At 74.5% G+C, this 110,326-nt stretch carries 117 protein-coding genes, 1 tRNA gene and 2 pseudogenes (2 of these 120 running past the window's edge); 54 read left to right on the top strand and 66 right to left on the bottom strand.

Annotated features, from left to right (window positions below; translation table 11 throughout):
* Together ATL51_RS20060 and ATL51_RS20055 are read right to left on the bottom strand one after the other, a co-directional pair.
* A protein-coding gene (locus ATL51_RS20060; protein ID WP_100879568.1) for a glycosyltransferase family 4 protein crosses the window boundary here: on the bottom strand, window positions 1-15 show its beginning. It extends 1,050 nt beyond the left edge of the window; only the first 15 of its 1,065 coding nucleotides appear in the window; it begins with the start codon at window positions 13-15; its stop codon lies beyond the left edge, outside the window.
* The gene (locus ATL51_RS20055) at window positions 12-410 is read right to left on the bottom strand and encodes a 6-pyruvoyl trahydropterin synthase family protein (protein WP_073577581.1); all 399 of its coding nucleotides are present in this window, start codon (window positions 408-410) and stop codon (window positions 12-14) included. Before ATL51_RS20055 ends, ATL51_RS20060 begins: the two co-directional genes overlap by 4 nt.
* A 287-nt stretch (window positions 411-697) precedes the next feature.
* Between ATL51_RS20055 and ATL51_RS28380 the strand changes: the two genes are divergently transcribed.
* Entirely contained in the window at window positions 698-844 is a 147-nt protein-coding gene (locus ATL51_RS28380; RefSeq protein ID WP_157818460.1) for a hypothetical protein, read from the top strand.
* On the opposite strand, the gene ATL51_RS20050 is transcribed toward ATL51_RS28380, so the two are convergent.
* The gene (locus tag ATL51_RS20050) at window positions 813-2,060 is read right to left on the bottom strand and encodes a YbfB/YjiJ family MFS transporter (protein WP_100879567.1); all 1,248 of its coding nucleotides are present in this window, start codon (window positions 2,058-2,060) and stop codon (window positions 813-815) included. The two genes, ATL51_RS28380 and ATL51_RS20050, sit on opposite strands and share 32 nt — an antisense overlap.
* 115 nt (window positions 2,061-2,175) lie before the next feature.
* On the opposite strand from ATL51_RS20050, the gene ATL51_RS20045 reads away from it, so the two are divergent.
* Window positions 2,176-2,745, top strand: coding sequence for a TetR/AcrR family transcriptional regulator (locus tag ATL51_RS20045; protein WP_100879566.1), 570 nt, complete (start codon window positions 2,176-2,178; stop codon window positions 2,743-2,745).
* Between the two features lie 4 nt (window positions 2,746-2,749).
* Here ATL51_RS20045 and ATL51_RS20040 read toward each other — a convergent pair whose 3' ends face one another.
* Entirely contained in the window at window positions 2,750-4,078 is a 1,329-nt protein-coding gene (locus ATL51_RS20040) for an MFS transporter (RefSeq protein WP_100879565.1), read from the bottom strand.
* Between the two features lie 340 nt (window positions 4,079-4,418).
* Between ATL51_RS20040 and ATL51_RS20035 the strand changes: the two genes are divergently transcribed.
* Window positions 4,419-4,491 (top strand) — tRNA-Arg (locus tag ATL51_RS20035).
* 595 nt (window positions 4,492-5,086) lie between these two features.
* On the opposite strand, the gene ATL51_RS20030 is transcribed toward ATL51_RS20035, so the two are convergent.
* The 4 genes from ATL51_RS20030 to ATL51_RS28700 form a co-directional block, all read right to left on the bottom strand.
* On the bottom strand, window positions 5,087-5,557 hold the full coding sequence (locus ATL51_RS20030; RefSeq protein ID WP_100879564.1) for a hypothetical protein: 471 nt from the start codon (window positions 5,555-5,557) through the stop codon (window positions 5,087-5,089).
* Between the two features lie 182 nt (window positions 5,558-5,739).
* Window positions 5,740-6,357, bottom strand: a complete 618-nt coding sequence (locus ATL51_RS20025) for a response regulator transcription factor (RefSeq protein WP_100879563.1) — start codon at window positions 6,355-6,357, stop codon at window positions 5,740-5,742.
* Window positions 6,344-7,576, bottom strand: coding sequence for a sensor histidine kinase (locus ATL51_RS20020; RefSeq protein WP_167410026.1), 1,233 nt, complete (start codon window positions 7,574-7,576; stop codon window positions 6,344-6,346). Before ATL51_RS20020 ends, ATL51_RS20025 begins: the two co-directional genes overlap by 14 nt.
* 23 nt (window positions 7,577-7,599) lie before the next feature.
* The gene (locus ATL51_RS28700) at window positions 7,600-7,845 is read right to left on the bottom strand and encodes a hypothetical protein (RefSeq protein WP_073577552.1); all 246 of its coding nucleotides are present in this window, start codon (window positions 7,843-7,845) and stop codon (window positions 7,600-7,602) included.
* 136 nt (window positions 7,846-7,981) lie between these two features.
* Between ATL51_RS28700 and ATL51_RS20015 the strand changes: the two genes are divergently transcribed.
* Together ATL51_RS20015 and ATL51_RS20010 are read left to right on the top strand one after the other, a co-directional pair.
* Window positions 7,982-9,544: an alpha/beta hydrolase gene (locus tag ATL51_RS20015; RefSeq protein ID WP_100879561.1), complete on the top strand. Its 1,563-nt coding sequence runs from the start codon at window positions 7,982-7,984 to the stop codon at window positions 9,542-9,544.
* A gap of 140 nt (window positions 9,545-9,684) precedes the next feature.
* On the top strand, window positions 9,685-10,296 hold the full coding sequence (locus ATL51_RS20010) for a stage II sporulation protein M (protein WP_157818459.1): 612 nt from the start codon (window positions 9,685-9,687) through the stop codon (window positions 10,294-10,296).
* Window positions 10,297-10,353: 57 nt separating this feature from the next.
* Here the strand turns inward: ATL51_RS20010 and ATL51_RS20005 are convergent, their stop codons facing one another.
* Window positions 10,354-10,722, bottom strand: a complete 369-nt coding sequence (locus ATL51_RS20005) for an STAS domain-containing protein (protein ID WP_100879559.1) — start codon at window positions 10,720-10,722, stop codon at window positions 10,354-10,356.
* 193 nt (window positions 10,723-10,915) lie between these two features.
* On the opposite strand from ATL51_RS20005, the gene ATL51_RS20000 reads away from it, so the two are divergent.
* Both ATL51_RS20000 and ATL51_RS19995 read left to right on the top strand, forming a co-directional pair.
* Window positions 10,916-11,626, top strand: a complete 711-nt coding sequence (locus tag ATL51_RS20000; protein ID WP_157818458.1) for an MEDS domain-containing protein — start codon at window positions 10,916-10,918, stop codon at window positions 11,624-11,626.
* Window positions 11,592-12,005, top strand: coding sequence for a hypothetical protein (locus ATL51_RS19995; protein WP_100879557.1), 414 nt, complete (start codon window positions 11,592-11,594; stop codon window positions 12,003-12,005). Before ATL51_RS20000 ends, ATL51_RS19995 begins: the two co-directional genes overlap by 35 nt.
* Before the next feature lie 52 nt (window positions 12,006-12,057).
* Here ATL51_RS19995 and ATL51_RS19990 read toward each other — a convergent pair whose 3' ends face one another.
* From ATL51_RS19990 to ATL51_RS19935, 12 genes are all read right to left on the bottom strand, one after another.
* Window positions 12,058-12,510 (bottom strand): DUF1931 family protein, encoded by a 453-nt coding sequence (locus ATL51_RS19990; protein WP_100879556.1) that lies wholly within the window; start codon window positions 12,508-12,510, stop codon window positions 12,058-12,060.
* A 14-nt stretch (window positions 12,511-12,524) separates the two neighbouring features.
* Window positions 12,525-14,231, bottom strand: a complete 1,707-nt coding sequence (locus tag ATL51_RS19985; RefSeq protein WP_100879555.1) for an FAD-dependent oxidoreductase — start codon at window positions 14,229-14,231, stop codon at window positions 12,525-12,527.
* The gene (locus tag ATL51_RS19980; protein ID WP_100879554.1) at window positions 14,228-14,500 is read right to left on the bottom strand and encodes a UBP-type zinc finger domain-containing protein; all 273 of its coding nucleotides are present in this window, start codon (window positions 14,498-14,500) and stop codon (window positions 14,228-14,230) included. The genes ATL51_RS19985 and ATL51_RS19980 overlap by 4 nt, the downstream gene beginning before the upstream one ends.
* The gene (locus tag ATL51_RS19975) at window positions 14,497-14,910 is read right to left on the bottom strand and encodes a hypothetical protein (RefSeq protein WP_100879553.1); all 414 of its coding nucleotides are present in this window, start codon (window positions 14,908-14,910) and stop codon (window positions 14,497-14,499) included. The genes ATL51_RS19980 and ATL51_RS19975 overlap by 4 nt, the downstream gene beginning before the upstream one ends.
* Entirely contained in the window at window positions 14,907-15,413 is a 507-nt protein-coding gene (trxA, locus tag ATL51_RS19970) for a thioredoxin (protein ID WP_100879552.1), read from the bottom strand. The genes ATL51_RS19975 and trxA overlap by 4 nt, the downstream gene beginning before the upstream one ends.
* Entirely contained in the window at window positions 15,410-18,040 is a 2,631-nt protein-coding gene (gene clpB / locus ATL51_RS19965) for an ATP-dependent chaperone ClpB (RefSeq protein WP_100879551.1), read from the bottom strand. The genes trxA and clpB overlap by 4 nt, the downstream gene beginning before the upstream one ends.
* Window positions 18,040-18,366, bottom strand: a complete 327-nt coding sequence (locus ATL51_RS19960) for a chaperone modulator CbpM (RefSeq protein ID WP_253066888.1) — start codon at window positions 18,364-18,366, stop codon at window positions 18,040-18,042. The genes clpB and ATL51_RS19960 overlap by 1 nt, the downstream gene beginning before the upstream one ends.
* Window positions 18,363-19,364, bottom strand: coding sequence for a DnaJ C-terminal domain-containing protein (locus tag ATL51_RS19955; protein WP_100879550.1), 1,002 nt, complete (start codon window positions 19,362-19,364; stop codon window positions 18,363-18,365). Before ATL51_RS19955 ends, ATL51_RS19960 begins: the two co-directional genes overlap by 4 nt.
* Before the next feature lie 2 nt (window positions 19,365-19,366).
* Window positions 19,367-19,879 (bottom strand): nucleotide exchange factor GrpE, encoded by a 513-nt coding sequence (locus ATL51_RS19950; protein ID WP_208623038.1) that lies wholly within the window; start codon window positions 19,877-19,879, stop codon window positions 19,367-19,369.
* Window positions 19,880-19,926: 47 nt separating this feature from the next.
* On the bottom strand, window positions 19,927-21,810 hold the full coding sequence (gene dnaK, locus ATL51_RS19945; RefSeq protein WP_100879548.1) for a molecular chaperone DnaK: 1,884 nt from the start codon (window positions 21,808-21,810) through the stop codon (window positions 19,927-19,929).
* A 3-nt stretch (window positions 21,811-21,813) separates the two neighbouring features.
* On the bottom strand, window positions 21,814-22,332 hold the full coding sequence (locus ATL51_RS19940; RefSeq protein ID WP_218899273.1) for a general stress protein: 519 nt from the start codon (window positions 22,330-22,332) through the stop codon (window positions 21,814-21,816).
* Window positions 22,333-22,402: 70 nt separating this feature from the next.
* Window positions 22,403-22,804 (bottom strand): Hsp20/alpha crystallin family protein, encoded by a 402-nt coding sequence (locus ATL51_RS19935; protein WP_100879547.1) that lies wholly within the window; start codon window positions 22,802-22,804, stop codon window positions 22,403-22,405.
* A 471-nt stretch (window positions 22,805-23,275) separates the two neighbouring features.
* On the opposite strand from ATL51_RS19935, the gene ATL51_RS19930 reads away from it, so the two are divergent.
* Window positions 23,276-25,012, top strand: a complete 1,737-nt coding sequence (locus ATL51_RS19930; RefSeq protein WP_100879546.1) for a PucR family transcriptional regulator — start codon at window positions 23,276-23,278, stop codon at window positions 25,010-25,012.
* 35 nt (window positions 25,013-25,047) lie between these two features.
* Here the strand turns inward: ATL51_RS19930 and ATL51_RS19925 are convergent, their stop codons facing one another.
* Window positions 25,048-25,350 carry a putative quinol monooxygenase gene (locus ATL51_RS19925; protein WP_073577549.1) on the bottom strand — a complete coding sequence of 101 codons (303 nt, stop codon included), beginning with the start codon at window positions 25,348-25,350 and terminating at the stop codon, window positions 25,048-25,050.
* Window positions 25,351-25,911: 561 nt separating this feature from the next.
* Here ATL51_RS19925 and ATL51_RS19920 point away from each other — a divergent pair.
* From ATL51_RS19920 to ATL51_RS19910, 3 genes are all read left to right on the top strand, one after another.
* The gene (locus tag ATL51_RS19920) at window positions 25,912-26,304 is read left to right on the top strand and encodes an ANTAR domain-containing protein (RefSeq protein WP_100879545.1); all 393 of its coding nucleotides are present in this window, start codon (window positions 25,912-25,914) and stop codon (window positions 26,302-26,304) included.
* Window positions 26,301-26,861 carry a type 1 glutamine amidotransferase domain-containing protein gene (locus ATL51_RS19915; RefSeq protein ID WP_100879544.1) on the top strand — a complete coding sequence of 187 codons (561 nt, stop codon included), beginning with the start codon at window positions 26,301-26,303 and terminating at the stop codon, window positions 26,859-26,861. The genes ATL51_RS19920 and ATL51_RS19915 overlap by 4 nt, the downstream gene beginning before the upstream one ends.
* Before the next feature lie 193 nt (window positions 26,862-27,054).
* Entirely contained in the window at window positions 27,055-27,489 is a 435-nt protein-coding gene (locus ATL51_RS19910) for a GlcG/HbpS family heme-binding protein (RefSeq protein ID WP_073577545.1), read from the top strand.
* 79 nt (window positions 27,490-27,568) lie between these two features.
* On the opposite strand, the gene ATL51_RS19905 is transcribed toward ATL51_RS19910, so the two are convergent.
* Both ATL51_RS19905 and ATL51_RS19900 read right to left on the bottom strand, forming a co-directional pair.
* Window positions 27,569-28,150, bottom strand: coding sequence for a TetR/AcrR family transcriptional regulator (locus tag ATL51_RS19905; RefSeq protein WP_100879543.1), 582 nt, complete (start codon window positions 28,148-28,150; stop codon window positions 27,569-27,571).
* 292 nt (window positions 28,151-28,442) lie between these two features.
* A complete protein-coding gene (locus tag ATL51_RS19900) occupies window positions 28,443-29,228 on the bottom strand; it encodes an IclR family transcriptional regulator (protein WP_253066884.1) in 786 nt (261 codons plus the stop codon).
* Between the two features lie 117 nt (window positions 29,229-29,345).
* Here ATL51_RS19900 and ATL51_RS19895 point away from each other — a divergent pair, with 117 nt between their 5' ends.
* Window positions 29,346-30,131 (top strand): maleate cis-trans isomerase family protein, encoded by a 786-nt coding sequence (locus ATL51_RS19895; RefSeq protein WP_100879542.1) that lies wholly within the window; start codon window positions 29,346-29,348, stop codon window positions 30,129-30,131.
* 7 nt (window positions 30,132-30,138) lie between these two features.
* Window positions 30,139-31,479 carry an SLC13 family permease gene (locus ATL51_RS19890; RefSeq protein WP_100879541.1) on the top strand — a complete coding sequence of 447 codons (1,341 nt, stop codon included), beginning with the start codon at window positions 30,139-30,141 and terminating at the stop codon, window positions 31,477-31,479.
* A 79-nt stretch (window positions 31,480-31,558) separates the two neighbouring features.
* On the opposite strand, the gene ATL51_RS19885 is transcribed toward ATL51_RS19890, so the two are convergent.
* The 3 genes from ATL51_RS19885 to ATL51_RS19875 are packed head-to-tail and all read right to left on the bottom strand — an operon-like array spanning window position 31,559 to window position 34,638.
* Complete coding sequence (locus tag ATL51_RS19885) at window positions 31,559-32,905, bottom strand: RraA family protein (protein ID WP_100879540.1); 1,347 nt, start codon at window positions 32,903-32,905, stop codon at window positions 31,559-31,561.
* Between the two features lie 54 nt (window positions 32,906-32,959).
* Window positions 32,960-33,247 carry a hypothetical protein gene (locus ATL51_RS19880; RefSeq protein WP_073577539.1) on the bottom strand — a complete coding sequence of 96 codons (288 nt, stop codon included), beginning with the start codon at window positions 33,245-33,247 and terminating at the stop codon, window positions 32,960-32,962.
* Between the two features lie 47 nt (window positions 33,248-33,294).
* Window positions 33,295-34,638, bottom strand: a complete 1,344-nt coding sequence (locus ATL51_RS19875; protein ID WP_073577538.1) for a TRAP transporter large permease subunit — start codon at window positions 34,636-34,638, stop codon at window positions 33,295-33,297.
* Window positions 34,639-34,828: 190 nt separating this feature from the next.
* Between ATL51_RS19875 and ATL51_RS19870 the strand changes: the two genes are divergently transcribed.
* Complete coding sequence (locus tag ATL51_RS19870) at window positions 34,829-35,575, top strand: IclR family transcriptional regulator (protein WP_167410025.1); 747 nt, start codon at window positions 34,829-34,831, stop codon at window positions 35,573-35,575.
* A 28-nt stretch (window positions 35,576-35,603) separates the two neighbouring features.
* Here the strand turns inward: ATL51_RS19870 and ATL51_RS19865 are convergent, their stop codons facing one another.
* The 3 genes from ATL51_RS19865 to ATL51_RS19855 form a co-directional block, all read right to left on the bottom strand.
* Window positions 35,604-36,713, bottom strand: a complete 1,110-nt coding sequence (locus tag ATL51_RS19865; protein ID WP_073577773.1) for an Ldh family oxidoreductase — start codon at window positions 36,711-36,713, stop codon at window positions 35,604-35,606.
* 197 nt (window positions 36,714-36,910) lie between these two features.
* Window positions 36,911-38,605, bottom strand: coding sequence for an AMP-binding protein (locus ATL51_RS19860; RefSeq protein WP_100879538.1), 1,695 nt, complete (start codon window positions 38,603-38,605; stop codon window positions 36,911-36,913).
* A 32-nt stretch (window positions 38,606-38,637) separates the two neighbouring features.
* Complete coding sequence (locus ATL51_RS19855) at window positions 38,638-39,987, bottom strand: MFS transporter (protein WP_100880822.1); 1,350 nt, start codon at window positions 39,985-39,987, stop codon at window positions 38,638-38,640.
* Between the two features lie 325 nt (window positions 39,988-40,312).
* Here ATL51_RS19855 and ATL51_RS19850 point away from each other — a divergent pair, with 325 nt between their 5' ends.
* The 6 genes and pseudogenes from ATL51_RS19850 to ATL51_RS29725 all read left to right on the top strand — a co-directional run.
* Complete coding sequence (locus ATL51_RS19850; RefSeq protein WP_083658980.1) at window positions 40,313-41,161, top strand: helix-turn-helix transcriptional regulator; 849 nt, start codon at window positions 40,313-40,315, stop codon at window positions 41,159-41,161.
* 231 nt (window positions 41,162-41,392) lie between these two features.
* Window positions 41,393-41,638, top strand: coding sequence for a hypothetical protein (locus ATL51_RS19845; RefSeq protein ID WP_073577534.1), 246 nt, complete (start codon window positions 41,393-41,395; stop codon window positions 41,636-41,638).
* A 176-nt stretch (window positions 41,639-41,814) separates the two neighbouring features.
* Entirely contained in the window at window positions 41,815-42,615 is an 801-nt protein-coding gene (locus tag ATL51_RS19840) for a hypothetical protein (RefSeq protein ID WP_100879537.1), read from the top strand.
* A 105-nt stretch (window positions 42,616-42,720) separates the two neighbouring features.
* Window positions 42,721-43,395 carry a class F sortase gene (locus ATL51_RS19835; RefSeq protein ID WP_100879536.1) on the top strand — a complete coding sequence of 225 codons (675 nt, stop codon included), beginning with the start codon at window positions 42,721-42,723 and terminating at the stop codon, window positions 43,393-43,395.
* A gap of 84 nt (window positions 43,396-43,479) precedes the next feature.
* Window positions 43,480-43,683: pseudogene (locus ATL51_RS29535) on the top strand (2-oxoglutarate and iron-dependent oxygenase domain-containing protein); the annotation flags it as partial.
* Between the two features lie 265 nt (window positions 43,684-43,948).
* Window positions 43,949-44,119, top strand: a pseudogene (locus ATL51_RS29725) (isopenicillin N synthase family oxygenase); the annotation flags it as partial.
* Window positions 44,120-44,389: 270 nt separating this feature from the next.
* Here the strand turns inward: ATL51_RS29725 and ATL51_RS29530 are convergent.
* The gene (locus ATL51_RS29530; RefSeq protein ID WP_100880821.1) at window positions 44,390-44,755 is read right to left on the bottom strand and encodes a nucleoside triphosphate pyrophosphohydrolase family protein; all 366 of its coding nucleotides are present in this window, start codon (window positions 44,753-44,755) and stop codon (window positions 44,390-44,392) included.
* An 84-nt stretch (window positions 44,756-44,839) separates the two neighbouring features.
* Complete coding sequence (locus ATL51_RS19820; protein ID WP_208623037.1) at window positions 44,840-45,802, bottom strand: helix-turn-helix transcriptional regulator; 963 nt, start codon at window positions 45,800-45,802, stop codon at window positions 44,840-44,842.
* Window positions 45,803-45,893: 91 nt separating this feature from the next.
* Between ATL51_RS19820 and ATL51_RS19815 the strand changes: the two genes are divergently transcribed.
* On the top strand, window positions 45,894-46,475 hold the full coding sequence (locus ATL51_RS19815; protein WP_100879534.1) for a GyrI-like domain-containing protein: 582 nt from the start codon (window positions 45,894-45,896) through the stop codon (window positions 46,473-46,475).
* 302 nt (window positions 46,476-46,777) lie between these two features.
* On the top strand, window positions 46,778-47,056 hold the full coding sequence (locus ATL51_RS19810) for a sigma-70 family RNA polymerase sigma factor (protein ID WP_100879533.1): 279 nt from the start codon (window positions 46,778-46,780) through the stop codon (window positions 47,054-47,056).
* On the opposite strand, the gene ATL51_RS19805 is transcribed toward ATL51_RS19810, so the two are convergent.
* Both ATL51_RS19805 and ATL51_RS19800 read right to left on the bottom strand, forming a co-directional pair.
* A complete protein-coding gene (locus tag ATL51_RS19805) occupies window positions 46,998-47,570 on the bottom strand; it encodes an LLM class oxidoreductase (protein WP_157818457.1) in 573 nt (190 codons plus the stop codon). The genes ATL51_RS19810 and ATL51_RS19805 overlap by 59 nt on opposite strands.
* 124 nt (window positions 47,571-47,694) lie before the next feature.
* On the bottom strand, window positions 47,695-48,522 hold the full coding sequence (locus ATL51_RS19800; RefSeq protein WP_100879531.1) for a MerR family transcriptional regulator: 828 nt from the start codon (window positions 48,520-48,522) through the stop codon (window positions 47,695-47,697).
* 134 nt (window positions 48,523-48,656) lie between these two features.
* Between ATL51_RS19800 and ATL51_RS19795 the strand changes: the two genes are divergently transcribed.
* Window positions 48,657-48,998 carry a nuclear transport factor 2 family protein gene (locus ATL51_RS19795; protein ID WP_301549102.1) on the top strand — a complete coding sequence of 114 codons (342 nt, stop codon included), beginning with the start codon at window positions 48,657-48,659 and terminating at the stop codon, window positions 48,996-48,998.
* Complete coding sequence (locus ATL51_RS19790) at window positions 48,995-49,834, top strand: SDR family NAD(P)-dependent oxidoreductase (RefSeq protein ID WP_100879530.1); 840 nt, start codon at window positions 48,995-48,997, stop codon at window positions 49,832-49,834. Before ATL51_RS19795 ends, ATL51_RS19790 begins: the two co-directional genes overlap by 4 nt.
* Before the next feature lie 149 nt (window positions 49,835-49,983).
* On the opposite strand, the gene ATL51_RS19785 is transcribed toward ATL51_RS19790, so the two are convergent.
* Entirely contained in the window at window positions 49,984-50,445 is a 462-nt protein-coding gene (locus tag ATL51_RS19785; RefSeq protein ID WP_157818456.1) for a DUF5994 family protein, read from the bottom strand.
* Between the two features lie 331 nt (window positions 50,446-50,776).
* On the opposite strand from ATL51_RS19785, the gene ATL51_RS19780 reads away from it, so the two are divergent.
* Both ATL51_RS19780 and ATL51_RS19775 read left to right on the top strand, forming a co-directional pair.
* A complete protein-coding gene (locus ATL51_RS19780) occupies window positions 50,777-52,654 on the top strand; it encodes a helix-turn-helix domain-containing protein (protein WP_157818455.1) in 1,878 nt (625 codons plus the stop codon).
* Between the two features lie 149 nt (window positions 52,655-52,803).
* On the top strand, window positions 52,804-53,850 hold the full coding sequence (locus tag ATL51_RS19775) for an alcohol dehydrogenase catalytic domain-containing protein (RefSeq protein WP_100879527.1): 1,047 nt from the start codon (window positions 52,804-52,806) through the stop codon (window positions 53,848-53,850).
* A gap of 43 nt (window positions 53,851-53,893) precedes the next feature.
* Here the strand turns inward: ATL51_RS19775 and ATL51_RS19770 are convergent, their stop codons facing one another.
* Window positions 53,894-54,436 (bottom strand): CGNR zinc finger domain-containing protein, encoded by a 543-nt coding sequence (locus ATL51_RS19770; RefSeq protein WP_301549101.1) that lies wholly within the window; start codon window positions 54,434-54,436, stop codon window positions 53,894-53,896.
* Between the two features lie 93 nt (window positions 54,437-54,529).
* On the opposite strand from ATL51_RS19770, the gene ATL51_RS19765 reads away from it, so the two are divergent.
* The 5 genes from ATL51_RS19765 (at window position 54,530) to ATL51_RS19745 (ending at window position 59,116) form a co-directional block, all read left to right on the top strand.
* Window positions 54,530-55,225 carry a haloacid dehalogenase type II gene (locus tag ATL51_RS19765; protein ID WP_100879526.1) on the top strand — a complete coding sequence of 232 codons (696 nt, stop codon included), beginning with the start codon at window positions 54,530-54,532 and terminating at the stop codon, window positions 55,223-55,225.
* 140 nt (window positions 55,226-55,365) lie between these two features.
* Entirely contained in the window at window positions 55,366-56,025 is a 660-nt protein-coding gene (locus ATL51_RS19760) for a HEAT repeat domain-containing protein (RefSeq protein ID WP_100879525.1), read from the top strand.
* Entirely contained in the window at window positions 56,019-57,098 is a 1,080-nt protein-coding gene (locus ATL51_RS19755) for a MerR family transcriptional regulator (protein WP_100879524.1), read from the top strand. Before ATL51_RS19760 ends, ATL51_RS19755 begins: the two co-directional genes overlap by 7 nt.
* Window positions 57,099-57,107: 9 nt before the next feature.
* On the top strand, window positions 57,108-57,983 hold the full coding sequence (locus ATL51_RS19750) for a CHASE3 domain-containing protein (RefSeq protein WP_157818454.1): 876 nt from the start codon (window positions 57,108-57,110) through the stop codon (window positions 57,981-57,983).
* 44 nt (window positions 57,984-58,027) lie between these two features.
* Window positions 58,028-59,116 (top strand): alpha/beta hydrolase fold domain-containing protein, encoded by a 1,089-nt coding sequence (locus ATL51_RS19745; protein WP_100879522.1) that lies wholly within the window; start codon window positions 58,028-58,030, stop codon window positions 59,114-59,116.
* A 10-nt stretch (window positions 59,117-59,126) separates the two neighbouring features.
* Here the strand turns inward: ATL51_RS19745 and ATL51_RS19740 are convergent, their stop codons facing one another.
* From ATL51_RS19740 to ATL51_RS19730, 3 genes are all read right to left on the bottom strand, one after another.
* Window positions 59,127-59,408 (bottom strand): hypothetical protein, encoded by a 282-nt coding sequence (locus tag ATL51_RS19740; protein WP_157818453.1) that lies wholly within the window; start codon window positions 59,406-59,408, stop codon window positions 59,127-59,129.
* Between the two features lie 133 nt (window positions 59,409-59,541).
* A complete protein-coding gene (locus ATL51_RS19735) occupies window positions 59,542-60,792 on the bottom strand; it encodes a PQQ-dependent sugar dehydrogenase (protein ID WP_100879520.1) in 1,251 nt (416 codons plus the stop codon).
* A 57-nt stretch (window positions 60,793-60,849) separates the two neighbouring features.
* Window positions 60,850-62,049: a cytochrome P450 family protein gene (locus ATL51_RS19730; protein WP_100879519.1), complete on the bottom strand. Its 1,200-nt coding sequence runs from the start codon at window positions 62,047-62,049 to the stop codon at window positions 60,850-60,852.
* A gap of 139 nt (window positions 62,050-62,188) precedes the next feature.
* Here ATL51_RS19730 and ATL51_RS19725 point away from each other — a divergent pair, with 139 nt between their 5' ends.
* The 4 genes from ATL51_RS19725 to ATL51_RS19710 all read left to right on the top strand — a co-directional run bounded on the left by ATL51_RS19725 (window position 62,189) and on the right by ATL51_RS19710 (window position 65,440).
* Window positions 62,189-62,704 carry a hypothetical protein gene (locus ATL51_RS19725; RefSeq protein WP_100879518.1) on the top strand — a complete coding sequence of 172 codons (516 nt, stop codon included), beginning with the start codon at window positions 62,189-62,191 and terminating at the stop codon, window positions 62,702-62,704.
* A 67-nt stretch (window positions 62,705-62,771) separates the two neighbouring features.
* Window positions 62,772-63,617 (top strand): DUF4097 family beta strand repeat-containing protein, encoded by an 846-nt coding sequence (locus ATL51_RS19720; protein ID WP_157818452.1) that lies wholly within the window; start codon window positions 62,772-62,774, stop codon window positions 63,615-63,617.
* A 51-nt stretch (window positions 63,618-63,668) separates the two neighbouring features.
* Window positions 63,669-64,619, top strand: a complete 951-nt coding sequence (locus ATL51_RS19715; protein ID WP_100879516.1) for an ABC transporter ATP-binding protein — start codon at window positions 63,669-63,671, stop codon at window positions 64,617-64,619.
* Window positions 64,616-65,440, top strand: a complete 825-nt coding sequence (locus tag ATL51_RS19710) for an ABC transporter permease (RefSeq protein WP_301549100.1) — start codon at window positions 64,616-64,618, stop codon at window positions 65,438-65,440. Before ATL51_RS19715 ends, ATL51_RS19710 begins: the two co-directional genes overlap by 4 nt.
* Before the next feature lie 3 nt (window positions 65,441-65,443).
* Here the strand turns inward: ATL51_RS19710 and ATL51_RS19705 are convergent, their stop codons facing one another.
* Window positions 65,444-66,724 (bottom strand): cytochrome P450 family protein, encoded by a 1,281-nt coding sequence (locus ATL51_RS19705; protein ID WP_100879515.1) that lies wholly within the window; start codon window positions 66,722-66,724, stop codon window positions 65,444-65,446.
* A 133-nt stretch (window positions 66,725-66,857) separates the two neighbouring features.
* On the opposite strand from ATL51_RS19705, the gene ATL51_RS19700 reads away from it, so the two are divergent.
* From ATL51_RS19700 to ATL51_RS19690, 3 genes are read left to right on the top strand one after another with little or no spacing between them, the layout of a single operon-like run.
* Window positions 66,858-67,844 carry a DUF808 domain-containing protein gene (locus tag ATL51_RS19700; RefSeq protein WP_208623036.1) on the top strand — a complete coding sequence of 329 codons (987 nt, stop codon included), beginning with the start codon at window positions 66,858-66,860 and terminating at the stop codon, window positions 67,842-67,844.
* Window positions 67,845-67,858: 14 nt separating this feature from the next.
* Window positions 67,859-68,326 (top strand): cupin domain-containing protein, encoded by a 468-nt coding sequence (locus ATL51_RS19695; protein ID WP_100879513.1) that lies wholly within the window; start codon window positions 67,859-67,861, stop codon window positions 68,324-68,326.
* A 7-nt stretch (window positions 68,327-68,333) separates the two neighbouring features.
* Window positions 68,334-69,038: a YwaF family protein gene (locus tag ATL51_RS19690; protein ID WP_100879512.1), complete on the top strand. Its 705-nt coding sequence runs from the start codon at window positions 68,334-68,336 to the stop codon at window positions 69,036-69,038.
* On the opposite strand, the gene ATL51_RS19685 is transcribed toward ATL51_RS19690, so the two are convergent.
* Entirely contained in the window at window positions 68,995-69,933 is a 939-nt protein-coding gene (locus ATL51_RS19685) for a LysR family transcriptional regulator (RefSeq protein WP_100879511.1), read from the bottom strand. The genes ATL51_RS19690 and ATL51_RS19685 overlap by 44 nt on opposite strands.
* A gap of 104 nt (window positions 69,934-70,037) precedes the next feature.
* On the opposite strand from ATL51_RS19685, the gene ATL51_RS19680 reads away from it, so the two are divergent.
* Window positions 70,038-71,111 (top strand): tartrate dehydrogenase, encoded by a 1,074-nt coding sequence (locus tag ATL51_RS19680; protein WP_100879510.1) that lies wholly within the window; start codon window positions 70,038-70,040, stop codon window positions 71,109-71,111.
* Window positions 71,112-71,158: 47 nt separating this feature from the next.
* Here ATL51_RS19680 and ATL51_RS19675 read toward each other — a convergent pair whose 3' ends face one another.
* Entirely contained in the window at window positions 71,159-71,560 is a 402-nt protein-coding gene (locus tag ATL51_RS19675) for a hypothetical protein (protein WP_100879509.1), read from the bottom strand.
* A gap of 38 nt (window positions 71,561-71,598) precedes the next feature.
* Between ATL51_RS19675 and ATL51_RS19670 the strand changes: the two genes are divergently transcribed.
* Window positions 71,599-72,489 carry an alpha/beta fold hydrolase gene (locus tag ATL51_RS19670; RefSeq protein WP_100879508.1) on the top strand — a complete coding sequence of 297 codons (891 nt, stop codon included), beginning with the start codon at window positions 71,599-71,601 and terminating at the stop codon, window positions 72,487-72,489.
* Window positions 72,490-72,499: 10 nt separating this feature from the next.
* On the opposite strand, the gene ATL51_RS19665 is transcribed toward ATL51_RS19670, so the two are convergent.
* On the bottom strand, window positions 72,500-74,221 hold the full coding sequence (locus ATL51_RS19665; RefSeq protein ID WP_100879507.1) for a sigma-54-dependent Fis family transcriptional regulator: 1,722 nt from the start codon (window positions 74,219-74,221) through the stop codon (window positions 72,500-72,502).
* Between the two features lie 139 nt (window positions 74,222-74,360).
* Here ATL51_RS19665 and ATL51_RS19660 point away from each other — a divergent pair, with 139 nt between their 5' ends.
* Window positions 74,361-75,833 carry a flavin-containing monooxygenase gene (locus ATL51_RS19660; RefSeq protein WP_100879506.1) on the top strand — a complete coding sequence of 491 codons (1,473 nt, stop codon included), beginning with the start codon at window positions 74,361-74,363 and terminating at the stop codon, window positions 75,831-75,833.
* A 34-nt stretch (window positions 75,834-75,867) separates the two neighbouring features.
* Complete coding sequence (locus tag ATL51_RS19655) at window positions 75,868-76,677, top strand: alpha/beta fold hydrolase (protein ID WP_073577504.1); 810 nt, start codon at window positions 75,868-75,870, stop codon at window positions 76,675-76,677.
* A gap of 39 nt (window positions 76,678-76,716) precedes the next feature.
* Here ATL51_RS19655 and ATL51_RS19650 read toward each other — a convergent pair whose 3' ends face one another.
* The 8 genes from ATL51_RS19650 to ATL51_RS28375 form a co-directional block, all read right to left on the bottom strand.
* The gene (locus ATL51_RS19650; protein WP_100879505.1) at window positions 76,717-77,652 is read right to left on the bottom strand and encodes an AraC-like ligand-binding domain-containing protein; all 936 of its coding nucleotides are present in this window, start codon (window positions 77,650-77,652) and stop codon (window positions 76,717-76,719) included.
* 22 nt (window positions 77,653-77,674) lie between these two features.
* Complete coding sequence (locus tag ATL51_RS19645; RefSeq protein ID WP_100879504.1) at window positions 77,675-78,145, bottom strand: CBS domain-containing protein; 471 nt, start codon at window positions 78,143-78,145, stop codon at window positions 77,675-77,677.
* On the bottom strand, window positions 78,142-79,116 hold the full coding sequence (locus tag ATL51_RS19640; RefSeq protein ID WP_100879503.1) for an NAD(P)/FAD-dependent oxidoreductase: 975 nt from the start codon (window positions 79,114-79,116) through the stop codon (window positions 78,142-78,144). The genes ATL51_RS19645 and ATL51_RS19640 overlap by 4 nt, the downstream gene beginning before the upstream one ends.
* Window positions 79,113-79,427, bottom strand: coding sequence for a ferredoxin (fdxA, locus tag ATL51_RS19635; protein ID WP_100879502.1), 315 nt, complete (start codon window positions 79,425-79,427; stop codon window positions 79,113-79,115). The genes ATL51_RS19640 and fdxA overlap by 4 nt, the downstream gene beginning before the upstream one ends.
* Before the next feature lie 85 nt (window positions 79,428-79,512).
* On the bottom strand, window positions 79,513-81,672 hold the full coding sequence (locus tag ATL51_RS19630; RefSeq protein ID WP_100879501.1) for a molybdopterin-containing oxidoreductase family protein: 2,160 nt from the start codon (window positions 81,670-81,672) through the stop codon (window positions 79,513-79,515).
* Between the two features lie 127 nt (window positions 81,673-81,799).
* Window positions 81,800-82,645 carry a 3-hydroxybutyryl-CoA dehydrogenase gene (locus ATL51_RS19625; protein WP_100880817.1) on the bottom strand — a complete coding sequence of 282 codons (846 nt, stop codon included), beginning with the start codon at window positions 82,643-82,645 and terminating at the stop codon, window positions 81,800-81,802.
* Between the two features lie 198 nt (window positions 82,646-82,843).
* The gene (locus tag ATL51_RS19620; protein WP_157818451.1) at window positions 82,844-84,613 is read right to left on the bottom strand and encodes a lipopolysaccharide biosynthesis protein; all 1,770 of its coding nucleotides are present in this window, start codon (window positions 84,611-84,613) and stop codon (window positions 82,844-82,846) included.
* A 49-nt stretch (window positions 84,614-84,662) separates the two neighbouring features.
* Entirely contained in the window at window positions 84,663-85,856 is a 1,194-nt protein-coding gene (locus tag ATL51_RS28375) for a hypothetical protein (protein WP_157818450.1), read from the bottom strand.
* Window positions 85,857-86,034: 178 nt separating this feature from the next.
* Between ATL51_RS28375 and ATL51_RS19615 the strand changes: the two genes are divergently transcribed.
* Window positions 86,035-87,264, top strand: a complete 1,230-nt coding sequence (locus ATL51_RS19615; protein WP_100879499.1) for an amidohydrolase — start codon at window positions 86,035-86,037, stop codon at window positions 87,262-87,264.
* 6 nt (window positions 87,265-87,270) lie between these two features.
* On the opposite strand, the gene ATL51_RS19610 is transcribed toward ATL51_RS19615, so the two are convergent.
* Window positions 87,271-88,170 (bottom strand): serine hydrolase, encoded by a 900-nt coding sequence (locus ATL51_RS19610; protein WP_100879498.1) that lies wholly within the window; start codon window positions 88,168-88,170, stop codon window positions 87,271-87,273.
* The gene (locus ATL51_RS19605) at window positions 88,167-89,036 is read right to left on the bottom strand and encodes a LysR family transcriptional regulator (protein ID WP_100879497.1); all 870 of its coding nucleotides are present in this window, start codon (window positions 89,034-89,036) and stop codon (window positions 88,167-88,169) included. The genes ATL51_RS19610 and ATL51_RS19605 overlap by 4 nt, the downstream gene beginning before the upstream one ends.
* An 83-nt stretch (window positions 89,037-89,119) precedes the next feature.
* On the opposite strand from ATL51_RS19605, the gene bla reads away from it, so the two are divergent.
* Window positions 89,120-90,034: a class A beta-lactamase gene (bla, locus tag ATL51_RS19600; protein ID WP_100879496.1), complete on the top strand. Its 915-nt coding sequence runs from the start codon at window positions 89,120-89,122 to the stop codon at window positions 90,032-90,034.
* 10 nt (window positions 90,035-90,044) lie between these two features.
* Here bla and ATL51_RS19595 read toward each other — a convergent pair whose 3' ends face one another.
* Window positions 90,045-90,851, bottom strand: a complete 807-nt coding sequence (locus ATL51_RS19595) for an SGNH/GDSL hydrolase family protein (protein ID WP_157818449.1) — start codon at window positions 90,849-90,851, stop codon at window positions 90,045-90,047.
* Between the two features lie 342 nt (window positions 90,852-91,193).
* On the opposite strand from ATL51_RS19595, the gene ATL51_RS19590 reads away from it, so the two are divergent.
* Window positions 91,194-91,481 carry a DUF1540 domain-containing protein gene (locus tag ATL51_RS19590; protein ID WP_100879494.1) on the top strand — a complete coding sequence of 96 codons (288 nt, stop codon included), beginning with the start codon at window positions 91,194-91,196 and terminating at the stop codon, window positions 91,479-91,481.
* Here the strand turns inward: ATL51_RS19590 and ATL51_RS19585 are convergent.
* Both ATL51_RS19585 and ATL51_RS19580 read right to left on the bottom strand, forming a co-directional pair.
* Window positions 91,466-91,882, bottom strand: coding sequence for a hypothetical protein (locus tag ATL51_RS19585; RefSeq protein ID WP_100879493.1), 417 nt, complete (start codon window positions 91,880-91,882; stop codon window positions 91,466-91,468). The two genes, ATL51_RS19590 and ATL51_RS19585, sit on opposite strands and share 16 nt — an antisense overlap.
* A 49-nt stretch (window positions 91,883-91,931) precedes the next feature.
* Entirely contained in the window at window positions 91,932-93,470 is a 1,539-nt protein-coding gene (locus ATL51_RS19580; RefSeq protein ID WP_100879492.1) for a long-chain-fatty-acid--CoA ligase, read from the bottom strand.
* 59 nt (window positions 93,471-93,529) lie between these two features.
* On the opposite strand from ATL51_RS19580, the gene ATL51_RS19575 reads away from it, so the two are divergent.
* Window positions 93,530-94,255 carry a GntR family transcriptional regulator gene (locus tag ATL51_RS19575; RefSeq protein WP_167410024.1) on the top strand — a complete coding sequence of 242 codons (726 nt, stop codon included), beginning with the start codon at window positions 93,530-93,532 and terminating at the stop codon, window positions 94,253-94,255.
* Window positions 94,255-95,400 carry an acyl-CoA dehydrogenase family protein gene (locus ATL51_RS19570; protein ID WP_100879490.1) on the top strand — a complete coding sequence of 382 codons (1,146 nt, stop codon included), beginning with the start codon at window positions 94,255-94,257 and terminating at the stop codon, window positions 95,398-95,400. Before ATL51_RS19575 ends, ATL51_RS19570 begins: the two co-directional genes overlap by 1 nt.
* A 4-nt stretch (window positions 95,401-95,404) precedes the next feature.
* Here ATL51_RS19570 and ATL51_RS19565 read toward each other — a convergent pair whose 3' ends face one another.
* A complete protein-coding gene (locus ATL51_RS19565; RefSeq protein WP_100879489.1) occupies window positions 95,405-96,796 on the bottom strand; it encodes a glycosyltransferase family 2 protein in 1,392 nt (463 codons plus the stop codon).
* 206 nt (window positions 96,797-97,002) lie between these two features.
* Between ATL51_RS19565 and ATL51_RS19560 the strand changes: the two genes are divergently transcribed.
* Window positions 97,003-98,490 carry a SulP family inorganic anion transporter gene (locus ATL51_RS19560; RefSeq protein WP_253069197.1) on the top strand — a complete coding sequence of 496 codons (1,488 nt, stop codon included), beginning with the start codon at window positions 97,003-97,005 and terminating at the stop codon, window positions 98,488-98,490.
* Window positions 98,491-98,500: 10 nt separating this feature from the next.
* Here the strand turns inward: ATL51_RS19560 and ATL51_RS19555 are convergent, their stop codons facing one another.
* Window positions 98,501-98,878 (bottom strand): winged helix-turn-helix transcriptional regulator, encoded by a 378-nt coding sequence (locus ATL51_RS19555; protein ID WP_301549099.1) that lies wholly within the window; start codon window positions 98,876-98,878, stop codon window positions 98,501-98,503.
* Between the two features lie 95 nt (window positions 98,879-98,973).
* Here ATL51_RS19555 and ATL51_RS19550 point away from each other — a divergent pair, with 95 nt between their 5' ends.
* On the top strand, window positions 98,974-99,801 hold the full coding sequence (locus ATL51_RS19550; protein WP_100879487.1) for an NmrA family NAD(P)-binding protein: 828 nt from the start codon (window positions 98,974-98,976) through the stop codon (window positions 99,799-99,801).
* A gap of 74 nt (window positions 99,802-99,875) precedes the next feature.
* Window positions 99,876-100,232 carry a tetratricopeptide repeat protein gene (locus ATL51_RS19545; protein WP_237453800.1) on the top strand — a complete coding sequence of 119 codons (357 nt, stop codon included), beginning with the start codon at window positions 99,876-99,878 and terminating at the stop codon, window positions 100,230-100,232.
* On the opposite strand, the gene ATL51_RS19540 is transcribed toward ATL51_RS19545, so the two are convergent.
* The 4 genes from ATL51_RS19540 to ATL51_RS19530 form a co-directional block, all read right to left on the bottom strand.
* On the bottom strand, window positions 100,219-101,079 hold the full coding sequence (locus ATL51_RS19540; RefSeq protein WP_157818448.1) for an HTTM domain-containing protein: 861 nt from the start codon (window positions 101,077-101,079) through the stop codon (window positions 100,219-100,221). The genes ATL51_RS19545 and ATL51_RS19540 overlap by 14 nt on opposite strands.
* The gene (locus tag ATL51_RS28370; RefSeq protein ID WP_157818447.1) at window positions 101,073-101,402 is read right to left on the bottom strand and encodes a hypothetical protein; all 330 of its coding nucleotides are present in this window, start codon (window positions 101,400-101,402) and stop codon (window positions 101,073-101,075) included. Before ATL51_RS28370 ends, ATL51_RS19540 begins: the two co-directional genes overlap by 7 nt.
* Before the next feature lie 38 nt (window positions 101,403-101,440).
* Complete coding sequence (locus tag ATL51_RS19535; protein ID WP_157818446.1) at window positions 101,441-103,012, bottom strand: family 16 glycosylhydrolase; 1,572 nt, start codon at window positions 103,010-103,012, stop codon at window positions 101,441-101,443.
* Window positions 103,013-103,304: 292 nt separating this feature from the next.
* Window positions 103,305-104,546, bottom strand: coding sequence for an MFS transporter (locus ATL51_RS19530; RefSeq protein ID WP_322789687.1), 1,242 nt, complete (start codon window positions 104,544-104,546; stop codon window positions 103,305-103,307).
* A 114-nt stretch (window positions 104,547-104,660) separates the two neighbouring features.
* Between ATL51_RS19530 and ATL51_RS19525 the strand changes: the two genes are divergently transcribed.
* Window positions 104,661-105,860 (top strand): class I SAM-dependent methyltransferase, encoded by a 1,200-nt coding sequence (locus ATL51_RS19525; RefSeq protein ID WP_301549098.1) that lies wholly within the window; start codon window positions 104,661-104,663, stop codon window positions 105,858-105,860.
* Here ATL51_RS19525 and ATL51_RS19520 read toward each other — a convergent pair.
* Window positions 105,857-106,297, bottom strand: coding sequence for a VOC family protein (locus ATL51_RS19520; protein ID WP_100879484.1), 441 nt, complete (start codon window positions 106,295-106,297; stop codon window positions 105,857-105,859). The genes ATL51_RS19525 and ATL51_RS19520 overlap by 4 nt on opposite strands.
* 193 nt (window positions 106,298-106,490) lie before the next feature.
* Between ATL51_RS19520 and ATL51_RS19515 the strand changes: the two genes are divergently transcribed.
* Both ATL51_RS19515 and ATL51_RS19510 read left to right on the top strand, forming a co-directional pair.
* Window positions 106,491-107,504, top strand: a complete 1,014-nt coding sequence (locus tag ATL51_RS19515; protein ID WP_301549097.1) for an NAD(P)-dependent alcohol dehydrogenase — start codon at window positions 106,491-106,493, stop codon at window positions 107,502-107,504.
* Window positions 107,501-108,058 (top strand): nucleoside/nucleotide kinase family protein, encoded by a 558-nt coding sequence (locus ATL51_RS19510; protein ID WP_100879482.1) that lies wholly within the window; start codon window positions 107,501-107,503, stop codon window positions 108,056-108,058. The genes ATL51_RS19515 and ATL51_RS19510 overlap by 4 nt, the downstream gene beginning before the upstream one ends.
* 50 nt (window positions 108,059-108,108) lie before the next feature.
* Here the strand turns inward: ATL51_RS19510 and ATL51_RS19505 are convergent, their stop codons facing one another.
* Genes ATL51_RS19505 through ATL51_RS19495 form a run of 3 tightly spaced genes read right to left on the bottom strand, consistent with a single transcriptional unit; the run spans window position 108,109 to window position 110,110 of the window.
* Entirely contained in the window at window positions 108,109-108,852 is a 744-nt protein-coding gene (locus ATL51_RS19505; protein ID WP_100879481.1) for a hypothetical protein, read from the bottom strand.
* Window positions 108,849-109,754, bottom strand: coding sequence for an ABC transporter ATP-binding protein (locus tag ATL51_RS19500; RefSeq protein WP_100879480.1), 906 nt, complete (start codon window positions 109,752-109,754; stop codon window positions 108,849-108,851). Before ATL51_RS19500 ends, ATL51_RS19505 begins: the two co-directional genes overlap by 4 nt.
* On the bottom strand, window positions 109,751-110,110 hold the full coding sequence (locus ATL51_RS19495; RefSeq protein ID WP_062404114.1) for a GntR family transcriptional regulator: 360 nt from the start codon (window positions 110,108-110,110) through the stop codon (window positions 109,751-109,753). The genes ATL51_RS19500 and ATL51_RS19495 overlap by 4 nt, the downstream gene beginning before the upstream one ends.
* Window positions 110,111-110,232: 122 nt before the next feature.
* Here ATL51_RS19495 and ATL51_RS19490 point away from each other — a divergent pair, with 122 nt between their 5' ends.
* Window positions 110,233-110,326 carry the start of an ArsR/SmtB family transcription factor gene (locus tag ATL51_RS19490; RefSeq protein WP_100879479.1) on the top strand. Its footprint extends 233 nt past the window's final position, so 94 of the gene's 327 nt are visible here — the first part of the coding sequence; the start codon lies at window positions 110,233-110,235; its stop codon lies beyond the right edge, outside the window.

The following is a 110,326-nucleotide window of genomic DNA, read 5'->3' as shown; positions in this document are numbered from 1 at the left end:
TGCGGGAGCCGTCACAGGTCCCGCTCGTAGCTCGCCCACGCGACGTGCGACTCGTGCAGCGTCACCGTCACGCCGGTCAGCCCGCCGGCGTTGCCGCCGAGCTTTCCCGCGCCGATGCGGTCGGCGAGCCGGTCCGCGATCGCCCGGGCCAGGAACTCGGTGGTCGTGTTGACGCCCGCGAACTCGGGGTGGTCGTCGAGGTCGCGGTGGTTGAGGTCGGCGAGCGTCTCCGCGAGCTGCGCGGTGGCCAGCCCGATGTCGACGACGATCCCGTCCGGGTCCAGCTCAGGGCGCCGGAAGGTGGCGTCGACGAGGAAGGTCGCGCCGTGTCGCTGCTGCGCCGGTCCGAAGACCTCGCCGCGCAGGCTGTGCGCCACCATGACGTGGTCCCGGACGGTGATGCTGAACAATCGGTCCTCCTGCGTGCGGCGCCCCCTGAACCGGATGTCCAGATCAAAAGCGGGCAATGTTCATGAAACCACCGTGCGGGCGACGCGGCGACCGAGCCGCGTCACGGGGTGGCCCGCGCTGGTCACGCGCATGCGCCCGGCTGCTGCGACCTGTCATCGGTGCTGCCCGAGCGAATGAGGCGTGACACACGATGGTCACCCTTGAGGCAATCATGTCTCATTAGCTACTCTCGTGGCGCGATTCGGACACAGCAGCGTCCGCGTCGACCACTACGAGGAGGTAGCCGATGACCACCCACGAGACCCCGATGCCGTCCTGGTCCGAGACCCTGCGGGACGCCGGCCGACGCACCGGGAACGTGCTCCGCGCGATCTGGGTGGGCATCGACACCTGGAGCGCCGTCACGCACGGCCGCGCCCCGGCCCGTCGCTGACCCCCGTCCCCCGGTGCGGCACGTCCGCGCCGGGGGACGCCGTCGTCCAGGCCCGGTCCGCGTCCGGCGGCGCCAGCCGCGGGTGCAGCTGAGCCCAGGCCAGCAGCCCCAGCGCGGCGGCGACGGCGAACGTCCCCGCCGTCCCGATCCGGCCGGCCAGCCCCCCGGCGAGCGGTGAGCCCACCGTCTGGCCGACGCCCAGGGCGAGGCACGCCCACGTGACCGCGCGTGCGGGGGCGCCCGGGAGGATGTGTGCGGCCCACAGGATGCACAGCCCGGTCAGCCCGATGTAGCCGGCGCCGAACAGGCCCGCCGAGACGACCGCACCGGCCAGGCCCGGCTCCGGCAGGGCGAGCAGGGCGATCCCGGCCGAGAACAGGGTCCAGACGACGAGCCCGACCGTCCGCAGCCCGTACCGCTGCGCCGCCCGTCCCACCGCGCCGCCGACCACGCCGACCACGCCTATCGCGCACCAGGCGACGGTGCCGACGACCGGCCCGGCGCCGAGCTCGTCGAGCCGCGCGGTCGAGAAGGTCCAGTACGGCGCGCTGACCAGCCCCAGCAGCCCGGCGACGGCCAGCAGCGGCAGCACCCGGTCGTGCCCGCGCTGCGTGGGCGCCGCCTCGGGGACCCCCCGCGGCAGCGACCACGCGGCGGCAGCGGTGACGACGACCGCGACCAGACCGAACCCGAGCCAGACGGCCCGCCAGTCCCCCGGCAGCAGCGGCGTGAACGCGGTCAGCGCGAGCCCCGCCCCGGTGCCGGTGTTCGCCCAGGCCTGTGCCCGGGTGCGCGCGGCCGCACCGACCGTCTCGACGACGAGCTGCGCCACCCCGGGCGTCGCGATGCCGGCCCCGGCCCCCGCCATCACGATCGCGGCACCGAACACCACCACGCCGGGGGCGAGGGCCATGAGCAGCAGCCCCACCGTCGCGGAGACGGCGGCCGCGATCGTGGCGCCGCGCGCCGACCGCGCCGACAGCGCCGGGGCGGCGAGCAGCCCGAGGACGTAGCCCGCCGTGGAGAGCCCGCCGAGCACGCCGACCGCGGCCGGGGTCAGGCCGAACGTCTCGGTGAACCGGGGCACGAACAGTCCGTAGGCGTAGCGGGCGACGCCGTAGCAGAGCGCGATCACCCCCGCGCCGAGCAGCGCGGTGGTCCACCAGGGCCGGTCGGTGGCGGGCGCAGGTCCGGGCCGTTCGCAGCTCGCCGTCATGCCGATAGTGAACAGACCGGTCAGTTTGTTCGCAACCCGTGTCGATCGATGGAATCGTTTATACTGCTGGAGTCGGTCATCAGAACAGACCGTTCAGTTTCCCCCAGGAGGACGTATGGCACGCACACGGCGCGGCGATGCCGGGGCGAAGGTGCTCGACGCCGCGTCCCGGCTCTTCTACCGGGACGGCATCAACACGGTCGGGGTGGACACCGTCGCCGCCGCGGCGGGCGTCACCAAGACGGCGCTGTACACGAACTTCGGCTCGAAGGACCGGCTCGTCGTCGCCTACCTGCGGGACCGCGACCGCCGGTGGCAGTCCGACATCGACCGGATCACCGCCGACCACGCGTCGCCGCGGGACCGGATCCTCGCCGTGTTCGACGCCTACGAGACCTGGCAGTCCCGGGAGGGCTTCCGCGGCTGCGCGTTCCTCAACGCGGCCTCCGAGCTGCCGCGCCTCGACCACCCGGCCCGCGAGGTCGTCCGGCACCACAAGACCGCGCTGCGCAGCTACCTGCAGACCCAGGTCGAGCGGCTGGGGACGGCCGAGCCGGCCCCGGCGCTCGCCGGGATCCTGATGATCCTTCTGGAGGGGGCGGCCGCGATGGCGGTGGTCGAGCGCGGGACGGGGCCGATCCGCGCGGCCCGGGAGGTCGCCGACGGGCTGCTCCCGGCGGCCTGAACGGTCACACCGGGACGGGTCCGTGCGGGTGCTGGTCGTCGACGACGAGCCGGTGCGCGTGGGTCCAGCCGTGCACCGAGGGGCTGGCGGTGACGACGTGGGCGTGGTCGGCGTCGTGGTCGTGGCGGTGCCGCACGAGGTCGGCGCCGGCCGTCGGCCAGACCGTGACCGCCACCCCGAGCGCGACGACCGCGAGCCCGGCGAGGACCGACCAGGCGACCGTCCAGCCGGCCGAGACCGCCAGCCAGCCGGTGAGCGGGTAGGTGACCAGCCAGCAGGCGTGCGAGAGCGAGAACTGCGCGCTGAACAGGGCGGGCCGCTGGCCGGGCCCGGCCGAGGTGCGCAGAAGGCGACCGGTGTTGACCATGATCCACCCCGGGCCGAAGCCGACCAGCGCCCACGCGAGTGCCGCGGTCGTCCACGACGGTGCGGCCGCCAGCAGCAGGGTCGCGCAGGCCGCCAGGCAGGAGACCGCCGCGCCGGCCAGCATCACCGTCCGGACCGGAAGCCGCCGGGCGGCCCACGGGGAGGCCAGCGCCGCCGCGGCCGTCCCCGCGCCGGACACCGCGAGCAGCAGCCCGACATCGGCCTCGGTGCCCCCGAGCAGGTCGCGGACGACGTTCACCGTCGTCACCAGCGACACCACCCCCACCGCGGCGACGACGACGTCCAGCGCCAGCAGCCCCCGCAGCTGCGGGACCGCCCGGAACAGCCGGACCCCGAGCAGCAGCCGGGTCGCGAAGCCGCCCTGGGCGCGGCCCGCGACCGGCGGGACGGCCGTCGACGCCACGAGGACCGCGGAGAACACGAACCCGGCACAGGTGCCGACGAACAGCGTCGAGTAGCTCGTCACCGCGACGGCCGCCGCGGCCAGCAGCGGGCTCAGCACCGTCTCCGCGCTGCTCGCGAGCTGCGAGGCCGACAGCGCCGCGGCGTAGTCCCGCTCGTCGGGGACGACGTCGGGGATGACCGACTGGAACACCGGGGTGAAGGTCGCCGAGGCCACCTGGAGCACCGCGACCAGGACGAACACCTGCCAGATCCCGGTCACCCAGGGCAGGACGAGCACGACCGCCGCGCGGACGACGTCCGCACCGACCATCAGCATCCGTCGCGGGACCCGGTCGGCGACCGCGCCGACGACCGGCCCGACGACGACGTAGGCCACCATCTTGATCGTCAGCGCCGAGCCGAGGACGAGCGCGGCCCGCTCGCCGGCCAGGTCGTAGGCGAGCAGCCCGAGCGCGACCGTCGTGAGCCCGGTCCCGACCAGAGCGACGATCTGGGCCGTGAACAACCGGCGGAACCGCGTGTTCCGGAACAGCGATCGCACTGGGCCTCCCCCGTCGACTGCGGGGACCGTAGAACGATTTCCCGATCGCCCCAACGGATCAGTTGCCAGAGGAAAGCAGCAGCCTCCCGACGCGAACTGCGAGATAGCGGCGGCATCGTCCCCGCTCCACGAATCCGCAGGTCAGACGCGGCCCGTGGCACTGTTCCGACTGCGAGGAGGTCGCTGTCGCCGTGAACTCGCAGAATCCTTCCGGTGTCGTAGTGGGCGACGTCACGGCGACGATTCCCGGATTCCGCGCGGACGGCGGATCCGCCGTCCCACGGCGCGGCGGGCAGCACCGACGGTCCGGCGGGGAGGCGTCCGGGTAGGCTTCCGTCAGGCCCTCGTAGCTCAGGGGATAGAGCACCGCTCTCCTAAAGCGGGTGCCGCAGGTTCGAATCCTGCCGGGGGCACTACACCGTGACCAGCGGCAACGCTGTTCGCGATCGCGAACGACTTCGCGCCGTGGAACGAAACCCGCCTACGCTGCGGCGGGGGAGCGCAGGTCACGGGGACACATCGAGGAGCTGCCGAGCGGCGCGTCCCGAGCCATCGTCGTCGCGGGCGTCGATCCGCTGCCGGGGCGCAGCCGCCGGCTCAGGGAGACGGCGCGGACCCGCACGGAGGCCGAGAACAGCGCTGAGCTCGTGAGTCGGGCGGGGAACGGGTCCGCGGGCGCGGCCGGAACCGTGGTGCCGTGCTCGGCACGTGTGTGGCGACCCGATCGAGCAGGCGGGGACGCCGCGATCCTCGACACGCTGCGGTCCTGCGGCTGGGAGACGAAGGCTGCGGCATCGTCGACGGCCGCGCTCGGGGTTACCGCACGAGTTCGCCGCGGGCACCACTCACGGCAAGCACGGGTACGACTGCGTCACCTGCCTGCCGCCCGGGGCCGGCGACACCGCTGGCCGGTCCCTCGGGAGCGGACCGGCGTAGCCGATCGCCGGTTACAGCCCGTCCGCAGTGGCGGACACTCGCGACGACGTCTGCTCGGCGTGACCGAGGCGGTCAGTCCCTCTCGTGCGGTCGCGCGGCGTGGCCCGGGCGCCCGCGCGTGCGGCGCTGCTCCTTCATCTCGGCCTCCATCAGATGCCGCCGCCCACCGACCAACTCGTCGCGCACCGCTCGGTCCAGGTCCAGCGTGGTGCGGTAGTAGCCGTCGTCGTACTCCTCCACGACCTGGAAGCTCCACCGCCCCGCGACGACGTTCAGCCCGATCAGCTCGGTGGTGATCCGGTCCGCCAGATCGTCGCGACCCATCCCCCGCAGGCCGCCGACGACCTCGTCGAGCATCTCGTCGGCGTACCCGGTCATCTGGTGGAAGGCGTAGAGGTGCCCGCGGGCCCGTTCGATCGTCTCGACGGCCTCGGCCAACTTGCCCACCGTGGCCACCGCCTCGTCCGACACACCGTCCGGTCGGCGGTGCTCCGGGGCCGGTCGGTCGTCGTCGCGGCGGTCCTGCTGGTGGTTCTCGGACATGCGGGGGTCTTCCCGGTTCCAGCCCCCGGGAACCGTCCTGCCGACTCGAGCAGGGACCGTCATCGCGCCGCCCAGACGAATCGCCCGGACCGTTCCTGCTGGTCGCGAGGCTGAACTGCGTGCGGCGGGCCGGACGGGCCGACGCCGGTGCCGGGGGGCCGCGGTCCGGCGTCCAGCCGGTGTCAGAGCCAGCCGCGTTCGTGCGCGTGGCGCGCGGCGTCGTGGCGGGTGGCGGTGCCGGTCTTCTGCATCGCGCTGGACAGGTAGTTGCGAACGGTCCCGTGGGCGAGGTGCAGCCGGCGGGCGATGTGTGCCACGGAGTAGCCCTCGCGGGTCTCGGCGAGGGCGTCGATCTCGCGGTCGGTGAGCGGGCAGTCGTCGATCACGGATGCCTCGAGGACCTCGTGGGCGATCCACCGACGCCCGGCCCGCAGCTCGTGGACGACCGCGACGATGTCCTCGGGGTCGGCGCTCTTGCTCATGAAACCCTGCACCCCGAGCTTGAGCGCCCGGCGCAGGACACCCGGGCGGGCGTGCCGGGTGAGCATGAGCACCGCCTGCTCGGGGTGGTGTTCCCGGATCCGCGCGACGGCGTCGAGGCCGTTGGCCCCGGGCATCTCCAGGTCGACGACGAGCACGTCGGGACGGTGCTCGAGGGTCTCCCGCACGGCCCCGTCGCCGTCCTCGGCCTGGGCGACGACGACGATCGTCCCGTCCTGGGGCAGCAGCGCCGCCATCGCGGTCCGCAGCAGCTTCTCGTCGTCGGCCAGCACGATGCGGACGGGCTCAGCGCCGGCCATGGCCCCCACCTCCCGTGGGTCGGGCCGCGCCGGTACCGCGCGTGCCCGCCCCGGGGCTCGCGAGCCGGGCCGCGACGGTGAACGTCGTCGGGGTGGTGGTCACGTCCAGGTCGCCGCCGGCCGCGGCCAGGCGGTCCCGCAGGCGGGCGAGGCCCCGCAGCTCCGGCCCGGCGTCCGCGGCGGGGGCGACCCCGTCGTTGGTGATCTCGACCCGGGTCGCCGACGTGGTGATGCGCACGGTGCTCGGGCGGGCGTGGCGGAGCAGGTTGGTCGTGGCCTCGCGCAGCACCTGGGCGAGCAGCGGGTGGGCGGGGGCGGCGCCGGGGTCGTGGTGGACCTCGACCGTGATCCCGGCGGCCTCGCCCAGCCGACGGGTGTTCTCCAGCTCGGCGGTCAGGTTGAGCTGGTGGCGCGCGTGGGCGAGTTCGCGGGTCCGGGTGAGGGCGTCGTCGACGAGTCCCCGGATCTCACCGAGCTCGGCGACGGCCGTCGCGGCGGCGTCCTCGCCGCCGCCGCGGACGAGGCCCTGGGCGTAGGCGGCCTTGAGCTTGATGACGTGCAGCGAGTGCCCGTGGATGTCGTGCAGGTCGCCCGCGAACCGCATTCGCTCGTGGGCGACCGCCAGCTCGCGCTCGGCCTCGCGGGCCCGTTCCAGACGACGCACGACGACCCACGCGTACTCGGAGACGACGATGACGCCGGCGACGAACAGGGTGCCGAGCAGGGGCAGGAGCACGTACTGGCCGGCGAGGGTCACGGTGGGCGGCCGGGGCAGGAGCGCCGCGGCACCGGACGCCGCGACGACCACGGCGAGCGCACCGACCCACATCCGCCGGTGACGCGGGCGGGCGGACACCAGCAGCGACCCGATGAGCGCGAAGGGCACGAAGGTGATCGGGCTCGCGGCGCTCAGGGCCGCGACGAGCCAGTTCACCCCGGTGAAGGCCAGGGTGAACACGGCGCCGCGCGAGTAGCCGTCCAGGCTCCACTGCCGCAGCACCCCGAGGGCCAGGACCAGACCCACGGCGACGATCAGGCCCTCCCACCAGCTGTGCGCCGTGAGCACGACACCGACCACGCACAGCGGGGCGATGGCGGCGAGGGCGGTGAGCATCGCGGCCCGGCGCGCCCGGGCGGCCGCGGTCCCCGCGGCCGCACCGGTGTCGGCGCCACCGCTCACGACGACATCGGTCACGGCGGCGGCATCGGAGTCGGTCACGGGGCTCCCGGTGGGGCGGTCGGTCACGACCGCGTCGGCTGAGGGCGGCGCTGCTTCAGCGTGCGCCCGACCAGAGTCTTGCCGATCAGCCCCACGACGAGCACGGCGAGCGCCACCCACTGCAGGGATCCGTTCCGCAGGAAGAACGCGGTGACCGGCTCGGGCAGGACGGTGAACAGCCCGGTGTCGTAGGCGAGTCCGACGTAGGCGATGACCACGGTCACGGAGAGGACGGTGACGGCAGTGAGGACCAGGTCCAGCAGCTTCATGGTCGTCAACGGTCCGGCACGCTCCTCGGCGACGGTAGTGACACGGCGTCATGTGCTGCGGTGACCTCACGCCACTGTGCCACCGGTGCGTGCGCGGGTGCGATGGGACACGACCCGATCGACCCGAGGAGACGACATGTTCCGCTCACACCTGCTCCGGCTCGCCGTGGGAGTGGTGTCGCTGACCGCCGTCGCCGCCTGCGGCGCCCCCGCCCCACCCGGAGCAGCCGCCGCGGCCGCGACCACACCGCCACCACAGCTCGCCGCCTTCCACGACCAGCAGATCACCTGGCAGCCCTGCGACGGGTTCGCCACCTCGGCGGCCGACCGGGCCCTCTACGCGAACGACCGCTTCGACTGCGCACGCGTCCAGGTCCCGCTGGACTACGCCGACCCCGACGGCCCCCGCGGGCAGGTCGCCCTGCTCCGGGCGAAGGCACGCGGCGAGAAGATCGGTTCGCTGCTGGTCGACCCCGGCGGTCCGGGTGGATCCGGTGCGAGCTTCGTGGCCTCCCTGGGCCCGGTCTGGGACAACGTCCCGGTCGGGGAACGCTTCGACGTCATCGGGTTCGACCCGCGCGGAGTCGGCGCGTCGACACCTCGGGTGGACTGCTTCACCGACGCCGAGACCGACCGCAACGCACTGCCCTCGACCTACCTGTTCGACGTCGCCGACACCGACCGGGCCCGCGACATCGCCCGCCGCTGCACCGACGCGACCGGCGGAGTCGAGGCGCTGACCAGCGTCGGGAGCGACAAGGTCGTGCAGGACATGGACGTCCTGCGCGCCGCCCTGGGCGAGGAGAAGCTCACCTACCTCGGCTACAGCTACGGCAGCGAACTGGGTGCGATGTACGCCCAGACGTTCCCGCAGAACCTGCGCGCCATGGTCGTCGACGGCGCCGTCGACCCCGACATCTCCGAGGCACAGCTCCGTCTGTCGCAGTTCGCGGCCTGGCAGAAGGCCTTCGACGACCTCGCCGCCACCTGCGCCACCGAGCCGGACTGCCCGCTGGGCACCGACCCGGCCCGCGCGACCGAGGTCTTCCAGGACCTCACCCGCCCCCTGCTCGACCACCCCGCCCCCACCACCGACGGCCGCACACTCACCTACGCCGACATGGTCCCGGCCGTCTACAGCTCGCTGTTCTCCCCCGCCCAGCGCCCCCAGCTCCTCCAGGGCCTCCGTGACCTGGCCGCAGGACGCGGCGACACGCTGCTCGCCCTGCGCGACGCGTCCCTCGGACGCGGCCCCGACGGCCACTACGGCGGCCCCACCCACATCGACGCCAACCTCGCCACCCGCTGCATGGACAACCCTCGCCGCACCCCCGCCGAACAGGCCGAGCTGCGTGACCGGGCCCGGCGAGCCGCCCCGTTCCTCGACCCCGGCCGCCCCGGCGGACCCACCCACTACGAGTGCGAGGGGTGGCCCGAGCCCCCCAGCCGGACCCTCCCCTGGAGCACCGACACGGCCGGGCTGCCACCCACCCTGACCCTCTCGCTGACCGACGACCCGGGAACCCCCTACCAGGGCGGTGTCCACCTCGCCCGAGCTCTGGGCGGCAGCCTGCTGACCGTCGAGGCGGCCCAGCACGGCATCGCCCTCTACGGCGGCAACGCCTGCGTCGACCGTGCCGTCACCGACTACCTCGTCGACCTCGTGACGCCGCCGCCGGGCGCGCGGTGCGGCGGCTGACCGGCCTCGGGAGCCCGGCCCCACGCACGATCAGCGGTGCCGTGCTCCCGCTGGACCAGGACAGCGCCGTGCGGCGGTTCTCGCCGCCGGTCACCCGCCGTGCCCGACAGCCGTACCACCGACTTCCCGGGAGGGACACCATGACCGCGCTCCGCCGGACGACCGACATCCTGCGCTCGGACCCACGGGGGCTGACACTGCTCGTCGCGCTGATCTTCGGCGCGCTCCTGCTCGGTATGGGGGTCGGCGTCCTGTTCCCCGACCTCGAGCTGCCCACCCTGGTCGCGGGCGGTGTGTCCGACGACCTCGTCCGCACGATGATCACGAATCCCTGGCTCTTCGGGACCACGATCCTCCTGATCAACCTGTTCGTGGCCGCCGTCGGTGGCATCGTGGTGCCCTCGCTCATCGTGCCCTTCCTGGGCATCCCCGTCATCACGCTGTACATGTTCAACGTCGGCGTCTCGATCGCGCCGACCGATCCGACGACCGCGACCGTGCTCGTCCCGCACGCCCTGACGCTGCTGATCGAGCTCACCGGCTACGCCATGGTCATGTTCGGGGTCTACCAGCTCGGTCGCGGTTGGGTCCGCCCGTCCTACCTCGGAGCGCAGACGCGCCGTCGCGCGTACGTCGTCGGCCTGCGGCGCCTCGCGCGACTGGCGGTGCCGACGGTCGTGGTCCTCGTGGTCGGCGCCTACTACGAGGCGTTCTCGGTCGTGTACCTGCTCCCCCGGCTGCTGGTCGGCTGAACGCGAGGTCGACGAGGTCGGCGGCATCCGCAGCCGCCGGTCCCGATCACGGCATCGTCACCACGGGATCCCCCTCGCGGTCACCACCGCGTCGGCCGCGACCGGCCAGCCCACCAGTCCCAGCAGACGCTCCACCGGTGGGGCGGGCGAGCCGACGAGCAGCACCGCCGTGCCGCGCTCGTCGGCGAACTGCTCCGCCTCGAGCAGCACGCTCAGCCCCGCCACCCCCAGGAACTCCAGGTCCGACAGGTCGACGGCGACCACCGCCGGACACGCCTCGACCTCCCGGCGCAGGTCGTCGCGCAGCCGCGGCGCGCTGCACGCGTCGACCTCACCACGTGGCCGCAGGACACGGACGGGGGCCGCCCTCGCGACACCGGCTTCGATCCGTGCGAGGCGTGTACCTGTCCGGCTGAGCAGCGTCATGGGCCCAGCATCGGGGGCCGGCCCGCGTCGGTCTTCGGCTCCGCAGCGCGAAGCGGAACGCCGCCACTCGGTCTCCGAGGACACCCGGCCACGACCGGCACGCCGGGCGATTTGGGCCTGCGGGGTCGATGCGGAACCGCTGTGGAGCAGTGAGAACGCCTCCACCGACCGAGTAGCAGGAAGGCCACCGACCGTGCCGTCCACAGACGACTCACCGACGTTCGAGCAGATCGCCACCATCGGCGGTCTGCCGGTGCGCGTGCACGACCACGTCTGCCTCCTGTACCGGGGTGCGGACCAGCGGGACGCGCTGATGGCGGCCTTCCTCGCCGAGGGCCTCCGCGCGGGCCACCGGTGCTACTGCATGATCACGCCCGACCGGCACCGCGGGATCGCGGACGCGGTGGCCGCGCTCTCCGAGCCGGGCACGGGGTGCACGGACGGCGCGGCGCCCGGCGCCCCGGGGCACATCGACTTCGTCGGTCCCGGCGGGAGCCACCTGCACGACGGCGGATTCATGTCCGACCGCATGCTGCGCTTCTGGGACGACTGGGGGGACACGACCTTCGACCGCGACGGCGTGCTCCACGCCCGGATCGTCGCGGACATGAGCTGGGCCATCCCGCTCGTCGGCACCCCCGGGTTCGTGATGGACCTGGAGCGCTACGAGACCCGGTTCACCCTGTGGTCGAGCCGTCGCCCGCAGGTCACGGCCTTCATGTACGACCTGGACAGCTTCGACGGCGACGTGATCGTCCCCATCGTCCGGGCGCACCCGACGGTGTGGATGAACGGGGTCATCCTGACCAACCCGTACTACCTGCAGAGCGAGTACTTCTCGGAGGCCGAGGCCGAGGAGCTGAACCACCATGCCGCGGCCACCCGACGACGGCCACCACGGTGACGGCGGTGGTCCCCGGCCGTTCTGGGCCCGCGCCCGGATCGACGGGACCGCACTCGACGTCGTCACCACGCTCGTCCGCGCGCTGGCCGCGCACTCCACGGCCGGGGGCCTGGCCGACCCGTTCGCCCACTGTGTCGCGGTGGCCGCCGCCATCCTCCTCGCCGGCGGAGCGGGCACGTTCGACCTCTGGGAGGAGCCGGGACGGCTGGTGTGCCACGTCGCCCGCGGCGACGCGCCGGGGGCGACCGCGCCGCGGCCGGACCCGCGGCGGCTGCGGCTGGTCCCCCGGACCGCGACGCCGGGCGGTCCCGGGCCCGGCATCGTGGTCGAGCTCGGCCCGGGCCGGGTGACGGTCGTCCTGCTCGTCCCGTTCGGCTGACGCGCTCCGGACCCGGGGGACGTCGTCGCCCGCCGCGGCGGACGGGTCGTGGTCAGTACACCTGCCGGACGAGGTCGGTGGCGCGCTGCCACTGGTCCGTGCCGGGGTTCGACGCGTCCGGGTCGACGGCCCGGAGGGCCCGCGCGAGGGCGATGCCGAGACCACCGAAGAGCTCCGGCAGCAGCGCCTCGGTCTCCTCGGAGAACGTCACGTCGGCCGGCGGCCTGCGCACGGCCGCGGCGAGCACGGCGCGGACCTCCGTCGCCTCGTCCAGCTCGTCGAACTCGCGCATCCGCTCCTGGAGCCCCTTCGGGATCGGCAGGTCCATCGGGGCGATGACGTCCCGGCCGTTCCACCGGGCCGAGTTCCGGCCCGCGACGGCGACGTCGTCGACCAGCCCGTCGACGAACTCGCGGAACCGCTTCACGTCGCTCCGGTCCACCCGCAGCCCGGCCACCGAACGGAAGAACCTCTCGAACACCGGGACACCCGACGGGCCTGCCATGCCGACACCTCCTGCTACCGCGCGTGTGCCAGGTGCTCGTGCACCAGGCGGACGGCCATCGCTCCCTCGCCGACCGCGGAGGCCACCCGCTTGGTCGACCCGCTGCGCACGTCGCCGGCCGCGAAGACACCCGGGACGCTCGTCTCCAGCAGCCCGGGCGACCGTCGCCGGTCCCCGCCCCCGTCCCCAGCCGACCGGCCGGTGCACACGTAGGCACCGGAGTCGAGCGCGACGGTGCCGCCCAGCCACCCGGTGCACGGGTCCGCGCCGATGAACACCATGAGCTCGCGGGCGGGCAGGGTGGACCGGGTACCGTCCCGCGAGTCCTGCACGACGACGGCCTCCAGCAGGCCGCGCTCACCGACCAGGTCGCACACCTCGGTGTGCAGGTGCACCTCGATCCGCGGGTCGCGCTCGATCCGGTCGGCGAGGTAGCGCGACATGTACTCGTCGAGCCCGCGCTCGCGCACCACCAGCCGGACCGTGCGGGCGTGGTCGGCGAGGAAGAGGGCGGCCTGGCCGGCCGAGTTCCCCCCGCCCACCACCACGACCGGGTCGTCCACGCACAGCTGCGCCTCGATCTGGGTGGCGGCGTAGTAGACGCTCGTCTGCTCGAACTCGTCCAGCCGGGGCACGGGCAGGCGCCGGCAGTGAGCCCCGGTCGCGACGAGCAGCGCACGGGTGACGAGGGTGTCGCCGCCACGCAGCCGGACGACGTGGAGCCCGCCCGAGGTGTCCAGCGCGACCGCCTCCGCCGGCGCGTGGGTGGTGGCCCCGAACTTGACGGCCTGGACCTCGGCCCGCTCGGCGAGCTCGGTGCCCGAGATGCCGGCCGGGAAGCCGAGGTAGTTCTCGATCCGCGACGTGGTGGCCGCCTGACCGCCGGTGCCCACGGCGTCCACGACCTGGGTGCTCAGCCCCTCGGACGCTCCGTAGACGGCGGCGGCCAGACCGGCCGGACCGGCACCGACGACGACCAGGTCGAGGGGCCGGGACCGGCGGTGCCGCACGGGACGCTGCCCGACCAGGGCGGCCAGCTCGGCCGGGTCGGGGTTGCGCAGCACGACGTCGTGCCAGATCACCACCGGTGTCTCGGCGGGCGTGATGCCGACGGTCCGCAGCAGCGACTCCGAGCCCGCGTCGGACTCCAGGTCGACGAACCGGTGGGGCAGGCGGTTGCGCATCGCGAACTCGCGCAGGGCCCGGGTGTCGGCCGAGAAGCGGGACCCGACGATCCGGAAACCGTGTCCCTCGCCGATCGCCAGGGAACGCCGCAGGAGGGAGGCGCGCAGGATCTCGTCGCAGAACTCGGCGTCCCGCAGCAGGCACTCGCGGAGCCTGTCCCGCGGCACCTCGAGCACCTCACCGGGCTCCAGCGCGACCGCGGTGGAGAACGCGACCTGCCCGGTGAGCAGGCCGAGCTCGCCGAGGAACCGGCCCGGCCCGTGCACCCGCACGATCTGCTGCTCCGGGGTGCCGAACGCCGCGACGACCGCGACCCGGCCCGCGAGGACGACGACGAACCCGTGGTCGGGACGGCCCTCGACGATCAGCAGGTCGCCGCGCGACGTCGGCCGCCGCACTCCGCGGGCGCTCAGCATCCGGACCCGGTCGGTGCCCAGCCGGGGGTGGGCACCCGAGAGGTCGGGGGTCTCCCCCGGCGGGGCCACGGCCAGCAGGTCGTCGACGGCGGGTGCGCCGCCACCGGCCGCGGGGCTCATACGAGCACCTCGTCCACGTAGCACCACCGCCAGTTCTCGCCGGGCTCCAGCGAGGCGACGATCGGGTGGCCGTGCACACCGGCGTGCGCGCGGGCGTGCCGCATCGGGGACGAGTCGCAGCACCCGACGTGCCCGCAGCTCAGGCACAGCCGCAGGTGCAGCCACGGGGTGCCCATGCGCAGGCACTCCTCGCACCCTCGGGTCCGCGGCCCGACGTCCCGGATCCAGCTCACGTGCGGGTCGACCCCCGTCGGGCGCGGGACGGTCACCGCCGGTCCCCCGCCACCAGCGCCGCACCGATGCCGACCAGCCAGGAGTCCTTGGCCAGCGCGACGCCGTCCGGGGTGGGGAACGGCGTACCGGGTCGGCGCATCCCGGGGGTCCGCGCGTACAGCCCGAGCAGGCCGGCGCCGAACCCGAGGAGCCCCAGACCGGCCAGACCGGCCGGGACGACCGGGACGAGCAACGCGGCCCCGAGCACCACCTCGGCCGCGGCCAGTGCCCTCGTGAAGGTGACCGGCCGGACCGCACCCAGGAACGGGTAGGTGCCGGTGGCTAGTCCGTGCAGCTGCCCGGCCGTGTCCTCGTCGGGGTCCCACTTCTGCAGGCCGGAGTCCAGGACGTAGGCGCCTGCGGTCAGCCGCAGCGGCAGCTGCCAGGTCGGGTTGCGCCGGCTCATGGCGACTCCTCGGTCTCGTCGGGACCCGGGGCCGAGGGACTCGGTACCGGGGGGTCCAGGCCCGCGAGGGCGTCGTCGAGCCAGCGCCGCAGCGTCGCCACCGGAGCGGCCCCCGGCTGCCGGGCGACGACCTCGCCGTCGCGCAGTACCAGCAGGGTGGGCACCGCCCGGACCTGGAACCGCGTGCCGGTCTCGGGCGCCCGGTCGACGTCGACCTTCACGAGTTTGATCGCGCCGGCCCGCTCGGTGGCCAGCTGCTCCAGCACCGGGCTGACCATCCGGCACGGCCCGCACCAGGTCGCCCACAGGTCCACCAGCACCGGGACCGACGGCTGCTCCGCGACGGCGGCGAAGTCGTCGTCGCCCGCGTCGGTGATCCACGGCAGCGGGTTGCGGCAGTTGCCGCACCGGGGGAACCCCCCGGCCACCGACGGCACCCGGTTGCGCGAGCCGCAGTGCGGGCAGGTGACGACGGTCCGGCGCGCGGCCGCGTCGGCGGTCACGGCGCCGACCCCGCCGGGACGTCGTGGGAGACGACGAGCTCGCCGCCCTCACCGAGGTCCAGGTGGATCGTCGCGCCGTCGGGCACCGCGTCGCGCAGCAACGCCCTCGCGATACCGGTCTCGACCTCGTGGGCGATGTAGCGGCGCAGCGGCCGGGCCCCGTACACGGGGTCGTAGCCCGCACGGGCGATGTGGGCCAGCGCCGCCGGGCTCACCTCCAGCTCCAGGCCGCGGGCGCCGAGCCGGCGTCCCAGGTCGCCGACGAGCAGCTCCGCGATGCGCTCGATCTGCGCCGGGGTGAGCGGGGTGAACAGCACCGTGTCGTCGACCCGGTTGAGGAACTCGGGCCGGAAGTGCGCACGCAGCTCGGCCAGGACCAGGTCCCGCGCGTCGGGCTTGAGCTGCCCGTCGGCGGTGACGCCGTCGAGCAGGTGCTGCGACCCGATGTTCGACGTCATGATGATCACGGTGTTGCGGAGGTCGACCGTCCGGCCCCGGGCGTCGGTGAGCCGGCCGTCGTCGAGTACCTGGAGCAACGTGTTGAACACGTCGGGGTGCGCCTTCTCGATCTCGTCGAACAGCACCACCGCGTACGGACGTCTGCGCACCGCCTCGGTGAGCTGGCCGCCCTCGTCGTGGCCGACGTAGCCGGGCGGGGCCCCGATCAGCCGCGAGACGGTGTGCCGCTCCTGGTACTCGCTCATGTCGAGCCGGACGATGTTGTCCTCGGAGTCGAACAGCGCCCGGGCGAGCGAGCGGGCCAGCTCCGTCTTGCCCACACCGGTCGGGCCGAGGAACAGGAACGAGCCGCTCGGCCGGCGCGGGTCCTTCACCCCCGAGCGGGCCCTGATCAGGGCGTCCGCCACGGCCTGGACCGCCTCGTCCTGGCCGACGACGCGTTCGTGCAGCACCTCGTCCAGGCGCAGCAGCTTCTCCCGCTCGCCCTCGGTGAGCCGGGCGGTCGGGATGCCGGTCCACAGCGAGACGATCTCGGCGATCTCGTCGGTCGTGACCACCTCGCGCAGCAACCGGCGCTCCCCCTGCTTGTCGGTCAGCCGCGCCTCCTCCGACCGCAGGCGCCGCTCCAGGTCGGCGAGCTCGCCGTAGCGCAGCTCGGCGGCCCGGTTCAGGTCGTAGTCGCGCTCGGCCTCCTCGACCTCGCGGCGGACCCGCTCCAGGTCGGCCCGCAGCTCCTGGACCCGCCGGATGGCCTGCCGCTCGGCCTCCCACTGGGCCCGCATCGCGTCGGCCCGGGCCCGCAGGTCGCTCAGCTCGGCACGGAGCTGGTCGAGCCGGGCCCTGCTCGCCGGGTCGTCCTCCTGGGCCAGCCCCGTCTCCTCGATCTCCAGCCGGAGCACCGCGCGGGTGATCTCGTCCAGCTCGGCGGGCATCGAGTCGATCTCGGTCCGCAGCCGGGCACACGCCTCGTCGACCAGGTCGATGGCCTTGTCGGGCAGGAACCGTTCGGTCAGGTAGCGGTGGGAGAGGGTGGCGGCGGCGATCAGGGCCGCGTCCTGGATGCGGACGCCGTGGAACACCTCGAACCGCTCGCGCAGACCGCGCAGGATCGACACGGCGTCCTCGACGGTCGGCTCGTCGACGTGGACGGGCTGGAAGCGGCGCGCCAGCGCGGCGTCCGCCTCGACGCGCGTGCGGTACTCGTCGAGGGTCGTCGCGCCGATCATGTGCAGCTCGCCCCGGGCGAGCATCGGCTTGAGCATGTTGCCGGCGTCCATGCTGCCCTCGGCGGCACCCGCGCCGATCACCGTGTGCAGCTCGTCGAGGAACAGCAGGACCCGTCCGTCGGCCGCCCGCACCTCGGCCAGCACCGCCTGCAGGCGCTCCTCGAACTCTCCGCGGTACTTGGCGCCGGCCACCAGCAGGCCCATGTCGAGCGCGACGACGATCCGGTCCCGCAGCCCCTCCGGGACGTCGCCGCGGGCGATCCGCTGGGCCAGTCCCTCGACGATCGCGGTCTTCCCGACGCCGGGGTCGCCGATGAGCACCGGGTTGTTCTTGGACTTGCGGGACAGGATCTGCACCACCCGGCGGATCTCGGCGTCGCGGCCGATCACCGGGTCCCGGTCCCCGGAACGGGCGGCCGCGACGAGGTCCTGCCCGTAGGTGGCCAGCGCCTCGTAGGTCCCCTCCGGGGTGGCCGACCGGACGCGCTGGTTGCCGCGCACCTCGGCGAGCCGGCCGAGGAACGCGTCGCGGGTGATGCCGTGCCGGCCCAGCACCCGTCCGGCCGGGCTGCGGTCGGCCTCGGCGAGCATCGCCACGAGCAGGTGCTCGACGGAGACGTACTGGTCGGCGAGCCGCCGCGCCTCCGCCTCCGCCTCGTCGAGCAGCGTGGCCAGCCGCGCCGAGACCACGACCCGGCCCTGCGGGGCACCGGCGCGGGTCGAGCGGGGGACGCGCCGCAGCTCGGCCTCGACGTCGGCGGTCAGCCGGTCCACGTCGACCGCCATCGCGTCGACCAGCCGCGGGATGAGACCGTCGGGCTGCTGGAGCAGCGCGAGGAGCAGGTGCAGCGAGTCGGTCTCGGCGTGTCCGGCCCGGGTCGCGGCGTCCTGCGCCGCGGCGAGTGCCTGCTGGGACTTCCGGGTCAGGCGGTCGGCGTCCATCAGGAGATCCACCCTCGGGTCGTGTCGTGCGCGGCGCGCTGCGTCCGCAGCGCCGTCTCGAGACGGCCGATCCGGTCGAGCAGCTCGACGATCAGGCCCAGTGCGGCGTAGTTGACCGGGAGCCCGGAGCGCAGCCGCTCGATGCGGCGGACCGCGGCGAGCTCGCCGGCGGGGACGGACAGCCGGCCGTCGGTGTCGGGTGTCGCCCGCAGCAGGCCGAGGGCGAACAGGCGGTGCAGGTGCTCGGGGTGAACGCCGCTGCGCCGGGCGAACTCGGCCTGGCTCAGGGGCCGGCCGGGCCGGACCAGCAGGGGATGGGTCGTCACGATGTCGCCGCCTTCCGCCGTCGGGCGCCGTGGGTTCCCGGGCGGGTGGGTTCCCGTCTCGGGTCGAACGTGGACACCTGTGCGAGCTCGGAGAACAGTTCCCGCTCCCGCTCGGTGAGCCGGGCCGGTACGTGCACGCCGAGCTCGGCGACGAGGTCGCCGCGGACCCCGCGGCGACCGGGCATGCCCTCGCCGCGCAGACGCAGCGTCCGCCCGGTGGAGGACCCCGGCGGCACGGTCACGGTGACCTCGCCCCCCGGGGTGGTCACCGGCACCGTCGCGCCCAGCGCCGCCTCCCACGGGCTCACCGGCAGCCCGACGACGATGTCCCGCCCGACCAGCCGGTAGCGCTCGTCCGGGAGGATGCGGACGACCAGGTACAGGTCACCCGCCGCGCCGCCGCCCAGGCCGCGGCCGCCCTCGCCGGCCAGCCGGATGCGCTGCCCGTCGACGACGCCCGGCGGGATCGTCACGGTGTAGGTGCGCGGACCGGAGGTACCCGACAGCTGCATCTCCCGCCGTCCGCCGTGATAGGCCTCCTCGACGGTCAGCGGGAGCTCGGCCTCCTGGTCGGCGCCGCCCACCGTCGCGCCCCCGCGGCCCCGGCCGAACAACCCGCCCAGCAGGTCCTCGATGTCGACCCCCGCCCCGCCGACGTCGGTGAACCCGGCTCCGGCGACCCCCGCGTCCCCGAAGCCGGAGAACCCGCCGTCCCGGGTGGCTCCGGACCCGCCGCGGCTCCCCGCACGGGACACCCGCTCCTCCCAGTCCTCCGGCACCCGGCGGTGGTCGTCGCCGAAGCGGTCGTAGCGGCGCCGCGACGACGGGTCCGACAGCACGTGGTAGGCGTCGTTGATCTCCTTGAACCGGTCCTCGGCCGCCGGGTCGCGGTTGACATCGGGGTGGTTGGCCCTGGCCAGCCGCCGGTAGGCGGCCTGGATCTCCTCCGCGCCGGCGTCACGACCGACGCCCAGGACCTCGTAGTGGTCGCGCGCCACGGCTACCGCCCCGACCCGCCGGTCACGGTGACCGTCGCAGGTCGCAGCTGCCGTTCCGGCTCGCCGTAGCCCGGTCGCTGCACGGCGGCGACGGCGCCGGCGGGCAGCCCGGCCTCCTCCGGGCTGACGACCGCGACCACCTCGTGGCGGAGCGGGTCGAACGGGACGCCGACGTCGTCCTGCCGCGGGTAGCCGAGCTCGGAGAGCACGGTCAGCGCCTGCTCCCGCACCGCCCGGACCCCCGCCACGATGGCGCCCGGGTCGGCGTCGGCGTGCGCGAGCGCCATGTCGATCGTGTCCAGCACGGGCAGGAAGGCACCCGCCACCCGCGCCCGCTCGGCGGCCCGTTCCCGGGCCAGGTCGCGGGCCGCGCGCTTGCGGACGTTGTCGAGGTCGGCGACCGCACGCCGCCACCGGTCCTCGACGTCGGTCCCCGCCGCAGCGGCGGTCCCGGTCCCGGTCTCGGTCCCGTCGCCGCGCTCGGTGTCCTGGTCCTCCGGTGACGGGACGCTCATCGGTGTCCTCTCGGTCGGCTCTCGGCGGTGGTGGCCGGTCGGGGTCGTCATCCGCTCCGGTCGAACTCGGCGTCGATCACGTCGTCGTCCACGGCGTCCCCGTCGGGGCCGGCGCCGCCGGTCTCCCGGGCACCACCGCTCCCGGCGGCCTGCAGCCCGCCGATCACGCTCTGCAGCTCCGTGGACAGCTCGCGGAGCCGCTCGCCCGGGGCCTGCTCCTCGACGGCCCGGCGTGCGTCGGCGATCGCGAGCTCCGCGCGGGACCGCTCGTGGGCGGGGACGGCGTCGCCGCGCTCGTCCAGCAGGCGCTGCGCCCGGTACGCCAGGGAGTCGAGCTCGTTGCGGGCGTCGACCTCCTGGCGCAGCTGCTGGTCGGCCGACCGGTTCTCCTCGGCCTCGGCGACCATCCGCTCGATGTCGGCACCGTCCAGGTTGGAGCTCTCGGAGATCGTGATCCGCTGCTCCTTGCCGGTGTCCTGGTCGCGGGCGGTGACGTCGAGGATGCCGTTGGCGTCGATGTCGAACGTGACCTCGACCTGCGGCTCGCCCCGGGGGGCCGGCCGGATGTCGGCGAGCTGGAACCGCCCGAGCACCCGGTTGTCCGCGGCACGCTCGCGCTCGCCCTGCAGCACCACCACGTCCACCGCGGGCTGGTCGTCCGCCGCGGTGGAGAAGGTCTCGCTGCGGCGCACCGGCACCGTCGTGTTGCGGTCCACGATCCGGGTCATCACCCCGCCCTGGGTCTCCACGCCCAGCGACAGCGGGGTCACGTCGAGGAGCAGCACGTCGGAGACGTCGCCCGTGAGCACGCCGGCCTGGATGCCGGCGCCGACGGCCACCACCTCGTCCGGGTTGACCGTCATGTTGGGGTCCCGGCCGCCGGTGAGGCGCCGGACCAGGTTCTGCACGGCCGGGACCCGCGTGGAGCCGCCGACCAGGATGACCTCGTCGATGTCGTCCGGGCTCATCCCGGCGTCGCTCATCGCCTGCCGCAGCGGGCCCATGGTCCGCTCGAGCAGGTCGCCGACGAGCTCCTCGAATGTCGAGCGCATGAGCGAGGTCGTGAGATGTTTGGGCCCGGTCGCGTCCGCGGTCACGAACGGCAGGCTGACCTGGGTCCGGGTGACCGAGCTGAGCTCGACCTTGGCCTTCTCGGCGGCCTCGAACAGCCGCTGCAGGGCCTGCGGGTCCTCCCGCAGGTCGATGCCGTTCTCCTTCCGGAACCCTTCGGCGAGATGGTCCACGATCCGCCGGTCGAAGTCGTCGCCGCCGAGGTGGGTGTCGCCCGCGGTGGCCCGGACCTCGACCACGCCGTCGCCGACGTCGAGCAGGCTGACGTCGAACGTGCCGCCGCCGAGGTCGTAGACGAGCACCGTCTCGTGCTCCTTCTTGTCCATCCCGTACGCCAGCGCCGCGGCCGTCGGCTCGTTGATGATCCGCAGCACCTCGAGGCCGGCGATCCGGCCGGCGTCCCTGGTCGCCGTGCGCTGGGCGTCGTTGAAGTACGCCGGGACGGTGATGACGACCTCGGTCACCTTCTCCCCGAGGTGGCGGCTCGCGTCGTCGACCAGCTTGCGCAGGATCATCGCGCTGAGCTCCTCGGGCGCGTACAGCTTGTCCCGCACCCGGATCCGCGCGTTGCCGTCGTCGTCCGGCACGACGTCGTAGGGGACCTGGCCGGCCTCCTGCTCGACCTCGGCGAACGTCCGCCCGATGAACCGTTTGACCGAGGAGATGGTGCCCATCGGGTTGAGGATGGTCTGGCGGCGGGCGAGCTGGCCGACCAGCCGGTCACCGTTCTCGGCGAACGCCACGACCGACGGGGTGGTGCGGGTCCCCTCGGCGTTGGGGACGACGTCGGCCTGTCCGCCCTCCCAGACGGCGATGACCGAGTTGGTGGTGCCGAGGTCGATGCCGGCGGCCCTGGCCACGGGTCACACCTCCCGGTCGAGCAGCCGGGTCGCCTCGTCGGCGACCTCCTCGTCGACGACGAGGTCGAAGTGCCGGGGCTCCACGACCGTGATCGAGGTGAAGTCGCGCCGGCCGCGCTGGAACGCGTAGACGACCAGGCCCACGACCGCGCCGAGCACGGCGCCGAGGACCAGGCCGTACGCCGCGAGCAGCAGTCCCCCGATCAACGGGTCGATCCAGGCGAACAGGCCGAAGATCCAGCCGATCAGGGCTCCGGGCACCGCGCCGGACAGCGCTCCCCGCCAGACGGCGGTGACGACCGTCAGCCGCCCGACGATCTGCTCGACCGACCGCAGGTCGCGGCCGACGATCGCGGCCCGCTGCACGGGGAACCCGTGGGAGGTGAGCCGCTCGACGGCCCGCTCGGCCGCGGGGTAGTCGTCGAACGTCGCGATCCGCCGTCGGCCGGAGCGCGTCGTCGAGCCACCGTCCGGAGGAGCCGTCGACGTGTGGTCGGTGACGGGGGTGGAGGGTTCGGACATGGGTGTGCTCTCCGATCCGGAGGGGCCGGCCGCGACGATCCGTCCGCCGGCCCGGGCCGCGGCTGGCGGGCTACTGGGAGGACGAGGCGAGTGCGACCCGCCGGGGCTTGCTGGACTCGCTGACCGGGACGAGCAGGGTCAACACCCCGTCGGCGAGGTCGGCGGTGAGGCCGTTCGGGTCGAGGTTGTCGCCGAGGAACAGCTGCCGGCTGAACTCGCCGTAGGTCCGCTCGTCGGCGATCACCTCGTCCCCCTCCGCCCGCTGCGGCATGCGCCGGGCCCGGATGGTGACCACGTTGTTCTCGACGGTGACGTCCACGTCGTCGCGGTGCACCCCGGGCAGGTCGAGGTGCACCGCGAAGTCCTCGCCCCGGCGCAGGGCCTCCATCGGCATCGTGCGGGCAGCCGGCGGGAGGCTTCGCTCGGCGAGCCGGTCGAGCTCGCGGAACGGGTCGAAACGCATCAGCGTCATCGGGGCTCCAGATGGGTCGTGGGGCGCTGCCGGGGCCGGCCCGGCACCGCTCGGCGGTCGCGACGACAGTGGCGGAGGCGCGTCGGTTCCGACTCGCTCCCGGGGACCCAACCTCGGCGCGTGTCCTCGGCCTGCCGGGCCGGCGAGGCCCCGGGCCTCGGGGACCGCACGGTGCCCGTGACCGGCCCGACAGGGCGAACCGGAGCCCGTGGGTTGGCACCGGACGGTCCACGCCGTACGACCACGCCCCTGTCACGGTGGGCCCGGCCCGCTGCCCGCGGGCCGGCAGCGGGAGACGGGAGGCCGGCGGATGACGAGTGGCCGTTGCGGCGGGCGGCCGCGCTGATGCCGCCCGACCGGGCGTCCCTGCGCGCCGTCGGAGGCCGCCTCGGCCGGACGGAGCGGAGTAGGGTCCTGCCGACGGCGGCCGGACGACCGCCACCGCCGGCGCCGCTCGGTCGAGGAGCCGTCATGGACGATCGACAGCAGATGGTCGAGCTCCGCATGCAGATGTCGAACGTCTGCAGCATGTTCGCGCTGGCGATGGTCATGTTCGACCGGGTCGAGGAGCCGGACATCCTCCGGCTGGCGATCAGCTCGGTCTCCGCCCTGGGCCCCTACCGCCCGCTGGGCTCCTACCTGGTCGACGAGACGGGGATACGCACCGCGGACGGCGACACGGGCCTCGTCGCGCCCCTGCTCGACCTGGACGGGAAGGAGGGCGGTCTCGACGTCCCCGGGGCCGCCTGGGTCTGGGCCTTCCCCATGCGGGCGGTCAGCGGGCACACCGGCTACCTGGTCGTCTCGGCCGGGCGGGAACCCTCGGTCGACCAGCGGTTCCTGCTGACGACGCTCGCCCAGCTGACCGGGGCGGCCCTGGTCAGGGCGGACCTGCACCGCCGGGAGAAGGCCGGCACCACGGAGCTGGGTGAGCTCAGCACACGCCTCGCGTCGACCAACCATCAGCTCCAGGACGCCGTGGCGGACCTCCAGCAGCGTCAGCGGATCCACGAGACCCTGACCCGGGCGGCCGCGCACGGAGGCGGCGCATCCGGGATAGCCGACGCCGTCCACACCCTCACCGGTCTGGTCGTCGCGGTCGAGGACCGCTTCGGCAACCTGCTCGCCTGGTCCGGCCCGGGGCGTCCGCGGACCTATCCGCGGCCCAGGCCCCGGGTCCGCGACGAGATGCTGGCCGAGGTCCGGCGGAACGGGCGGGCCATGCGCCACCGTGAACGGATCGTGGCGGTCGCCCAGCCCTACGACGAGGTGCTCGGTGTGCTCAGCATCGCCGACCCCCGCCAGGAGGCCGGCGAGCGGGACGTGTTCGCGCTGGAGCACGGCGCGGTGGTGCTGGCCGTGGAGCTGTCCCACCAGCGTGCGCTGGCCGAGGCCGACCTGCGGCTGCGCCGCGACCTCGTCGACGACCTGATCAACGGCGCCGACGGCGAGAGCGCCTCCGCGCGCGCCGCGGTCATCGGGCACGACCTCCACCGGCCGCACCAGGTGGTGGTCGCCCGGTGGAGCCCGGCGAGCGACGAGGCGCTCGTCGAGGCCCTGCGCCGGGCCGGGTCCCGGGTCCTCGGCGTGACCCCGCTGACCACCCGGCGCAGGGGCACGGCCGTGCTGGTGGTGCCGCAGCCGGACCCGGCCGACGGGCGCCCGCCGCCCTGGGTCGAGCTGCACGACGTCGTGGCCTCGCTGCTGCGGTCGACGAACGGGTCGATCGGCGTGGGGCGGCCGTGCGAGGACCCGTCCGGGCTCCCGCAGTCCTACTCCGAGGCCATGCGTGCGCTCGAGGTCAGGACGGCCGCGGCGGGCGCCGGTGGCGCCACCACCTTCGACGAGCTGGGGATCTACCGGCTGCTCGCCGCCGGCGACGGCGACGGGGAGGTGCGGGGGTTCGTCCGAGAATGGCTCGGCACGCTCATCGACTACGACACCGCGAACCGGTCCGACCTCGTCACGACGCTGTGGCAGTACTACGAGTGCGGCGGCAACTACGACGCCACCGCGCGTGCCCTGACCATCCACCGGAGCACGCTGCGCTACCGGCTGCGGCGCATCCGCGACCTGTCCGGGCACGACCTGGGCGCGGTCGAGAGCAGGCTGAACCTGCACGTGGCGTCGCGCGCCTGGCGGGTCCTCGGCGGCGCGGGTGCGGCCCGGGAGCGCACCCGTCCTCCGGGCGCGGTCCCGGGCCGCTGATCCACCGCACCCGTTCCCGCCCGGGAGTGCCCCGGTCAGGGCAGCTTCGACGCCACGACGTCGAGCCGCACGATGTCGGGCGCCGTCGCGAACAGCTCGTCGGCCCGCTCACCCAGCGCCTGGCCGACCCGGCCCTGCAGGTGGGCGGTGCGGCCGTCGTCGTCGGGGAAGAAGTCGACGATCGCGTACGTCGTCGGACCGAGCCTGACGGCGAACCAGGCCACGGTGGCCGGCTCCTCACCGACCAGCGAGCGCCCCGCCTGCAGGAACTCCTCGACGTCGCTCTCCTTGCCCGGCCGCGCCTCCAGTGTCACGAGCAGTCCCACTCCGACCGACATGTGTTCTCCCCTCGACGGTGGTCCGATCCGGCTGCCCGGGTCCGGCCGAGATCAGGATGGGAGGCGCGGAGGGCCGCGGCCTCGGCCCGCCGGGTCCGACCTCGGCGGTGTGGCTGGACGTGCCGGGCCGGGTCGCGGCACCGCAGCGCGACCCCGCTCCCCCCGCTGCCGCCGGGTCGTACCGGGCGGTGACCGCGCACCATGTCCGTTCGGGTGTAGTGCAGGTCCCGGCCAGATCCTGCCCGGCCTCGCCCGCCGGTGCGGTGGCAGGGCCGCGCCGGTCACCTCCGACCGCGTCCTGAGCTTTGCCGAGCTCGAGGCCCGCAACCGGGCCCGGGTGATCTCCCGGGCACGGACACACGGCCTGCTCCGACCGCCGGTGCCGGCCTGCCCCGGCCGGGGCGGCCACGGCCCGCCGGGCCGGACCTCGACGGTGTCGCTGGGCATGTCGGGCCCGATCGCGGTGCCCCGGGGCTCTCTAGCGTCGTGACCGCGCCACAGGGACCCGCCGGGCCCGGCGCACCAGCTCACCGCAGCCACCGGAAGGGGAGCACACCCCTGATGTCGCCACAGCTCGCCACCGACCACCCGGGACGGGAACGGCCCCGCACGGCCACCGGACCCGACCAGGACCCGACCACCGTGCTCCAGCGGCGGGTGGACAACCTCGCCCGAGCCCTCCACACCCGGGACGCGATCGGTCAGGCCAAGGGCATCCTGGTCGCCCACTACGGCATCGAGGCCGACGAGGCGTTCGCCCTGCTGACCCGCATCTCCCAGCACACCAACACCAAGCTCGCCGACCTCGCCCTCACCCTGGTCACCCGGGTCCGCGAGCGCAGACCGGCACTCCCGCAGCACTGCCGCGTCGTCACCGAGGTCGTCCAGGGCCTGCTCGAGCGGCCCGGGCACCCCGGCGCCGGCCGGCCCGTCCGGGACGGGGTCGACCGGTGACGGCCGGGGACCTGCACGGCCGGACGGTCGCGATCCTCGCCGCCGACGGCGTGGAACGCGTCGAGCTCGACCTCCCCCGCGGCGCGCTCTACGGCGCCGGGGCCCGGGTCGAGGTGCTGTCCATCCACACCGGATCGCTGTGGGCCCGGGAGTGGGACAAGGACCCCGCGGGCACCGTCACCGTCGACCGGGACGTCGCCGAGGCCTCGGTCGACGACTACGACGCCCTGCTGCTGCCCGGGGGCACGGTCAACCCCGACCAGCTGCGCACCCACCCGGTCGCGGTCGAGTTCGTTCGGACCTTCGTGGCCACCGGCAGGCCGGTCGCGGCGGTGTGCCACGGCCCGTGGACCCTCGTCGAGGCCGACGTGGTCCGGGGGCGCCGGCTCACCTCGTGGGCGAGCATCCGCACCGACCTGCGCAACGCGGGCGCCGAGGTCGTCGACGAGGAGGTCTGCGTCGACGGCCAGTTCGTCACCAGCCGGTCCCCGTTCGACCTCCCCGCCTTCTGCGCCGCGATCGTCACCCGGTTCGCCGCCGTGCCCGCCCGGGCCTGACCGACGCACCGGGCACGGGGGCGGACAGCACACGGACCCGTCTGCGGGAGGAACCGCCACCCGATGCCCTCCGCCATCGCCACCGCCCGCGTGGACGGCCGGACCGAGGTCGTCCGCACCCCCTCCCGAACCGCTGCCCGAGCAGACCGGCCGGACCGCCGCACCCGGCGGCCGGCCCCGAAAGGACACGACGATGCGACAGATCGAGACAGTGACCCTCGAGGAGGCCCGCCGGGTGATCGCCGCGGGCGAGCGGAAAGCCCACGAGATCGGCTCTCCGAGCAACGTGGCGGTGGTCGACGCGGGCGGGAACCTGGTGGCCCACATCCGGATGGACGACGCCTGGATGGGCAGCATCGACATCTCGATCAACAAGGCCTTCACCGCACGGGCCTTCGACATCCCGACCGGCGACCTCGCGACGAGCTCCCAGCCCGGCGAGCAGTTCTTCGGCATCAACGGCTCCAACCACGGCCGGGTGATGATCTTCGCCGGCGGGGTGCCGCTGCACGGGAGCGACGGGAACGTCGTCGGCGCGGTCGGGGTCTCGGGAGGCAGCGGGGAGCAGGACCGGGTCGTCGCCGAGGCCGCCGAGGCCGCGTTCCGGCCCGTCCCGGCCCCGGCCTGACCACCGGCCGGAGTGACCGGAGCCCTCGTGGCGGCGCTCCTCGGGGCCCGCGCGTCCGTCCCGGCCCCGGCGGGTCCGATCAGCCCGCGGTGAGGAAGGGCTGCAGGAGGACGTCCGCGACCTCCGTCGCGATCCGATCCAGGGACAGCGGGCCGTCGGGGCGGTACCAGGAGTGCAGGTTGCCCAGGGCCCCCAGCGCCGGCAGCACGGCGATGCTCGCCCGTCGGGGCGGGACGCCGTGCTGCTCGGCGACCTCACACGCGAGGGACCGGACGACCTGTCCGTGCTCGCGGCGCAGCTCCGCGAGCCGGGAGGCGATCGCCGGGACCGGCACCGACATCAGGAAGAGCGAGGCGAACGCACGGAAGTCGCGGAGCTCGATGATCGCCTGCTCCACGAACAGCAGCCGCAGCCGCTCCCCCGCGGGCAGGTCGCGCGCCACGATCGCCCGGAGCCGGTCGAGCACCTCGGCGTGCCCGTTCTCCACGGTGCGGAGGAACAGCTCCTCCTGGGAGGAGTAGTAGTGGTGGAGGCTGGGGCCCCGCAGGTCCAGCCGGGCGCCGATCTCCTCGAATCCCGCGCCCTCGTAGCCGCGCTCCGCGACGACGTCGGCGGCGGTGTGCTCGACGAGCCGGCGACGGGCGGCCCGCTTGCGGGCCACCCGGTTCTCCCCGGCGTCGTGAACCCGTGATCGCGTCCCTGCAGTGTCCCCAGCAGGCGATCGAGGACAGCGCGGTCACGAGCTCGTGCAGGTCACCGGGGTCGAGGGGCGCGCACCCGGGGTCGACGTCACGACCGCTGCGGGACCGCCCGGCCAGGTCCACCGCGCGGTCGATGAGTCCTCGACGTGGTCCCGAACGAACACGGGACGGCGCAGGGCGATGCACCGACGTCCCATCTCTAGAACTCCCAGCGGCTCGGACGCATCCCGTCCAGGACGGGACGCCCCGCACTCAGCCCCGGTCGGCGGGCGGACGGCCTCCCAGCTCGTGGGTCGCGTCGCGGGCGGCCGTGACGACCGGGCCGACGAGCCGTTCGACGTCGGCCGGACCGATACGGGAGGTCGGGAACCCCACGCCGAGGACCACGGCGAGATCCCCGGTGTGGTCGCGGACCGGGGCGGCGACCGAGCCGACGTCGGGATGCCGCTCCCCGAACGCCACCGCGACACCGGCGGCGCGCACCTCGTCGAGCTGCCGGTCCAGCTCCACGGTCGAGGCCGGGGTGCGGTCGGTGAACCGCTCGAGCGTGGCCTCCCCCAGCTCGCTCCGGGCGCCCGGATCGAAGGCGAGGAACACCTTGCCGGGCGCGCCGGCGTGAATCGGCATGACCATGCCGACCCGGAACGGCCGCATCACGACGTGCCGGGTCTCGGCGGCGGCGACGATCGTCCGGAAGGTGCCGTCACGGACGTAGAGGCAGGCGCTCTCGCCGGTCTGGTCGCGCAGGTCCGCCAGGAGCGGCCGGAGCAGCCGGACCGCGTCGAGCCCGAGTGCCCCCGGCGCGGCCCAGCGCACCAGCGCGATGCCGATCCGGTAGCGGTCGCCGTCGCGGTCGAGATAGCCCTCGGCCACCAGGTCCTGCACGAGGCGCTGACACGTGCTCGACGGCAGCCCGGTCGCCTTCGCCAGGTCCCGCAGCGTGGGCTCGGGGGACTCCAGGGTGAAGCTGTCGAGGATCGAGCTGATCTTGCGCAACACCAGCGTGCCACCGCGCCCGTCCCCCTTGCTCCCCGTCACGAGATCACCCTCCGGCCGTCGGTCACCTGTTGACATCGCAGCCTACAGCCCGGATTCTGGGTTGGCCACCCACTATGTGGGCTCAGATCACGGCACAACGGAGTGAGGTCCCCACACATGACCGGTTTCGCGCAGCCCGGAGCCCCCGGAGCGTCGCCCCCTCGACCGACCCGCGTCGGCCTGATCGTCCCGAGCTCGAACACGACGATGGAGACCGAGCTCCCCGAGCTGTTCGCCCGTCAGGCCGCGGCCACCGGGCACCGGTACACGTTCCACTCCGCACGCGCGGCACTGAAGAACGTGACGCGCGAGGAGCTGCTCGCGATGGTCGGGAAGGCCGCCGAGTGCGCAGTGGCCGTGTCCGACGCCGACGTCGACGTCATCGCCTACGCCTGCCTCGTGGCCGTCATGGCCCAGGGCCCGGGCGCGCACGCGGAGTCCGAGCGGCTGATCGCCGAGGCGGCCGCCGGCAACGGCCACCCCGCCGAGGTCGTCAGCAGCGCCGGAGCCCTGGTCCGCACGCTGACCGGGATGGGCGTCGGCCGCGTCGCGATGATCACGCCCTACATGCGGCCGCTCACCCGGATGGTCTCCGACTACGTCGAGGGCTCGGGGATCGAGGTGCTGGACGCGACGAGCCTGGAGGTCGACGACAACCTCGCCGTCGGCTGCCTCGACCCCGGTGCGCTGCCCGGGATCGCCCGCAGGCTCCGGCTCGAGGGGGCAGAGGCCGTCGTCCTGTCCGCGTGTGTGCAGATGCCGTCGCTGCCCGCCGTCCAGGCCGTGGAGGACGAGCTCGGGCTGCCGGTGGTGACCGCGGCCACCGCGACCACCCACGAGGTGCTCCGGGCGCTCGGACACACCCCCGCGATCAGCGGCGCCGGCCGCCTGCTGGCGGGATGAGGGCGTCATGACACTCTCCGTCCTCGCCTTCCTCGTGCTCGTCGCCGCGTTCGTCATCGGTTCGCTGACCAGCATCAGCGCGGGCCTGCTCGCGCTCGTCGCGGCGTTCGGGGTCGGTTCCCTGGCCGCCGGCCTGCCGCTTTCCGACGTCATCGGCGAGTTTCCCGCCGGGCTGTTCCTCATCCTGGTCGGGGCGACGCTGCTGTTCGGCATCGTCCGGGAGACCGGGACCATCGACCTGATGGCCTACTGGGCCGAGCGGCTCGCGGGCGGCCGCCGGCTGCTGGTCCCCGTCCTCATGTTCGCCCTGGCCGCGCTGCTGGCCGCCGCCGGCGCGTTCACCCCGGCGGCGATCGCCATCGTCGCGCCGGTCGCCCTGGCCCTGGGCTCCCGGTTCGGGATCAGCTCGCTCGCGATGGGGCTGGTCGTCATCCAGGGCGCGAACGCGGGCGCGTTCTCCCCGGTCAACCCGTTCGGCGTCATCGCCAACGACATGCTCGACCAGGCCGGGGCCGGTGGCGACGCGACCCTGCGGCTGTTCCTGTCGGTGTTCGCGTTCAACGCGGTGCTGGCCGTCGTCGCCTACGCGGTCGTGCAGTCCGCCGTCGGATGGCTCGACCGGCGGTCGTCCGCCGCGACCCCGGCGGGCGACACCGACAGCCCGACGGCCGGGCGGGAGCCCGGTCCGGGCGGTGGCGCGGCCACCGCGGTGGCCGAACGCACGGCCGTCTCCGGGATCACCCGGGTCCGGGCCACCCCGATGCGGATCCTGACCCTCGTCGGGATGGGCTCGCTGCTCGTCCTCACCACCGTGCTCGGGATCGACGTCGGGGTGGCGACGCTGGTCATCGCCCTGGTCCTCATCATCGTGCGCCCCTCGGTGCAGAAGCCCGTCATCGACGCCATGCCCTGGTCGGCCATCCTGCTGGTGACCGGCATCGTCACCTACGTCGGCATGCTGGAGAGCATCGGCGCCCTCGACGACCTCCAGGAGGGCATCGCCGGGCTCGGCAACGCGTCGCTCGCCGCGCTGGCGGTCAGCTACGTCGTGGGGCTGGCCTCGGCGTTCGCCTCGACGACCGGCACCCTGACGGTGATCGGCCCCGTCGTCGCCCCCATCGCGGCGGACCCGACCCTGTCGGTGGTCGGCGTCGTCACGGCGGTCGGCATCAGCTCGTCGGTGGTGGACACCAGTCCCATGTCGACCAGCGGCGCGCTGCTGATGGCGAGCGCGCCGCCCCGGCTGGAGCGGATGTTCTTCCGCGCCCTGCTCCTCTGGGCGATCGCCATGATCGCGATCGTGCCGGTGGTCGCCTGGCTGCTGTTCGTGCAGCTCGGCATCGGCTGAGGTCGCCGACGCCGACCGGGCGCCCAGGGCCGGGCCGTGGCGCCCGGCGGGGCCCCGGCATCCCCGGGGCCACGCGGGGTCAGACCGCTCCGGCGCGGATCGCGGAACGGCGTCGCTCCTCGTCCGCGGTCACCTCCTCGGCGCGGACCGCGGTCGCGGCGGCGCGGGCCGCGGGGACCACGATGACGCCGTCGTCGTCGGCAGCGACGACATCGCCGGGCTGCACCACCACCCCGCCGACGGCGACCGGCTCGTCGATCCGTCCGGGCCCGTGCTTGAACGGCCCGGCCGGAGTGGTCGCCCGCGCCCACACCGGGAAGCCGATCCTCTCCAGCTCGACGACGTCGCGAGCCGCCCCGTCGATCACCATGCCGGTCACGCCGCGGGCCAGTGCCCGCTCCGCGATGAGCTCCCCGATCAGGGCCCGCGTGGTGTCGCCGTGCCCGTTGACCACGATCAGGTCACCGCGCCGGACGTTCTGCAGGGCCCGGTGGATCGCCGCGTTGTCCCCGCTGCGGACCCACACGGTGCGGGCCCGGCCGACCGCGCGGGCACCCTTGTAGAGGGCGTGGATGCCGCCGTCCATCATGCCCATGCGGTCCTGGGCGTCGCCGATCGTCGCCACCGCGAGCCCGCGGTAGGTGTCCAGGAGGGCCTCCTGGTCGACGAGCTGTTCGTCGGCGAGGGTGTGGTGCAGCTGCGCCGTCGCGCGGGTCATGCCCGGTGCCACCCCCAGCTGGTCGAGCAGGTGGACGGCCGCATCGGACTCGCCGGCGCGGCGCGCCGCGTGCTTGGCCGTGCCGATGTGGAGGCGCTCCCGGGTCGCCGTGCCGTCGGCCAGCTCCCCGTCGATCTGCCGGGCGACCCACTCCTCGGCACCCGCGGCCCGCCCGGCCCGCAGCGCCTCGGTGATGAGCGCTCCGAGCCCCTTCATCCACGTCGTGCGCAGCAGCTTGCGCGCCGATGCGTCGCCGGGGGCTCCCCCGATGTCGTCGACCTCGGCACCGAAGGAGCGGAACCGTCCGGCCGCGGCCGTGGCCCCGGCCCCGCTGATCACCACGCTCGTCGCGATGCCGTGGCGCGGCACCGGCCCGATCACCGAGACGTCGGCGAAGCGGCCCGCCCCGACGGCGTCGGCGATCAGGATCTTGGCCGCCGGGTCCCCGGCGTTCATGTCGGCGTAGACGGCCGACTCGTCGAGGTGTGGTGCGACGGCCTCGGCGGCCGACTGCGCGTGGCGCCCACCGACGAGGCTGAGCACCAGGTCCGCGCCGCGGACGGCGTCGGCGGGACCGGCCTCCCGCCGCACCCCCACGGGCGTGGGGACCGACGCCGGGTCGTAGCCGGTGACGGTCCATCCGTGAGCCGCGAGACCGGAGGCGTAGACGGCGCCGGCCTCGCCGAGTCCCAGAACGGTGGCGTGCATGAGAGAGCCTTTCTCGAGATGGAGCGGGTGTTCGGGCGGCGGGATCGCCCGGTGTCAGTCCCCGGTCGACGCGTCCTCGGCGGGCTCGCGGTCCTCCAGGTAGCCACCGGCGAAGGCGATGAGCCCGAAGACGACCGCGGCGCCGATGGCCGGGACCAGCAGCACGTCCGAGGCCCCCGAGACGAGTGCGGGTCGCATCAGGACGACACCGAGGGCCTGGAGCACGACGAGGGCGGCGCCGATGAGGACGAACACCGCCATCGCCGTGAGGAACAGGATCCTGGCGACGGACCGGGCGCGGTCGCGTACGCCGACGGGACTGGTGCGTGTGGTGGTGGACATCGGCTCGTCTCCTCGGGGCCGGGCGGGATGCGGGCGGGGTGCGTCGTTCACAGCGACACCGGCAGGACGCCCCACGCGATCAGGCATCCGATCAGCAGGACGGGGAGCATGAAGTAGACGATCAGCGGGACGAAGGTCTTCTCCGGCTTCGCACCGGTGAGTCCGGCTGCGACGAAGATGGATCCGGAGGCCGGAGGCGACGAACCCTCGGTCGAGGCGAACACGAGGATGGCCGTCACGGCGAGCACGGGGTCCACGCCGACGGCGACGAGCGCGAGCAGGGACACCTGACCGACCGCTGTCAGGGTCGCGGTCGAGGACAGCGGCCCGGCCACCACGGCCACCAGCACCGCGACGAGCAGGACCATCACGTACTGGTTGATGGCCAGACCGCCGAGGATGCGGTCGACGTCGTCGGCGAGCCCGAGGCCGTTGAGGACCTCGCTCGCCGCGACGGCGAAGAACAGCAGCGAGCCGATGACCGCGAGGCGGGGCATGGCGCCGGTGGTGAAGTCGAACCAGCCCGCGCGGGTGCTCGGCAGCTGCTTGCGTCCGACGACCAGTGCGATCGCCGTGATCAGCACCGGGATCCAGATCAGGATCGAGATGTCGCCGAGGGAGTCACCGAGAGGAGTGTCCGTCCCGAGGAGATCCGACAGCGGGCCGACGGTGAGCAGGATCGGCACGAACGCGCCGACCATGATCAGCGGGGCGGCTCCCGCCGCACGGACGCTGGCGCGCAGCGGGGTGATCGCCTCGTCGTCGACCCGGGTGATGCCGTCGCGGCGGACGAACCAGAAGATCAGCAGGAACCGCCACACGATCTGGTAGATCCCGGCCATGAGCAGGGCGAGGTAGATCTGACCGGTGGTCACCATGGAGCCGGCGAAGCCGATCATGATGACCATGGAGGCGCTCGGCGGGAGCGCCGCGCCCATGCCGCCGTTCCCGGCGAGCATCGTGGCACTGCGTGTCGGGCTCCAGCCGCTGCGGACCATCCACGGCCCCGTGAAGGAGCCCGTGGCGGCGGTGTTGCCGGAGTTGGACCCCGACAACGCCCCCATGACCGCCGACCCCGCGGTGTCCACGAGTGCGGGGCCGCCGCGCAGCCGCCCGAACACCGAGTTGAGGATCGCCAGCAGCCGCTGGATGAGCCCGAGGCGGTCGATCACGTACGCCATCAGCACGAACGCCATCGCGGCGAAGAGGACCTCGTGCTCCAGTGCGCCGACCATGCCGTCGAGCAGGGCCCGGGGCGCTCCGGTACCGGCGAACAGCGCCGTGACCAGCAGGCCGATCAGCATGGCCTCGCCCATGTTCCGGCGCAGGACCACGTTCCAGGTCACGATGACGGCGATGAACGCACAGAGCGCTAGGAGCGCGATCGGCATGTGGACCAGTCCCGACGTCGATGTTGGACTCTGGTGAGAAGATGTCTCACAGAATGGAAGTCTTGCTCGCGGAATGAGTGTGGGTGGTGGTTCCGGGCCTGTCAAGGGCGTCGTCGCGCCCGCTTGGCGAGGCGATCTACCACTGTGTGAGAAGGTGGGCGCGCGTGGTCGGCGACGGAAGTGGGACGGCATGGACAAGAGCTCGACGATGCGGTCCCTGGAACGGGCCATCGACGTCCTCGAGGTGCTCGACGAGGCGCGTCAACCGCTGCGGCTCACCGAGATCGCGCGGCGCGCAGGACTGCCGGTGCCCACCGCGCAGCGCATCCTGGCGGTGCTCGAGTCGCGGGACCGGGTCGAGCGCAGCGGTGCCGGCTACCGTCCCGGCGTCGCCCTCACCTTCGGTGCGCACGCCTACCTGACGACCAACCCGCTGCTGCTCGTCGCGAGTCCGGTCCTCATCGACCTGGCGGTCGAGACGGGGCTGACCGCGTCGCTGTTCCGGGAGTACGACGACACCCGCGTCGTCCTGACCCGGGCGCACGCGCAGCGCAGGCTCCGGTACGAGCTGCCGGTCGGGGCCCGGCTGCCGTTGCACCTCGGCGCCGGCAAGGCGCTGCTGGCCCAGCGGAGCGCGGAGGACGCCCGCGCGCTGCTGGAGAGCCTCGGCGAGACCGCCGAGTACCCGGCACCCGACGTCGAGGCGGTGCTGGCCGACCTCGCCCGCACCCGCGAACTCGGCTACTCGGTGGCCTACAACGAGCGGGCCCCCGGGGTCGCCAGCGTCGCCGCGGCGATCCCGCTGCACGGCGACGTCCGGGCCGCCGTCCAAGTGGCGGGCTACGCCGAGGACGTCCCCGAGGCCCGCACGGCCGCGCTCGGCCTCGAGGTGCAGCGCGCCGCGCTGGCCATCGGCCGCGCGGTCCCCACCGGCTGAGACTCCGCCCGGGCGGCGGTGCCGCCGGTCACGAGGTGGTGGTGCCCCCGTCCGCCGAGCGGGAGGCGTCGAGCAGGAAGGGGACCCGGGCCCGCTCGCAGACGGCCTCGAGCTTCCGGAGCAGGCTGCCGGGCAGGGGAACGCCGTGTTCGGCCCGTTCCTCGCGGTGCCGACGTTCGGGATCGCCGGCGACCACGACGGGCGCCTCGGCGTCCACGGGCGGCGTCTCGCGCAGGGTGTCGAGCAGCTCGTCGACGTCGTCGAGGTATCCCCCGTCGGGGCGCAGGACGGACGGGTCGAGAGCGAGGAGGAAGTGCCCGATGTCCTCCGGGGCCCCGGGCGGCCGACGCGCGGCGAGATCGGCGCCCGACAGCGCGGCGCTCAGGATCTGGACCATGACCGCCAGGCCGTACCCCTTGTGGCCGCCGGTCGCACCGTCGCCCCCCAACGGGGTGAGCCCGCCGTACAGGTGCTCGTGGAGGTAGGCCATCGCGGCCGCCGGATCGGTGACCGGGTCCCCCGCCTCGTCGGTCACCCAGCCCTGCGGCACCGGCCGGCCGAGCAGGTCGAAGACCTTGACCTTGTTCGCGGCGACCGTGCTGGTCGACATGTCCAGTACGAACGGCGGGTTGCGCCGCGCGGGCGCGGCGAACGCGATCGGGTTGGTGGTCAGGCGCGGGAGCGCACCACCGGTCGGTACGACGCTCACCACCTTCGCCGACGTCGTGACCAGGCCGATCAGCCCGGCCTCGGCCGCCATCGCGGCGTAGTAGCCGGCCGCGCCGAAGTGGTGGGAGTTGCGCACCGACACCACCCCGACACCGGCCGCGCGGGCCATCCCGATCGCCAGCTCCATCGCGGCGACGGCGGCCGGGTGACCGAGTCCCCCCTGCGCGTCGACCAACGCCATCGCGGCGGTCCGGCGGACGACCTCCGGCTGCGCGTCGAGCCGCAGCCGTCCCGAGCGCCACAGCTCCTCGTAGGACATCAGCATCGATATCCCGTGCGAGTCGATCCCGGACAGGTCGGTGTGGGTCATCACCGCGGCCGTGGTCACGACCTGCTCCGGTGCCATCCCCCACGCCGTCAGCACGCCGGCGATCTGGGCCCTGATGGTGTCCGCAGGGAAACGGAGCATGTCCACGGGAGTCCTCACCTCGGTCGAGCGCGCCGGTCGTCGCGACACGAACCCGACTTTCTCCCGCTGGACGGTAGCAGCTTCCACGAAGTGAGAGAGACGGTCGGTCCGTCCCCGGCTCGCTGCCGGGACGGACCGACCGTCCGGTCCGAGGCGGCTCGGCGGACACCGCCCCGGAGCGTTCCCGGGGAGGGCGGTCAGCCCTTCAGCTCCGGGAAGTCCTCGTAGCGCCACTCCCCGCCCGCGGCCGCCCCGGCCTCGTCGCGCTCGCGGGCCCGCAGCTCCACCCGCCGGATCTTGCCCGAGATCGTCTTCGGCAGCTCGGAGAACTCGATGCGCCGCACCCGGAGGTAGGGCGCCAGGTGGTCCCGGGTGTGGGCGAAGATCGCGGCCGCGGTCTCCCGGGTCGGTTCGTGGCCGGGGGCGAGCGCGACGTAGGCCTTCGGCACGGCGAGCCGGACCGGGTCGGGCTGGGGCACCACGGCCGCCTCCAGCACCGCCGGGTGCTCGACGAGCACGCTCTCCAGCTCGAACGGCGAGATCTTGTAGTCGCTGGCCTTGAACACGTCGTCGGTGCGGCCGACGTAGAACAGGTAGCCGTCCTCGTCGCGGGTTGCGGTGTCACCGGTGTGGTAGAAGCCGCCCGCCATGGCGTCGGCGGTCTTCTCCGGCATGTCCAGGTACCCGGCCATCAGGCTGGTGGGCCGCCGGGACAGGTCGATGCAGATCTCGCCCTCGGTCCCGGAGACCTCGCCGGTGAGCTCGTCGACCAGCACCACCGGGACACCGGGCAGCGGACGCCCCATCGACCCGGGCTTCACCGCGGAGCCGGGCGTGTTGCCCACCGACGCCGTCGTCTCGGTCTGGCCGAACCCGTCGCGCAGGGTCAGGCCCCACTGCGCCCGGACCTGCTCGATGATCTCCGGGTTGAGCGGCTCGCCCGCCGCGATGACCTCGCGCAGCGAGCCGGGTCCGCCGGACAGGTCGGCCTTGATCAGCATCCGCCAGACCGTCGGCGGAGCGCAGAACGTGGTGACGCCCTTGTCCCGGATCTGGCCGAGCAGCGACGCCGCGTCGAAGCGGGTGTAGTTGTAGAGGAAGATCGTCGCCCCGGCGATCCACGGCGCGAAGAAGCAGCTCCACGCGTGCTTGGCCCAGCCCGGCGAGCTGATGTTGAGGTGCACGTCGCCCGGGGTGATGCCCAGCCAGTACATGGTGGACAGGTGCCCGACCGGGTACGACGTCTGGGTGTGCTCGACCAGCTTCGGCCGGCTGGTGGTGCCGGAGGTGAAGTACAGCAGGAGCCGGTCGTCGGCGGTGGTGCCCGGGTGCTCGACCGGGGCGTCGTCGACGTCGCGGGAGTCGGCGAGGTCCAGCCAGCCCTCGGCGGACCCGCCGACCGAGACCGCGGTGAGCCCGTCGAGCAGGCCGTCGAACTTGCCCGTGCAGGACGCGTCGGCGATCACGAACCGCGCTCCCCCGCGCTCCAGCCGGTCCGGCAGGTCGACGGCGCCGAGCGCGGTGGTCGTCGGCATGATCACCGCGCCGAGCTTCATCACCGCGAGCATCGACTCCCACAGCTCGACGCGGTTGCCGAGCATGACCAGCACGCTGTCCCCGCGCCCGACGCCGTGCGAGGCGAGCCAGCGGGCCACCTGGTTGGAGCGGCGGCGCAGCTCGTCGAAGGTCCAGGCACCCTCGGCACCGTCCTCCTCGACGATGCGCAGCGCGGTCCGCGACTCGCCGTCGGCGATCACGTCGAACCAGTCGTGCGCCCACTGGAACGCGCCGTCGAACTGCGGCCAGGTGAAGTCGGCGACGGCCTTCTCGTGCTCGCCGTGCAGCGCGACGAGCCGGTCACGGGCGTCGCGGTAGATGTCGTGGTTGGCCATGGGGCGGACGACCTCCGGGTCGGTGGTGCGGGTCAGACCGTCGTCGGGGCGGTCGCGGGGCGCTCGTGCTCGAGCGCGACGTTGCGGGTCTCGTGCAGCAGCGACACGCAGACCAGGGAGATCACGCCGATCAGCGAGAGCATCACGCCGATCGCGATCGAGCCGTACGCCGCGGCCAGACCGGGCGCGACCAGCGGCGGGATCGCCCCGCCGAGGACGCCGGCGAGGTTGTAGCCGAGCCCGGCGCCGGTGTAGCGGTGCCGGGCCGAGAACAGCTCGGGCAGGTAGGAGCCCGCCGGGCCGTAGGCGACCGCGAAGATCACCAAGGTCCCGCAGAGGCCGATCGCGAACGCGGTGGCACTGCCGGTGTCGAGCAGCGGGAACAGCGCCAGCGCCCAGACGATCCCGGCGACGCAGGACGTCCGGATGACCGCGCGACGCCCGAACCGGTCCGACAGCATCCCGGCGACGACGATCGCGAGCCCGAACACGACGGCCGCGGCGATGCCGATGCCCAGCACCACCGGGCGGTCCAGGGCCGCACCCTGCGGGTTCGTGCCGTAGGCGGTCAGGTAGGCCGTGCCCATGTAGAAGAACGCGAACAGCATCGACAGCGCACCGGCCGACAGCAGGACCTCACGCGGCTGCGCCCGGACGGCCTCCAGGAAGGGCAGCCGCTTCGAGCGGTCGAGCGCGGCCGCCTCCGCAGCCGCGCGCCGCCGGGCCTCGGCGAACGCGGGGGTCTCCTCGATCGAGAGCCGCACCCACAGCCCGACGCCGACGAGCAGGATCGACAGCAGGAACGGGATCCGCCAGCCGTAGGTCAGGAACGCGTCGTCGGTGTCACCCATGACCAGACCGGTGACCAGGAAGGTGCCCGAGGACAGCGCGAACGCGATGGCCGGGCCGAGCTGGGGGAACACCCCGTACAGGCCGCGCTTCTCCTTCGGCGCGTACTCCGCGGTCAGCAGGGTCGCACCCGCCCACTCGCCGCCGACGGCGAAGCCCTGGCAGAACCGCAGGAAGACCAGGATCAGCGGGGCCGCGACGCCGATCGTCTCCGCGCCCGGGAGCAGTCCGATCAGGACGGTCGCGATGCCCATCAGCAGGAGCGTCGAGATCAGGGTCTTCTTCCGGCCGATCCGGTCGCCGTAGTGGCCGAACACGATCGCGCCGACCGGGCGGGCGAAGAACGCCACCGCGAACGTCGCGAAGGAGGCGACGGTGCCCGCGGTGGAGCCCAGGGCCGGGAAGAAGACCTTCGGGAACACCAGCGCCGCGGCCGTCCCGTAGATGAAGAAGTCGTAGAACTCGATGGTGGTGCCCGCGCAGCTGGCCGCGGCCACCCTTCTCAGGGGGACCGGTGCGGGGGTGGTGGTCATGCGTGGCTCCTCGTCGAGCGCGGCCTGGTGGAAGCACCGAGACTCGCCGCAGCGGACCACCACCCGCTACCAACCGAAGTCAGTGTTCGGATCCACGGATCGGGCCCCACGGCCCGGTCGACGTGCCTGCCGCCGTGCGGTCGCCGGTGCGGCAGGCACAGCTGATCTGCCCCCGGCACTCGGGCAGGTGACAGGCTGGAACCGACCGGGCCGATTGACGTGCCGGGGCGTGTCTGGCACAACAACCCCGCCGGACATGACTCGTTGCACGTGACGAGGTCGTCCGGAGCCGGCGACGACGCCGCCAGGACGGGGAGGAGCACTCGTGCAGGACGACGACGCAGTCGCGCGGGCCCTGGACCGGGTCATGCCCCGGCGTCTGCACGAACTCAGCGCGACGACCGGCCTGCCCGTCGTCTTCGGCGGGACCACCCGGACGGTGGGCGACGAACAGCAGCTCTCGATCAACCAGCTGATCGGCACCTTCGGCGACTCGCTGCGGCTGCTCAGCGTCCTGACCGGACGCGGACTCGGCGGTGCCGCGATGGCCCGCCGGATCCCGTGCCGGGTGAGCGACTACGCCTCGACCCCCGGGATCACCCACGACTACGACCACGTCGTCGTGGAGCACGAGCGGCTCGCGTCGATCCTGGCGTACCCGATCGTCGTCCGCGGCGCGGTCCGCGGGGTGATGTACGGGGCGATGCGCGAGCACCGGCCGATCGGCGACGTCGCGGTCCGCAACGCCGGCATCGTGGCCGCCACCATCGCCCGGGACGCCACGACCCTGCTCGACCAGCACGCTCCCCCGGCCGTTGCGTTCCCGGCCGCGGCGGACGCCGGGAGCCGGACCGACGCACTGCTCGAGCTCGCTGCGCTGATCGAGAGCACCGGTGACCCGGAGCTGCGCGAGCGGCTGCGCCGGATCCACGCCGGCCTCGCCGGGGTGCGCCCGACCGCGGGCCGGACGGTCGGGGAGACGCCCGCCCTCTCCCCGCGGGAGATCGAGGCGCTGCGGCACGTCGCGGTGGGCGCGACCAACGCCGAGATCGCCGCGCAGCTCGGGATCACCGTGGGAACGGTCAAGGCCTACCTGCACAGCGCGATGCGCAAGCTCGACACCCAGAACCGGGCGCGGGCGGTCATCGCGGCCCGCGCGGCGGGCCTGATCTGACCCGCGGCAGGTTCCGTGACCGTTCGTGGCCGGTGGTTCCGCCGCGCTGCCACCGCAGCGGGTCCTCCCCCGGCGCGGCGTGGCCCCACCGGACGGACGCCGGGGATCCCGGCAACGTGCCGCCACCGGTCCCCCGGGGGGACTGCCGTCGCCGTGGCCCGTTGGGCCGCCGCCGGACCGGGGTGAACCCCTCGCGCCCCGCGCACGAATCCAGGGGTGGAGGTGAGGCGGATGCTCCTGACCCGCGACGAGTCACGGGCCCTGGAACTGCTCGACGCGCGCGAGGTGGACGTCGACCTGCTGCGCCCGGCGGTGGCCCGGCACCTGCTCGCCCTCGGCCTGATCGACGCCGACGGGAGCGTCACCGCGGCCGGTGCGGCCGCCGTCGAGGAGGTCTACGCGACGCGGTTCGCCGACGGCGTCGCCGAGATGAAGGCCCGCATCCGGCACCACGGGCTCGGCCGCCCCGGGGGCTGAGCTCCGCCGCACACGCTCCGCTGCCCGGGGTCCGGAACACGTCACCCGCGGTGATATCCGGGCCCCGGGACATTCTTTCCCGCATTTCTCCGAACCTCCGCGCTCCGGCCGTCGAATACAGGAGCAGAGGTCGCCGGGAATCGCCCGTCGGTCGGTGCGATCTGAGGAGAACCACCATGGCGAATTCAGTACGACGTGTGATCGGTCTGGCCACGATCGGCCTGGTCGCCGCCGCGACGACCGCGCTGGGCGCCGGGGTCGCCTCCGCGCAGGAGACCCCTCCCCCGGTCGCGATGATCTCCAACCTGACCGGCAAGAGCACCTCGGTCGCGCTGGACAAGGGCTTCACCGACGCGCTGACCTCGCTCGACGTCACCCCCGGCCCGTTCGGGTCCGCCTCGATCACGGACGGCTCCGCGTCGTTCCCGATCACCGGTGGCAACGTGACCGTCTACAAGCCGGACGAGGTCCTGCCCTACGTGCAGGGCAGGATCGAGCACATGGGCAGCGGGCTCACCCTCACCAAGGGTGACACCGAGGTCACGCTCGACAACTTCGTGATCGACCCGGGCGACCCCGCCGTGCTGACCGGCCGGGTCCGCGCCGGCGGCCAGACCGTCGCCGAGTCGACCACCCTGTTCGACCTCAACGGCTCGACCCTGAAGCCCATCACGATCGACCAGTCGGCGGGCACCGCGACGCTGACCGGCACGACCGTCACCCTGAACGCCGGGGCCGCCGAGGCCCTGAACGGCGCCTTCGAGACCGACGCCCTCAAGGGCGGCACCACCATCGGCATCGCGACGATCGTCGTCAACACGACGAGCGGGACCATGCCGATGCCGCAGGGTGGCGTCGAGACCGGTGGTGGCAGCACCTCCGGCACCGACACGGCGCTGGTCGTGACCGGTGTCGCGCTGCTCGCCGGCTCCGCGCTGGTGCTCGTCGTCCGCCGTCGCGGCGTCCGCGGGCACTGATCCACTCCGGGTGTGCCGTCCGCACAGGCGGGCGGCACACCCGGCTCCGGTCGTGGTGGTCCACCACGACCGGTTCCCCGATCGGCACCAGGACCGGAGCACCCGATGACCGCACCACACCCGTCCCGCGTCCGGCGGCCGCTCGCTCTGCTGAGCGCGCTGCTGCTGGCCGTCGCGGGTGTGGTCGTACTGGTGTCGGCGCTGACCGCGGGCGGCCCCCCGGAGCCGGTGGCCGCGGCCGCCGGCCCAGTGGGACCGGCCGTGGTGGGCACCGCGCCCGCGGGGGCCCGGCCGGTGGGGGAGGTGCTCCCGCCCTCTCCGCCCCGGTCGATCTCGATCCCGTCGATCGGGGTCGAGTCGGTCGTCGACCAGTCCGGTCTCGCGCCGGACGGCACCCTCGAGGTCCCGGCCCCGGGCCCCGGCTACGACCGGGCGTCCTGGTACCGCGGGTCGTCGGCACCGGGCTTCCGCGGCCCGTCGGTCATCCTCGGCCACGTCGACTCGGCCGCCGAGGGACCATCGGTGTTCTACGACCTCGGCCGGATGCGTCCGGGCGAGGACATCACCGTCACACGGGCCGACGGAATTGCCGCGACATTCCGTGTCGACGAGGTCCGGTCGTTTCCCAAGAATGCGTTTCCGACCGAATCCGTCTACGGCGACGCCGACCGCGCGGAACTGCGCCTGATCACCTGTGGCGGATCTTTCGACTCGAGCGCACGGAGTTATCGGGACAACACCGTGGTGTTCGCCCATCTCGTCGGCAGCAGCCGCGGCTGATCACGACGGTCGGTCCGCGGCCGGCGCCGTGACGCCCTCTCCGACGGCCAGGGTGTCTGGTACGCCCGGCGCACCACGTCCGAGGTGCCCGTCCGCCACCCCGTCGGAGGCACCGTGCCGCCGCCCGCCACCGACCGGCTCCCGGTCGTCGACCTGTCCCGCTTCCGCGCCGGTCCGGACGAGCGGGCGGCCTTCCTCGCGGAACTACGTCGCGCCGCGCGTGAGGCCGGGTTCTTCTCCGTCACCGATCACGGCCTCCCCGACGACGTCCTGACCGGTACGGACGCGCTCGCCCGCCGCTTCTTCGCGCTGCCCCTGCAGGACCGTCTCGCGATCGAGAACGTCCACTCCCCCGGTTCCGCGGCTACACCCGGGCCGGGACCGAGCACACCGGTGGCACCGCCGACCGGCGCGAGCAGATCGACATCGGGCCGAGCGCGCCGCCGTCGAGCCCGGTCCCGGGGAGCCGGACCGGCTGCGGCTGATCGGCCCGGACCAGTGGCCGGCCGCCCTGCCCGAGCTGCGCGAGGTCGTCCTGCGCCGGCAGACCGAGATGCTGCGGGTCTCCCGCGAGGTCCTGCGTGCGCTCGCCGCCGCGCTCGGCCGGCAGGAGGCCTACTTCGACGGCTGGTCCGACGCCCTCCCGGTGCCGGGCTCGTTCGTGGTGAACATCGGCGAGATGCTGGAGATCGCCACCCGCGGCCACCTCACCGCGACGCGGCACCGGGTGGTGTCGCCACCGCCCGGGGTCGACCGGATCTCGGTGCCGTTCCGCCTCGCGCCGCACCTGGACGCCGTCGTCGCGCCGCTCGACCCGCCGGCCGAGCTGGCCGCGGACGTCCGCGGGATCAGCGAGGACGCCGACAACCCGCTCGACGCGCGCTACGGGGAGAACGCGCTGACCGGCTGCGCTCGCACCCCCGGGTCGCGCAGCGGCACTGGTCCGACGTGCCGGCGCGACGCGTCCGACCCGGCGCCGCCGTGGGACGAGCCGTCATCCGGCCCCCTCGCCGACCGCGCGCCGCAGTCCGCCCCCGATGCGCTCCATCGTGGCCCCGTAGGCCTCGGGGAGGTCGACGTCGAGCCGGTCGGCGAGCACGAACAGCCACCAGAGGCACTCGGCGAGCTTGTGCCGCAGCTCGGCGTCGGTGTCGCCGTCGATGTCCCAGGTGCGCTCGGCCGCGAGCACGAGCCGTCCGACGTAGGCGGCGTCGTGGGTGAACCCGAGCGCCAGCTCCGGGAGGGTCCAGGTGCGCCCCAGCAGCCGGCCCTCGAGCTGCTCGTAGAGCGCGCGCACCTCGCGGGCGCGGCTGCGTGCGTCGCCCAGTCCGTCGTCGGCCGGCCCGGTGTCGTCGGTCATGGTCACGCCCCTCGTCTCGTGTGACCACGACGCTAGGTCCGGTTCCGGACCGGTCCTGTCCGGAACCGGCGACGGTGGCCCGCGTCACGGGTTGTGCTGCAGCGCCAGCAGCTCCTCCAGCCGGGCCACGACGTGCTCGCGGACCTCGTCGGGTCCGAGTACCCGGAACGGAACCCCGAGCCGGAGCAGGAACTCCGCGATCCACCGTGCGTCGAGGCCGCCGACCGTGCTCAGGGTCCGGTCCGGGCCGTCGGCGCGGTGCCGCGCGATGCTCGCCGGGAGCAGTGCTCGGGTCTCGTCGAGGGAGCGGTGGATCTCGACCTCGGCGTAGGTCGCGTAGGGCGTGGTGGTGATCGCCTCCTCGACCAGCGCCGTCGCGTCGACCTCCCTGCGGCGCGGGTCCGCCCGGCCGGTGACGGCGACGGCCGCGACGCGGTCGACCCGGAACACCCGCCAGTCCCGGCGGTCGAGATCCCAGGCGGCGAGGTACCACCGGTGGGCGGTGCGGACGACCTGCTCCGGCTCCACCGCGCGGGTGCTCTCCGCCCCGTGGCGGTCGCGGTAGCGGAACCGGACCCGGTCGCGGGTCCGGGAGGCGCCGGCGAGCGCGGTCAGGGTCTCCGGGTCCACCTCGCCATGGGCGTCCGGCCGCACCCCGGCCTCGGCGATCGCGAGGTCGAACCGGCCCAGTGCCTCGGCGGCCCGGGACGGCAGGGACCGGCGCAGCTTGAGCAGGGCCGCCGGCGCCGCGCGTCCCTCGCCGTCGGGGTGGCTCCACGCGAGCCGCCGCAGCGCGATCGCGGTGGCCAGCGCCTCGTCGTCGTCGAGGCTCAGCGGGGGCGTCCGGGACCCGGCGACGAGCCGGTACCCGCCGAACGGGCCGGTCGCGGTCTCGACGCCGTACCCGAGCTCACGCAGCTTGACGACGTCGCGGCGGACGGTCCGCTCGTGCACGCCCAGCCGGTCCGCCAGCTCGGCACCCGACCACTCCGGGCGGGTCGACAGGACCGTGAGGAGCTGGAGGAGCCGGTGCGAGGCGCTGAGCACCGTCGCAGGATAGGTCCGGGTTCCGGACGGGAACGGTCCACAACCGCTCCTACCGTCGGCGGTACCGCGACTCCCCACCGGAAGGATCCCGATGACCACCGATGCCGTGCCCACGACCCCGCACCTGGCCGCCGCCGACGAGCCGGAGCTGGTCGTCGCGCCCGCCACGACCTTCGTCTCGCTGCGCGGCAGCGGGCGCCCCGGCACCGAGGCGTTCCACCGGGCGAAGCGGACCGTGCGCACGGTGGAGCGCGCGCTGCCTCCCGCGCGGCGGGTGCCCGGCGCCGGGGCCGTCGTGGAGATCCTCTACCGGTACCCCGAGGGCTCGGCCCCGGTCGGGATCGCGGACTTCTACTGGATCAACCCGGTCGACGACCTGGAGTACCGGGTGCTCGCACAGGTCGACCCGGCGACGACCGATGCCGAGCTCGCCGCCGCGGCGGACGGGGCGGACGTCGAGCTGCACACGCTGCCCGAACGCCTGGTCGTACAGGTCCTGCACCACGGCCCGTTCGCCGACGAGCGGCGGACCCTCGCCGACCTGGGCTCGTTCGCCGCGGGCCACGGATTGCGCCGGGTCGGCGACCACCACGAGATCCATCTCGACCCGTTCACCGCGAGCACGCCGCAGGACCACCTGCGGACGATCCTGCGCGACCCCGTGGGCCGGTGAGGGTCCGATGTCCCGCAGGGCCACGTTCTCGGTGTCGTGCCCGTTCGCGCCCGGTCGCGCCGCGGGCGTGGCGGAGCAGCCTGGTACACGGCGGGGGCGCTGCCCGCGGCCATCACCCCGGGCCTCGACGATTCATGCGGCCCGCGGGACACGGCGGTAGCGTTCGCACCACGGTCTCCCGACCGTACGAGAAGCGCATCCGCCGCCCCTGACCCCGGCGACGTTCCGACGGTGATGGGGCAGGCGTGGGTCACGAAGGCGACAGGCGGACTCCGGCGGAGCTGCGACCGGATCCCGACAGTGTGGTCCCCGGCGCGCGGGAGCTCGCAGGGCTGCTGCGCGGGATCCGCGGCGGGGACCTGGACGCGCTGCGCCGGTTGTACGACGCCACCGGGGCGCTGGTCTTCGGGACGCTGTTCACCGCGTTGCAGGACCAGGACCGGGCCACGGAGGCGACGGAGCGCTGCTTCCTGTGGCTGTGGCGCACGGCGCCGTCGGTCGACTCCGGCCACCCCTGCGCGCTCACGTTCCTGTTGCGCGCGGTGCGACGGGAGCTGGCGGACCCGCCGCCGGAGCCCTGATCGCGATCGCGGCCGGGGCCTGCTCCAGCGGTCCCGCGCCGTCGTGTTCCCACTGAGCGTGACGGTGCTCGGCCAGGACGCGGAAAGCCTGCACGGGTGAGGCGGTGGGATCCTCGGTCAGGACCTGGATGCCGAGGTGATCAGCGCCGGCGGTGAGATGGTCGTCGACCCGAGCGTCGATCATCTCCGGGGAACCGTGAGCGACCAGGGCGTCGATGAGTGCGTCTCTGCCCGATCCGTCGATATCGGCGTCGGTGAACCCGCGCCGCAGCAGGTTGTCAGTGTAGTTGCGCAGGCCGAGGTAGGGGTTCTGCACCGCAGGCCGGCCCGTCCTCCGCCCCCGATCGGCGTCCTGGCTCAGTACGACCTTGTGTTCGGGAGCCAGGAAGGCGTTGGCGCCCGGCATTTCCCGCGCAGGGCGAGTGTGTGCGGGGACGATGATCGCGCTCTCGGTAGCGGCGACCATCTGCTCGATCAGGACCAGGTCACCGTCCGGGGCCACCCCGATTCCCACCCAGATCGTCCGATATCCCGGCCTCGGGTCGAGGCGCGTAGTCGGTACGAGGGGCATCACCCGGTGCAGGGTTGAGCCATGCCCCACGGGTGCCGAATCGGTCGTGCACGTCAGTGGTCTCCTGTCATGCCGACGAGGCGGCGGTACCGAAGATCGGCCAACAGATCTCGGTGGCGGTGAACCGGGCCGGATCTGTAGGGGTGCCGCCGAAGTAGTGTTCGCGAATGGGCCCCTGACTGCTGATCAGATGCTCGTTGACATAGATCCCCAGGGCCGCGTAACTGCGGTCGATGCCATCGTGGCCGCCCGGATGGGTGAGCACCGCGAACTCGGTCCTGGGGAGGACCTCGGCCCGGACACCCTCTGGCGGATCGACCGATGGTGGTGCGGGGACGAACAGGGTTGCGCGGCCCTGCTGTTCGAGGAACAGCGCTCTCTCGTAGAGGCCGCCCGGCACCACCGCGTCGGGCGCGCCTGCGGCCGTGGCGACAGCCCGGTGCAGTGTCCGCAGTGCCGCTGCGAACCAGTCGTCGATCTCGGAGACGTCGATGGTGGCGCTGACGGACCACACGGCGAGCGCCGGCTCGTGGCGCAACGTGACGTCGGAGGGAGGGCTCGCCGGGGCGAGCAGTTCACGCAACGCCCCCACGGTGTCACGGGTCTGCGCGAGCGCAGCCTCCATCTGCTCGAGATGGGTGGTGATGATCTCGGTGCGGGCCCCGGCGTCGTCGGTGCTCAGGAGCGCCTTGATGTCGGGGATGGACATGCCCAGGGAGCGGAACCGGCGGATGATGTGCGCATGGTCGACCTGGCCGGTGTCGTAGAAGCGGTAGCCGGTGCCGGGGTCGATTTGGGCCGGTTCGAGAATGCCGATGTCGTGATAGTGGCGTAGTGCCTTACGGCTCAGACCGGTCATCAGCGCGAAGTCACCGATCGAGACCTGGGCCCCCATGGCGTCCTCCTCTACGTCGCGTCGCCTGTCGGACGAGGCGATCCTGGAGCCTCCCCCCAGGGCAAGGTCAACATCGCGGGATGCTCGGGACCACGGGTTGACCTTCCCCTCACGGGAAGCTCCACCGTGGGGCCATGTCCACAGCAGAATGGGAAGCACTCCCGGAAACCGTGAAGACGTTCATGACCGCACTCGACTCCCAGGAGTTCGATCGGGCCCTCGCCACCTTCACCTCCGATGCCGTGGTGACCGATGACGGGCGCGACCACGCGGGCACCGAGGAGATCGAGGCCTGGCTGGCGACCGCGGCCACCGGGTACACCTACACCGCCGAGTTCAGCGGTGCGTCCACGACCGACCGAGGCGTCGACGTCGGGCAGCATCTGGAGGGCGACTTCCCGGGTGGGGTCGTCGATCTGAACTACCGTTTCACCCTCGATGGTGCAGTGATCAGTCGGCTGGTGATCGAGCCGTGACACGGCGATGGTTCATCACCGGTGGCACGCCCGGCAACTTCGGGATGGCCTTCGCCGAGGCGGCGCTCGACACCGGTGACCGCGTGGTGGTGACCTCCCGCCGCCCGCAGGAGTTGGTGACGTGGGCGGACCAGTACGGTGATCGCGTTCTCGTCGTGCCGCTGGAACTCACCGACGCGACACAGGTGCAGCGCGCGGTACGAGCAGCCGAGGAGCACTTCGGCGGTATCGACGTGCTGGTCAACAACGCCGGCCGCGGCTGGTACGGATCCATCGAGGCGATGGACGAGTCCGCGATGCGGTCGATGTTCGAGCTGAACTTCTTCGCCGTGCTCTCCGTGACCCGCGCGGTGCTGCCGGGGATGCGCGCCCGCGGCGACGGGTGGGTCGTCAACGTGTCCTCGGTGGCCGGGCTCATCTCGGCGCCCGGATTCGGCTACTACAGCGCGACGAAGTTCGCCGTCGAAGCCGTCACCGACGCGCTGCGCGACGAGGTCGCCGCACAGGGCATCTCCGTGTTGACCGTCGAACCGGGAGCGTTCCGCACCAACGCCTACGCCGGATTCGCCGACGACGCCGTCGAGGAGGCGATCCCGGTGTACCACGAGATGCTGGAGCAGGTCCGGGCCGTCTTCGTCGGGATGGACGGTCTGCAGCCCGGCGACCCCCACCGCGGTGCCCGTGCGGTGATCACGGCGATGTCCCAGGATCCGCCGCCCCGCCGGCTGGTCCTGGGCAACAGCGGATACGACGCCGTGACCGATGCGCTGGAGAAGGACCTGGCCGACCTGCGGGTGAACGAAGATCTGTCCCGCAGCGCGGATTTCCCCGCCTAGCCGTGCTCCCCGAGAGGCTGCCCGGGACCGGTGGGTGTGGCTGCCTGACGACGACGGCTTCCCCCGCTCCGGTGGTGATGGGGAGGGGGAAGCCGCCTTCCGACCGGCAGAGGATCTCGAGAGCCGGCCCTCCGGATCTCACGACACGCTCAGGCGGTCGCGCGGGTCCCGACTCCGGCCAGCAGCGTCGCGACGTCGTCGTCGTTCCCGGCGGCCGACGCCCGGTCGAGGCAGCGCCGCGCGTCGGCGTCCGAGCTCTCCGGCGGCACGACGAGCAGGCACAGCCGGCCGTGCACCCCGAACACGTCGACGACGTCGGGCGGGGTGCTGGCGAAGCCGCCGAGGCGGATCAGGTGTCCGTCGGTCGTCGTCCGGCGCGGCACCGACGACCAGGTCCGCAGGCTGTACCCGACCCGGGTCACCGGGCCGAGCCGGTCGCCGACCCCCGCGCCGAGCTCACGCAGCTCGTCGACCAGGACGCGCGAGCGCGGCCACCACGCCCCGTCGACCTCCCCGACCGGCCTCGGGTCCTCCTTCAGCGCGACACGCGCCGCGGACGGGCGCGGCGGGGCGGCGGGGCGGGTGGGTGACGGGGTGCGGGAATCGCTCACGGTGTGGCTCCGTTCGGCCGCCGCGGGCCGGCGGGCGGCGCCCTGCAGGGCGGCCGTCCGGCGGGACACGGGCGTGGTCACGGCGGAGCAGGACGCGTCGCCGTGTGGACCCGGGAACCCCGGCGGATCCTCCGGTTCGTGCGTGCCCCGGACTGCGGGGCATCCGGCTGTCCAGCAGCACAGGGCCGTGGCCTCGACGGTACGCCGATCGGGCCGGCCGCGCGGGTCCGTCGCCACGCCCCCGGGCCGAGGTCGTCACCGTGCTCCCCGCGGGGCGGGCGGGTGTCAACGATCCTCGCGGGGCGGGGCGCCGGCTGGCTACGCTCGGCCCGTGGATACCGGCGCCGGGGTCGAGGCGGCCGCGCGGCGGGTGCGGCACGCCCGGCACGTCGGTGACGTGGGTGCCCGGGTCCGCCCGGTCGTCGCGGAGTCCTGGCAGCGGTCTCTCGACCTGGGCGTCGACCTCGCCCGGTCCGCGACCTACGTCGGCCACGAACCCGGGCCCGCCGCGGTCGCCGAGGCCGAGGAGGTGTTCGACCGCTTCCTCGACGGCACTGCCCGCCTGGACTGCGCGGTGCTGCTCGTCGACGGTGACGGGATCGTCCGCGTCCGCCGCGACGCCTGCCCGGACCTCGCCGCGCTGCTCGACGCCGTCCTCGTCGCACCGGGCTTCCGGATCGCCGAGCAGGACGTGGCGACGACGGCGTCCGCGCTCGTGCGGGCCACCGGTCGCGCCGCCCGGGTCGACGGTCCCGAGCACCTGCACCCCGACCTCGCCTGCCTCACCGAGGCCGCCGCGCCGGTACCGTCCGACACCGACGCGGCACCGCAGACGGTGGTGGTCGTGGCGCACCTGTCGGCGCCGGGCGGCGCGTCGGCGTTGCGCGCGGCCGTCGCCGCCGAGCTGGCCCGCCAGGTCGGCGAGCGCGTCCGGGACCGCGAGCACCGGTCCGGGCGGATGCTGCACGCCCGCTTCGACGACGTCTGCGCACGCTCCGGCGCGGAGTGGGTCGTCGCGACCGACGGCCGGGCGACCCTGTGCAGCCCCGGGTTCCGGGCCCTGCCCCGCGAGGACCGGGACCACCTGCTCGACCGGGCGCTCGCCGACGCCGCTCTCGCAGACCCGCCACCCGCCGGGTCCACGGCCGAGCTCCCGTCGGGCCGCCGCGACGACGTCGTCACCTCCGTCGTCCGCGACGGCGCCGCCGTCGTGGGCCACGTCAGCTCCGGACGGCGCAGCCTTCCCGTACCGGCCGGGTCCCGCACGACGGACGCGATGCGCCGCCAGGGGTCGCACGTCGCACCGACCGCCCGCCGCGACTTCGCGGCCGACTTCCGGGACGCGCACGCCGACGGCGCCGCCGCCGAGGTGCGGCGCCGCGCGAACCGCGAGCTGCTCAGCCCCTACCTGCGCGCCCGCCGCGACGTCGCGGCCGCGGTCGCCGCCCGGACCAGGCACCTGCTCCTCGTCGGCGAGCCGGGGGTCGGGAAGCAGACCCTGGCCGTCGAGCAGTTCCGCCGCAGCCACCCGTCCGGGTCGGTGCAGGTGCTCGACTGCGCGCGGATCGCGGAGTCCGGAGGCCCCCTCCTGCCGACGGTCCGCGGCACCGACGGGGACCGGCCGCGGCTGCTCGTCCTGCGCCGGCTCCCGCTGCTCGGGTCGGTCGCCGCGCGGCGCCTCGACGAGTCGCTGCGGGTGCTGGTGGCCACACCCGCGGCACCGACGGTCGTCGGGTGCATCGACACCCCTTCGGTCGACGCCACCCGGCCCTACGGGCTGCTGCTGCGCCACTTCCACGACACGGTCCGGGTGCCCGCGCTCCGGTACCGGGCCGACGAGCTCGGCGACCTTGCGCGGTCGGTGCTGCACTCGCTGTCAGGCGGCCGGTCGCTGAGCCTGAGCATGCAGGTGCTGCGGGTCCTGGAGGGCTACGCCTGGCCGGGGAACCTGCGTGAGCTGGAGGACGTGCTGCGCTACGTCATCGCCCGCAAGCCGGTCGGCGTGGTGCAGGCACCGGACCTGCCGTCGTCGTGCTTCACCGGCGGCGCACCGCGGATGTCGATGCTCGAGGCGGCGCAGTGCGACGTGATCATCCAGGCCCTCTACGAGGCGCGCGGCAACCGCTACCAGGCCGCCGAGCTGCTGGGGATCGCCCGGTCCTCGCTCTACCGCAAGATCGATGCGTTCGGGATCAGCTACATCGGCTGAGGTGTCCCGGGACCGGGACACACCGTCGTCGCCGGTGGTCGTGCCGCCCGCGGAGTCGTCCCAGAACGGGACAGTCACATGCGCACTCCCGCATTAGCGTCGGGCCCGCCGACGCTCTCGGCACCCCCTGCGACCAACGGAGTGAGCAGATGAAGGCACTCGTCTACCACGGACCGGACGCCAAGGCCTGGGAGGAGGTCCCGGACCCGACGATCCAGGACCCCACCGACGTGATCGTCAAGGTCGACACCACCACGATCTGCGGCACCGACCTGCACATCCTGCAGGGCGACGTCCCGGCCGTCACCGACGGCCGCATCCTCGGCCACGAGGCCGTCGGCACGATCACCGCCGTCGGCGACGCCGTGTCCGGCTTCGCCGTCGGCGACCGCGTCCTCGTCCCGGCGATCACCAAGTGCGGCCGCTGCGACTACTGCCAGCGCGGTATGCCGTCGCACTGCCAGACCGTCGGCGGGATCGGCTGGATCTTCGGCCACCTCATCGACGGCACCCAGGCCGAGTACGTCCGGGTCCCCTACGCCGACACCTCGCTCTACGCCGTGCCGGAGTCGGTCACCGACGAGCAGGCGATCTTCCTCGCCGACTCGCTGCCGACCGGCTACGAGGTCGGTGTGCTCGCCGGGAACGTACGGCCGGGCGACACCGTCGCCGTCGTCGGCGCGGGTGCGGTCGGCCTCTCCGCGATCCTCACGACCGGCCTGTGGGGCGCGTCGAAGGTCATCGCCATCGACTCCAACAAGTTCCGGCTGGAGAAGGCCGTCGAGTTCGGCGCCACCGACAGCGTCGAGGTCGGGCCGGGCACCGTCGCCGACGTGACCGCGCTGACCGACGGGCTCGGCGTGGACGTCGCGATCGAGGCCGTCGGCTACCCGGAGACGCTGCTGACGGCGGCGTCGCTGGTGCGCCCGGGCGGCACGATCGCCAACGTGGGCGTCCACGGCACCCCGGTGGAGCTGCCCATGCAGGACATGTGGATCTCCAACGTCACGCTGACGATGGGCTTGGTCGACACCGTGTCCATCCCGACGCTGCTCAAGATGGTCGCGGGCGGGCGGATCCCGGCGGAGAAGATGGGCACCCACTCGTTCACCTTCGACCAGATGGACGAGGCCTACGACGTGTTCAAGAACGCCGCGGCGAACCAGGCGCTCAAGGTGGTCATCACGCCGGCGTGACGTCCGCTCCCGGGGCCCCCGTGCGGGCCGTCAGGAGAACGACTCAGCCGGTGATCGTCCTCCTGCGAGCGCGGTAGGCGGCCGCCTTCACCCGGTTCCCGCACTCGTCCATGCCGCACCAGGTGCGCCGCGCGCCACGGGAGCGGTCGAGATAGAGCCGGGTGCAGCCGGGGCGGCCGCACTCCTTCAGCGGGGTGTCCCGGTCGGCGAGGACGGCGACGGCGTCGCGCGCCAGCTCCGCGAGGACGGCGTCGGCGTCGCCGGTACGGCGGGTGCCGTGGTCGTCGAGCTGCACGGTCATGCCGGGACCGCGGGCCGTGCCGTTGACGACGGCCAACGCAGCGGGGTCGAACGCCCGCCCGGCCAGCCGGTCGGTCGCGAGCCGGTGGACCGCCTCCCGCAGGTCCCGCGCGCGCCCGAGGACCTCCGGGGTCACGGTCACGCCGTCCGGGAGGTCGGCGCAGGCGTCGATCCAGCGAGCGAGGTCGGCGGGCCCGGTGAGCAGCTCGGTCGGGTCGGTGCGCCGCCAGGTGACGGTGCCGACCAGGTCGAGCGCGGCGCTGCCGCTCACGAACGCGAAACCCACGTCACCATCTTGACCGGTGACGCATCGGCACCGCAAACTGCGTCACCAGTCGAACCGGTGACGCCGTCGCCGGACGATCCCGGGGAGTCGCTGATGACGATCGACGTCGTCGTGTTCGACGTGCTGGGCACGCTGGTCGACGAACCGTCCGGCCTGCGCGACGCGGTCGCCGCGGCCGCGCCCGGCACCGACCGCGACACCGCAGCGGACCTGGCCGGGCTGTGGCAGGCGCACGTCGCGGGCGAGCAGGAGCGCATCGTCGCGGGCGGGCGTGCCTTCGTGCCCGGCCACGTGCTGGACGCCGAGGCCGCGGCGGCCGTCGCGCGGCGGGCGGGTGTCGGCGACCCGCAGGTCGTTGCGACGCTGGCCGGCGCCGGTGCGCGGCATCCGGCGTGGCCGGACACGGCCGACGGGATCGCCCGCCTCGCCGGCCGCTTCCCGGTGGTCGGACTGTCGAACGCGAGCCGCTCCACCCTGCTGCGACTGGCCGCCGGGGCGGGGCTGCGCTGGCACCTCGCACTGTCGGCGGAGGGCGCCGCGTCGTACAAGCCCGCCCCGGAGGTCTACCGGCTCGCGATCGAGGCCGCGGCGGTCCCGCCCGATCGGCTCCTGATGGTCGCGGCCCACGCGTGGGACCTCCGGGGTGCGGCGGCGGCCGGGATGCGCACCGCATACGTCGACCGGCCCGGCGGCGACCCGCCGGGCGCACACGACCGGTTCGACCTGCACGCCACGGACCTGACCGACCTCGCCGACCAGCTCACCCGGACGGGGGCACGACCGTGCTGATCACCTTCTCCTTCACCCGTCTCGCCGTGCAGGTCCGGCGCTGGTTCGAGATCGGTGCCGACGCCACTGGCTGGAGCAGCGGCCCTGAACCTGCACGCCGGGCTTGACCCTCACACCGTGACAGGGTCTGGGGTGGAGCCATGACCACACCGCAGGACCTCCGGTCGGCCCTGGCCGCCGACGACGCCTCGACCCGGCTGCGGGCGGCGCTCGCCGCCGGGTCGACCCCCGACCCCGCACTCGCCGGGGTCCTGGTCGAGCGGTGCGCGGCCGAGCCGGACGCCTTCGTCCGCGACATGCTGTCCTGGGCGCTGACCCGGCTCCCGGCTGCCGACGTGCTGCCCCGCCTGCGCATCGAGCTCGGCTCGCCCCGGCCACGGGCGCGGGCACAGGCGCTGCACACGCTGTCGAAGATCGCCGCCCCGTCGACGTGGCCGTGGGTCACCCGCGACCTGCTCCGCGACCCCGAGGACGACGTGGCCCGCACGGCCTGGCGCGCCGCCGTCGTGCTCGCCCCCGCCGGAGAGCGGGCCGCGCTGGCCGGGGAGCTGGCCGGGCAGCTCGGCCGCGGCGACCGCGACGTCCGGCTCAGCCTGAGCCGGGCCCTGGTCGACCTCGGCGACACCGCCGGCGCGGCGCTCGCGCGGGCCTCGGAGGACCCCGACCCGGCGGTCGCCGCGCACGCGCGTGCCACCGTCGCGCTGCGCGCGGACCCGGACGCCGGGTTCGACGCCGCCGTCGCGGAGGCGCAGCGGGTGGTGGCGCTGGGCCCCGGCCGCGGGACGATGGCCGGGTGCTGATCGGGGAGGTGGCGCGGCGCAGCGGGCTCAGCGCCCGGATGCTGCGCCACTACGACGCCGTCGGGCTGGTCCGGCCGACCGGGCGCACCGTCGGCGGCTACCGCGAGTACTCCCCCGCCGACGTCCGCAGGCTCCTCCATGTGGAGGGCCTGCGGACGCTCGGGCTGTCGCTGGCCCAGGTGGGGCGGGCGCTGGCGGACCCGGCGTTCACGCCGTCGGAGCTGGTCGCGGACCTGGTCCGGGCGACCGAGGACCGGTTGACCCGCGACCGGGAGCTGCTCGCGCGGCTGCGCACCGTCGACGCCGCGGAGCCGGGGAGCTGGGACGAGGTGCTCGACGTCGTCGGGCTGCTGCGGGCGCTGGCCTCCCCCGCGGCCGGGCACCGTCAGCAGGCGGCGCTGGCCGCGACGGCCGACGCCCCGCTGCCCCCGGAGCTGCTGGCCCGGACCGCGCTGGCCGAGCCCGACCCGCACGTCGCGGGGGCACTGCGGTGGGCGCTGGCCCGTTCCGGCGACCCGGACGGCACCGCGGCGGCGACGCTCGCCGCCGGCCTGCGGTCCGCCGACGTCGCGGTCCGGCGGCGCGCGGTGGACGCGCTCGCCGAGACCGGCACGGCACCGGAGGCGACCGCGGCACTCGTCGACGCCGTCGACGACCCGGACCCGGAGGTGCACCGGCGCGCCGTGCTGGCCGCGGGCGGGCGCGGGGTGACCGCGACCGTGCCCGCCCTGGTGGCGCTGGTCGTCGCGGGGGTGGACGACGTCGCCGCCGCGGAGGTGCTGGCGGCGCTGTCCGAGGACGACCCCGCCACCTCGGCGCGGGTACTCGACGCGCTCGACGGCGCGCTCGACGGCGCCGATCCGGCCGCACGGATCCGGCTGGCCCAGGCGCTGGTCGAGCAGCCCGGGCCCGGGGCACGGGAGGCGCTGCTCCGGCTCACCCGCGACGACGACCGCGCCGTCGCCCTGGTCGCAACGGCGTTCGCGGGGCGTCCGGGCCGAGCGGCACCGCCGCCACGGCCGGGCCGGTCCACCCGGTCGCTCGGACAGGCCCCACCCCGGGCCCGTCCGTAGACTCCCGCCGTGGCCAGGCGCCTTCGCGACACCCTGAGCGCTCCGGCGCGACCCGTCCTGCGGTACTGGAACGACCTGCCCATGCGCGTGCAGGGGCGCATCACGATCGGGCTGCCGCTCGTCGCGGTGCTGATCTCGGCCGGGCTGGCCCTGACCGGGAACCTGCAGCGCGTCGACATCGAGACCGATATCCAGCGCAAGTTCGAGATGACCGGATCGCTCGGCGAGCTCACCACGCTCATGGTCGACGCCGAGACCGGGGTGCGCGGCTACCAGCTCACCGGGCGCACGGAGTACCTGGAGCCGTTCACCGACGCGTCGGCGGAGCTCCCGGCGGTGCTGGGGCGGCTGGAGACGCTGGCCGCGGCGGAGCCCGGGGAGAAGCCGCGCACGGACAAGCTGGCCCGGATCGCCGAGCTGCGGGACCTGACGTCGAAGCAGATGACCGACCTGGCCCGGCAGCGCGACGTCGTCGCCGCGGGCGGGGACACCGACGGCGAGATCCGGCAGGACCTCGCCTACGGCAAGAACCTCATGGACGGCATCCGCAGTCGCGTCGACCAGATGCGGACCGGTGAGCGGGAGCTGCTCGACGACCGGATCGAGGAGATCAACCAGATCCGCCTCCGCGACTACCTGTCGGTCGGCATCGCGCTCGCGGTCGCCGTGCTGACCCGGTTCCTGGCCTGGTTCCTGCACCGCAACGGCATCCTGCGCCGGGTGGACCGGCTCGCCGACACCGTGCGCGTCATCCGCGAGGGCGGCCCGGTGCCCGAGCCGCCGCCGGTGAAGCGGGACCGGATGGGCGAGCTCGAACGGGAGGTCCACCTGCTCGAACCGGCCGCCCCGGCGCGGCGCGACGACGCCGTTGACGGACGGGTGTGACGCGGGACACGATCAGGCGGCCACCCACTGCCCGAGGAGCCCGCATGAGCACCGACGCCTCCGTACCCACCCGCGCACCCGGCAGGCTCGGGGACCCGGCGACGACGATCGGCGACGACCCGCGGGCCGACCCGCGGATGGTCGCGGTGCTGGAGGGATTCGGGCTGACCGGGCACGCCGACGACGCCCCGATGGACCGCACCGCGGGCCGCCCGGCCCTGCTCGGGTTCGTCGACGCCGTCGAGGAGGGCTTCGAGGGGCTCTTCGCGGCGCTGGCCGCGAGCTGGGCCCCGATGTCCGGCATCGACCGCACGACACGGACCGTGCCCGCCGCCGACGGGCACGAGATCACCCTGCACGTCCATCGACCGACAGGTGTGGACGGGCCGCTGCCGGTCGTCTACCAGGTGCACGGCGGCGGGATGGTCATGCTGGCCGCCGAGGGGCCGCTCTACGTGCGCTGGCGCGACGAGCTGGCCGCCGAGGGCGCCGTCGTCGTGGGGGTCGAGTACCGCAACGGCGGTGGGCGGCTCGGACCGCACCCGTTCCCGGCGGGTCTGGACGACTGCGTCACCGGCCTGCACTGGGTGCACGAACACCTCGCGGAGCTGGGCGGCACGCACGTCGTCGTCACCGGGGACTCCGGCGGGGCGAACCTCGCGCTCGGGCTGGCGGTCCGGGCCGGTCGCGACGGCTGGTCCGGGCGGATCGCCGGGGTCTACGCCCAGTGCCCCTACGTGCTGGGGTCCTGGGACCGGCCGCCCGCGGACCTGGCGTCGCTGTGGGAGAACGACCGCTACTGGCTCAACCGGGAGCTGTTCCCACTGCTCGCCGAGGTCTACGACCCCGGCTCCGCGCACGCCGACGACCCGACCTGCTGGGCCGCGGCCGCAGGCCCCGAGGACCTGCAGGGGCTCCCGCCGCACGTGATCGCGTGCGCGGAGCTGGACCCGCTGCGCGACGAGGGGCTCGCCCACCACCGTCGGCTGCTCGCGGCGGGGGTGCCGTCGGTCGGGCTCGTGTACCCGGGGCTCTGCCACGTCGGGATGATCCTGTTCCGCGACGCGATGCCCGACGTCTACGCGCACGCCGTGCGCGACGTCGTCGGCTTCGCCCGGTCGGTGCGCGGCTGAGCCCGCCGGGTCAGGACACGGCGGGCGGGGCGGCGGGCAGGTCCGGGTCGTCGCCGGTGTCCGGGCGCACCCGGCGGCGGCACCCCAGCACGACCAGGTGTGCGTCGAGGACCCGGGCGAGCAGGACCCGGTCGGCCCGGGCACCCGCGGCCGGGTCGGTCAGCATGTCGGCGACGTCGTGCTCGCTGCCGGTGCCGCCGAGACCCGCGTAGCGGATCCAGACGTCGTAGGCGGACAGCCCGGAGAGCGCGGCCCCGGCCGGGAGCGACACCGTCACGGGTTCCTCGGGCACGACCATCCGCCCCGTCTACCCGGCTCCAGGCGGTTCAGACCCCCGGGCGCCCCTTTCTGTGCGTCGTGTCCGCCTTGTCGGACCGTCCTGGGCCTGGTGCGCATCATGGTGGTCGAGGACGACGACCCCGGGATCAGCTCGGGTCGATCCGCAGGATCCGGTCGTCGTCGCCGTTCGAGGTCGTGACCAGCAGCGGACCGCCGGGCACGGCGTACACCCCGCGCAGCCGGCCGGAGTCCCCGTCGAGCGCCGCCGGGATCTCGACGTCGGAGACCGCGCCGTCGGTGCCCTCCGGGCCGACCCGCATCAGCAGCAGCTTCTGCCCGCGCAGCGCGGCGACGGCGAGCATCCCGTTCCGCTGCCCCCACGCGGCGCCGTCGAGGAACGCGGAGCCGGCCGGCGCCTCGGGCGGGCTGCCGGAGGCCCACACCGCGGGGACGGCGTCGGGGAAGCGGTCCCGGTCGGTCATCGGGACCGACTCGTCGTAGGTGGTCACCGTGCCGCCCTGCGAAGGATCCCAGCCGTAGTTGCCGCCCGGGCGCAGCAGGTTCACCTCGTCGTCGCGGGTGGGGCCGTGCTCGGCGGTGAAGACCCGCCCGGTGCCCGGCTCGACCGCGACGCCCTGCACGTTGCGGTGCCCGGAGGTGTACACGAGCCGCTGGGCCGGGTCGGCGGCGTCGGCGAAGGGATTGCCGGCCGCGGGCCCGCCGGTGGCCGGGTCGACCCGCAGCGTCTTGCCGCCGAGCGAGGTGAGGTCCTGCGGGGTGGCGGGCATCGCCGCGTCGCCGGTCCCGACGACGAGCGCCCCGGTGTCGTCGACGGCGACCCGGCAGCCCGAGTGCCGTCCGCCCGAGGCGATCGGCAGGCCGCCGACCAGCGGGTCCGCGACCCGGGTCGCGGTGGCCCCGTCCGCGGACAGCGTCCAGGTGACCAGCCGGACGTCGACCGGGCTCCCGTTCTCGGCACGGGTCTGGCAGGTGGTGAACCGGTTCGAGGTCGCGAAGTCGGCGTGCACGGCCAGGCCCATCAGCCCGCCCTCGCCGCGGGCGAACACGTCGCCCAGATCGGCGGCGACCGGGGTGACCGCGGTGCCCGGGTCGAGCGAGGCGAGCAGCGACAGGCGCCCGTCCCGCTCGGTGACCAGCGCCCGCCCGTCGGGCAGCACGCCGACGCTCCAGACGTGGGAGAGCCCGTCCGCGACGACGACCGGCGCCAGGTCCCCGGCCGCAGCCGGGGCGTCGGTGGTGGGCGGCGCGGGCGCCGGCTCGGCGGGCGCGGGTGCGGCGGCGCCGCAGCCGGCGGCGACCATCAGGGCGACGGCCGCGGCCGCCGTCCCGGCGCGACGGAGACGGGCGGGCTGCGGGTCACGGGTCACACCGGTCATCCTGGCCGGAACCGGGCACGACGGCAGCACGGGTGTGGTCGCGCAACACACCGGCGGTCACGGCGCGTCGATCCGCACCTCGAGCGACCCGAGGCGCTCGAACCCGAGGTCCGACGGCCCGTCGGCCGGTGTGGCGAGCCGCAGCGCGGGGAACCGCTCGACCAGCGCGTGCAGCGCCACCTCGATCTCCTGACGGGCCAGCGCGGCCCCCAGGCAGTAGTGGGCGCCCTGGCCGAACCCGAGGTGCCCCTCGCCGCGGCCCGGGTCCCGGGTCACGTCGAGCTCGTCGGGCCGGTCGTGCCGACGCGGGTCGAAGTTCGCGGTGACCAGCCCGGCCGTCACCGACTCCCCCGCCGCGATCCGGGTGTCGCCGACGACGACGTCGGTGCTCGCGTACCGGGGCGTGCTCACCGGGACCGCGCCGCAGGTCCGCACGATCTCGTGCACCGCGGTGGGCCACCGCCACGGTTCGGCGCGCAGCGTCGCGAGCTGGTCGGGGCGGGTCAGCAGGGCCAGCGTCGCCCGGGACAGCACGTGCGCGGTCGTCTCGAACCCGGCGACGACCAGGTCGAACAGCAGGACGTCCAGCTCGTCGGCGGTGAGCCGGTCGCCGTCGTCGTGCACCGCGACGAGCACGTCGACCAGGTCGTCGCGCGGGTCGGCCCGCCGGGCCGCGACGAGCTCGTGGATCTGTGCGACGACGGCCCGCGCCACGTCGGGCATCCGCTCCGGGTCGGGTGCGACGAGCAGCGCGGCCAGCTCCCGCCAGAGCCCGCGCTGCTCCACCGGGACGCCGACGAGCTCGCAGATCACCGCGATCGGCAGCGCGCGGAACACCGTGGGCAGCAGGTCGACCGGGCTGCCGTCGGCACCGGCGGCAGCGACGTCGTCGAGCAGCTCGGCGGTGAGCTGCTCCACGCGGGGGCGCAGCGCGGCGACCCGGCGCACGGTGAACGCCCGGGAGACGAGCCGGCGCAGCCGGGCGTGGTCGGCGCCGTCGCGGACGAGCAGGCCCCGGCCGAGGTGGTCGAGCTCCGGCGGCAGCCCGAGCCCCGTCAGGAGCGTGCCCATGACGTCCCCGGCGCCGGGCACCCCGGCGGGGTCGTTGCGGAACCGCGGGTCCAGGAGCAGGGCGTGCACGTCGTCGTGCCGGGTGACGAGCGACGCAGCGACCATCGGCGACTCCGGCATCGCGACGACGGGCCCCTGTTCGCGCAGGCGCCCGAAGGCGGCGACCGGGCAGGTGGTGCGGTCCACGACGTACTCCCTCGACGGCGTCAGCAGGTCCGGTCCATCGGACACCGTGCCGTCGCGGCAGGGTCAAGCCCGCGGCGCCGACCGACCTCCGTGGCGCCACACCCTTGACGATGGCGCCATCGTGCGCCATCGTTGCGCCATGGAGTTGGACGGATATGTCGACCGCCTGCGCACCGAGTTCGCCGCACTGGGCGAGGCCGCTGGCGAGGACACGCGGGCGGCCGCGGAACGGCTGCTCACGCCCCTGACGTCGACGACCCGTCTGGTCCTGCTCGAGGCGCTGGCCGCAGCGGCCGACGAGATCACCCTCGAGCTCGCACCGGGGTCGGTGCACGTGCGGCTGCGCGGCAGCGACCCCGAGTTCGTCGTCACGGCGGGGTCGGCCCCGCCGTCGGCACCCCCGGCGACGACGGAGGCGCCACCCGTGGCGCCATCGCCACCGGCGGGCGCCGACGGCGAGTCCGGACCGGTCGCCCGGATCAACTTCCGGCCGCCGGAGACGCTCAAGACCCGGATCGAGGAGGCCGCCGGGCGGGACGGCCTCAGCGTGAACACCTGGCTGACCCGTGTGGCCGCGGCCGCGCTGGACCACCCCGCCACCGCGCCCGACCGTCCCGACGCCGCCCGCCGCGGCCGCGTCGGCTGGTTCGGCTGAGCCACACGACCTCTGCCACCCACCCCTGACCCACGGCGTCACCGCGACGCCGAGGAGGCGATGCCCCGTGCCCACCTACGACACCCCCGAGCCCGTCACCGCGATCGTCGACCTCGCCATCGGCGAGCTACGGGTGACCGCGTCGGACCGCACCGACACCGTCGTCGAGGTCCGCAGCTCCGACGCCGACCGCGCCCACGCCGACCGGGTCCGGGTCGAGCTGACCGGGCGTGAGCTGCGCATCACCGGCCCGCAGCTCGGGCTGCTGCAGAAGCTCACCCCGCGCACCCCCGGCCGCTCGATCGAGGTGGGGATCGCCCTGCCCGCCGGGTCGGCGCTGACCGCCGCCACCACCCACGGCGGGATCGTCGTCGAGGGCCCGCTCGGGGCCTGCGAGGCTCGCACCCGCTTCGGCGACGTCCGCGTCGACGACGCCGCCTCCGCAGACCTGAGCACCGGCTTCGGTCATGTCCGGATCGGCGGCACCGTCACCGGGGACGCCACGGTCCGCTCCGACCACGGCGGCATGCAGATCCACCGCATCGGCGGCACCGCGACGCTGAGCAGCAAGCACGGCGGCATCCGCGCCGACGAGCTGACCGGCGACGCCGAGCTGACCGGCACACACGGCCCCATCGACGTCGACGAGCTCGGTGCGGGCGCCCGCGTGCGCACCGCCTACGGCGACGTCCGGCTCGGCCGCGTCCACCGCGGCGAGGTGTCGCTGACCAGCACGCACGGCCGGCTGGAGATCGGCGTCGCGCAGGGCAGCGCCGCCTGGCTCGACCTCGACACCACCGGCCGGGTCGGCAACGACCTCGCACCGCGCGAGGCCCCGGACGGCGACGCCGTCGACACCGTCGCCGTGCACGCCCGGTCCCGCGAGGGCGACATCGTCGTCCGCCGCGCCTGACCCCCGCCGGCCGCGATCCCACCCCCGAGCCCGTCCACGAGAGGAACCACCGTGCCCACACCCCCGCCCGCGATCGCCGTCGCCGCCCTGCACAAGTCCTACGGCGACCACGCCGTGCTCCGCGGCATCGACCTCGACGTCCCCGCCGGAACGGTGCTCGCGCTGCTCGGCCCGAACGGCGCCGGCAAGACGACGCTGGTCCGGATCCTGTCCACGCTGCTGCCACCGGACTCCGGACGCATCCGCATCGCCGGGCGCGATCCGGCGACCGACCCCGACGGCGTCCGCGCCGCGATCGGGGTGACCGGCCAGTTCTCGGCCGTTGACGGCCTGCTCACCGGTGCGGAGAACCTGCGGCTGATGGCCGACCTGCACCACCTGCCCCGCGAGGCCGCCCGGGCCCGCACCCGGGAGCTGCTCGACCGCTTCGACCTCGCCGACGCCGCGGACCGGCGCGCCGGGACGTACTCCGGCGGGATGCGCCGCCGCCTCGACCTGGCCATGACCCTCGTCGCCGACCCCGCCGTGCTGTTCCTCGACGAGCCGACCACCGGGCTGGACCCGCGCAGCCGCCGCGACCTGTGGGACGCCGTGCGCGACCTCGTCGGCCGCGGCGTGACCGTGCTGCTGACCACCCAGTACCTGGAGGAGGCCGACCAGCTCGCCGACGACGTCGCCGTCCTGGACGGGGGCCGGCTCGTCGCCCGCGGCACCCCGGCGCAGCTCAAGGCCCGGGTCCCCGGCGGGCACGTGCGCCTGCGCTTCGCCGACGACGACGCCCTCGCCGCCGCCCGCACCGTGCTGCCCGCCGCCGTCGCCGACACCGCCGCGGTGACGCTGCAGCTGCCCGCCGCCGGGGCCCGCGACCTGCGGGACCTGCTGGACCGCCTCGCCGGGACCGGGGTGGAACCCGAGGAGCTGACCACCCACACGCCCGACCTCGACGACGTCTTCCTGGCCCTCACCGGCCACCCGAGCACCCCGGAGGTGGCCGCGTCATGAGCGCCGCCGTCATGGGCACCACCGCCCTCGACCGTCCCCGCCTGCTCACCGACTCGGTGACGATGCTGCGCCGCCGCATCCGGCACCTGCGCCGCTACCCGTCGCTGACGATCATGCTGATCGCCCAGCCGCTGGTGTTCCTGCTGCTGTTCGTGGTCGTCCTGGGCGGCACGATAGGCGCCGGGCTGGGCGGTGACCGCAGCGACTACCTGGCCTTCGTCACCCCCGCGGTGCTGCTGCTGACCGTCGCGAGCGTCGCGATGGGCACCGCCATCGGGGTCGCCACCGACATGACCGAGGGCGTCGTCGCACGGTTCCGGACGATGGCGATCGCCCGGTCCAGCGTGCTCACCGGGCACGTCGCCGGCGCGTTCGTGCAGACCGCGGTGGGTCTGGTCGTCGTGCTCGGGGTGGCGCTGGCGCTCGGGTTCCGCAGCGGTGCCGGGCCGCTCGCCTGGCTGGGCGTCGCCGGGATGCTGGTGCTGCTCACGGTCGCCCTGACCTGGCTGACCGTGGCCCTCGGGCTCGCCGCCGCCAGTGTGGAGACGGCCAGCAACACCCCGATGTTCCTGATGTTGCTGCCGTTCCTGGGCAGCGGGTTCGTGCCGGTGGACTCGATGCCGGCCGGGCTGCGCTGGTTCGCCGCGTACCAGCCGTTCACCCCGGTCATCGACACCCTGCGCGGACTGCTCGGTGCCGGGCCCGGCAGCGGGGCCGGGCTCGGTACCGACGCCGCGCTCGCCGTCGGCTGGTGCGTGGTGATCACCGTCGGGAGCCTGCTGTGGTCGCGGCGGCTCTACGAGACCCGCGCGGCGCGCTGAGCGTCAGCCTTCCGGCGGGCGGTCGACGTGGACGGGCAGGGCGGGCAGCCGCTCGAACCCCAGCCGCGACGGGCCGTCCGCCGGTTCGGCGAGCCGGAGCCCCGGGAAGCGTGTGACCAGCGCCGACAGCACGACCTCGACCTCCTGGCGGGCCAGCGCGGCGCCGAGGCAGTAGTGCGCGCCGTGCCCGAACCCGAGGTGCCCCTCGCCGCGTCCGGGGTCGCGGCGCACGTCCAGCTCGTCGGGCCGGTCGACGACGCGCGGGTCGAAGTTCGCCGGCAGCAGGCCGGGCAGCACCGCGGTCCCGGCGGGCACCGGTGTCCCGGCGATCTCGGTGTCCTCGGCCGCGTAGCGCGGGGCCCCGGCCGGGATCGGGCCGCAGGTGCGGACCAGCTCGTGCACCGCTGTCGGCCACAGCTGCGGGTCCGCCCGCAGCGCGGCGAGCTCGCCCGGGCGGCTGAGCAGTGCGAGGGTGCCCTTGGCCAGCACGTGCGCGGTCGTCTCGAACCCGGCGACGGTCAGGTTCACCGTCATGTCGACGAGCTCCTGCTCCGAGAGCCGGTCGCCGTCCTCGTCGTGCGCCGCGACCAGCCCGGACAGCAGGTCGCCGGCAGGCTCCCGGCGACGGGCCTCGATCAGGTCCCGGACGTGGGCGACCATCCCCCGGGCGACGTCGGGCATCCGCGCGGGGTCGGGCTGGATCAGCAGCCGGGCGAACTCCCGCCAGCGGTCCCGGTCGCCCTCCGGCACGCCGACGAGCTCGCAGATGACCGCGATCGGCACCGGGTAGGCCAGCGCCTCCACCAGGTCGACCGGGGTGCCGTCGGCACCGGCCGCGGCGACGTCGTCGAGCAGGCCGTCGACGATCGCCCCGACGCGGGGGCGCAGCCCGTTCACCCGGCGCACCGTGAACGCCCGCGACACCAGCCGGCGCAGCCGCGCGTGGTCCTCGCCGTCGCGGCCCAGCATCGGACGGCGGAGCAGGTCGAGGTCCTCGGGCAGCCCGATCAGGCCGGTCTGGGCGTTGCGCAGGAAGTTCTCCGCCTCCGGCACCGCGGCGGCGTCGTGCCGGAAGCGGTCGTCGGTGAGCATCGCGCGGACCTCGGCGTGCCGGGTCACCATCAGCCCCTGTTGGGTCGGCCGCCCGGGCACCTCCAGCGGGATCTCGACGGCCGCGGCCACCTCGCGCAGCGCGGAGAAGCCGGCGACCGGGTCCGACGGGTCCACGGTGTCCGGGCCTGCGGTCGTCGCGGTCGGCGCGGCGGTGGTCGTGTCCTCTGCCATGGGCCCAGTCGACACCGTGCCGTCGCGGCATGGTCAAGCCCCGCGATCGGGCGGGTTCGGTCCCGTTCGTCCCGCTCTCCCCGTAGGCTCCGCGCGTGCGCACGGATTCGGCCATGCAACGGACGGTGACCCGGTGAGCGGACTGTTCGCCCTGCTCGACGACGTCGCGGCGCTGGTGCGCCTGACGACGGCCTCCCTCGACGACGTCGCCGGCGCGGCCGGGCGCGCGGGGGCCAAGGCCGCGGGTGTGGTCGTCGACGACGCCGCGGTCACCCCCCGCTACGTGCAGGGGCTCAAGCCCGAACGCGAACTGTCGATCATCTGGCGGATCGCCAGGGGCTCGCTGATCAACAAGATCGTGTTCATCCTGCCGGTCGCGCTGATCCTCTCCCAGTTCGCGCCGTGGCTGCTGACACCGATCCTGATGGTCGGCGGCTGCTACCTGGCCTACGAGGGCGCGGAGAAGCTCTGGGAGTACTTCTCCGGGCACTCCGAGCATCCCGAGGAGCGCGACGAGAAGGTCGCCACCGACCCGGCCGAACACGAGCGGACCGTCGTCTCCGGCGCCGTGCGCACCGACTTCATCCTCTCGGCCGAGATCATGGTCATCGCGCTGAACGAGGTGGCGGCCGAGGGCATCGTGTCCCGGGCGATCATCCTGGCCGTCGTCGCCGTCGCGATCACCGCGCTCGTCTACGGCGCGGTCGCGCTCATCGTGAAGATGGACGACGCCGGCCTGGCCCTGGCGAAGCGCGGCTCCGGCCCCGTCGCGTCGTTCGGGCGCGGGCTGGTGAAGGCCATGCCGATCGTGCTGACGACGCTGTCGGTCGTCGGCGTCGCGGCGATGCTGTGGGTCGGCGGGCACATCCTGCTCGTCGGGATGGACGAGCTGGGCTTCTCCCCGATCTACGACCTGGTGCACCATCTGGAGGTGGCCGTCGCCGACGCGACCGGTGCGCTGGGCGGGTTCCTGGGCTGGCTCACCAACACCGTCGGCTCGGCGATCCTCGGGGTCGTGGTCGGCGCGGTGATCGTCGCCGTGGCGCACCTGGTGCCGAAGCGGAAGAAGAAGAACGACACCGACGACGACGCCGAGGCCGCCGGGACCGCCGGCGCCTGACCCGGGAGGCCGCCGTGAGCCGCATCGAGATGCCGTCCGGCGAGACGATCGACGTGCTGCACAGCGGCGCCCCGGCCTTCGAGTTCGAGGCCGTCGTTCCGCCCGGGGTGGCCGGTCCCCCGCCGCACCGGCACCGGGGCGCCACCGAGTCGTTCACCGTGCTCGAGGGCGTCCTGCGGGTACGGGTCGGGGGCTGGACGAGCCTGCTGCAGCCCGGCGACGGGATCGTGGTGCCGCCCGGCGTCACGCACTCGTTCGGCAACGGGGGCGACGGCCCGGTGCGCGTGCGCACCGTCGAGACCCCCGCCGGGTCCCTGGAGGAGCAGTTCCGGATCCTGGCGACGGCCGGGCGGCTGCCGCCGCTGCGCCGCCTCGCGCGGCTCAACGTCGCCCACGACCTGGACTTCTCCCTCGCCGGGATCCCCGACGCGGTGCAGCGCCCGCTGTGGCGGTTGCTCGCGGCGCTGCCCGGTCCGTCATGATCGGGCGATGGGAGACACCGGCGTCTTCGTGCCCTACGGCGCGACCCACTGGGCCGCGCTGACCGTCGGGGTCCTCGGCGCCGTCGCGCTGGTGGCCCTGGGCCGACGGCTGCGCGGCACCCCCGCCGAGCCGGGCGTCTCGCGGGCGTTCGCCGTCGTGGTCGTCGTGCTGCTGGTGCCGCTGCAGCTGCGGCTGCTGACCCCGCAGACCTTCGACGTGCACATCTCGCTGCCGCTGCAGCTCTCGGACCTGTCCTGGGTCACCGCCGCGGTCGCCCTGTGGACACGGCGCTGGTGGGCGTGCGCGCCGCTGTACTACTGGGGTCTCACGCTGACCCCGCAGGCGCTGCTCACCCCGGCCACCGACTCCCCCGACTTCCCGCACGTCGCGTTCCTGCACTTCTGGGCGCTGCACCTGCTGGTGACCTGGGCCGCGGTGTACCTGACCTGGGGCGCCGGGGTGCGGCCGACCTGGCGCGGGATGGCCGTGACGCTGGCGGCCACGATCGCCTGGGCGGCGGTGGTGCTGCCGTTCAACCTGGCCGCGGGCACCAACTACGGCTTCCTCGCCCACAAGCCGACCAACGCGTCCGCGCTGGACCTGCTGGGCCCGTGGCCGGTCTACCTGGTCGTCGAGTTCGTGCTGGTCGCGGTGGGGTGGGCGGTGATCACGTGGCCGTGGACGCGGCGGCGGGAACGGGAACCGGCCTGACCGGCAGCCGCTCCGCCAGCCCGTCGACGAGGTGGTCGAGCACCGCGCGGACCCGCCGGGGCGGGTCCGCCCCGTGCACCGCCAGCAGGTCCGCCGACGGGGTCGGGATGTCCGCCAGCACATGCACCAGCTCCCCCGACGCGAGCAGCGGCGCGACCTGCCACAGCGAGCGCATCACCAGCCCGCGCCCGGCCCGGCACCACGCCGTCGCGACCTCGCCGTCGTTGCAGGTCATCGCGCCCGTCACGCGGACCCCGGCGGCGTCGGCGTCGGTCCCGAAACGCCAGTGGGCGTAGGCGGTGTCGTTCTCCCGGATCACGATGCAGTCGTGTCCGGCCAGGTCGGCGGGGGTGCGCGGGGCGCCGCGGCGGCCCACGTACGACGGCGCCGCGCACACCACGCGCCGGTTGCGGTGCAGAACCCGGGCGTGCAGCCGCGAGTCGGGCAGCGGTCCGACCCGCACCGCGAAGTCGTAGCCGGACCCGCCGACGGCGACCGGCAGGTGCGACAGCTCCAGGTCGATGCGCAGGTCCGGATTGGCCGCCTCGAACGTGCCGAGCAGCGGCGCGACGTGCGCCCGGCCGAACCCCATCGACGAGTGCACCGCGATCCGCCCGTGCAGCCCCGAGCGACGCCGGCCGATCTCGTCCTCCAGGTCGTCGATCCGGCCCAGCACGTCGCGGGCGCCCTCGGCGTAGCGGCGGCCCTCGTCGGTCAGGGTGAGACGCCGGGTGGACCGGTTGACCAGGCGCACGCCCAGACGTCGTTCCAGGCGGGCGAGCCGCTTGCTGACCGCCGACACCGACACACCCCACTGGCGCGCCACCTCGGTCAGCGTGCCCGCGGCGGCGACCCCGGCGAAGAAGCGCAGGTCGTCGAACTCGGGCAGTTCCACACCCGCTCCTTTCCCCAGCGGAAAGACTGTCCGGCCCGGACGACGGTTCACCGCGTCCGGTTCGCCGATCAGGATAGAAGCAACCGAGTCGAGGAGGACACGACATGACCGCGCACCGCATCGCCGTCATCCCGGGCGACGGGATCGGCAAGGAGGTCGTCCCGGAGGGCGTCCGCGTGCTGACCGCGGCCGCGGAGCGGTTCGGGATCGGGCTGGAGTTCACCGAGTTCGGCTTCGCCAGCGCCGACCACTGGCTCGAGCACGGCACGATGCTGCCCGAGGACTGGTTCGAGCAGCTGCGCGGCTTCGACGCGCTGTTCTTCGGCGCCGTCGGGTGGCCCGAGGTGCTGCCCGACCACGTGTCGCTGTGGGGCAGCCTGCTGCAGTTCCGCCGCCGCTTCGACCAGTACGTCAACCTGCGCCCGGCCCGGCTGCTGCCCGGCGTCGCGTCGCCGCTGGCCGGCCGGTCCCCCGGCGACGTCGACATGCTGATCGTCCGGGAGAACACCGAGGGCGAGTACTCGTCGGTGGGCGGGCGGATGTTCTCCGGCACCGACCGCGAGATCGTGATCCAGGAGACCGTCATGACGCGCACCGGCGTCGACCGGATCCTGCGCTACGCCTTCGAGCTCGCGCGGCGGCACCCGAACCGGCACCTGACCTCGGCGACGAAGTCCAACGGCATCGCGATCACCATGCCGTACTGGGACGAGCGGGTCGCGGCGATGGCGGCGCAGTACCCCGACGTCGACGTCGACTCCTCCCACATCGACATCCTGGCGGCGCGGTTCGTGATGAGCCCGGAGCGGTTCGACGTCGTGGTCGCCAGCAACCTGTTCGGCGACATCCTGTCCGACCTCGGGCCGGCCTGCACCGGGACGATCGGCATCGCGCCGAGCGCGAACATCAACCCGGAGCGGGAGTTCCCGAGCCTGTTCGAACCGGTGCACGGGTCCGCACCGGACATCGCCGGGAAGGGCGTCGCGAACCCGGTCGGCCAGATCTGGTGCGGGTCGATGATGCTGGAGCACCTCGGCGAGCACGAGGCCGCGGCGGCCGTGCTGGCCGCGGTCGAGGACGTCGTCGGGCGGGGCGGCGCGACCGTCACCCCGGACCTGGGCGGCACCGCGACGACCGCCGAGCTGGGCGCGGCGATCGCCGAGGTCGTGCGGGGATGAGCCCGTCCGGACCCGGCCGGCGGGCCCCGGCGGCCGGGCGTCGCGGCTCAGCCCGCGAGGAGTGCGACCAGGCGACGGGCCGCGTCGGGCGGGAGCCTGCGACGGCCGCGCAGGTGCCGGAACACCGGCGCGAGCACCGGATCGGCCAGCAGCTCGGCCCGCGGCACCGGCCGTCCGACCGGCACGACGACGCCCGCCGCGTGCCGTCCGCCGGGGTGCGGCTCGGCGGGGCCGGTGAACGCGAACAGCGCGGCGACGCCCCCGTCCGGCCCGGTGCGGTACACCACGGCCCGGTCGCCCGGCGCGGTCCCGGCCAGGCAGCAGGGCTCCGGAGGCGGGTCGGCGACCTCGCCGGCGTCCCAGAGCAGGACGGTGTCCGGCAGCGCGGCGTCGGGTCGCACGGGGTCGGTCGGCACGGGGTCGGTCGGCACGGGGTCCGGCGGCGGCATGCCGCCCGTCCTACCCCAGCCCACGGGGGTCCGGCACGATGAGCCCGCGGACCCTGCTGCCCGCCCCGTTCACCGCCCGCACGGTCGACGCGGCGGGGACGGCGGTGCACACCGTGACCGGCGGATCCGGGCCGCCACTGCTGCTCCTGCACGGCTACCCGCAGACCCACGCGATCTGGCACCGGGTCGCGCCGGTGCTCGCCGACCGGTTCACCGTCGTCGCGACCGACCTGCGCGGTTACGGCGACAGCGCCAAGCCGCCCCCGGGCCCGGACGACGCCGCCTACGCCAAGCGCGCCATGGCCGCCGACCAGCTCGCCGTCATGCGGGAGCTGGGGTTCGACCGGTTCGCCGTCGCCGGGCACGACCGCGGCGGCCGGGTCGCGCACCGGCTGGCCCTCGACGCACCGGACGCGGTGTCGGCGCTGGCGGTGCTCGACATCGTCCCGACCCGGCACGCGTTCGACACCGCCGACGCCGGCTTCGGGCTGGGCTACTGGCACTGGTTCTTCCTCACCGCCCCGGCCGGGATCCCGGAGCGGCTCATCGGGGGCGACCCGGAGTTCTGGGTCACCGCCCGGATGCGGTCGCGCCACCACGGCGGCACCCCGTTCGACGACCGCGCCGTCGCCGAGTACGTCCGCTGCTTCGCCGACCCGGCCGCGATCGCCGCGTCGTGCGCCGACTACCGCGCCGCGGCCGGGATCGACCGCGTCCACGACGGCGCGGACGCCGGCCGACGGGTGACCGCGCCGCTGCTGGCGCTGTGGGGCGCGCACTCCTTCGTCGGGCGGTCCTACGACGTCCCCGCGGTGTGGGACGGCTACGCCACGGACGTGCACGGGACGGCCCTGGACGCCGACCACTACCTGCCCGAGGAGCGCCCCGAGGAGGTGGCGCGGGAGCTGACCGCGTTCCTGACGGGGTGATGCGGCCCGCTCAGTCCGTGATCCGGTACTGCGCGATCTTCCGGTAGAGCGTCGACCGGGCCACCCCCAGCGCCGCGGCCGCGGCGGCCCGGTTCCCGTCGGTGTCGCGCAGCGCGGCGACGATCGCGTCCCGCTCGGCCCGGTCCACCGCCCGCAGCGTCCCGGACGGCGCGCTCTGGCAGGACTCGGGCAGGTCGGTCGCCTCGACCACACCCACCGGCCGCCGGCCCAGGGCCGCGGTCAGCGCGTCGCGCAGCTCGCTCACGTTCCCCGGCCACGGGTGTCTGCCCACCGTCCGCAGCGCCCCGGCGGACAGCCGCACGTCGCGGCCGGGGGCGAGCTCGGCGAGCAGCGCGGCGACCAGGCCGGGGAGGTCGCCGGGGCGGCCGCGCAGCGGCGGGACCGGCACCGACACCCGGAACCGGGCCAGCACGGCGTCGCGGACGGGGTCGGGGACCGCGGTGTCCGCGCGGGTGCCGGCCGTCGGCAGATCCCCGCGCGCGACGGCGAGCGGCACCCCGGCGTCACGCCGGTCGAGGTCGCGCAGCAGCACCAGCGCCCGCCGCCCGGCCCGCCGGACGCGGTCCTCGAGGTCGGCGCCGTCGTCGTCCGGGCCGACCTCGACAACCGGGCCGGGCCAGGAGTCCGTGACCAGCCGCGCCCGGCCGGAGCCGGGCTCGCCGGTGACCAGCAGCGGTTCCCCCTTCCCCAGCGCCCCGGCGACGGCGGCCCGCGCCGCCCGCCAGGCCGGGCTCACCCCGGCTGCGTCGGGCCGCGGGGTCGCCGCGACCGGTCCGGCGGGGCCGCCGCCGTCGGGCTCGCGCAGCAGCGTCACCACCGCCACCAGGCCGGCGACCGACCCGCCGACCGGGACGACCGCGCCGCGCAGCCGCGCCCGTGTCCCCGACGGCAGGTCCACCCGGTCGTCGACGCCGGGGCCGCGGAGCAGCAGGAACCGGGCGTGGTCGGTGAGCGCGGCGTGGTCGCCCGCGTCGAGCAGGGTCTGCATCGCGGTGTTCGCCAGCACCGTGCGGCGCCCGACGGCGAGCACCGCCCGCCGGGTGCGGGACTCGGTGCGGGCGTAGGCGTCGAACAGGGCCTGCTGGGCGGGGTCGCGGTCGTGGAGCAGGGCGTCGGAGATGCGCGCGGCCGCGGAGCGCACCAGCGACAGCAGCAGCGGCGAGGAGTGCTCGGCGCGGCAGGACAGGTCGAGTACCGCCTCGATCCGCCCGGTCGCCGGGTCGCGCACCGGGGCGCCGGCGCAGGCGTAGTCGTGGAGCTGCTCGACGAAGTGCTCGGCGCCGACGATGTGCACCGGCAGGCCGGACTCCAGCACGGTCCCGACCCCGTTGGTGCCCACCGCGCCCTCGGCGTAGCCGAACCCGGCGGCGAACGCGTTGACGTCCGCGGACCGGGCGATCACCGCGTCGGTGTCGAGGCGCACCAGCAGCCGGGCCCGGTGGTCGGTGAGCGCGACGCAGACCCCGATCCCGGCGACCTGCTCGGCCAGCTGCTCCATCACCGGGCGCGCGCAACGGACCAGCCGGGAGCCGGTGTCGAGGTCCGGGTGGAAGCGGTTCGCGATCATCGCCGGGTCCACCCCGCCCGCGATGCTGCGCCGCCACGACGCGACGACGTGGCCGGGCACGCCGGGCAACGCGACGTCGGGCCGGTCGAGCAGCTCGGCCCGCGCGGACACGAGCTCGCGGCGGCGTGCGAGCAGATCCCCCATCGACGCACCTCTCTGTGCTCGTCCTCACATGATGCGTCACCGGTCAACACCCGCCGGTGTCCGAAGTTCGGACACCCGGGGATCGGGCCGGTGACCCTAGCGTCGGGAGACCGTCGTCACACCTGCATCCGGAGGACCCATGGCCGCCACGACCACCGAGCACGTCGACGTCCTGATCGTCGGGGCCGGGGTGTCCGGCATCGGCGCCGCGCACCGGCTGCGGGAGGAGTTCCCCGACCGCAGCTTCGTGCTGCTGGAGGCCCAGGACGCCCCCGGTGGGACCTGGTGGACGCACCGCTTCCCCGGTGCCCGCTCGGACAGCGACCTGTTCACCTACGGCTACCGGCACAAGCCGTGGACGGGACCGTCGATCGCAGCGGGCGGGGAGATCCTGTCCTACCTCCACGAGGTCATCGACGAGGACGACCTCGCCGGGCACATCCGCTACCACCACCGCGTCACCGCGCTGAGCTGGTCCTCGGAGGAGAACCTCTGGACCGCGGACGTCACACGCACCGACACCGGCGAGACCCTGCACATGACCGCGTCGTTCCTGTGGATGTGCCAGGGCTACTACAACCACGACGAGCCCTACACCCCGGAGTGGCCGGGCACCGAGCGCTTCGCCGGGACGGTCGTGCACCCGCAGTCCTGGCCGTCGGACCTCGACGTCACGGGGAAGAAGGTGCTGGTCATCGGATCCGGCGCGACCGCGGCGACGGTCGTCCCGGCGACGGCCGCGACCGCCGAACACGTGACGATGCTGCAGCGCTCGCCGTCGTACTGGTTCCCGGCGCCGACCGTGCACGAGCTCGCGACGATGCTGGAGCCGCTCGACCTGCCGGCGGAATGGACTCACGAGATCCTGCGACGCACCTACGTCCAGCAGCTCGACTGGCTGGCGACCACCGGCCGTGACGACCCGGACGCACTGCACGAGTTCCTGGTCGAGTCCATCCGGCCGCTGCTGCCCGAGGGCACCGACGTCGAGAAGCACTTCGTCCCGCGCTACCGGCCGTGGCAGCAGCGCATCGCGTTCGTGCCCGACGGCGACTTCTTCGCCGCGATGCGCGAGGGGAAGGCCTCGGTCGTCACCGACACCATCTCCGAGTTCATCGAGAAGGGCGTGCAGGTCTCCTCCGGCGAGGTGATCGAGGCCGACGTCGTCGTCACCGCGACCGGCTTCGACCTGGCGGTGTTCGGCGACATCCCCTTCACCGTCGACGGCGAGCCGGTCGACTTCACCCGGCACGTCACCTGGCGCGGTCTGATGATCAGCGACATCCCGAACATGGCCTACGCCTTCGGGTACTTCCGGCACAGCTGGACGCTGCGGATCGACCTGGTCAACGACCTGATCGGCCGCATCCTGGCGCGCATGGACGAGCGTGGGGACCGGGTCGTCGTGCCCACGCTGCGGGCGCAGGACGCCGACATGCCACGGCTGCCGTGGGTCTCGGAGGACAACTTCAACCCCGGCTACATCGGACGCTCCCAGCACCGCATGTTCGGGCAGGGCGACCGCGAGCCCTGGACCCACATGCACGAGCACGACGTCGACCGGGTCGAGCTGCCGAAGGCCGACCTCGACGACGGCCTGCAGTACCGCTGACCCCGACCGACCGCACACCCCGAGGAGACCCACCGTGCCCCGCATCCCCGTGTCCACCGGCGTCGAGCTCAACTACGAGACCGCAGGCGACGGCGACCCGCTGCTCATGATCATGGGCACGTCCGGCGCGATCCCGCTGTGGGGCGAGCTCGCGCACCGGCTGGCCCAGACCCACCGGGTCATCACCGTCGACAACCGGGGCCTGGGCGGCAGCGACCGCGGCTCCGGGCCGATCACGGTCGGCTCGATGGCCGCCGACACCTCCGCGCTGCTCGACGCCCTGGAGATCCCGCGCGCACACCTGCTCGGCTGGTCACTGGGCTCGGCCGTCGCACAGGAGATGGCGCTGGCCCGCCCCGAGCAGGTCGCCTCACAGGTCCTCTACGGCACCTGGGGCCGCACCGACGGCTTCCAGCGCGCGGTGCTCACCGCGCTGCGCCTGCCCTACGTGCACCGTGACATGGAGTCCGCACTGGCCGCGTCAGGGCTCGCGTTCTCCCCCCAGGCCCTCGACGACCCGAACGTGGGCGCCCTGCTGGAGGCGCTGCTGCCGGCGTTCCCGCAGGACGAGGCGCAGATGCAGGTGACCGTCGAGCAGTGGGACGCCGACCTCGTGCACGACACCCTCGACCGGCTGGACGCGATCACGGCACCGACGCTGGTCGTGGTCGGCGAGCAGGACCTGCTGACCCCGCACTGGCAGTCCCGCGCGGTGGCCGAGCGCATCCCGGGCGCCCGGTTCGAGCTGGTCACCGGGCCGGGGTCCAGCCACTGCATGCACCTGGAGCGGCCCGAGGACCTGACGAAGCTGGTCACCGGGTTCCTCGGCGAACAGCGGATCTGAACGGAGCGGCCGGGCGGGGTCGCCCCGCCCGGCCGGCGTTTAGGAGTCCCGGTGCGCCTTCGGGGACCGCCCGAAGCGCGCCCGGAAGGCGCGGCTGAACGCGGCCGGGTCCGGCATCCCCCAGCGGGCGCCGACCGCGCCGACCCCGACGTGCGCGAGCCCCGGTCGGCGCAGGTCGGTCCACGCTCCCTGCAGCCGCTGCTCGCGGATCTCGCCGGCGACCGAGGTGCCCTCCTCGGCGAACAGCTTGTGCAGATAGCTCACCGAGATCGCGCAGGCGGCGGCGACACCCGCGGGGTCGAGGTCGCGGTCGGCGATGTGCTGGCGGATGTGCCCGCGGGCCCGCGCGACGTGCAGGTTCTCCGGCGCGGACGCGGGCACGGTGCTGCGGACCAGCGCGACGAACACATCCCCGATGGTCCGTGCGACGGCCTCCCGCGCGGCCACGGGGACGTCGTCGCCGATCGCCCGGTCCAGGGAGGACAGCAGCGGCGGCAGCATCGCGCCGACGCCGCGACGGCCGTCGAGGGCGACCGCGGTGGCCTCGGCCATCTCCGCCCGGGACAGCGGCAGCGCGCTCTTGGGATGCAGGCAGACCTGGTACTCGAAGCTGTCGGTGGTGACGAAGGTGAACGGCCTGCTGCTGTCGTAGATCACGAACTCGCCGGGGCCGATCACCGCCTCCCGTCCGTCCTGCGCGACGAGTGTGCGGCCACGGCGGGCCAGCGCGATCTGCAGGTAGTCCTCGTCGGCCGCCCGCACCTGGCGCGGTGTGCGCTCGAAGCGGTGCGGCACCGAGGAGATCCGCCGCAGGTGGGTACCGGCCACCGAGGAGGCGGTGACCCGTCCGGAGACCAGACCGGTGGTGGACGGTGTCACGTCCAGCGCGACGAACTGGTCGCAGACCGTGGCGCGCCAGAATTCCAGCCGGTCGGTCTCGGCCACGGTGGTGGTGTCGATCGTGACCAATGCCATACCCGAGCATCGCACGTGGACGTCACGAACGTGTTGCTCCGATGTGAGGACGTCGTCGCGCGGCACGTTCGGCCGCCCTGGCCCGTACCCTCTCGTCGGTGCAGAAGCCGGCCCCGGACCGCTTGAGGCAGACCAGACCGAGTAACCGGCCGTGCCCGTCGACGACGGCGAGCCGCCTGCGCCCCTCGGCCCGCATCCGGTCGCGCGTCGCGGTCGCCGGCGCGGTGGGGGCGACGGTGCGCCCGGCCAGGGTGCCGAGCCAGCGGACCGGCGCCGCTGCGGGACGGCCGTCGAGGTCGCCGCGCTCCACCACGGCCAGCAGCACACCCCGGTCGACGACGAGCAGCGCGTGCACGTGGTCGTCGCGGAACACCTCCCGGGCCTGGTGCACCGTGGTGGTGCGCCCGCACGTCCGCGGGTGCGCGATCATCGCCTCACCGGTGCTGCCGGGGGCCCACCCCGTCCCGGGACGCTCCGGCGCCGGGCCGATCATGCCGCGTCGCTCGAGTGGCCGGGCACCACCGGGAGGTCGGGGCGCACCAGCGGGACGAGGTTGTTGACCGCCAGGGCGGCCTCGCCGAACCCGACCGAGATCAGCCGGACCTTGCCGTCGAAGTCGGTGATGTCCCCGGCCGCGAACACCCGGGGCAGCGTCGTGCGCATCGACCGGTCGACGGCGATGTGCCGGCGGCTCATCCCGATCCCCCAGTTCGACAGCGCCGCGAGGTCGGCCTTGAACCCCAGCGCGGCGACGATCTCGTCGGCCCGCAGGGTCTCGACGCCGTCCGGGCCGGACACGTCGACCTCGGAGACGTGGCCGTCGCCGCGGACGTCGTGCACCTCGTAGGGGGTCAGGATCCGCACCGACGAGGCGCGCAGCTCGGTGACGCTGCGCTCGTGCGCGCGGAAGGCGTAGCGGCGGTGCACCAGGGTCACCGAGGCGGCCAGCGGCTCCAGGCACAGCGCCCAGTCCACCGCGGAGTCCCCGCCGCCGACGATCAGCACGTCCTTGCCCGTCAGATCGGCCGGGCGCGGCACCGCGTAGCGCAGCCCGCGCCCGACGAAGTCGCCGCCCGCGGGCAGCGGGCGCGGGGTGAACCGGCCCATGCCGCCGGTGACCAGCAGCGCGCCCGCCCGGACCCGCACGCCGCGGTCGGTGGTGACGGCGACGCCGTCGTCGAACTGCTCCAGCTCCACGGCGTCGTGCCCGAGCAGGTAGGTCGGCTCGGCCAGGGCGGCCTGCTCGACCAGGGAGTCGACCAGGTCCTGCGCCCGGACCCGGGGGAAGCCCGCGACGTCGAAGACCGGCTTCTCCGGATAGAGCACCGACATCTGCCCGCCCAGCTGGTCCAGGGCGTCGACGACGACCACGGACAGGCCGCGGAAGCCGGCGTAGTAGGTGGCGTAGAGACCGGTCGGACCGGCGCCGACGACGACCAGGTCGGCGGTGAGATCCCCGCTCATCGGGGCCTCCGCTGCGCGACGATCGGGTGGTCGCCGTCGGCCGGATCGGCGTCCTCGCCACCACCGGCGAAACCCTGCTCGCGTACGAAGACCGCGTTGGCGTCGACGAACGGCGCCAGCTCGGCGGGCATCTTGTGCTCCCAGTGGATGGCCTCGCTGGGGCACGCGGGCATGCACTTGCCGCAGTCGACGCACTCGTCGGGGTGGATGTACATCATCCGCTCGCCGGGGTAGATGCAGTCGACCGGGCACTCCTCCATGCAGGCGCGGTCCTGCACGTCGATGCAGGCTTCGGTGACGACGTAGGCCACGGGGTATTTCCTCCGATGTGGACGGTGGCGGCACGTGGGTACGCGGCTCGGCCGGAGCAAGGGGTCTCCGGCCGAGCCGCGTGGCTCAGGCGGTCTCGACCTCGACGAGGGTGTCGGAGAACGTGGGCGCGTTGCCCAGGTCGCCGAACACGGTCGGGTTGACCGCGGCCAGGGTGGTGCCGGCCTTGGAGTTCTTGCGCCAGCCGCCCATCGGGCTCACCACGACCCCGCGGGACACGGTGTCCTGCAGCGACGCGACGACGGTGAACTCGCCCCGGTCGTTGAACACGCGCACCGGCGCCCCCTCGGCGATGCCGCGGGCAGCGGCGTCGTCCGGGTGGATGATCAGGGTGTGCTCGTTCGCGACACGGCGGTGGAACTCGTGGCTGGCGAAGCTCGAGTTCAGGAACGCGTGCGACTTGGGCGTGAGCAGGTTGAGCGGGTAGCGGGCGGCGAGCTCGGGGTCCGCGGCGGCGGACTCGCGCGGCGGGATGTAATGCGGCAGCGGGTCGACCGGCTGGCCGGGCTGGTGGTCGTTGGAACCCTGCCGGAACAGCGGGACGACGAAGTTGCCGCCCGCCGCGGCGGCGGAGACGAACTCGGCCTTGCCCGACGGCGTCGGGAAGTTCCCCTCGGCGTGCGGGGCGTAGGCCTCCGGCGGGGCCACGTTGAGCCGCTGCCATCCCTTCTCCTTCAGCGACTCGACGGTGATCCCCTCCATGTGCGGGTGGGACCAGTCGAACGCCTCGGCGATCATCTCGGAGTCGGTGCGCCGGAAGACCGGGTCGTCGAAGCCCATCGCGGCGGCGAGCCTGCGGAACATCTCGGTGTTCGGGACGGCCTCGCCCAGCGGCTCGATGGACCGGTGGTTGTAGGTCACGAACAGGTGACCCCAGGAGAACATGATGTCGTCCTGCTCGAGCTGCGTCGTGGCCGGCAGGACGATGTCGGCGTACTCCGCGGTGTCGGTCATGAACTGCTCCGACACGACGGTGAACAGGTCCTCGCTCTCCAGGCCCTTGATCAGCCGGTCCTGGTCGGGCGTGGTGACGACCGGGTTGGAGTTGTAGACCATCAGGCCCTTGATCGGCGGGCCGGCGGGCAGGTCACCGGCGAGCGCGGCACCGAGCCGGTACTGGTTGATGACCCGGGTGCCGGGGGTGAGCATCTCCGGGTGCATGAAGGCGCCCCAGTTGACGGGGAACGCCCACAGCGGCAGCTGCAGGATTCCGCCGCCGGGCTTGCGCCAGGCGCCGACGAGGCCGGGCAGACAGGACAGGGCGCGTACGGTCTGGCCGCCGCCCGCGTGCCGCTCGACGGCGACGCCGATCCGGATGACCGACGGCTGCGCGCCGGCGTACTCGCGGGCGAGCACCCGGATGGTCTCGGCGGGCACGCCGGTCTCGGTCTCGGCCCACTCGGGGGTGTAGCGGGAGACGCGCTCGGCGAACTCGTCGTAGCCGACGGTGTGGTTCGCGATGTAGTCGTCGTCGGTGAGGCCCTCGGCGATGATCACGTGCGCCATGGCCAGCGCGAGCGCGCCGTCGGTACCGGGGCGGATCGGGATGTGCTGGTCGGCCGCGGCCGCGGTGCGGGTGCGGACCGGGTCCACGACCACGACCTTCGCGCCGTTCTTCTTCGCCTTCGCGATGTAGGGCCAGAGGTGCAGGTTGGTGCTCATGATGTTGCAGGCCCACACCAGGATGAACGTGGAGTGCACGAGGCTCTCCGGGTCCACCCCGGCGGTGTCGCCGATGGTCATGGCGTAGGCGGTGCAGGAGCCGGAGTCGCAGTAGGTGCGCTCGGCGACGGTGGCGCCCAGCTTCGCGAAGAAGGGGTCGCCGACGTTGAGGCCGTTCAGGATGCCCTGGGTGCCCAGGTAGCTGACCGGCATGATCGCCTCGGGGCCGTGCTCGTCGGCGATGGCCCTGAAGCGGGTGGCGATCTCGGTGACGGCGTCGTCCCAGGTGATCCGCTCGAAGCGGCCGCTGCCCTTGGGCCCGGTCCGGCGCATCGGGAACAGCACACGGCCCGGGTCGTACACGCGGTCGAGGTAGTTGTTGACCTTCACGCAGAGGCCGCCGTTGGTGTACGGGTGGTCCGGGTCGCCGACGACCGAGGTCGCCGTCCCCGAGCCGTCGACGGTCACCAGCATCGCGCAGGTGTCCGGACAGTCCTGGGGACAGGCGGCCTTGACCACCTTCTCGGTCAGCGGCGTGGCCGGGGCCTCGTGCGTCGCGGTCATGGGTGCTCCTCGCCTCGTGGTGGGATGGCGTCGCCCACGAGACTGGTCGCCCGCCGCGCGCCGGTCTTGGCACCGGGAGCACTGACGTTGTCCCGGGGAGCACAATCGCGCCCCCCGGGACGCCCGGTCAGGCGTAGGTGTGGAAGCCCCGCCCGGTCTTCTTGCCGAGCAGGCCGGCGTCGACCATGCGGGCCAGCAGCGGCGGCGGCGCGTACAGCGGCTCCTTGAACTCCGCGTACATCGACTCCGCGACGGCCTGCACGGTGTCCAGGCCGATCAGGTCGGACAGCGCGAGCGGGCCCTGCGGGTGCGCACAGCCGCGGACCAGTCCCTCGTCGATGTCCTCGGCGGTGGCGAAGCCGGACTCCATCATCCGGATCGCCGACAGCAGGAACGGCACCAGCAGCGCGTTGACGACGAAGCCGGCGCGGTCCTGGCAGTCGATCGCCTTCTTGCCCAGACCGTCGGAGACGAAGCTCCGCGCACGGGCCAGGGTGTCCTCGGAGGTCATCAGGCTCGGGACGAGCTCGACCAGCGACAGCACCGGCACCGGGTTGAAGAAATGGATGCCGACGACCTGCTCGGGCCGCTTCGTCGCCACCGCCAGCTTCATGATCGGGATGGACGACGTGTTCGACGCCAGCACCGCGCCGGTGTCGGTGACGAGCCGGTCCAGCTCCCGGAAGACGCCGGTCTTGAGCGCCTCGTCCTCGGCGATCGCCTCGACGACGAGCTCCCGGTCGGCCAGCGCGTCCAGCCCCTCGACGACCTCGAGGCGGGTCAGAACCTCCTCGGCGGAGTCGATCCGGCCGCGCTTCTCCGCCCGGGCCAGCGACGACTCCAGGCGGGCCCGGCCCGCCTCCACCGCGGCGGCGGAGGTCTCGACGACCCGCACCCCGTACCCGGCCCGTGCCGCGACCTCCGCGATCCCGGATCCCATCTGACCGCAGCCGACGACGCCTACGCGCTCCATGAGCACCTCAGTTCCCTCTGCGCGACCCGGGATCTCCGGGACGCGGTCGAACCGTCGAGACTTCCGTCGGCGGGGGGCGGGGCACAACCCGGCGCGACGACGGGTGCCCGGCCTCACTCCGCCGGCGCGGCCGGTGCGGCGGCGGCGCACGCGTGCCGCGGTCCCGGACGCCGCCCCGCTCCGGCGCAGGCCGTCGGCTCAGCGACGGTCGGCCGGGTTCCCCACGGCGCGGGGCGCATCCCGGCGACCGACGGCGGGCAGCTGCACGGTGGCGTCGTCGGGGAGGCGGCGATGGCCCCCGGGCGCCGCCGGACCGGCGTCGGACGCGGAGACCGCCGGGGCGGCGGGGCCGGACGGGGCCGGACGGTCCGGCCTCGGCCCGCGCGGCGCGCCGCCCCCGCGCAGGCTCCGCACCACCGACAGCTCGGCGGCGAAGCGGCCGCGCAGCACGACCAGCGTGCCGACCGACGCGACCCCGCCGGCCAGGGCCGCGGCGGCCAGGGTCACCAGGTCGATCCCGAGCGGGCGGACCAGCACCGCCACGCCCCAGGTCGCGGCCACGGTCAGCACCAGCGCCGGGACGTGCTTGACGTACATCCGCAGCACCGCCCCCATCAGGCCGGGCGAGACGCGTGCGGAGAACTGCAGCATCACCAGGAAGTGGACGACGATCGCCAGCGACGCCCCGGCCGCGACGCCGACCAGGCCCCACAGCAGCCCGCCGGTCACGGTGAGCACGACGACGTAGCCGGCGTAGAGCCACTGCCGCCAGGCCGCCCGGTAGACGGCGCCGGTGGCCCGGGTCAGCGAGGTGCTGATCTTGTACGAGGTGCGCGGCAGCAGGACCAGCGCGAACAGCTGCACCAGCGGCACGACGGCGTCCCACTGCGCCCCGAGCAGCACCCGGACGACCTCGGGGGCGAGCACGCAGAGCAGCACCGCGGCCGGGGCCGTGACCAGCGCGACCAGGCTCGCGCTGCGCACGTAGGCGGCGCGTAGGCGGGGGCCGTCGTCGCGGACCCGGGCCATCGCCGGGAACAGTGCCTTGTCGGCGGCACCGCCGATGATGTTCGCGGGTTCGGAGAGCAGGTTGTAGGCGCGGCCGTAGACACCGAGCGGACCGGTGCCCAGCGCGTTGGCGACGACGAGCTTGTCGGCGTTGAGCGCGAACCAGTTGCCGAGCTGGGCGATGGAGAACCCGGCGCCGTAGCCGAGCAGCGGCCGCAGCCGGCCCCAGCTCGCGGTGGGCCCCTCGGGGCGGAACCGCGGCCGGGTCAGCGCGAGGTAGCCCGCGCACTTGGCGACGGCGGCGGCGATCTCGCCGAACGCGAGCGCGGAGGCGCCGAACCCGGCCACGGCCAGGACGACACTGACCCCGATCAGCGCGGGGCCCGCCGCGAGCAGGTCGACCGTCGCCATCGAACGGAACCGCAGGTCGCGCTGGAGCAGGCCGAGCGGGGTCGCCGAGGCCCCCGCGAACAGCAGCGCGATCGACAGCAGCGGCAGCAGTGCGGAGTCGGCCGGGAGCCCGACGAGCGGGCTGATCACCGGCGAGCCGAGGGCCAGCACCGCGGCGAACACCGCCGCGACCAGCACCGAGAACCAGAACGCCGCCGTCACGTCGCGGTCGTCGAGGTCCTCGCGGTGCACCAGGGAGGCGGCGACGCCGAGCTGGGTGACCAGCTGGGTCAGCCCGACGATCAGCAGCGCGGCCGCGGCCGCACCGAACTCCTCCGGGGTGAGCAGCCGGGCCAGCGCGACGGTGGCGCCGATCTGCAGCACCGCCTGTCCGACGGTGCCGGTGAACGCCCACGCGAACCCGCGCGCGGTCCGCGCGGTCAGCGACGACCCGGACGATGCCGACGGACCCGTCCCACCCGGCGGGCCGGGGGCCGGTGCGGGCACCGGGGGCACGGGCCGCAGCGGCCGGGTCGGGTCGTCGGGCAGATCGCCACCGGGTCCGGTCACGCGGGTCCTCCGGTCGTCGGGGCGGGTCGGCGCGTCGGGGGGCGCGCCGTCAGTGCCGCTTCCCGCGGAGTGCGGGATGCAACCGCCCGACGGTACCGAGGGCGCTGAACCAGGCGAGCTGGGTGGCCCCGCTGTGCGCGGCCTCGCCCCGGCGCGGCTCGGCGAGCAGCCGGGCGCGGCGCATCCCGGAGATCGCCGGGTGGAACACCGAGTTGCCGACGCCACGGGTCAGCACCAGGTCGGGCAGCCCCTCGACCGACGCCCGGTAGGCAGGCGGCACGCCACGCAGGCTCCAGCAGTCCGACCACGCCGGCGGCTCGCCCGGGTACTCGAGGACGAACTCCAGGTCGAGGACCTTGAGCCCGGCCCGCTCGTCCCACACGAGGTTGTGCGGGGACAGGTCGAGCACGAAGCGGCCGCGCTCGTGCAGGTCGCGGCAGAACCGCAGCAGCGTCCGCACGACCTCCGGGCGCAGCTGGGCGAGCTCGCCGGGCAGCCGGCGCACGATGTGCCGTCCGGTGTCGCCGTAGAACGGGGTGAGCAGCCAGTTCGGGCCGTGCTCGAGCAGCTCCGGGACCTCGGGCAGGTCGCCGAGGTCGAGGCGGGCCCGCAGCTCGCGGCCGTAGGCCTCGTGCGCCCCGGGCCGGAACACCTTGCACACCGACGGGCCGTGCACCGGGTGGTGGACCAGCGCCACGCGGGCGCGGAACCCGGGCGAGGTGCCGCCGAGCATCCGCACGACCGGGAAGGGCATCGCGCACCGGCGGCCGAGGTCCTCGACCGGTCCGGCGATGCGGTGCAGGATCCCCGGATCGCCGAGCGCGTCGAGCAGGGCGAGGGCGCGCTCCGGCGACGACGATGCCTGCACCGGCAGGTAGTGCTCCCGCGGCGGGACGCGGCGCAGGACCCGCTTGTCGGTGTAGTCCAGGACGGCGGCGACCCGGTCGGCGACCGCCTGCACGCCCGACGTCCCGACCGGGGCGACGACGTCGCAGGCGACGATCAGGGCGTACGGCGCACCGGACGGGACCGGGCGCGACGCCGGCGCGGGCAACGTGCCGCGGACCCGGGCGACCTGCGCGTCGTCCAGGACGACGACGTCGAGGATCTCCAGCCCACGGGCGACACCGGCGACGGCCTCGTCGAGCAGGGGCGCCGCCGCCGACCGCACGACGAACACGGCCAGACCGCGCCAGCGGTCGGCCGCGGCAGGTGCGCCGCGCCGAGTCTCCTCGAGAGTCACCGGCTCGGCCCGAAAGGTTGCGCCATGAGCGAATGATAGGGCGCCCTTGAACAAGGGGTTAACTCGACCGGTCCTGTGGTTGTCCCCGGGATGGCGGATTCACCGGTCCGTGTGACGGCATCGGAGGGAACTCGTCCGGCCCAGCCGCCTTCGGTGCCCGCCGCCTAGGTTCACTCGGGTGAGCAGCGCCGAACTCGCCGACCTGTACCGCGACCTGCACCGTCACCCGGAGCTGTCCTTCGCCGAGACCCGCACCGCGGGCATCGCCGCGGCCCGGTTGCGCGACGCCGGCTACGACGTCGCCGAGGGGGTCGGACGCACCGGTGTGGTCGGGGTCCTCCGCAACGGCGACGGCCCGACCGCGCTGCTGCGGGCCGACATGGACGCGCTGCCGGTCGCCGAGGACACCGGCCTGGACTACGCCAGCGCCGTCCGCGCCGTCGGCCGCGACGGGGAGGAGACCGCCGTCGCCCACGCCTGCGGGCACGACATGCACGTCACCTGTCTGGTGGGCGCCGCCGCCGAGCTGGCCGCCGCCCGCGACAGCTGGCGGGGCACGCTGCTGGTGGTGTTCCAGCCCGCCGAGGAGTTCGGCGCCGGCGCCGACGCGATGCTCGACGACGGTCTGTTCGCCCGCTTCGGCACCCCCGACGTCGTGCTGGGCCAGCACGTCGCGCCGCTGCCCGCGGGGCTGCTGGCCCTCGCCGCCGGCCCGGCGTTCGCGGGCAGCGACACCGTGCGGGTGACCCTGCACGGCTCCGGCGGGCACGGCTCGCGCCCGGAGACGACGGTCGACCCGGTGCTGCTCGCCGCCGCGACGGTGCTGCGCCTGCACACCGTCGTGCCGCGGGAGGTGGCCGCGACCGAGACCGCTGTGCTCAGCGTCGGCATGCTGCGGGCGGGCACGAAGGAGAACGTCATCCCCGACTCCGCCGAGCTGGGCCTGACCGTGCGGTCCTACACCCCCGGCGTCCGGGACCGGGTGCTCGCCGGGATCGAGCGCACCGTGCGTGGCGAGGCCGCGGCCTCGGGGGCGCCGACCGACCCCGAGATCCGGCTGCTGGAGTCCTTCCCACCGGTCGTCAACGACGCCGACGCCGCCGAGCGCACCCGGGCCGCACTGGCCGCGGTCACCCCGCTCCCGGTCGTCGACCCGGGGCCGGTCACCGGTAGCGAGGACGTGGGCCGGTTCGCCGTCGCCGCCGGGGTGCCGTGCGTGTACTGGCTGCTCGGCGGCGCCGACCCGGCCGCGTTCGAGGGCGCGGGCACCGTCGCGGAGATCCGGGAGCGGACCGCGTCGCTGCCGTCGAACCACTCCCCCCGCTACGCGCCGGTGGTCGAGCCGACGCTGTCGGTCGGCGTCGCGGCGCTGGTCGCGGCGGCGCGGGAGTGGCTGCCGGTCGGCTGACCGGGGTCAGAGGGCGGGGGCGCGCAGCGCGTGCACCGCGACCCGCGCGGCGGCCCCGATCGCCGCGTCCGCCCGCGGGACGGCGGCATCGCTGCGCGCGGCGTGGGTGTAGACGGCGACGGCGACCGGGTGCTCCCCCGGGTAGGTCACCACGCCGACGTCGTTGCGGACCGCGCCGACCGTGCCGGTCTTGCCCGCCACCCGCGCGGCCGCGGGGAACCCGGCGCGCAGCCGGTGCGGCCAGATCTGGGCTCCGAGCACCCGGCGGGCGAAGGCGGTGGACCCGTCCGAGGCGAGCTCGCCGCGCCAGAGCATGCCGAGCAGCGCGGTGGTGTCCGCCGCCGTGGTGGAGGAGCCGTAGACCGGGCTGAGTGCACGGGTCCGTACCGGCACGTCGTTGTCGGCGAGCACCGCGAAGGCCGCGGCGACGTCGTCGGTCCCGGTGTCGGCGAGCAGGTCGGCGAACACGTCGTCGGTGCCGCCCCGGATCCTGGTGCCGGTGAGCCCCAGCTCGGCGGGCAGCGCGGCCACCCGGTCGCGCCCCACCCGGGTGTGGACGACGTCGGCCGCGGCGTTGTCCGAGGCCGTCACCATCGAGGTGACCAGGTCCCGCCAGCTCATCGTCACCGGGTCGGCCAGCGCGGAGATCCCGGTGATCCCGGGCGTGCGCCGCACCGGGACGACGACGGGCTCCCGCGGGTCGACCGTGCCGGCGTCGACCGCCCGGCAGTACGCGACCAGCACGAACACCTTGTAGACCGAGGCCATCACGACCGGCACGTGCGCGCCGACGCCGACCTCGCGCGCCGTCGGGCGGGTCCCGTCGCCGGTGACCGGGCGGGCGTGCAGCCAGCCGCGCACCCCGGCGTCGCGGAACACCGCGCGGACCTCGGCGGCCGGGGTCACGCGCCCTCCCGCAGCGCGTCGGCGAGCGCCCCGACCAGGCCGTCCGGGACGCCGTCGCGGTGCACCACCCGGACCCGGTAGGGCACCGGCTCCCCCGCCACCGGCCTGCGGACCACGCCGTCGCCGGCGAGGCCGGGGTCGGCGGTGAGGAGGAACGCGGCGCCGGTCGCGACCAGCGCCAGTGCCTCCGCCGGGGACGCCGCGTCGGCCGGGCCGGCCGGGCACCCGCGGGCGTCGAGGGTGTCGAGCAGCAGGTCGTGGGCGGCCGGGGCGTGCGCCCGCGGCGCCGTGGCCGCCGCCGTCCCGCGCAGGGTGCGCAGCACCACCGGCCCCGGCCCGGCCGCGGCGGGGTGGCCGGCGGACAGCAGGACCTCGGTCGGCAGCGCGACGACCGGCCCGGCCCGCGCCGACTCCAGCACCGTCGGGTGCGCGACGACGGCGACGTCCACCGTCCCGTCCGACACCGCGTCGACCAGCGCGACGGTGGTCGCCACGGTGGGCGCGACCCGCAGGCCGGTCGCGGCGGCGGCGCGGACCGCCAGCCGGGCGGTGGCGGCCGGGCCGAGGTCGGCGACGACGCCGAGCCGCAGCACCCGGGCCGCCTCCGCGTGCCGGGCGGCGGCGCGGCCGAGCGCCGCGGCGTCCTCGATCAGGGCACGGGCGCGGGGCAGCAGGTCGCGACCGGCCGCCGTCGGGGAGACGCCGCCGGGTCCGCGGTCGAACAGCGGGGTGCCGAGCCGGGCCTCCAGCCGTCGCAGACCCTGGGACAGCGGCGGCTGCGTCATCCCGAGCCGGGCGGCGGCCCGCCCGAAGTGCCGCTCCTCGGCGACGGCGACGAAGAACGTCAGGTGCCGCAGCAGGTCCACCGGCTCGCTCCATATCGATCGGCTATCACACGCGAAGCACGATCGTATTCGCGCTATCGGTCCGGATGCGACACGGTGCGCCCATGACGATCACCCGCCGTTCCCTGCTCCTGGCCGGTGCCGCACTGGGCGGCGCCGCGCTGACCGGCTGCGCACCGGCGGCTCCGCCCGCACCCGCGACACCCGCCCCGGCGGACCCGGGCGCCGGGAGCGCACCGATCCCCGCGCTGGCCGACGTCGAACGCGAGTACGCCCGCACGATCGGGGTGCACGTGCTCGACACCGGCACCGGCGCGGCGGCCGGGCACCGCGACGGCGACCGCTTCCTGATGTGCTCGGTGGTCAAGGCGCTGATGGCCGGGTTCGTGCTGCACCGCTCGCTGTCCGAGCCCGGCCTGCTCGACCGCCCGGTCCGCTACGGGCGCGCCGACCTGCTGGAGTACGCGCCCGTCACGACCCGGAACCTGGCCGCGGGGATGACCGTGGCACAGCTGTGCGAGGCCGCCGTCACCGTCTCGGACAACACCGCGCACAACCTGCTGCTGCGCGAGGTCGGCTCCCCCGCCGAGCTGACCGCGTGGCTGCGCACGACCGGGGGCACCGTCACCCGTTCCGACCGGGCCGAGACCGCGCTGAACGACCGCGACGGCGAGCGCGACACCTCGACCCCGGCCGCGCTGGCCTCCACGCTGCGCACCCTGGTCCTCGGCGACGCCCTGCCGCCCGCGCAGCGCGACCGGCTGACCGGCTGGCTGCGGGCGAACACCACCGGCGACCGGCAGATCCGCGCGGCGGTCCCGGCCGGCTGGACCGTCGGCGACAAGACCGGCTCCGGGCCGCTCGGGGAGCGCAACGACTCCGGGGTGCTGTACCCGCCGGACGGCGCACCGCTGGTCCTGACGGTCTTCACCGTCCCGGCCGACCCGGCCGACACGGCGCGCGGGGAGGCCGCGGTCGCCGCGGCGGCCCGGGCCGCGATCGCCGCGCTGCGCGGCTGAGCGCGCCGGGTCAGATCCGGGCCAGCACCGCCCGCAGGATCGCGACCTGCCCGATCGGGCTGGGATGCAGGCCGTCGTCCTCCCAGAAGTCGGGCCGGATCGGCATCCGGGACAGGTCGATCGCGTCCGGGTCGACCTCCCGGACCGTCGCGACGAGCCCGGGGACGTCGGCCGGGTCCCACCACTCGCCGGTGAGCTCGCGGGTGGCGGCCACCCGTCCGGGGTCGACCGGTGGCGGGACGACGAACCGCACCCGGGCGCCGCTCTCGGTCTCCAGCAGCAGGCGCAGCGCCCGCAGGTTCCGAGCCGTCTCGCTGATCGACACCATCCGGATCCCGGTGGTCGCGCCCTCCCGGCGGATGTCGTTGGTGCCCAGCATGACCAGCACCCGGGTCGGCACCCGCGAGACCAGGACCGGGCCGAGCGCGAGTGCCTCGGAGCTGGTCCGCCCGGACAGCGCGAGCACCTCGACCGACGCCTCCGGTTCGACCATCGGGACCAGCTCGGCGAACAGCCGTGCCCAGCTCAGCCGGTCGGCGGACAGGGAGTCGCCGACGACCACGATCCGCTCGCCCGGACGCAGCGCCATCCGGTGCAGGCCGTCCGCGACCGGCGGCTCGGTCCGCAGAGCCCGCGCCGCGGCGCGGACCCGCCCGGCGAGCCCGGCCCGCACCCCGGCGACGGCCGACGGGTCCAGCCCGGCGGTCGTCGCGAGCAGCCGGTCGATCGACTCCTCCTGCACCCCGAACGCCGCGAACGCCGGCCAGGCGGTCAGGTCGGCGAACCGGATCAGCCGGCCCATCAGGTCCTCGTCCACGTCGCCTCCCTCTCCGGCCCGGTCCACCGGGTCCGGCGGGGGGATCATCGCCCACCGCCGGTCGGCGGCCCGGCACGGCCCGTCGCATCGGGCGGGCCCGCGCGACGGGCGGCCGTCGCGACCGGGCGACCGCACGGACGGGTGTCGTCGCCGGCCGGTCACCTCCGCGACCGCCACAGATCACCCGTCCGGCGGGCGCGCAATGTGATTCGCGACACATTCATACCGCGTTTGCCGGACCGAACTCCCAGGTGGAGGGCGCAAATGAGGCGGTCCGCACTGCCGGTCAGGCGAGCCTCTGTTGCCTGGCGCGCACCGGGCGACCCCGACACCGTGGGCGCCATGACCACGGCCCAGGACATGCCCCAGGTTCAGCAGTGCTCCGCCACCAGCTGCTCCTACAACTCCGACTCCAGCTGCGGCGCGGGGGCGATCACGATTTCCGGTGACCACGCCCACTGCGGCACCTTCGTCGAGATCTCGTTCCGCGGCGGCAGCGGCAACGGTCTCGTCGGCGCCTGCCACCGTTCGGACTGCCGGTTCAACGAGAAGCTCGAGTGCACCGCGTCGTCGGTGAACATCGGCGCGGGCGCCGACGCCGCCGACTGCCTCACCTACGAGGCCAAGTAGGCCAGCTCCTCCACCCGGACCTCGCCACGCTCGTCGACGCGCAGTGCGCCGTCGGCCACGGCGAGGGCCGCGACGGGGTCGATGTCGTCGACGAGGACGGCGACCCCGTCCGCAGCGACCGCCCGCAGCGCGGACAGCACCGTGCTGCGGTCGTGCGCGTCGAGACCGTCGGTCAGGCGGTCGGCGAGGACCATCGCGGTGGGGCCCCGGCGGGCCGCGTCGACGGTGGCCAGCCGGTCCGCCGCCGTCTCGGTCGCGCGGGCGCCCAGCCTGCGGACCACGGCATCGTGCCCGTCGGCGCACCGGCCGCTCGCGTCGTCCAGCCGGTTCATCATGCGGCGGCGCTGCACCGACGGCCCGAGCAGCACCGTGATGCTGCCGGTCGGCAGACGCAGAGACATGGAAGCCCTCCCTCACCGGTACTGAGGCGAGGCTAACCGACGATTGCGGTCAGGTGAAGGCCCTGCGGTAGGTCTCACGCAGCTCGCGCTTGAGGATCTTGCCGCTCGGGTTGCGCGGGAGCGCCTCCACGACGTCGACCGAGCGGGGCCGCTTGAAGCCCGCGATCCGCGGCCGGACCCACTCGATGAGGGCATCCGGATCGATCGTCGTCCCCGGCCGCGGCACGACGACGGCCTTCACCGCCTCGCCCCAGCGCTCGTCGGGCACCCCGATCACCGCGACGTCCGCGACGTCCGGGTGCTCGGACAGCACGCTCTCCACCTCGATCGGATACACGTTCTCCGCGCCGGTCACGATCATGTCCTTGATCCGGTCGGTGAGGAACAGGTAGCCCTCGGCGTCGAGGTAGCCGCCGTCGCCGGTGCGCAGCGTGGCGTCGTCACCGAGCGCCGCCGCGGTGTCCTCGGGCCGGTTCCAGTAGCCGGCCGTGACCTGGTCGGAGTGGATCCGGACCTCCCCCACCTCGCCGGGCGGCAGCTCCCGGCCGGTCGCCGGGTCCACGATCGTCAGCCGCACCCACGGGTACGCCCGCCCGGCCGAGCGCATGAGGTGCGCCCGGGGGCCGTCCGGATCGTGGTCGCCCGGGTCGAGCTGGGTGATCGCACCGGTGGTCTCGGTCGCGCCGTAGACCTGGAACAGCGGCGCGCGGAAGGTCTCGACGACCGCCCGCAGCGCGCCGACGGTGATCGGCGAGGCGCCGTAGGCGATCGACCGCAGCGCGGACCAGTCGCGGTCGGCGGCACCGGGCACCGCGGAGAGCATCTGCAGCACGGCCGGCACGAGGAAGGCGTTCGTGACGCGCTCGTCCGACATCGTGTCGAGCAGCGGCCCGGGGACGATGTCGGCGACGAGCACGCACCGCGCCCCGGCGGCCAGGCAGACCAGCGCGTAGCCGACGCCGCCGATGTGGAACAGCGGCATCGCGACCAGCGCGGTCGAGGTGGGGTCGATCGACCAGTGCCCGGCGGCCAGCAGCAGCGCCGAGAACTGCCGGTGCGCGAGCAGCACGCCCTTGGGCAGCCCCGTGGTGCCGGAGGTGTAGAGCTGCAGCACGGTGTCGTCCGGGGTGGATCCGGCAGGCGACGACGGCGGCAGCACGTCCGCGGCCGCGTCACGCCAGTCCGCGTGGTCCTCCCCCACCACGACGACCCGGCGCCCGTCGAGCGCACCGCGCAGCCCCGCGAAGTCCGGCCCCAGCACGACGAGACCGGCCCGGGCGTCGGCGACGAGCGCCAGCAGGTCGGCCTCGGTGAGCCGGGTGTTGAGCGGGACCGACACCGCGCCGATCCGCGGCGCGGCGAAGAGCAGCTCCAGGAACTCCGGCCGGTTCCTCCCGATCCACACGACGCGGTCCCCGGCCCCGAGGCCGAGGTCGCGCAGGGCCGCCGCGGTGCGCCCGGCGCGCTGTTCGAGCTCGCCGTAGGTGGTCGTCGCGCCGTCGAACGACAGCGCGACGAGGTCGGCGCGGTCGGGATCGGCGAGGATGTCGGTCAGGCGGAAATCCTCGGCAGGGCTCTGACCCGGCACGTTCTTCTCCCTCGGTCGTCGGCGACGCAGGTTCGGCAGAATCGTATATGATAGTCGTCGTGTCCACGGCCGACTTCGTGCGTGAGCTCTCCCCGGGCCGCGCCCCGCAGCTGCCCGACCGCATCGCGCTCGTCCTGCGGGACCGCATCCTCTCCGGTGAGCTGCGCCCGGGCACCTTCCTGCGGATGGACCGGATCGCCGCGGACCTGGGCGTCAGCCACACCCCGGTCCGTGAGGCCCTGCAGTCGCTGCGCGCGGAGGACATGGTCCACGCGGTGCCGCGGCGCGGGTTCGTCGTCGCCGAGCTGACCCGCGACGACGTCGCGGATCTGTTCGAGGTGCAGGCCGACCTGACCGGAACGCTGGCCGCGCGCGCGGCGCAGCGACTGTCCCCCGCCGACCTCGCACCGCTGCGCGAGCTCGCCGACCGGATCGCCGCGCTGTGCGAGCGCACCCCCGAGACCCACGACCCGGCCGAGCTGGACCCGCTCGTGTCCGCCGAGCACCGGCTGCACGCCGAGGTCAACCGGCTGGCCGGCTCGCGCAAGCTCGCCTGGCTGGTGGGGCGCTCGTCGCACTACCTGCCGGCGCACTTCTACACCGGCTCGCCCGAGTGGCGGGCCGGCGCGGTCGACGCCCATCTCGTCCTGCTCGACGCGCTCGGCGCCGCCGATCCCGACGCCGCGCGGGCGGCGATGCGTCGCCACGTGCTCGACGGCCGCGACCTGCTGCTCACCCACCTGGACCGCACCGGAATGTGGTCCGACGACCGAGGAGACCCCTGATGCCCGTCACCCTGACCGAGGACCAGTCCGACCTGGCGAAGGCGATCGGCGACTTCTGCCGTCGCGAGATCGGTAGCAAGGAGCGCCGCGACGAGCTGACCGGCGGCGGGCGGCACGCCCACTCCGACGAGATCTACCGCAAGATGGCCGACCTCGGCTGGCTCGGCATCGCCACCCCCGAGGAGTACGGCGGCGCCGGCCAGGGCATGCGTGACCTGCTGGTCTTCCTGGAGGAGTCCGCGTACGGCCAGGCCCCGATCGCCGGGTTCGGCACGACCACCATCACCGCCGCGGCGATCGAGAAGTTCGGCACCGAGGCCCAGAAGCAGGAGCTGCTGGGCGGGATGTGCCGCGGCGACGTGCTGTCGATCTCGATGTCCGAGCCGGAGGCCGGGTCCGACGTCGGCGGGCTGAAGTGCAAGGCCACGAAGACGGAGACCGGCTGGCGGATCGACGGCCAGAAGACCTGGTGCTCGAACGCGCACATCGCGTCGCACATCCTGCTGGTCGCCCGGACCTCCACCGAGGGCGGCAAGCACGACGGCCTGACCATGTTCGTCGTGCCCGCCGACGCGGCAGGCCTGTCGATCCACGGCATCGAGACGATGGGCGGCAAGGAGGTCAACGATCTCTACTTCGACGGGTGCGAGCTGCCCGCCGACGCCGTCGTCGGCGTCGAGGGCCAGGGCTGGCGCCAGCTCATGGCCGGGCTGAACCTGGAGCGGATGATCCTGGCCGGGCTCATGCTCGGACTCGCGCGGCGCGCCTTCGACGACACCGTCGCCTATGTCACGGAGCGCAAGCAGTTCGGGCGCCCCGTCGGGAGCTTCCAGGCGATGCGCCACCGCATCGCCGACAACGCCACCGAGCTGGCGGCCACGCGACTGCTGGTGCACGACACCGCACGGGTGATCGACGAGGCCCCCGCGGGTGCGCTGTTCCCCCGCGAGGCGTCGATGGCCAAGCTCAAGGCCACCGAACTCGCCAAGCACCTGTCCCTGGAGGGGATGCAGATGCTCGGCGGCTACGGCTACGCCACCGAGTACGGCATGGAGCGGCTGCTCCGCCAGAGCGTCGTCTCGACGGTGTACGGCGGGACCAGCGAGATCCAGCGCGACATCATCGGGAAGTCCTACGGGCTGTAGCGGCTCAGGCCGCGGAGTTCCGGGCGAGCTCCGCGGCCCCGCGGTCGTCGCCGGCCTCGGCCTCGGCCTGCCGGTCGGGACGCGGAGCCGGGACGGCCGTCGGACCGACGTGGGCGCCGGCCCCGGTCCGGACCCGCGCGGCCTCGGCGGCGCGGCGGATGTGCGCCGGGACGAGCGCCGAGCGCGCGGGCAGCAGCATCGGCGGCACCGCGCCACCGTTGCGCCGCACCTCGCGGGACCGCTGCAGGTAGGCCCAGCCACCGCGGGCGATCCGGCCGCCGCGCTCCAGCAGCCCGCTGTCGGGCATCGCGTCGCCGGCGCCTGCCTCGCGGTCGGAGATGTGGCGCAGCCGGGCGACCGCCGCCGGGAGCCGGCGCAGCGCGACCGACCGGCCCTGCGGCGACAGCGCCACCTTGGCCAGGAAGCTGCCCAACCCGATCGCGTAGCCCTCGAGCTGGGTGTTCAGCGCGGCCTGGTCGGGGCGGTGGTGGTGCCACAGGTAGGCGCCCGGGGCGTAGCCGAGGACGTTGCCGGCCAGGATCATGCGGACGAGGAACTCGCAGTCCTCGCCGCCGTGGGTGGGGGTGCCCGGGCCCATGGCCTCGTCGAAGCCGCCGACGGCGCGGGCGGCCCCGGCACGCACGGCGAGGTTGGCGCCGATGCCGAACAGGCCGGGGGCGAACGGGAAGATCGGGGAGTCCGCGGGGGGCTCGGCGAGGGTGAACCGGCGTGGGGTGAAGCCCTTGTTCCAGGCCAGGGCGACGTCGGCGGCGCGCTCCTCGGGGCTGCCCAGGCGGGCGGCCAGTACCGGGCCGGAGACGCAGGCGAGCTCGGGATCCGCGGCGAACGCCCCGGCGATGCGCGAGGCCCAGGCGGGGTCGACCTCGGTGTCGTCGTCGGTGAAGGCGACGATCTCGGTGCGGGCCTCGGCCAGACCCCGGTTGCGCCCGATGGACGCACCGCGCCGCGGCTCGCGGACGTAGCGGACGCGGTCGGAACCCGCGGCCCGCACGGCCAGCTCGGTCCGCTCGTCGTCCGGGTCGTTGTCGACGACGACGACCGACAGCGCCGGGTGGTCGGAGGCGAGGACCGCGCGCAGGCAGCGGGCCAGCGACTCCGGCCGGTTGCGGGTCGCGACGACCACGGTGACCGGGTCGGCCGCGGACGGCGCGACGGCGACGGTGCCGGCCGCGGGCAGCGCGGCGACGGCGAGCGAGAGCTCCGCGGCGGTCGCGCGCCCGGCGCGCAGCGGCACGGTGACCTGACCCTGCGGGGTGCCACCGACGGTGACCAGCAGCCGCGCGGCGGCGAACCGCCGGTCGACCTCGAGGTCGCGGGCCGGGGCGAGCCGGTCGAGCTCACCCACCCAGGTCGGTACGTCGGGAGTCATCGCCATGGACCCCATCGTGCTCACCGTCGCTGTGACGACGCTGAGATCGACCTGTGGGACAACGGAGTGTGGGACGCGCCACCCCGGACGGGATCCGGCCCCGCACCGCAGACCCTCCCCTAGCGTGAGAGTACGGTCGGGCCGTTCGCGCGCTCCCGCCGACGTGGCCCGCGGCCCCACCCCTCCCCCGACGTGAAAGCGACCGTCGTATCGTGCCCCGCTCCGCCCTGCCCGACCTCGCCACGCTGCGTGCGCGCTGGACACCCCGCCTGGTGCGCACCGAGGTGCTCGCCGGGCTCGTCGTCGCGCTCGCCCTGATCCCCGAGGCCATCGCGTTCTCGATCATCGCCGGGGTGGACCCCCGGGTCGGCCTGTACGCCTCGTTCACCATGGCCGTGGTCATCGCGGTCTGCGGCGGGCGACCGGCGATGATCTCGGCCGCCACCGGCGCGATCGCGCTGGTCGTGGCCCCGCTGTCGCGGGAGTACGGCGTCGAGTACCTGTTCGCCGCGGTCGTGCTCGGCGGAGTGCTGCAGATCGCGCTGGCCGCCGCGGGCGTCGCGCGGCTGATGCGCTTCCTGCCACGCAGCGTGATGGTGGGCTTCGTCAACGCACTCGCGATCCTGATCTTCACCTCGCAGGTGCCCCAGCTGGTCGGCGTGCCCTGGGCGGTCTACCCGCTGGTCGCCGTCGGCCTGGCGGTCATCGTCGGGCTGCCGCGGCTGACCCGCGTCGTCCCGGCACCGCTGGTCGCCATCGTCGGGCTGACCGTGGTCACGGTGACGGCCGCGGTCGCCGTGCCGACCGTCGGCGACCAGGGCGCGCTGCCAGACACGGTGCCGCTCCCGCACCTCCCCGCGGTGCCGCTGACGTGGGAGACGCTGCGGATCGTCGCGCCGTACGCGCTCGGCGTCGCGCTGGTCGGGCTGATCGAGTCGCTGATGACCGCGCGCCTGGTCGACGACATCACGCAGACCGGCTCGGACAAGACCCGCGAGTCGTGGGGCCAGGGGGTCGCGAACATCGTCACCGGTTTCACCGGCGGCATGGGCGGCTGCGCGATGATCGGCCAGACGATGATCAACGTGAAGGCGTCCGGGGCCAGGACGCGGCTGTCCACGTTCCTGGCGGGGGTGTTCCTGCTGGTCCTCGTGGTCGCACTCGGCGACGTCGTCGCGCTGATCCCGATGGCCGCCCTGGTCGCGGTGATGGTCATGGTGTCGGTCGGGACGTTCGACTGGCACAGCATCCGTCCGGCGACGCTGCGCCGGATGCCGCGCAGCGAGACGGCGGTGATGCTGACGACCGTCGTGGTCACCGTCGGCACCGACAACCTCGCCTTCGGCGTGGGCGCCGGCGTGCTCGTCGCCTCGGTGCTGTTCGCGAACCGGGTGTCACGGCTGGTCGGGGTGGACCGCACCGTCGACGACGGCGGGGCCGTCGTCTACCGCGTCACCGGCCAGCTGTTCTTCGCCTCCAGCAGCGAGCTGAGCACCGCGTTCGCCCCCGACGGGGACCCCGACGAGGTGACCGTCGACCTGTCCGGCGCGCACGTGTGGGACGCCTCGACCGTCGCCGTCCTCGACGACCTGCGGCGCCGCTACGCGCGGTCCGGCCGCACGCTCGTCGTCACCGGGATGAACGACGACAGCCGCGACCGCCACGAGCGGCTCGCCGGGCACCTGGGCGGCGGGCACTGACCACCGGGACCTAGGCCCGCCCGCGTGCCGCCACCACCTCGGGGATCCGGTCCTCGATCCAGCCGACGAGACCGGCGAGGTGGCCGGTCACGCCGTGGCCGAGCTCGGTGAGGCCGTAGCTGACCTGCGGTGGGGTGGTCGCGGCGACCTCGCGGTGCACGAAGCCGTCGCCCTCCAGGGTGCGCAGGGTCTGGGCCAGCATCTTCTCGCTGATCCCGCCGACGGCGCGGCGGAGCGCGGAGAACCGGTGGTCCTCGCGGGACAGGACCACGAGCACGAGGACCGCCCACTTCGACGTCACGTGGTCGAGGACCGACCGCGACGGGCAGCTGCTGTCGAACGCGTCACCCGAGAACAGGCCCGTGGGCCGTTCCACCTGCGTGCTCACCGTCCACCCACCTACTTACCAGAAGGTACGTACTTACCGGACGTAAGCCTATCCGGCAGTGTCGGCACCGTCCACGACGAGATGGGGAGACAGCGATGATCATCGTGACCGGGGCGAGCGGGAAGCTGGGCGGCGCGGCCGTGCGGGCGCTGCTGGAGACCGTGCCGGCGGAGCAGGTGGGCGTCCTCGCCCGGTCCGCGGAGAAGGTGGCCGACCTGGCCGCGGCCGGGGTCCGGGTGCACGTCGGCGACTACGAGGACCCGGCCTCGCTGACGGCGGCGTTCACCGGCGCCGACGGGCTGCTGTTCGTGTCCGGCTCCGACGTGACCCCCGGGGTGCGCGAGCGCCAGCACGGCAACGTGGTCCGCGCCGCGGCCGACGCGGGCGTCGGCCATGTCGTCTACACCAGCGCGATCGGCGCGGACCGGCCCGGTGCGCCCGCGTTCCTCGCCGACCACACCCTCACCGAGGAGCTGCTGCGCGACTCCGGACTGCCGGTGACGCCGCTGCGCAACACCTTCTACTCGGACATGTTCGTCAACCCGGGCGTGGTCGCCACCGCGCTGGAGGCCGGGGAGACGGTCGCCGCGGACGGCGGCCGGGCGCTCAACACCGCCACGATCGCGGACCTCGCGCGGGCCGCCGCCGTCGTCGTGGCCGGCGGGCCGCAGGAGCACGCCGGGCGCGCCTACGAGCTGCGCGGACCGCTGTGGACCTACGACGAGCTGGCCGCGACGATCGCCGCGGAGTCCGGCCGGCCGGTGTCGCACCGCCGGGTACCGCTCGACCAGGCCCCGGCCCCGGCCTTCATCGGCGAGTTCGTCTCGTCGGGAATGTTCGCCGAGCCGTCGGAGGACCTCGCGACGCTGCTCGGCCGCCCGGCGACCGGGATGCCCGAGCTGGTCCGCGCCGCCCTGGCCTGAGCCGGGAACAGAACACCCGGCGCCACGGTTGTGGTTGACGTATCAACCGAACGGGCCGGAAGGAGGCCGCACCGATGAGGATCGACGCGCTGTCCTGGATGACCGGGACGGAAGCAGGGCCTGCCGACCGGTGGGAGCACGCCGGGTACCTGTTCGACTCCGGCGACCCCGCGGGGGCCGCGACGGTGCTCGCCGAGCTCGTCGCCGAGCAGCCCGGGGCCGCCGCGGTCCGGCTGCTGCTGGCCCGCGCGTACTACCACTCCGCGCAGCTCGGCCGGGCCGAGACCGAGCTCCGCGAGCTGGTGCGCCGCGAGCCGGCCGACGGGTACGCCCACCTGCTCCTCGGGCGCACCCTGCAGCGCCGTTCGCGCCACGACGAGGCCGCGCCGCACCTGCGGCTGGCCGAGGCGATGGGCGTCAGCGCCGGGTGACCGTGCTCGGCAGCGCCGGTTCCGACCGGCGCTGCCGGGGCACCACCACCGCGCCGGGGAGCCCGCCGACGACCGGGACGCGGTCCGCGAACAGCAGGTAGCCACCGCAGGTGAGGGTGGCGAACAGCCCCAGCTCGACCGCGGCGTGCAGCCCGTCGGAGAGCATCGCGATCATGCCGAGGTGCAGCCCGGTCCCGGCGACGACGGCGACCGGCCGCAGCCGCGACGACCACAGCCCGAACGCGACGAACAGCTCGGTGAGTACCGCGCCGAACGCCATCGGCACCAGGAACACCGGCGTCAGCATCGCCGCCGGGACCAGCACCGAGTCCCACGTCCAGGACGCCAGACCGTTGCCGGACAGGAAGTCCGGACGGATCTTCGAGATCGCGGCGTAGAAGTAGACGATCGTGATCTGCGCCCGCAGCACCAGCACCGGCGCCGCCCACACCCGGTCGGCGCCGTGTCCGCGCCGGGACCGGAGTGACCAGGCCGCGTCGCAGTCGGAGAACGACAGCAGCACCGCCGCGGTGAACAGCAGGTAGGTGTGGTTGGAGTAGTAGCCCGCACCCCAGACGAAGCCGGCGGTGCACAGCCCGACCAGCAGGGCCGCCGCCCGCGCGTTCCACCCCACGACGACGGCCAGCGCCGCCAGCCCCATCACCGCGCCGAGCGCGAGCCAGACCGGGGCGGGCAGCGTCGGGCCGACCCCGAACAGCGGTCCGGCCCGGGTCCCGAGCAGCGGGCTCGCGCCGAGCTCGACGGCCTTCAGCCCGGCGACGAGCCCGACCAGGATCCGGTACCCGGCCAGCGGGCGGGCGGGGAGCGTGTCGGGGAGCCTCAGCACGACTGCTCCCACTCCGGGGCGCCGTCCCGGGTCCGGGAGACCGAGACGAGGTCCGGGGCCGCCGCGCACAGCAGCCCCGGGACCGTGGCTCCGTAGTGGACGGTCCGCTGCGGCCACGGCAGGCCCCCGGTGTCGAGGGCGCGGGACGCACCGTCGGCGGTCCGTCCGGTGTAGGCGTACTCCGTCGACGACGCGACGAACATGCTCCAGGAGTAGCGGCGCGGCGGCTCGGTGGTGGCCAGGCCGACCGCGGGGATCGCGACCTCCAGGGCCACGACGCCCGCGAGCAGCCACCCCGCGGTCCTGCGTGTGAGAAGCGGCACGTCCACTCATCGTCCCGCAACGGTCCGGCGTTAGCCGGTCACTTCCCGTCGAGGGAGTAGATCCGGACCCAGTCCACCTCGTACGTCGCCGGCTGCATGTTGCCGCCGAAGAAGTTGTCGAGCTGGATGGTCAGGTGCCCGCTGGGCATGTCCTGGATGTTCTTGCGGCCGGGCCGGGCACCGCCGGAGAAGGAGAACCACTCCTTGCCGTCGATGAAGCCCTTCACGTGGTCGGGCGTCCACTCGACGGCGACGTTGTGCCACTCGCTCAGCGGTGCACCGCAGTTCTTCTCCTTGGCGTACTCCTGCTGGACCGCGCCGCGGCCGTGCGGGTAGTGGATGAACGCCTCGGCGCACTGCTCGCCGGGCGCGCCGTTCTCGAGGAAGTCGTACTCGCCGTCCTGGGGCCAGCGGTCCGACTGCGGCCAGATGATCAGCAGCGGGTGGTACTGCCTGCCGTTGTCCGGGCCGGTGGCCTCGGAGCGGACGCGGGCCTCCCAGCGGCCGTATCGCTGGTTGAACTTCGACGAGATCCACGCCGAGTCGCCGTTCCGCAGCCCGGTCTGGATCAGCTTGCCGTCCTTCACCGTGGACCGGCTGGCGCAGCGGCCGCCGTTGCCCGCGTGACCGGGCCAGCACTCGCCCGCCTGGTTCCACTTCGCCGGGTCGGGCGGTCCGGTGTAGTCGAACTCGTCCGACGCCGGCAGCGGCGCGCCCCAGCCGTAGCGTTCGGCAGCGCTGGTGGCCCCGGGTCGGGGCGCACTCTGGTCGGCCGGTCGGGCCGAGGGGTCGGCGGGCGCGGCGGGCGCGGCCGCGGGGTCGGTCGGCGTCTCGACGGGCTCGTCCGAGGGGGCGACGGGATTCTCCTCCGGGTCGGTGGGCTTCACGGGGGCGGCGGGCTCCGTCCCGGCGTCGGCGGGTGCGGGCGCCGGGCCGGCCGGCGTCTCCCCAGTATCCGCCGGCTTCTCGGCCGGCCCACCCGGTGTCTCCGCGGGAGCGGCGGGCTCGCCCGCGGGAGCGGCGGGGTCTCCTGCGGGATCGGCGGGGTCTCCTGCGGGATCGGCGGGCTTCTCCACGGGAGCGGCCGGTCCGGCCGCGGGACCGCTGGGCTCGTCCACGGGCGGCGCCGGGTCGGCTGCGGGGCCGGCGGGCTTCTCGGCGGGGGCGACCGGTGTCGTGGGTCCGTCCGCGGGGCCGGACGGCACGTCGGCGGGCGCGTCGGCAGGCTTCGCGGCGTCGGCAGGCTTCGCTGCGTCGGCGGACTCCGGCGCGGACGGCGAGACCGGGCCCGCGGAACCGGACGACCCGGTCGCGGCCGGGCGAGCCGGTCCGGCGTCACCGGAGCCCTCGGCCCCGCGGACGGCGTCCGTCCCCGTCTCCGCGGATCGGGCAGCCGTCGCAGCACCGGAGCCCCCGGCGGCCTCCGACGACGACCGCAGAGCGGAGTCGGTCGGGAACGCCGCGGCGCCCGACGGGGTGGTCGCCGGCCCGGCGAGCACGCTCGGTGCCTCCGGGGCCGCGGCCTGCGCGACGGCGCCGGGCACCGTGGGTGCCGCGGCCGCGGACACGGCCGCACCGTCGGTGAGAGCCAGGACCCCTCCGGTGAACATGACAGCACTCACCGTCACCACCGCCGCCGCGCTCATCACCGTACGTCGTGCCAGTCCGCGCCTCATGGCTTCGTTCCCGTCCCCATCCGTGTCCGGCTTGTCCGATATCCACGACGCTAGAAGCACCCTGTGCACACCAGCCACACCCGCCACCCGTCGGTGGGGTGAGGTCACCCCGGAGGAGGTCACCCGAACCGGCGGCCCGCCATGACGGGTGGGATCCGGGTGACGATCGGGACCAGCGGGACGGAGCGACCGGCCCTGGTGTCACCCCGGCGGGCGACGCCCCAGGTCAGGACCGGGACGGGAGGGTCTCCGGCGCCCGCCACCAGACGAGCGCCGCGACCAGTGACAGCACCCCGGTCACGGCGAACGCCGGCCCGTACCCCCAGACCTCGGCGAGCGCACCGGCCACGAGCGGCCCGGCGATGGCACCGAGATCGGCCGCCATCTGGAAGCCCGCCAGCACCGAGCCGCCACGGGCGCGCTCCCCGATGACGTCGGCGACGGCCGCGTTGAGCGGCGGGTTCACCAGTCCGCTGCCGAGCCCCGCGACGAGCGAGAGCGCCAGGAACGCCCAGGGGTCGAGCACCCAGCCGAGGACGGCCGTCGACGCACCCGACACCGCGAGGCCGGCGATCAGCGGGGGCCTGCGACCGGAGCGGTCGGCGAGACGTCCGGCCAGCAGCAGGGTCGCCGCGTTCCCGGCCGCGAACACCGACAACGCGATGCCGCCGAACGCGTCCTCGCGCCCCAGCGCCTCGACCACCACCAGCGGGACCAGCGCGATGCGGACGCCGAACACCGCCCAGCCGTTCGCGAAGTTCCCCACCAGCGACGCCCGGTAGGCACGGTGGCGCACGGCGTCGCGGAACCGGGTGCGCGGCGGGGGCGCCTCGTCGACCGGGCCCTCCGGCCGGCGCAGCAGCGGCCCGCCCACGACGATCACCAGCACCAGCAGCGCCGCGTAGATCAGGAACGGGGCGCGTACGTCGATCGCGGCGAGGGTGCCGCCGAGCAACGGCCCGGCGATGTTGCCGAGCAGGAACCCGGTCGCCCACAGGCTCGTCGCGCGGCCCCGCAGGTGCGGCGGGGACAGCCGCACGAGCAGCGACACCGCCGAGATCGTGAACATCGTCGATCCGACGCCCGCGACCAGGCGCAGCGCGATCAGCTGCCAGTACGCCGTCGCGAAGGCCAGACCGGCCGTCGTCACGGCGACGACGGCGAGCCCGGCGACGAACACCCGCAGCTCGCCGAACCGGCCGACGACCGTGCCGGACAGCGGGGCGAACACCAGCCGGGAGAAGGCGAACACGCTGATCACGGCGGCGGCCGCGGTCACCCCGACGTCGAACGAGCGCGCGAACGCCGGCAGCACCGGCGCGACCAGCCCGAACCCGATGGCGATCGCGAACGCCGACCCGACCAGCACGCCGATCTCGCGGGGCAGCGCCGTCGCACCCCGCACCGTGGGGGGCGCGGGCACCGGTGCGCCGGGTACGGCGGGGTCGCGGCCGTCGTACTCGACCACGTGGCCCTCCGCTCCGCTGTCCCGGCCGACGACCGTACGCCCGCCGGTCCGCGGCGGCCGACGCCGGTGCGGGCACACGACGGTGCCGGGGACGGCGCCGTGGACACTGTCGTCGTGGACGACGATCCGATCGCCCGGCTGGAGCGGCTCGCCGGGCCGGAGGGGACGGCGCTGCTGGAGCGGCTCGCCGTCGCCGACCGGGACGGTGACGCCGCGCTCCGGCTGGGGACCGCGCTGCGCCGTGAGCACGACGCCGGGCTGGTCGCCGACGCGATGGCCCAGGCCGGGCTGCGGGACCGGGCCGCCCGCAAGTTCGCACGGGCCGCGCGGATGTGGTTCACACGCGACGGGCTGGAGCAGGCGTCGTCGGAGGTGATCGCGCGACACCGGGCCGCCCGATTCGCCGGGCGCGCGGTCGTCGACCTGTGCTGCGGGATCGGCGGCGACCTGGTCTCGCTGGTCGCGGCGGGCCACGAGGTCACCGGCGTCGACCTGGACCCGGTGCACCTGTGGATGGCCGACCGCAACGCGGCCGTGCACGGCGGCTCGGCCCGGACGGTGCGGTGCGACGTGCGCGACGCCGACCTGTCCGGCACCGACGGTGTGTTCGTCGACCCCGCCCGGCGCACCGGCGGTGGCCGGATGCGGACCGGCGAGTCCGAGCCGCCGTTGGGCTGGTGCCTGGAGCTGGAGCGGCGGGCCGGCGCGGTCGGGATCAAGGCGGCACCGGGGATCGACCACGACACCGTCCCGCCGGACTGGGAGATCGAGTTCCTCGCGCTCGGACGCGAGCTGAAGGAGGCCTGCGCCTGGTCCCCCGCGCTGGCCCGCGCCCGCACGCGCGCCACCGTCGTCGACGACGACGGCGTGCACGACCTGCAGGGCGAGCCGGACCCGCCGGACGGGGACACCGGGATCGCGGTCGGCGAACCGGGCGTCTGGCTGCTCGACCCGAACCCGGCCGTCACCCGGGCCGGACTGGTCTCCGCGCTGGCCCGGGCCACCGGCACCGCCCGGATCGACCCGCGGATCGCCTTCCTCACCGGCGACGACGAGCCCCCGGCCACGCCGTTCGCGCGGCCGCTGCGGGTGCTCGACTCCCGTCCGTGGGACCAGAAGCGGCTGCCCCGGCTGCTGCGCGAGCTCGACGTCGGCGCGGTCGACGTGCGGCGCCGCGGCCTGGCCGGTGACGTCGAGGCGATCGCCCGGAAGCTGCGCGGCCGCGGGTCGCGGCACGCCACCGTGGTGATGACCCGGGTCGACGACCGGCCGTGGGGCCTGGTCTGCGTGGACCCCCGCCGGGGCAGCTCCTAACCGCGGCCGGGGAAGTGGATGAACTCCAGCGCGATGCCGTCCGGGTCGCGGAACTCCAGCGTCGCGTAGCCGGTCGGGTCGGTCCGGTCGACGACGCCGCCGTGCGGCACGGTGAGGCTGTCCAGCCAGGCGGCCCAGGCGTCGAGGGTCGCGCGGTCGGCGACGCCGAACGCCAGGTGGTCGAGCGCGCCGCGGGGGCCGCCGCCGTCGCCGTCGGCCGGGGCGTGCAGCTCGATCATCACTCCGGTCACGACGTCGAGGAGCAGCGCCGCCTTCTCCGCCGAGCCGTCGGCTGCGTCGTGGTGCGGGAAGGTCATCGGCAGCCGTTGCAGCCCGAGGACGCGCTGGTACCAGAGCGCACTGGACTCCACGTCGGTCACGGCCGCCGCCACGTGGTGGAAGCCGGTGACCGCCGGTCGTTCGATGGCCGAGCCCATGGGCGTCCTTCTCGTCGCCGGCCGCCCGCGGGGCGGCCGGTCCTCCCTCTCGTCGCGGAGCAGTACACCACCGGCGGACCTCCCGGGGGCGGACGACGTCCGCCGGAATGATCGACCGTGCGCGCACCGGTACGTCCGGCGCGGTCGGCGCACCGCGTTGCCCGGCCCGGCCGCGCGTGCCACCGTCGTGCCCGTGACGACGATCGCCGAGGTGCCGGAGTCGATGCGGTGCAGCGTGCTGCGTGCCGCCGGTGAGCTGGAGGTGCAGCGGCGACCGGTCCCCCGGCCCGGCCCCCGGGAGGTGCTGGTGCGGGTGGCGGCGGTCGGCACCTGCGGCTCCGACGTGCACTACTTCCGGCACGGCCGGATCGGCGACTTCGTGCTGCGCGAGCCGATGGTGCTCGGGCACGAGCCGTCCGGGCGGATCGTCGGCGTCGGGGAGGGCGTCGACGCGGGGCGGATCGGCGAGCGCGTCTCGCTGGAGCCGGGCGTGCCCTGCCGTCGCTGCCGGTACTGCCACACCGGCGCCTACAACCTGTGCCCGGACATGGTGTTCTTCGCGACCCCGCCGGTCGACGGCGCGTTCGCCGAGTACGTGACGATCGCCGACGACTTCGCCCACCCCGTCCCCGAGCACGTCTCCGACGACGTCGCCGCGCTGCTCGAACCGCTGTCGGTCGCGCTGTGGGCGAACCACAGGGCGGGCACCGGGGTCGGGTCGCGGGTGCTCGTCGCCGGGGCGGGGCCGATCGGGCTGCTCGTCGCGCAGGTGGCGGCGGTGCAGGGCGCCGCCGAGGTCGTCGTCAGCGACCCGGACCCGGCGCGCGCCGCGCTGGCCCGCGACTTCGGCGCGACCGACGTCGTCGCGCCGGGTGCCGACGTGTCCGGGGTGGACGTCTTCGTCGACTGCTCCGGAGTGCCGGCCGCGGTGCTGGGCGGGCTGCCCGCGGTCCGGCCGGGAGGCGCCGCGGTGCTGGTCGGGATGGGTGCTGACGAGATGACGCTGCCGGTGTCGATGCTGCAGTCGCGCGAGATCACCCTGACCGGCACCTTCCGGTACGCCAACACCTGGCCGACGGCGGTGCGCCTGGCCGCGTCGGGCGCGGTGGACCTGGGCCGGCTGGTGACCGGGCACGTCGACCTCGACCACGTCGGCGACGCCCTGTCCCCCGACGCGTCGCAGGTCAAGGTGGTCGTCCGGCCGTGAGGGCGGTCGCGGACCGGGGCTGGACCGACACGGTCGCCCGGCTCGTGCACGCCGCCCCCGCCGGGCCCGCCGGGAACCGGCTGGTCACCGTGGACGGGTTCTCAGGGGCCGGGAAGTCCACGCGGGCCCGCGAGCTCGCCGACCGGCTCGGGGCCCCGCTGCTCGAGATCGAGGACCTGTGCCCAGGCTGGGACGGGCTGCCCCGGGTCCCGGCGCTGGCCCGGCGCGGGATCGGTGACCCGCTGGCGGCCGGTACGACGCTGCGCTGGACGTCGTGGGACTGGGTGCGCGACCGGCCGGGACCGGAACGCACGCTGGAGCCGGCGGCCGTCGTCGTGCTGGAGGGGTGCGGGAGCGGCGCGCCCGAGCTGGCGCCGGTGACCTCGCTGGCGATCTGGGTGGAGGCGTCGGCGGGCGAGCGGGAGCGGCGGCTGCGCGGGCGGGCGGACTGGCCGGGCTACGCCCCGTACCGCGACGGCTGGCGGCGCGCCGAACAGGAGCTGGCCCGTTCCGGTGGCGCACCGGAACGGGCCGATCTCGTGCTGGACGGCTGAGGGCCCGGCACCACCCCCCACGAGGGTGCCGGGCCCCGCCGGGTCCTCCGTCAGGGAGTCGCGCGGCGCAGCACCAGGTACCCGGCCCCCGCCGCGACCGCGGCGAGGATCAGCGGATAGCCGGCGAGCAGCGCCCACGTCGGCGTCTCGACGAAGAACCGGCCGAACGCCCCCCAGGCGTTCTGCCAGGTCAGGAGCACGATCCCGGCGGCGACCACCAGCACGGGCACCAGGGCCGCGCCCCAGACCCCGAGCTGTCCCCAGCGCCGGAACACCGCACCGAGCAGCACGAACACCAGTCCGATCGTCAGCAGCGGCACCCAGTACACGAGCACCTGGGTGACCGGGTTCGACTGCCCCATGAAGCCCATCTCGAAGAACTGGACTCGCAGTCCCCAGCCGTCGGTGGCCCGTTCGACGGCCAGCAGCACGCTGAGCCCGATCGCGCTGACCAGGGTCTCGGCGGCCACCAGCAGGACGGTGCCGAGGTAGAAGTGCCGTCGCGTGATGCCCAGGCTCAGCGCGAACGGCATCACCTGGGTCATCAGCGCGAGATAGGTGCTGCCGAGGATGAAGAAGAACGACGTCAGCGCGCCGACGTACCCGGCCTCCACATCTCCGCCGTTGCTCCTCACGACCCACCAGATGGTCTGGTGCAGCACGAAGACGACGGCCAGGATCAGCCAGGCCACCCCGAACCGGCGGCCCCAGTTGACCGTGCCCATCCGGATCGCGGCGTGCACCCGGGCGGATGTGCTCTCGACCGGGCTGCGGTCGGCGGTGACGGCGGTCATGACAGGACCTCCTGGGCGACGCCGGTGCCCGGCGCCGCGCTGTGCTGGGTCGTACGGACGACGAGCTGCTGCAGCGAGACCGGCTCGAACTGCAGGTTCGGCTCGGCGGGGCCGGTGCGGGTCGGCGCGACCCCGGAGAGGGTGACGCGGAGGAAGCCGCCGAGGCGCTCCCGGTGCAGCTCGGTGTGGCCGCGGGCGAACCGCTCGACCGACTCGGCGGGCCCGGAGACGGTGACGGCCCGGCCGCGCAGCGCCTCGGCCTCCTCGTCGATGAGCACGCGGCCCCGGTCGATCAGGACGACGTGCTCGATGAGGTCGGAGACCTCGTCGATCAGGTGCGTCGAGAGCACGACGGTGCGCGGGTGCTCGGCGAAGTCGGCGAGCAGGTGGTCGTAGAACATCTGCCGGGCGACGGCGTCGAGGCCCAGGTAGGGCTCGTCGAAGAAGGTCAGCGGGGCCCGCGAGGCCAGTCCGATGATCACCCCGACCGCGGACTGCTGGCCGCGCGAGAGCTTCTTGCAGAGCCGGGTGAGCGGGAGCCCGAACTCCCCGACGAGCCGGTCGGCGAAGGCCTGGTCCCACTGCGGGTACACGCTCGCGGCGGCCCGGAGCGCGTGGTGGACCCGGTACTCGTCCGGGTACTTCAGCGACTCGCGGATGAAGCAGGTGCGGGCGAGCACCCGGGCGTTCTCGTAGGGCTGCTCGCCGAAGATCTCGGCGCGCCCGGAGGTCGCGAAGTTCTGCGCGGTGAGGATCTGCATCGCGGTGGTCTTGCCGGCGCCGTTGCGGCCGAGCAGCCCGTGGATGCGGTTCTCCTCCAGCGTGAACGTCACGTCGTCGAGCGCGGTCACGTCGCCGTAGCGCTTCGTGACGCCGTGCATGGCGATCACGTCGGTGCTCATCGGTCGTCCCCCCAGACGTCGATCATCTTCTTGAGCTGCTCGGGGTCGATGCCGAGCTTGCGGGCCTCGGTGACCAGCGGAGCGATGTACTGCCGGGCGAAGTCCTCGCGGCGGCTCTCCAGCAGCCGGGACCGTGCCCCCTCGGCGACGAACATGCCGATCCCCCGTCTCTTGTAGAGCACGCCCTGCGTGACCAGCTGGTTGAGACCCTTCGCCGCGGTGGCCGGGTTGATCCGGTGGAAGGCGGCGAGCTCGTTGCTGGACGGCACCTGGGTCTCCTCCGGATAGGTCCCGTCCACCACGGCGGACGCGATGTCCTCCGCGATCTGCGCGAACAGCGGGCGTCCGTCGTCGATCACGGCGACCTCCCGGTGCCGTAGTGCAGTGGTTCATTAGTCATGTAATGAACCATAGCGGCGAGGGGTCAATCCGTCCAGCGGGCTACTATTTCCGTTCGGAGTTATATAAACTCGGGGTTGTGGAAGCGTTCGACGTGCTGGGCGACCCCGTCCGGCGGCGCATCCTGGAACTCCTCGCCGGGGGCGAGCGGACGGCAGGGCGGGTGACCGAGG

Origin of the sequence: Pseudonocardia alni (assembly GCF_002813375.1) — a bacterium.
GTDB lineage: Bacteria > Actinomycetota > Actinomycetes > Mycobacteriales > Pseudonocardiaceae > Pseudonocardia > Pseudonocardia alni.
Note: the sequence above shows the minus strand (reverse complement) of the source record. Positions and strands in the feature narration are given on the sequence as shown.

What these genes read in the sequence shown, in the direction of transcription:
- ATL51_RS28380 (WP_157818460.1), top strand. Translation starts at nt 698, where the DNA reads ATGACCACCCACGAGACCCCGATGCCGTCCTGGTCCGAGACCCTGCGG.
- ATL51_RS20050 (WP_100879567.1), bottom strand. Translation starts at nt 2,060, where the DNA reads ATGACGGCGAGCTGCGAACGGCCCGGACCTGCGCCCGCCACCGACCGG.
- ATL51_RS20045 (WP_100879566.1), top strand. Translation starts at nt 2,176, where the DNA reads ATGGCACGCACACGGCGCGGCGATGCCGGGGCGAAGGTGCTCGACGCC.
- ATL51_RS20030 (WP_100879564.1), bottom strand. Translation starts at nt 5,557, where the DNA reads ATGTCCGAGAACCACCAGCAGGACCGCCGCGACGACGACCGACCGGCC.
- ATL51_RS20025 (WP_100879563.1), bottom strand. Translation starts at nt 6,357, where the DNA reads ATGGCCGGCGCTGAGCCCGTCCGCATCGTGCTGGCCGACGACGAGAAG.
- ATL51_RS28700 (WP_073577552.1), bottom strand. Translation starts at nt 7,845, where the DNA reads ATGAAGCTGCTGGACCTGGTCCTCACTGCCGTCACCGTCCTCTCCGTG.
- ATL51_RS20015 (WP_100879561.1), top strand. Translation starts at nt 7,982, where the DNA reads ATGTTCCGCTCACACCTGCTCCGGCTCGCCGTGGGAGTGGTGTCGCTG.
- ATL51_RS20010 (WP_157818459.1), top strand. Translation starts at nt 9,685, where the DNA reads ATGACCGCGCTCCGCCGGACGACCGACATCCTGCGCTCGGACCCACGG.
- ATL51_RS20005 (WP_100879559.1), bottom strand. Translation starts at nt 10,722, where the DNA reads ATGACGCTGCTCAGCCGGACAGGTACACGCCTCGCACGGATCGAAGCC.
- ATL51_RS19995 (WP_100879557.1), top strand. Translation starts at nt 11,592, where the DNA reads ATGCCGCGGCCACCCGACGACGGCCACCACGGTGACGGCGGTGGTCCC.
- ATL51_RS19990 (WP_100879556.1), bottom strand. Translation starts at nt 12,510, where the DNA reads ATGGCAGGCCCGTCGGGTGTCCCGGTGTTCGAGAGGTTCTTCCGTTCG.
- ATL51_RS19985 (WP_100879555.1), bottom strand. Translation starts at nt 14,231, where the DNA reads ATGAGCCCCGCGGCCGGTGGCGGCGCACCCGCCGTCGACGACCTGCTG.
- ATL51_RS19975 (WP_100879553.1), bottom strand. Translation starts at nt 14,910, where the DNA reads ATGAGCCGGCGCAACCCGACCTGGCAGCTGCCGCTGCGGCTGACCGCA.
- clpB (WP_100879551.1), bottom strand. Translation starts at nt 18,040, where the DNA reads ATGGACGCCGACCGCCTGACCCGGAAGTCCCAGCAGGCACTCGCCGCG.
- ATL51_RS19950 (WP_208623038.1), bottom strand. Translation starts at nt 19,879, where the DNA reads ATGAGCGTCCCGTCACCGGAGGACCAGGACACCGAGCGCGGCGACGGG.
- ATL51_RS19940 (WP_218899273.1), bottom strand. Translation starts at nt 22,332, where the DNA reads ATGTCCGAACCCTCCACCCCCGTCACCGACCACACGTCGACGGCTCCT.
- ATL51_RS19935 (WP_100879547.1), bottom strand. Translation starts at nt 22,804, where the DNA reads ATGACGCTGATGCGTTTCGACCCGTTCCGCGAGCTCGACCGGCTCGCC.
- ATL51_RS19930 (WP_100879546.1), top strand. Translation starts at nt 23,276, where the DNA reads ATGGACGATCGACAGCAGATGGTCGAGCTCCGCATGCAGATGTCGAAC.
- ATL51_RS19925 (WP_073577549.1), bottom strand. Translation starts at nt 25,350, where the DNA reads ATGTCGGTCGGAGTGGGACTGCTCGTGACACTGGAGGCGCGGCCGGGC.
- ATL51_RS19920 (WP_100879545.1), top strand. Translation starts at nt 25,912, where the DNA reads ATGTCGCCACAGCTCGCCACCGACCACCCGGGACGGGAACGGCCCCGC.
- ATL51_RS19910 (WP_073577545.1), top strand. Translation starts at nt 27,055, where the DNA reads ATGCGACAGATCGAGACAGTGACCCTCGAGGAGGCCCGCCGGGTGATC.
- ATL51_RS19895 (WP_100879542.1), top strand. Translation starts at nt 29,346, where the DNA reads ATGACCGGTTTCGCGCAGCCCGGAGCCCCCGGAGCGTCGCCCCCTCGA.
- ATL51_RS19890 (WP_100879541.1), top strand. Translation starts at nt 30,139, where the DNA reads ATGACACTCTCCGTCCTCGCCTTCCTCGTGCTCGTCGCCGCGTTCGTC.
- ATL51_RS19885 (WP_100879540.1), bottom strand. Translation starts at nt 32,905, where the DNA reads ATGCACGCCACCGTTCTGGGACTCGGCGAGGCCGGCGCCGTCTACGCC.
- ATL51_RS19880 (WP_073577539.1), bottom strand. Translation starts at nt 33,247, where the DNA reads ATGTCCACCACCACACGCACCAGTCCCGTCGGCGTACGCGACCGCGCC.
- ATL51_RS19875 (WP_073577538.1), bottom strand. Translation starts at nt 34,638, where the DNA reads ATGCCGATCGCGCTCCTAGCGCTCTGTGCGTTCATCGCCGTCATCGTG.
- ATL51_RS19870 (WP_167410025.1), top strand. Translation starts at nt 34,829, where the DNA reads ATGGACAAGAGCTCGACGATGCGGTCCCTGGAACGGGCCATCGACGTC.
- ATL51_RS19865 (WP_073577773.1), bottom strand. Translation starts at nt 36,713, where the DNA reads ATGCTCCGTTTCCCTGCGGACACCATCAGGGCCCAGATCGCCGGCGTG.
- ATL51_RS19860 (WP_100879538.1), bottom strand. Translation starts at nt 38,605, where the DNA reads ATGGCCAACCACGACATCTACCGCGACGCCCGTGACCGGCTCGTCGCG.
- ATL51_RS19855 (WP_100880822.1), bottom strand. Translation starts at nt 39,987, where the DNA reads ATGACCACCACCCCCGCACCGGTCCCCCTGAGAAGGGTGGCCGCGGCC.
- ATL51_RS19845 (WP_073577534.1), top strand. Translation starts at nt 41,393, where the DNA reads ATGCTCCTGACCCGCGACGAGTCACGGGCCCTGGAACTGCTCGACGCG.
- ATL51_RS19840 (WP_100879537.1), top strand. Translation starts at nt 41,815, where the DNA reads ATGGCGAATTCAGTACGACGTGTGATCGGTCTGGCCACGATCGGCCTG.
- ATL51_RS19835 (WP_100879536.1), top strand. Translation starts at nt 42,721, where the DNA reads ATGACCGCACCACACCCGTCCCGCGTCCGGCGGCCGCTCGCTCTGCTG.
- ATL51_RS29530 (WP_100880821.1), bottom strand. Translation starts at nt 44,755, where the DNA reads ATGACCGACGACACCGGGCCGGCCGACGACGGACTGGGCGACGCACGC.
- ATL51_RS19815 (WP_100879534.1), top strand. Translation starts at nt 45,894, where the DNA reads ATGACCACCGATGCCGTGCCCACGACCCCGCACCTGGCCGCCGCCGAC.
- ATL51_RS19800 (WP_100879531.1), bottom strand. Translation starts at nt 48,522, where the DNA reads ATGGGGGCCCAGGTCTCGATCGGTGACTTCGCGCTGATGACCGGTCTG.
- ATL51_RS19795 (WP_301549102.1), top strand. Translation starts at nt 48,657, where the DNA reads ATGTCCACAGCAGAATGGGAAGCACTCCCGGAAACCGTGAAGACGTTC.
- ATL51_RS19775 (WP_100879527.1), top strand. Translation starts at nt 52,804, where the DNA reads ATGAAGGCACTCGTCTACCACGGACCGGACGCCAAGGCCTGGGAGGAG.
- ATL51_RS19765 (WP_100879526.1), top strand. Translation starts at nt 54,530, where the DNA reads ATGACGATCGACGTCGTCGTGTTCGACGTGCTGGGCACGCTGGTCGAC.
- ATL51_RS19760 (WP_100879525.1), top strand. Translation starts at nt 55,366, where the DNA reads ATGACCACACCGCAGGACCTCCGGTCGGCCCTGGCCGCCGACGACGCC.
- ATL51_RS19745 (WP_100879522.1), top strand. Translation starts at nt 58,028, where the DNA reads ATGAGCACCGACGCCTCCGTACCCACCCGCGCACCCGGCAGGCTCGGG.
- ATL51_RS19735 (WP_100879520.1), bottom strand. Translation starts at nt 60,792, where the DNA reads ATGACCGGTGTGACCCGTGACCCGCAGCCCGCCCGTCTCCGTCGCGCC.
- ATL51_RS19725 (WP_100879518.1), top strand. Translation starts at nt 62,189, where the DNA reads ATGGAGTTGGACGGATATGTCGACCGCCTGCGCACCGAGTTCGCCGCA.
- ATL51_RS19710 (WP_301549100.1), top strand. Translation starts at nt 64,616, where the DNA reads ATGAGCGCCGCCGTCATGGGCACCACCGCCCTCGACCGTCCCCGCCTG.
- ATL51_RS19705 (WP_100879515.1), bottom strand. Translation starts at nt 66,724, where the DNA reads ATGGCAGAGGACACGACCACCGCCGCGCCGACCGCGACGACCGCAGGC.
- ATL51_RS19690 (WP_100879512.1), top strand. Translation starts at nt 68,334, where the DNA reads ATGGGAGACACCGGCGTCTTCGTGCCCTACGGCGCGACCCACTGGGCC.
- ATL51_RS19680 (WP_100879510.1), top strand. Translation starts at nt 70,038, where the DNA reads ATGACCGCGCACCGCATCGCCGTCATCCCGGGCGACGGGATCGGCAAG.
- ATL51_RS19675 (WP_100879509.1), bottom strand. Translation starts at nt 71,560, where the DNA reads ATGCCGCCGCCGGACCCCGTGCCGACCGACCCCGTGCCGACCGACCCC.
- ATL51_RS19670 (WP_100879508.1), top strand. Translation starts at nt 71,599, where the DNA reads ATGAGCCCGCGGACCCTGCTGCCCGCCCCGTTCACCGCCCGCACGGTC.
- ATL51_RS19665 (WP_100879507.1), bottom strand. Translation starts at nt 74,221, where the DNA reads ATGGGGGATCTGCTCGCACGCCGCCGCGAGCTCGTGTCCGCGCGGGCC.
- ATL51_RS19660 (WP_100879506.1), top strand. Translation starts at nt 74,361, where the DNA reads ATGGCCGCCACGACCACCGAGCACGTCGACGTCCTGATCGTCGGGGCC.
- ATL51_RS19650 (WP_100879505.1), bottom strand. Translation starts at nt 77,652, where the DNA reads ATGGCATTGGTCACGATCGACACCACCACCGTGGCCGAGACCGACCGG.
- ATL51_RS19645 (WP_100879504.1), bottom strand. Translation starts at nt 78,145, where the DNA reads ATGATCGGCCCGGCGCCGGAGCGTCCCGGGACGGGGTGGGCCCCCGGC.
- ATL51_RS19640 (WP_100879503.1), bottom strand. Translation starts at nt 79,116, where the DNA reads ATGAGCGGGGATCTCACCGCCGACCTGGTCGTCGTCGGCGCCGGTCCG.
- ATL51_RS19630 (WP_100879501.1), bottom strand. Translation starts at nt 81,672, where the DNA reads ATGACCGCGACGCACGAGGCCCCGGCCACGCCGCTGACCGAGAAGGTG.
- ATL51_RS19625 (WP_100880817.1), bottom strand. Translation starts at nt 82,645, where the DNA reads ATGGAGCGCGTAGGCGTCGTCGGCTGCGGTCAGATGGGATCCGGGATC.
- bla (WP_100879496.1), top strand. Translation starts at nt 89,120, where the DNA reads ATGACGATCACCCGCCGTTCCCTGCTCCTGGCCGGTGCCGCACTGGGC.
- ATL51_RS19590 (WP_100879494.1), top strand. Translation starts at nt 91,194, where the DNA reads ATGACCACGGCCCAGGACATGCCCCAGGTTCAGCAGTGCTCCGCCACC.
- ATL51_RS19585 (WP_100879493.1), bottom strand. Translation starts at nt 91,882, where the DNA reads ATGTCTCTGCGTCTGCCGACCGGCAGCATCACGGTGCTGCTCGGGCCG.
- ATL51_RS19570 (WP_100879490.1), top strand. Translation starts at nt 94,255, where the DNA reads ATGCCCGTCACCCTGACCGAGGACCAGTCCGACCTGGCGAAGGCGATC.
- ATL51_RS19565 (WP_100879489.1), bottom strand. Translation starts at nt 96,796, where the DNA reads ATGGCGATGACTCCCGACGTACCGACCTGGGTGGGTGAGCTCGACCGG.
- ATL51_RS19550 (WP_100879487.1), top strand. Translation starts at nt 98,974, where the DNA reads ATGATCATCGTGACCGGGGCGAGCGGGAAGCTGGGCGGCGCGGCCGTG.
- ATL51_RS19545 (WP_237453800.1), top strand. Translation starts at nt 99,876, where the DNA reads ATGAGGATCGACGCGCTGTCCTGGATGACCGGGACGGAAGCAGGGCCT.
- ATL51_RS19535 (WP_157818446.1), bottom strand. Translation starts at nt 103,012, where the DNA reads ATGTTCACCGGAGGGGTCCTGGCTCTCACCGACGGTGCGGCCGTGTCC.
- ATL51_RS19520 (WP_100879484.1), bottom strand. Translation starts at nt 106,297, where the DNA reads ATGGGCTCGGCCATCGAACGACCGGCGGTCACCGGCTTCCACCACGTG.
- ATL51_RS19505 (WP_100879481.1), bottom strand. Translation starts at nt 108,852, where the DNA reads ATGACCGCCGTCACCGCCGACCGCAGCCCGGTCGAGAGCACATCCGCC.
- ATL51_RS19500 (WP_100879480.1), bottom strand. Translation starts at nt 109,754, where the DNA reads ATGAGCACCGACGTGATCGCCATGCACGGCGTCACGAAGCGCTACGGC.